This is a genomic window from Mesorhizobium sp. M0715 (assembly GCF_040320355.1).
In the GTDB taxonomy this organism is placed as follows: domain Bacteria; phylum Pseudomonadota; class Alphaproteobacteria; order Rhizobiales; family Rhizobiaceae; genus Mesorhizobium.
This window is the reverse complement of sequence record NZ_JAMYPL010000005.1, coordinates 109,797-223,635: the sequence shown is the minus strand read 5'-3', so window position 1 is coordinate 223,635 and position 113,839 is coordinate 109,797. Positions and strand designations below refer to the sequence as shown.

Sequence of the window (113,839 nt, the reverse complement as noted above, 5' to 3'; positions counted from 1 at the left end):
TTGGAGTAGGCGATGGTGGTGCCCGACGGATCGAGATGGCCTTCCACCGGATCCCACATGGCGCCGACGAAATTGGTCTCGTCCATCAGCGGAAACATCGCCTTGGCTTCGGACGGGGTGATCAGCTCTGTGTCCATGCCGAGATAGCGGCCCTTGGCGTGGGCCAGCCGCAGGAAATCCATGCGCTCTGGCGTATCAGCCATCATCACGCCGCCGGTCAGGTGCAGCGAGCAGGACTGGCCGGATATCTCCTCGATCTCCTTGTAGAGCTGCACCGTATAGGCCTGCAGCTTGGCGACGTTGGGGTCGCCGTTCAGCGTGTGGAAGCCTCCCGCCGCATGCCAGGACGAGCCGGAGGTGAGCTCCGAGCGCTCGATCAGCATGATGTCGGTCCAGCCGGCCTTGGCCAGATGGTAGAGAACCGAGCAGCCGACGACGCCGCCGCCGATGACAACCGCTTTTACGTGAGATTTCATCTAGATAAGTCCGTTTTTGAAGAGATTGAATCGGATGACCCCTCCGGGGGGAGAGGAAGGGCGCCAGCCGGCATAAGCTCGCGCCTTCCCTCTCCGCCGTCGATTGGAGGAGAGGTGTCGAGCGCAGCTCGACGGAGTGGGGGTCGACTGTTCATCAACAACACGGCCGATCAAAAATCGGTCGGCGCGCCGCCTTCGGACCGCCGCTTGGCGACGAAGGCGTTGAGTTCCTCGCGGATGGCCGGGTCCATGTAAGGCTCCTCATAGGACGCCAGCCGCTCCTTCCAGACCTTGTTGGCCTTTTCGAGCGCCGTCGGCGAGCCGGCTTCCGCCCAGGTCTCGTAATTGCGCCAGTCGGAGAGGATCGGCGAGTAGAAGGCGGTCTTGTAGCGGTCCTGCGTGTGCTGGGTGCCGAAGAAATGGCCGCCAGGACCGACCGACTGGATGGCGTCGAAGCCGAGTGCCTCTTCGGAAAGATCGAGAGGGGTCAGGAATTCGGCGACCATCTGCAGCAGGTCGATGTCCAGAATGGTCTTCTCGTAGGAGCAGCGCAGGCCGCCCTCGAGCCAGCCGGCGGCATGCATCATCAGATTGCCGCCGCCCTGGATGGCGCCCCACAGCGAGAACACGCTTTCATAAGCCGCCTGCGCGTCGACCGTGTTGGCGGCGCAAGTGTTGGAGGTGCGGTAGGGGATGTTGTAGCGGCGGGCAAGCTGGCCGCCGACAAGCTGCGCCTTCATGTATTCCGGCGTGCCGAACGCCGGCGAACCGGACTTCATGTCGACATTGGAGGTGAAGCCGCCATAGCCGACGGGCGCGCCCTTGCGCACCATCTGGGCGAAGGCGATGCCGGCAAGCGCCTCGGCGTTCTGCTGCACCAGTGCGCCGGCGATGGTGACAGGCGCCATGGCCCCCGACAGGGTGAACGGCGTGACGACGACGACCTGGCCCTTGCTCGACATCTGGATGATGCCTTCCATCATCGGCACATCGAGCTTGAGCGGCGAATTGGTGTTGATGATGGTGAAGACGGACGGCTCTTCCAGCATCTGCTCGTGGCTGATGCCGCGCGCGATCCTGGCGATCTCGATGCCGTCGACATTGCGCTCCTTGCCGAGCGAATAGATGTGGAACACCTTGTCGGTCAGCACGCTGAGATCGCGGATACATTCGAGGTGGCGGACGGACGGATGGATATCGGTCGGCTCGACCGGGTAGCCGCCCGTGCAGTTCAGGATGTTGTGCATCTGCGCAAGCTTGAGGAAGTTGCGGTAGTCCTGCTGGTTGCCGGGCCGGCGGCCGCGATCGATGTCGGAGCAATTGGGCGCCGACGCCATCATCGAGATGATCACATTGTTGCCGCCAAAGCGCACATTGTGAGCGGGATTGCGGGCATGGATGGTGAACTCCGACGGGCAGTGCGACACCAGTTCCAGGATCATGTCGCTGTCGAAGCGCACCCGTTCGCTGCCGTCGCGCACATCGGCGCCATGCGCCTTCATGATGCTGCGGGCCTCGTCGTGCAGCACGTCGACGCCGATTTCCCGCAGCACGCGCAGGGAAGCGAGGTGGATCGATTCCAGCTCGTCGTCGGAGACCAGCCTGGTTGGCGCCAGCGGGTTCTTCAGCTGGCGAAAAGCCGGCTGCTCGAACGCGGCCGAGCCGCCGGCGCGCTTTCCGGCGCGGCCGCCGCGACGGGCGCGGTCAGTGGCCAATGCCGGTTCCAAGGGTTGTAGGGCGGCGGTCATGATGGTCCTCGTAGGATGCGATAGCGGGCGGCATAATGGACCGGCGGCTGCCCAGCCATTGCGGAGGCGGCGACCACTAGGGCGAGGGAAGCGACATGCCGGAACGGCAGTTGCGCGGCCACGACATCGGCCTGATCCCGCCGCCTCGTTGGCTTAAGCGGATTTCGGCGGCCGGCCCTTCCTTTCCCGGGATCGAACCGATAGCTACTCGGCTTGCCGGCCGGATGGCCAGCAGTTCATTTGGATGGCAGCATGGTCGCGACCGGCTCGAGCGAAGGCGAAGCAGGAACGCAATGGGCAGCGCTTGCCGGCGTCACCGCGGCACTTGCCATGTTCGGCGCTGCGCAGGGGTTGAGCTCGCCGCTGTTCACGCTGCTGATGCAGAAACAGGGCATGTCGCCGGCGCTGATCGGCTTGTCGGCGGCGATGATGCCGCTCGGGCTGATCCTTTCGGCTTCCTTCGTGCCGGCCGCGGTGCGGCTGGTCGGTGGGCGCAACCTGGCGGTCGGCTGCTCGCTGATCGGCGCGCTCTGCTTCCTGGGCATCGGCTATCTGCAGGACTGGGTGGCTTGGTTCGTCATCCGCTTTATCATCGGCGTCGTCATCAACCCGCTCTACATTCTCGGCGAGGTGTGGGCACTGTCGCTGGCGCCGCCATCGCGGCGCGGCAGGGTGATGGGCGTGTTCAACACGCTGATGGGCGCCGGTTACGCCGCCGGACCATTCGCGCTGACCCTGCTCGGTACGTCGGGCTGGGCGCCCTTCATGGTCGGCGTCGCCGGTTTCGCGCTCTGCGCGGTGATCCTGCACGCGGTCTCGTCTAAGCTCACCGGTTTCGAGGATGACGGCCAGCCTGCCAGCGGCCTCGTCGGCTTTGCCAGGATGGCGCCGGCGCTGCTGCTTGCCGTGCTTGTCTCGGCGGCGGTCCAGCAGAGCACCTATGCGCTGGTCCCGGTCTTCGGCGCCAGCTACGGCCTGGCCGAAGCCGTTCTGGCCTCGCTGGTGATGGCGCTTTCCCTCGGAAACATCCTGCTGCAGATACCACTCGGTCTTCTGGCGGAGCGTTTTGGCGCACGCGCCATGATCATCGTCTGCGCGCTGGCAACAACCGTTTGCGCGCTTTTGCTGCCTCTGCTGATCGCAACGCCGTTGATCTGGGTCGTGCTGCTGGTGATGGGCGCGGTCGGTTACGGCGTCTACACCATGGCATTGGTCGAACTCGGCAGCCGGTTCAAGGGCTCTGTGCTGGTCGCCGGCAACGCTGCCTTTGCACTGATGTGGGGCGTCGGTGGCATCGTCGGCCCACCCGGTGCCGGCCTGCTCATGCAAGGCATCGGCCCGCTCGGGCTGCCGGTCGTGATCGCCGGCCTCGACGCGGTGCTGGTGATGTTCGCGCTGTATCGGTCGTCCGTGCGCCGAGCTTCCTGACAAGCCCAATCTCCTGACAGGCCCAGCCTCCTGACAGGCCCAGCCTCCTGACAGGCCCAGCCTCCTGACAGGCATTGTCTGGAGCAAACTGTTTTCGCCTGCCAGGGGCTTACCACCACGTTGCTCAATCGCTAATCCTGCAGCCTCGATAGCGGTGCGCACATGAATTTGGTTGAATCGAACAAGGACGAGACGATGCAATGGGCTGGCATCACCGGTGTGATCGCGACCGTCTCGGTGTTCGCCGTCGCGCAAGGGTTGTCCTATCCGCTGCTGAGTTTCATCCTGCAGCGCCAGGGCGTTTCGCCAGCGATGATCGGCTTGTCGGCGGCCATGACGCCGATCGGTTTCATCCTGTCGTCGCCATTGATCCCGGCGCTGGCGCGGCGGTTCGGGGCAGGGCGCACGGCGCTTACCTGTGCGGCCCTTTCGGCTGTCGTGCTGGCGCTGATCGGCTGGACGCAAAATGTCTATTTGTGGTTTCCCCTGCGCTTCCTGATCGGTGTGGTGAGCAACCCGCTCTATGTGCTGAGCGAGATCTGGGTCATCGCGCTGGCGCCGCCGGCCCGGCGAGGGCGCGTCATGGGTGTCTATTCGACGATCATCTCGGCCGGTTTCGCGGCCGGGCCACTGTGCCTGCTTGCAGTCGGCACCGAGGGCTGGCCGCCCTTCCTCGTCGGTATCTCCGCCTTCGTGCTGTGCGGCATCTGCCTGGGCTTGGTGCTGCCGCGTTTGCCCAAGGTCGACGAGGCCGGGCATCAGGTTTCCGTCCTGGGTTTCGTGCCGCTGGCGTGGCTGATTTTGTTTGCCGTCATAGTCGCCGCCGGCTTCGAACAGGGCGCGCTGGCGTTGCTGCCGGTCTATGGCACCCATCACGGCATCACCGAAACCCGCATGTCGGCGCTGCTGTCGGTGATGATTGCCGGCAACATCGCCATGCAGGTGCCGCTCGGCCTTTTGGCGGAAAGGCTTTCCGCGCTCCTGGTACGGCTCGCCTGCGTCGCGATCACGGTGCTCGGCTGCGTCCTGCTTCCGCTTCTCATCGAGTCGCCGCTCATCTGGCCAATGGTCTTTATCTGGGGCGCGGTTTCCTACGGCATCTACACGATGTCGATCATCGAGCTCGGCGAACGCTTCACCGGCTCCGCACTGGTTGCCGGTAACGCGGCCTTTTCCTTGATGTGGGGCGTCGGCGGTATCGCCGTGCCGCCGCTGGCGGGCGGCGCCATGGATATTCTGGGTGCCGGCGGGCTGCCGATCACGCTTGGGCTGCTGTGCCTGGCGCTGGCTATTGCTAGCCTCGCTGGTCGGCGGAAAGCCTCAATCGTGCGCTGAGAATATCGATACAGCCTGTCGGCGTTGGCCTTTTCAAAGCAACGCGTTTATCGGAGACCTCATGACCAAGCCTGCCACCCAGACGCCGAATTCCACCCCCTCGACCGACGATCCCTTCCTCTGGCTGGAGGACAGGACGGCCAAGCAGTCACTGGACTGGGTACATCGCCAGAACGAGGTCACGGTTGGCGAATTGCAGGGCGATCCGTCCTATCAGGCGTCGTTCCAGACCGCGCTCGACCTGATGACGGCCGAGGACAACATCGCGGTCGGCGCGGCAAAAGCCGGCCATGTCTACAATTTCTGGCAGGACAAGACCAATGTGCTCGGCCTCTGGCGCCGCACGACCGTCGCTTCCTACAAGACCGAGAAGCCCGACTGGGAAACGATCATCGACTTCGACCAGCTTGCGGCGAAGGAGGGGGTAAAATGGGTTTTTGGCGGCGCAAGCCGACTCTATCCGGACTTCAACCGTTGCCTGGTGAGTATGTCGCCGGATGGCGGCGACGCCAGCGAGATGCGCGAATTCGACATCGCGACCAAGTCGTTTGTCGAGGGTGGGTTTCGTGCACCCGCTTCCAAGTCGGGCTTCAGCTGGCTGGATAAGGACACCGTGATTGTTTCGGCCGCTTTCGACGAGGCCGACAAGACCGAGTCCGGCTATCCGCGAGTCATAAAGCTGTGGAAGCGCGGTACCAAGCTGGAAGACGCGACGCCGATCTTCGAGGCGCAGAAAGAGGATCTCGCCGTTGGTGCCGCTGTCGAGTACGACGGTGACAGACGTTATCTGGTCCTGGCTCGAACGCTGAATTTCTTCGCTTCGCACATCTTCCTTCGGCTGCCTTCCGGCGAAAACAAACAACTGCCGCTACCGGACGACATGACCGATACGGCAATATTCAGGGATCAGCTCGTGTTCGGCGTACGCAGTCCATGGACGGCGCCCGACGGCACGGTTTGCAAGCCCGACGGCCTCTATTCGCTGGATCTCGCGCACTGGGTCAAGATCGGCGCGCTCGGACCTGTCGAAACCTTGTTCGAGCCGGCATATCGCGTTTCCATAGCCGGCGTTGCCCGCACGCGGGACCGGCTGTTCATCAGCCTGATGGACAATGTGCGCGGCAAGGTCGTCGTCTGCGAGCGCAAGGATGGCAACTGGTCGCTGAAACCGGTGGCGCTGCCCGAAAATGGCAATGTCGGCATCAGCCATGCCGAGCAGTTCGGCTCGAGCGTGTCCTTCTCCTTCACCGATTTCCTGACGCCGAGTTCGATCATCTGGTCTGACGACAATGGCGAGACGCTAGAAACCGTGAAGTCGCAGCCGGCGCGTTTCGATGCCTCGCCGCTGATCTCGGAACAGTTCGAGGCGCGCTCCAAGGACGGCACGATGATCCCTTATTTCGTCGTCAGGCGGCGCGATCAGAAGGGGCCGGTGCCGACGCTGCTTTACGGCTATGGCGGTTTCGAAGTGCCGCTGCTGCCCGGCTATGCCGGCGTGCGCGGCAGGCTATGGCTGGAAAAGGGCAATGCCTATGTGCAGGCCTGCATCCGTGGCGGCGGCGAGTTCGGCCCGGCCTGGCATCAAGCGGCGCTCAAGGGCAATCGCCAAAACGGATTCGATGATTTCGCAGCGGTCGCGCAGGACGTCGTCAAGCGCGGCATCGCGACAGCAAGCTCACTCGGCATCCAGGGTGGTTCGAATGGCGGCTTGCTGACCGGCGTTTCCTTGACGCAGCATCCCGAGCTTTTCGGCGCCGTCATTATCGAGGTGCCGCTGCTCGACATGCTGCGTTACGCCGAATTGCCGCCCGGCGCCTCGTGGATGGCCGAATACGGCGATCCGTCGAAACCCGAAGACGCGAAGTGGCTTTCAGCCTACTCGCCCTACCAGCATGTCGACGCCGCTGCCGCCTATCCGCCGGTGCTGCTGACCACATCGACCGCTGACGATCGGGTCCATCCCGGCCATGCGCGCAAGATGGCCGCCCGCCTGCAGGAAGCCGGCCATGCCAGGACGCTGTTCTTCGAGGAGACCGAGGGCGGCCATGGCGGGCGTGGCGACCGCCGGCCGCAGGCGGCGCAGACGGCGATGAAATATGTCTTCCTGCAGAGGGCGCTGACAGCCAAGGCCTAGACTCATTCCGTTATGGGCCAAGCAAAGGGTGGTTCTCCTCGACCAGCCTTTGCTCTAAGATGGCTTCCATGGCTCTCGTCAGGATGTTGATTGACGCATTTGAGGCTCGCGCATTGCGGGTCGCGGTGACGCCGTCACCGCGTACGCTGCGCGCCGAGCTTTTGCGGCTGTGCGCCCGCATCGGCTATTCGCCACCTCTCTGCCTCTGAAGCATTCGCCCCGGCTTGCCGGATAGAATCCAGAGGAAAGATCAGACATGACCTATCAGAATTATTCGCTGAAGCAGCTTCAGCAGATCGACGCCGCGCATCATCTGCATCCGTTCACCGACCACAAGGAAATGCGCGGGGCCGGGTCGCGCATCATCACCCATGCCAACGGCCCTTTCATCTACGATTCCGAAGGGGCTGAAATCCTCGACGGCATGGCCGGGCTGTGGTGCGTCAACATCGGCTATGGCCGTGACGAGCTGGCCGACGCCGCCTATGCCCAGATGAAGGAACTGCCTTATTACAACTCCTTCTTCAAATGCTCGACGCCGACGCCAGTGCTGCTGTCCAAGAAGCTGGCGGAGATCGCGCCGAAGCACGTCAACCAGGTGTTCTATGGCTCGTCGGGCTCGGAGGCCAACGACACGGCCCTGCGCCTCGTGCGCCACTATTGGGTGCTGGAAGGCCAGCCGGAGAAGAACCGCATCATCTCGCGCAAGATGGCCTATCACGGCTCGACCGTTGCCGGCACCTCGCTCGGTGGCATGGATGGTATGCACAAGCAGCTCAACGGTGCGGTGCCCAACATCGTCCATGTGATGATGCCCTACGCCTATGAACTGGCGCTGCCTGGCGAGAGCGATCATGATTTCGGCCTGCGCGCGGCCGGGGCTGTCGAGGAGGCGATCCTCGAAGCCGGCGCCGACAAGGTTGCCGCGTTTATCGGCGAGCCGGTCATGGGGGCGGGCGGCGTGAAGATACCGCCGGCAAGCTACTGGCCGGAAGTGCAGCGCATCTGCCGCAAATACGATGTCCTGTTGATGCTGGACGAAGTCATCACCGGTTATGGCCGCACCGGCGAATGGTTCGCCGCCCAGACGCTCGGCATCGAGCCCGACACGATCACCACCGCCAAGGCTCTGACCTCGGGCTATCAACCGCTGTCGGCATTGCTGGTTGGCGACCGCATCGCCTCGACGCTGGTCGAGAAGGGCGGCGAGTTCAACCATGGCTACACCTATTCCGGCCACCCGGTGGCCTGCGCCGTGGCGCTGAAGAACCTCGAGATCATCGAGCGCGAAGGGCTGGTCGACCGCGTCAGGAACGACACCGGTCCTTATTTCGCCAAGGCGTTGCAGGAGCGCATTGCCGGACATGATCTGGTCGGCGAGGTGCGTTCGATCGGACTGATGGGCGCGATCGAGATCGTCAAGGACAAGGCGACCAAGGAGCGGTTCCTGCCGGCTGGAAGTGCGGCGGTGACCGTGCGCGATCATGCCATCGCGCACGGCATGATGCTGCGCGCTACCGGCGACACGATGATCCTGTCGCCGCCGCTGATCTGGACCCGCGATACGATCGATATGGCCTGCGATCGCATCTCGAAGGCGCTGGATCTGGCGCAAGCCGATCTGCGCAAGCGGTAGAACTCGACCCCTCGGCTGGGCGCTCCTCGGCGGGAGCGCCCAGCCTTGAGGCCATGCTGACGCGGGGAGCGAACGAATTCCACCACAAGCGCGTAGTGTGTGGGGCTGCGGCTGATTCGGCCGCGACAAGGGGTTTTGTTTCCATGAGAAAGACCGGCAAGAGCCGACGGACGCAAGAAGCGGCCAGCATCGGCGGCGACCTGATGCTGGCGCCGCTGGTGGCGATGATGCGGCTGCCGTTGATGACCATGGATGGCGGGAGCAGCCAGCCATGGAGCACGGAGACCGCGCGTGCGGTAAACGAGAAGACCGCCGCTATGGCCGAAGGCGTGTTTGCGGCGCAAATGTCCTTCCTGCAATCGGCATCGCGGTTCTGGCCGGAAATCTTTTCCGGCCGCACGCCGTCGCTGTTCAACGGGGTCGCGGCGGAGCGCTCGATCAGCGCCGCGCTGAAGCCGGCAAGCCGTGCCGTGAAAGCGAATTTTCGCCGGCTGTCCAACAAGACCTGACAGAAGTTGCAGAACTTTGATTTTGCGCATTGACGGGCGCATGCGCTAGAATCAGTCGGTACGTCACCGATGGGGGACACGATGGCCGGACAACCGCTCAACCAGCCGGCTGAAATTCCAGCCGAACTCGACCGCTGGAACTGGGGCGCCTTCTTCCTCAACTGGATCTGGGGCATCGGCAACAGCACTTTCATCGCGTTGCTGGCGCTGATCCCTGTCGTCAACATCATCATGATCATCGTCCTGGGCGCGCGCGGCAGCCGCTGGGCTTGGCAGAACCGCGCCTGGCGTGACGCGGAACAGTTTCGCAAGACGCAGCGCAACTGGGCAATCGCCGGCCTTGCCGTCTGGGTTGTCGGGATTGGCGGCTGCGCGACGATGGTGGGCAGCATTCCCTACGTCCTGAAAGGCAGCGATGCCTATCACATGACGATGGACAGGCTTCGCGCCGACGACCGCGTCAAGGCGGCGTTGGGTGATGATTTGACCGACAGTTTCTGGGTCGGCGGCCATCTCAACGTCAATGCAAATGGGGCCGGCGACGCCCAGTTCGGCATTCCGGTCCACGGCGCCAAGGGCAAGGGCACGGCCTATTCGACCGCTGTCCGGACAGCCGGCACATGGAGCTTGCGCCTGCTGGTCGTCAGGGTCGAGGGAACCAATGCGCCGATCGTGCTGATCAACGAAGATCATGTCCCGATCCCGAATGCTGCAATCGGAATATAGCTGGGCAAAACGCAAAAAAAGCAGCCTAAACACGGGCGCGAAGGCTGACAGTTCGGTCGGCTTTGTGGCCCAACAATCGGGTCACCACTGCTGCGTTCCAGACAAGGAAATATGCTGAAAAGCCGGATGCTGTCTGACAGTATGCGCATGCGTTCATGTGGGCCGGTGGCAATTTCATACAAGGGCACGCGCATATGGTGAGTTCCTTTCGTGCGGTCGTGGTCGGTGGCGGCTGTGTGGGTGCCGGCATTCTCTACGGCCTGGCAAAGCGCGGCTGGACCGATGTGGCATTGTTGGAGCGAACGCAGCTTACGGCCGGGTCGACATGGCATGCCGCGGGGCTCATCCCCTCTTACGCGCGCAGCCGCAATGTCGGCCGCATGATCGCCAGGTCGATCGAAATCTATGAGGGGCTGGAGGCGGAGACGGGCCAGAACGTCGGCTGGCACAAATGCGGCCAGCTGCGCATTGCCAACACGCGCGACAGGCTGGACGAGTACAGAAGCTACATGGACGTTGCCGAGGTCCAGGGTGTGCGGGCCCGGATCGTATCGCCCGCGGAGGCGCGAGAGATCTGGCCGCTGCTCGACAACAACAGCATGCTGGGCGCCCTCTACCATCCCGATGACGGCCACATTGCACCCGCCGATGTCACCCAGGCCATGGCCAAGGGTGCACGCGACCTCGGCGCGAAGATCCATCTTGATACCGAGGTCGTGGGTTTCGAGCGGATGCCGAGCGGCGAGTGGAGGGTCAAGACCTCGCGCGGTGACATCGTTTGCGAACATGTCATCCTTGCGACCGGCAATTACGCACGCCAGACAGGCGCCATGCTGGGCCTGGACATTCCCGCGATCCCGATCCTGCATCAGTACTGGATCACCGAGTCGGTTCCCGAGGTGGTGGAACGCAAACGGCTTGGTCTTCCGGAGATGCCGATCCTCAGGGACGAGGGTTACGAGGGCTATCTGCGCGAAGAGGGGGACGGGCTGATGTTCGGCCCCTATGAGCGTACCGAGCAGCTCAAGCTGTTCGCCGAAAACGGCGTCCCGGAATGGTTCGGCGCCGATCTGCTCGATGAAGATTTCGACGCCGTTTCCTGGAACTGGGAGCGCGCGACCGAACTGGTCCCCGCACTAGGCCGCGCCGGCATCAAGCGGAATGTGCGAGGGCCTTTCCAGATGACGGCCGATGAACTGCCGCTGATGGGGCAGGCGTGGGGCCTGGAGAATGTCTGGCTCGCCGAAGGGGTGCCGGGGGGCATCCTTTGGGGCGGTGCGATTGGCTACTACCTCTCCGAACGGATCGTGGAGGGTGGCAACAGCATCGACACGGCGGAGCTGGATCCCCGTCGGTTCGGCCAATATGCCAACAAGAACTGGACCCGGGCAAAGGTCCGGGAAGCCTGGGGCACCCACGCCGCACAGCACTATCCAGGCCAGGACATGCCGGCGGCACGACCGCAGAAAACGGCCCCTTCCTATGACCGTCTAAGCCAGCTCGGCGCGGTGTGGGATGTGTTGAACGGCTGGGAGATGCCGAGCTGGTTTGCGCCTGCCGGTGTCGAAGCGCGCAACGTCTACAGCTGGCGCTGGACCCCCAAAGGGAACCACGTCGCCGCGGAGGTCCAGGCTGTCCGCCAGACCGCTGGCCTGGTCGAGATGACACCAATGACCAAGTTCGAGGTCAGCGGACCGGGCGCAAGGGACTGGCTCGACGGAATCCTGGCCAACAGACTGCCGCGTCCCGGTCGCGTCGCTCTTGCCCATCACCTGACGCCGGCCGGCGGCGTGCAGGCCGAGTATGTGGTGGCGCGGCTGCAGAGCGACCTGTTCTATCTCATATCGACGCCGCGCGCAGAGCGCTGTAACCTTGACGATCTCCGCCGGCTGTTGCCGAAGGACGGCAGCGTGCATCTGCGCAACGTCACGGAGGATCGCGGCAGCTTCACGGTGGTTGGGCCGAAGGCGCGCGACATATTGCAGCCGCTGACGGAAATAGATCTCTCCAACGAGGCCTTCCCCTGGTTCAGCGTGCAGTCCGGCACTGTCGGCATGGCCAGCGACGTGCGACTGCTGCGCGTCAACTATTCGGGCGAATTGGGATGGGAGCTCTATCATCCGCTCTGCTATCAGCGGCATTTGCTGGATGCGCTCCTGGCCTCGGGGGAGGCGCACGGACTGAGGCTGGTCGGACTTCAAGCGCTGGAATCGCTTCGTCTCGATAAATCCTACCGCGCCATGTATCGCGACATGAATCTCGAACTGTCGGCCTGGGAGAGCGGCCTCGACCGATTCATGAGCCTCGACAAAGGGGACTTCATCGGCCGCGCGGCACTGGTCGCAAAACAGAAGCAGGGGGCGGCACGCCGGATCGCCACGCTGTCGATCGATACGGACGGTGCGAGCGCGTTCGCCTTCGAGGGCGTCTACCGCGAAGGCGAGCTCGTCGGCCACATCACCTCTGCGGGCTACTCCTACACTTTCGGTCACGACATCGCACTTGCGCTGTTGCCCCTGGAACTTGTGTCGCCCGGTATCGAGCTCGAGGTGTCCATCCTCGGCGAGCGCCGCGCGGCCAAGGTGATCGCGGACTCGCCCTATGATCCGGAAGGCGCCCGCGGGCGCATGTGAGGCATCCCGGAGTACAGTTTCCGGGTTATCGATGTCTCAAAACGTGCTGCAGGGCAAAACGCAAAAACCGCGCTCCATCAGGAACGCGGCTTTGCCAGATACGCATGGCGCTTCGCTACGCAAACACTTTGCGAAACTTATGGCACTTGTCGAAACTTACGGGCTCCGGTACGCGAGACCTGATCCGGAGCGCCGGGCGGATGAGATATGTCCGCCTCGCAGTCCGTTTTATAGGGACATCGTTACCGCGGAGTTATCGAGAGCTTAAGCAAATCTAAATTTGCATTTTTTCCACCGAAGGAAACCGGAAAAACCCGCCAAATCCAAGGGTTACGCTGGGTTACCCCTGAGAAAATTAATTATGCCGGAGAAATCGACGCCGCCATGTCCCTGGGCGTTGAACAAGGCATAGAGCTGGGCTGCTTCGGCACCAAGCGGCGTTACAGCACCCGCACTTTGCGCGGCTTCCTGGGACAATTTCAGGTCTTTCAGCATCAGTGCTGCTGCAAATCCTGGGTTGTAGTCCCTGTTTGCGGGCGAAGTCGGCACCGGGCCGGGCACCGGGCAATAGGTGGTCAAGGACCAGCATTGCCCCGACGAGGTTGAGGCGACGTCGAACAGCGCCTGGTGTGACAGGCCGAGCTTTTCCGCCAGCACGAAGGCTTCGGCGACACCGATCATCGAAATGCCGAGGATCATGTTGTTGCAGATCTTTGCCGCCTGGCCGGCGCCGTCGCCGCCGCAATGGACGATGCGGCCGGCCATCGGCTTCAGGATCGGCTCCGCGGTTGCAAAGGCGTCATCGGAGCCTCCGGCCATGAAGGTCAGCGTGCCGGCTGCGGCACCGCCGGTGCCGCCTGAGACGGGCGCATCGATGGATAGCAGGCCGTGTTTGGCGGCTATGGCGTGCACCTTGCGCGCCGACTCCACATCGATGGTGGAGGAATCGATGAACAGCGCCCCCTTTTTCGCCTTGGGCGCGATGTCTTCGTAGACGGAGAGCACATGCTTGCCAGCGGGAAGCATCGTAATCACCACATCGGCATCCTTCGCTGCGGCAACGGCATTGGCCATCACAGTCACGCCATGCTCTCGGGCGACGGTGAGGCTTTCCGGCACAAGGTCGAAACCATTCACCGCATGCCCCGCCTTGACCAGGTTAGCGGCCATCGGATTACCCATGTTCCCTAGGCCGATGAAGGCAATGGTGCTCATAATGGTGCTCCGTGATTTGGGCTAGGCAGTAGGCAGTAGGCAGTAGGCAGTAGGCAGTAGGCAGTAGGCATGTCTATTCCGGTGTAAGTCTGACAATGAGTTGGCGAAGCATTTTGCCGATGCCCTCGGTCGATATCAGCAAGTGATCAGCTTGATCATGCGTGGCAAGGCCAATGCGTTCGGCGATCTGGAGGTGTGTCTCGAACTCCTTCAGCGAGCCTTGGGCGATCCGGAGAAATTGCTGATAAGAGCCTCTGTTGTCTCGACCATAACCTTCGGCGATGTTTGAAGGGATAGAGGTCGCTGAACGGCGGATTTGGCTGGTCAACCCGTACAATTCTTTCTTGGGCCATGCCTTGGTCAAAGAATAGGTGGCGACAGCCAGATCCATCGCCTGCTGCCACACGATAAGATCCTTGTACGAACTGATCTTGCCGGTCATCTCACTGCCTACTGCCTACTGCCTACTGCCTACTGCCTACCAATCAGCGCCCGCGCGATGATGACGCGCATGATCTCGTTCGTGCCCTCCAGGATCTGGTGTACCCGCAGGTCCCGCACCAGCTTCTCGATGCCGTAGTCATGCAGGTAGCCATAGCCGCCGAGCAGCTGCAGTGCGTCGTTGGCGACGTTGAAGCCGGTATCGGTGACGAAGCGCTTGGCCATCGCCGACCATTTGCCGGCATCCGGCGCCTTGCTGTCGAGCTTCGAGGCGGCGGCATAAAGGAAAATACGCGCCGCCTGCAGCTCGGTCTCCATGTCGGCCAGTCTGAACTGCAGCGCCTGGAACTGGTTGATCTTCGAGCCGAAGGCCTTGCGCTCGGCGGTGTAGGAAAGCGCCTTGTCGAGCGCCGACTGCGCGCCGCCCAGCGAACAGGCTGATATGTTCAGCCGGCCGCCGTCGAGCCCGGCCATGGCGATGCCGAAGCCCGCGCCTTCGCCGGACAAAAGGTTTTCCGCCGGCACCTTGCAATCCTCGAAAATCACCTGGCGGGTCGACTGCATGTGCCAGCCCATCTTGTGCTCGTTGGCGCCGAAGGAGAGGCCTGGCGCGTCTTTCGGCACGATGATGGTGGAAATGCCTTTCGGCCCCTCGGCACCGGTGCGCACCATGACGGCGTAGACATCGCTGTCGCCAGCGCCGGAGATGAACTGCTTGGTGCCGTTGAGGACATAGTCGTCGCCGCTCCTGACCGCACGGGTCTTGAGCGCCGCGGCATCGGAGCCGGAGCCGGGCTCGGTCAGGCAGTAGCTCGCCAGCCATTCCATCGACGTGAGCTTGGGCAGGAAGCGCTGGCGCTGCTCGTCATTGCCGAAACGGTCGATCATCGAGGCCACCATGTTGTGGATCGAGATGAAGGACGAGAAGGCCGGATCGGCGTGCGCAAGCGCCTCGAAGATCAGTACGGCATCGAGCCGGCCGAGCGCGGAACCACCGACGTCATCGCTGATATAGATGCCGCCAAGGCCGAGCGGCCCGGTCTCGCGGATCACGTCGGCCGGGAAATGCTTGTTGCGGTCCCAGTCTAACGCATTCGGCGCGACACGGTCTGCGGCGAAGGCCTGCGCCATCTCCTGGATGGCGCGCTGCTCCTCGTTAAGTTCGAACTGGCTGGTGCTCGCATCGACCGCGGCGTCCATGGCGTGCTCCCTAATCTTCGACCTGTTGGCCTGTCGTTTTTGGCTTTGCGCGCGCACCAATCTAGACCAATGATGCCGCCGCGCAACCCGAGCCTATCAACCGGCCATTTGGGGAGCGGCTGTGCATCAATGCATGTCCGGAGCACAATGTGACGACAAAATTCGATGAACTGCTGGGCCGGTTCCACGCATACCTTGCGTCCGTGGATCACGCCTTGGTGCGCGAAGCCGTGGCGCGCATTGGCTGGGGCATGCCGGCCCGCACGCTGGAGCCACATCCGCTTGCCTGCCTGCGCCATCTTGATCGCGCCGCCGAACTGGCGCCGTCGGATGCCAAGCCGCTGGTGCAACTGCTTGCCGAACGTCGGAATGATTTCCGCTGGGGGCAGACCTACAGCGAGGCGGATTTCGGAAAAGAGTTCATCGACAATTACGGCTGGCTGGAAGTGTTCGGCACCCGAGGCCACTTCGTCAATGACGCGGTCGCCGCCGGCGTGCTGATCCTTGGGCCTGATATCGTCTATCCTGACCACCATCACATTGCCGAGGAAATCTACATTCCGCTGACCGGCGGTACCGAATGGCGCATGGGCGAGAGCGGCTTTTGCATGCGCACGGCCGGCGAGGTCGTCCACCACGCGTCCAACGTCAATCACGCCATGCGCACCGGCAAAGACCCATTGCTGGCGCTGTACATCTGGCGCGGCGGGCCGCTGGCGCAGAAATCCGATATCACCGGAACCCTGGCGCAGGGCAGGGACTGATGGCCAGAGCGATCATGCTGCAAGGCACGGGTTCGGATGTCGGCAAGACGGTGCTGGTCGCCGGCCTCTGCCGCGCGGCAAAGAACCGTGGTCTGAAGGTGCGGCCGTTCAAGCCGCAGAACATGTCGAACAACGCCGCCGTTGCCGATATTCCCGGCGACAAAGCTGGCGGCGGCGAGATCGGCCGCGCGCAATGGCTGCAGGCGATCGCTTGCGGCGTGGCACCCTCGGTCCACATGAACCCGGTGCTGCTGAAGCCGCAGACTGATGTCGGTGCGCAGGTCATCGTGCAGGGCAAAATGTTCGGAGAAGCGCGGGCGCGTGATTACCAGGCGATGAAGGGCCAGTTGATGGACGCCGTTCTGGACTCCTGGGGCAAGGTCGGCGAGGGCGCCGATCTCGTCATCGTCGAGGGCGCGGGTTCGCCGGCCGAGATCAACCTGCGCAGCCGCGACATCGCCAATATGGGCTTTGCCACGCGCGCCGATGTGCCCGTGGTGCTGGTCGGCGACATCGATCGTGGCGGCGTCATCGCTTCGGTGGCCGGCACGCATCTGATCCTGCCGGAGGAGGACCGGCGCATGATCGTCGGCTACCTCATCAACAAGTTTCGCGGCGACGTTTCGCTGTTCGACGACGGCATCAGGTCCATCGAGACATTCACGGGCTGGCGCTGTTTTGGCGTCGTGCCGTGGCTGAAGGCGGCGGCACGCCTGCCTTCGGAAGATTCGGTGGTGCTGGAACGGCTGGCATCCGGCGAAGCGCGCGCGCTGAAGGTGGCGGTGCCGATGCTTGGCCGCATCGCCAATTTCGACGATCTCGACCCGCTCAAGGCCGAACCGCAGGTCGAGGTGGTGTTCGTGCCGCCGGGAAAGCCGCTGCCCGCCGATGCCGGGCTGGTGGTCATTCCTGGCTCGAAGTCGACGATCGGCGATCTCCTGAAATTCCGCGAGAACGGTTGGGATCGCGACCTTCTCGCACACCGGAAGCGCGGCGGTCATGTCGTCGGTATCTGCGGCGGCTTCCAGATGCTCGGCCGCATGGTGCGCGATCCTGACGGCATCGAAGGCAGCGTCACCGAGGCCGAAGGGCTCGGCCTGCTCGACGTCGAAACGGTGATGGAACCGGAAAAGACGGTGCGCAACGTCAGCGCCCGCTCGGTGCCGTTCGACCTGCCGCTCGAGGGCTACGAAATCCATCTCGGCCGCACCACCGGACCGGATACGCTGCGGCCGTCGGCAGTCATCAATGGTGTCGATGACGGCGCAGTGTCTGCCGATGGCAAGGTGATCGGCACCTATATGCACGGTCTGTTTGGCGCCGATGGCTTTCGCGGGAAATTCCTCGAAAGCCTCGGCATCAAGGGCGGTGGCATCGACTATCGGGCCGAGGTCGAGCGGGCCTTGGACGAGGTCGCAGCCGAGCTGGAGACCCATCTCGACTGCGACGCGATCTTTGCGCTGGCTCGATAGAGCCCGTTTGGCGAACCACCTTGGCAACTAGCGATAAACGCCCATCACGTCGTCATCCACGGGCGGAGCAAGGAGCGTAGCGACGCGCCGCAGACCCGAGGATCCAATGCCGCGACTTCGAAGCGTTGCTTCGGTGCAGAATTCTGCTCCGTTGCACTCTTTGGTCGAGGTCACGGCATGGATACCAGGGTCTCCGCGACGGAGCTTCGCTCCTGCTTCGCCCTGGTATGACGAAGTTTGGACGCTTTCGCCAACTTCAAGCGCTGGCGATGGTCGTTCAGGCCCTTTCGCTTGCCTTCGGCCAGTAGGTGCCGAAGGACCAGACATTGCCTTCCGGGTCGCGGCAGATGAATTCGCGGCTGCCATAGTCGCGGTTGGTCAATTCCTGGATGATGGTGGCGCCGGCCTTCCTGGCCTTGGCATAGGCGGCATCGGCATCGTCGACGGCAATGTAGATCGACTTGCCGCCGCCTGAGCCGGGCTCGCCGACCATCTTGCCGTAGTCGTCGTCGCGCACCGTGCCCAGCATGATCATCGAGGAGCCGAAGACCAATTCGGCATGGTGTACGACATCGCCTTCGCCATAGCGGGCACGAACGCTGAAGCCGAAGGCTTCGCCCAGCCAGTCGATCATTTTTGCAGCGTTCTTGTAGCGCAAAGCGGGGTAAAGCCGCGGCGCTTCAGCGGTGGTGGGCATGGGAACTCCTTCAGTTGGGTTGGTCGATGCCCACTGTCGTCGAAGGCCGTCCCAAGGTCTTGAAGAAATGTTACCTGATTGAAAGCGCGGTTGGCGTCTCGCCGGCGAGGTCGCGAAACTCGCGCACCAGATGCGCCTGGTCGGCATAGCCGCAATCGGCGGCTATGCCAGCCCAGTCGGCTGCCGGCTGTCTCGACAGGCCGAGCGCCCGGTTGAAGCGGACGATGCGCGACAGCGTCTTGGGGCCGATGCCGATGGCGTTGGAAAAACTGCCGGCGAGATGTTTGCGGCTCCAGCCCAGCCTTTCGGCGATCGATCCAATGCGGGTCCGGCCGCCGGATGTGATGATGCGGTCATAGGCCCAGGCTATTTCGAGCGGCGTCTCTGCGGCATTCTCGAGACGGGCGGTGACGAAGGCTTCGGCCATATCGAAACGCGTCGTCCAGTCCGGCGTGTTGCCAAGCTTTTCACGCAGCGCCAAGCCTTGCGCGCCAAGCACGTCGTCGAGGACGACCATGCTGTCAGCCAGCTCGCTCATCGGCAGGCGGAAGAAACGGCGTGCGCCAAGCGGCGTGAAGTTGACCTGGACGCAGCAGGCGCCGCCGAAGGATTCGATCACCACCGGTCCGGCATAGAGACCGGCGGCGAAACTGGCGAAGCGGTCATTGTCGCCGGGCGCCTTGCCGAGGCCGATGGCGAAGGGTTCGGCGAAGCTGATGACCAGCGGTACGGTGAGCGACGCGTATTCGACGTTGCGCATATGGCCGGGCGCCATTTCGCGATAGCCGCAAATGTCTGACACAATGCCCTCAAGTCGAGGGTCGGGCAGGCGCCGGCGCATCTCGAACCGCCCGGCGACGGATCGGTCCTGCTCTTGCTGGGGTTGCATATCGACGGGCATTGGCCATCCTTGCGCCAAGTCAAATCTAGCAGACTCGAGGCCGGAATCAAAAGCGCCCGGCTTTTGGCCGGGCGCTCCTCGTCCCCACTTCAAGGGAAATGGTCAGGCGCCGCGCATCAAGCAGCCGCCGGCAAGCACGATGAAAGCAATAAGTACGATCCACACCGATGCGAGTGGAATGAATGCAAGAACGCCAAGCGCGGCGAGGACGCCGATGATGGCGATAACAACGGAGATGATAAAAACGATCTGGGTAGGTGCGCTAAGATTCATGTCTGCCTCTCCAACATGATTCGAACAGCGGCATTCTATCAGGGCGCGTGATCACACACCAATCAAGGCGCGCAGTGGGTTCGCCGGGTCGGCCAGCAGCTTCACAGCAAGCGCCAGGCACACGATTACCAGCAGCGGCTTGATCAGTTTCGCGCCGATGCGCATGGCCAGGCTGGCGCCGACGCGGGCGCCGAGGAACTGGGCAACGCCCATCATCAGGCCGATCTTCCAGTAGACGACGCCGAAGGCCGCGAAGACGATGAAGCCGCCGATGTTGGAGGCGAAGTTGAGCAGCTTGGTATGCGCCGTCGCCTTGAGCACGCCATAGCCGGCGAGCGCCACGAAGGCCAGCATGTAGAAGGAGCCTGCGCCCGGTCCAAACAGGCCATCGTAGAAGCCGATGGCGGGCACAAGGATCAGTCCGAACAGGAAGGGCGACAGCCGCTCGGCGCGGTCGATGTCGTTCATGTTGGGCTTAAACGCGAAGTAGAGCGCGATGGCGATCAGCACGATAGGCAGGGCAGCACGCAGAATGTCACCCGGCACGATCGTTGCCAGCAAGGCGCCGATGGCGCTTCCGACAAGGGCCAGAAGCGCCGACGGCAATTGCCGGCGCAGATCGACATGACCCTTCGATGCGTAGTGGATGGTCGCCGAGCCCGAGCCGAACATGCCTTGCAGTTTGTTGGTGGCGAGCGCCTGGACCGGTGTGAAGCCGGCAAGCAGCAGCGCCGGCACCGTGATCAGCCCGCCACCGCCGGCGATCGAATCGACAAAACCCGCGGCAAAGGCGGCGAAGGCGAGCATGGCGACGGTCTGGATGCTAAGGTCGATCATCTGATGTATGGGGGTATCCGGCCGGCTGAAATATCGGGCGTTCGACCACGGCCACCCTGTTTGCGCAAGGTCGATTCCGCGCTACCTCTATCCAAGCGCATCGCGCTTGGATTTGTATTTGTGTGGTTAACCCGGAAAGAGGCTCCTGATGGCATTCGCATTGCTGGACCAGATACGTCAAATATTCGACGGCGACCCGGGTGTGCGCAAGGTGGCGGACGATCCGGTCCTGTCGGCGGAACTGCTGATGTTGTTTCGCATGATCCTGGCCGACGGGTCTGTCAGCGAGAGCGAGATGGTTGCCTTCCGGCGCATCTGCAAGGACGCCTTCGGCATTGCGGAAAGCAGTATCGACAGCGTCATCGAATATCTCAACGAGTTCGGCTACGAGACCAATGGTTCGCAGGCGATCGCACTGTTCCGCGACCTCGATGTCGAGCGGCGCCGGCAATTGGCCAAACATATGGCGGAGATTGCCAAGGCGAATTCGCAACTGGCCGAGAGCGAGATACGCCTGCTGCGCCGCACGCTCGACCTGCTCGATATCAGCCCGGTCGATGTGGTGAAGCCGCAGGAGTGATTGGGCCGCCTTCTCTCCTGATCAGCCTTGCTCTCGCAGCCGCTTCGCGATTGCCCGGTGCAAGTCAGGGGCGGCGGTGACAAGCGCCTTGGCAGCCTCGGATTGCGGGTGGTCGAGCACCTCGCTCGTCTTGCCGCGCTCGACAACCTTGCCGTCATGCATGACCAGCACCTCGTCCGTGATGGCGCGCGCGACGGTCAGGTCGTGGGTGATGAAGAGGTAGGCGATGCCGAGCTTCTGGTTGAGTTCGGCGAACAGATCGAGGATCTGGGCGCGGATCGAGACATCGAGCGCCGAGACCGGCTCGTCGGCGACGACCAGCTTGGGGCGGGTGATGATGGCGCGGGCGATCGACAGGCGCTGGCGCTGGCCGCCGGAAAATTCGTGCGGGTATTTGTCCATGTCGCTGATGCCGAGACCGACTTCGTGCAGCGCATGCGCCACCATCTCGCGGCGTTCGGCGCGCGTCGGCTTTTTCTCCAGCACATGCAGGGGTTCGGCGATCAGTTTTTCGACTTTCTGGCGCGGGTCGAAGGAACCGTAGGGATCCTGGAAGACGACCTGCATGTTACGTCGCGCCGGCTTCAGCTCGGCTTCGCTCTTGCCGGTGACGGTCTCGCCTCGGAACCGGATCGTGCCCGAGCTTGGCTGGTCCAGCGCCAGGATCATGCGGGCGAGCGTTGACTTGCCGCAACCGGAGCGGCCGACCAGCGCCACTGACTGACCCGGCGCCATCGACAGGGAGACATCGTCGACGGCTCGGATACCAGGCGCGCGTTTGAACAATGAGGTGCGTCGGCCGGGATAGTCGCGGGTCACGCTTTCGACCTGAAGCAAAGGTTGGCCCGTCTCGATGTCATGCGGCCTGGCGCGCGCCGGCACATGCATCGAGGCCTGCGCCAGCTGGCGCGTGTAGGGGTGGGTCTGTTCGGACAGCGTGCGCGCCGTGTCGCCGGCCTCCATCACCTCGCCATGGCGCAGGATGGTGATGCGGTCGGCCATCTCGGTCACCACGGCGAGGTCATGCGAGATCAGGAGCAGGCCCATGCGGCTTTCGGCGACGAGGTCGCGCAACAGGTCGAGGATCTGTGCCTGCAGCACCACGTCGAGCGCCGTCGTCGGTTCGTCGGCGATCAGCAGCTTCGGCTTCAGCGCGCAGGCGATGGCGATGACGACGCGCTGGCGCTGGCCGCCGGACAGTTCGTGCGGAAAGCGCGCCATCGGGAATTTCGCCTCGGGCAAGCCGACGCGGTCGAGCATCTTTCGCGCCCGGTCTTCGGCTTCGGCGCGGTTGGCCTTGGTGTGCCAGCGGATGCCTTCGGCGACTTGTTCGCCGATGGTCTTGACCGGGTTAAGCGCGGTCATCGGCTCCTGAAACACCATGCCGATGTCGTCGCCGCGCAGCGCACACATCTGGTCCTCGGTTGCTGCCAGGATGTCGATACCGTCGAATGTGACGCGTCCGGTGGCGCGCGCGGCATGGGGCAGAAGCTGCATCACCGTCAGCGCGGTCATCGATTTGCCCGAACCGGATTCGCCGACCAGCCCCATTACCTCACCGGGCGCGACGGAAAGCTCCATACCCCTGAGGATCTGCGTGTCGCCGATAGTCAGCGACAGGTTCTCAATGTCGAGCAGGCTCATCGCTGCCGCCGCGATTTCGGATCGAGGATGTCGGCAATGCCGTCGCCCAGCAGGTTCAGTCCCAGCACGGCGACGACGATCGCCATGCCCGGAAAGATCGCCATCCATGGCGCCACCACCATGCGGGTCTGCGCGTCGAACAGCATGCGGCCCCAGCTCGGCATCGGCGGCTGGGCACCCAGGCCCAGATAGGAAAGCCCGGCCTCGGCCAGGATGCCCAGCGCGAACTGGATGGTGCCCTGCACCAGGAGCAGCGTGGCGATGTTGGGCAGCACATGTTCGATTGTGATCTGCGTGCTGCTCTTGCCGGCGGCGCGCGCGGCCAGAATGAACTCGCGCGGCCAGATCGCCAGCGCGCCGGCGCGGGCGACACGGGCAAAGACCGGAATGTTGAAGATGCCGATGGCGATGATGGCGTTGATCGCGCCCGGCCCGAAGATGGCGGTGATCATGATCGCCGACAGCAAAGCCGGGAAGGCGAAGACGAGATCGTTCAGCCGCATCAGTGCCTCGTCGACGAGGCCGCCGCGTGCCGCGGCAAAGGCGCCGAGCGGCACGCCGACCCCCATGCCGATGCCAACCGCGACCAGCGCCACGGCAATCGAATTGCGGGCGCCGACCATGACCATCGACAGGATGTCGCGGCCGAAATGATCGGTGCCGAACCAGTGCGTCAGAGAGGGGGCTTGCGTCTTGTCCGATATCACCAGTTTGGTGACGTCGTAGGGCGTCCACGCATAGGAGACGATTGCCATTGCCAGGATCAGCAGGGTGATGACGAAACCGGCCACGAAGGCGGTGTTCCTGAATGCCTTGGCCAGGATGCTGCCGAACGTCTCCTCTGGGATGTCGATGTGCAGTGTCATTGCCGGCTTCTCAGGCGCGGATCGACAACCGCATAGGAAAGATCGACGAGAAGGTTGACGGCGATGACGGCGGCGACCAGCAGCATGACGACGCTTTCGACGACGATCAGATCGCGCTGGGTGATCGCCTGGAATACCAGCCGGCCGAGGCCGGGCAGATAGAAAACATTCTCGATGATGATGGTGCCGGCAAGCAGGAAGGCGAATTGCAGGCCCAGAATGGTCAGGACCGGGATCATGGCGTTGCGCAGTGCATGCCGCCACAAGACTGCGCGATAGGGCAGGCCCTTGGCGCGGGCGGTGCGGATGTAGTCTTCGCTCAGCACCTCGATCAGCGCCGAGCGGGTGACGCGCGCCAGGATCGCGGCTTGCGGCAAGGCAAGTGCGACCGCCGGCAGCAGCAGCGATTTCAGGGCTGGCCAGACGCCGGCACTCCAGCCGGGAAACCCACCGGCCGGGACCAGCCGCAGCCAGACGGCGAACACATAGATCAGCATCAGCGCGAACCAGAAATTGGGCACGGCGACGCCAAGCTGTGCGGCACCCATCGAAATCGTATCACCGGCGCGTCCACGCCGGCTGGCGGAAAACAGGCCAACGGGAATCGCGATGATGGTGGAGAGCGCAAGTGCAATCAGCGCCAGCGGCAGCGAGACGGCAAGCCGCTCGCTCACCAGGTCGATGACCGGCACCGAATAGGTGTAGGAACGGCCGAAATCGAGGCTGAGCAGGCCGCCGGCCCAGTGCAGATAGCGCAAGGCCAGTGGCGCGTTGAGGCCCATCTGGTTGCGGAGAAGTTCGATCTGGTCGGCGCTTGCGTTCATGCCCAGCATCAGCCGTGCCGGATCGCCGGGCAGGATCTCCAGCACGGCGAACACCACCATGGAAGCCAGCAGCAGCGTGGCGATGGCGACGGCGATGCGTTTTAGGAGATAGGCGGTCATGGAAGCGGAGGCACTGTTATTTTGTCCACCGGGCAAAGGTTGCGTTCCCGCACACCCCCCTCTGTCCTGCCGGACATCTCCCCCGCAAGGGGGGAGATTGTGCTCTCATCGAGGCTTTCGCCAATCGTTGACGGTGCGCAGACCAAGAAGGTTGCAAAGGGTGCACCATCGGCCAAACTGCCGATCTCCCCCCTTGCGGGGGAGATGCCCGGCAGGGCAGAGGGGGGTGTGACGGAGCGCAAGTTCCGCCAGGCAGCCTGAGTCTTCAATCCGACCACTTCACCTTGGTCAAATCATTGGCCTGGATCGGCGCGTTTTCCCACAGCCCTTGCAGCTTGGCGTCCCAGACTCCGACCTTCGGCAATTCGTAGAGGAAGCCGACCACGGCGTCGTCGGCCAGGATCTTCTGCGCTTGCCCCAGCAATTCCTTGCGCTTGGCTTCGTCGGAGGTGACACCGAGGTCGGCAATCACCTTGTCGAAGGCCGGGTTGTCGTAGTTGAAATAATAGTCCTTGCGCGAATAGATATCGATGTCGTTGGGCTCGGTGTGGGAGACGATGGTCAGGTCGTAATCCTTCTTGGTAAACACCTGATCCAGCCACTGTGCCCATTCGACCGGGATGATTTCCAGATCGATGCCGACGTCGCGAAGTTGTGAGGCGATGATCTCGCCGCCGAGCCGCGCATAGGCGGGCGGCGGCAGTTTCAGCGTCGCCTTGAAGCCGTTCTCGAGGCCTGCCTCCTTCAGCAGTTCCTTGGCCTTGGCGACATCATGCGGGTAGCGGCCGGTGAGGTCGACATAGTCCTTGTTGGCCGGCGACATATGCGAGCCGATCGGCTGCCCGAGGCCGGCCGAGGCGCCGTCGATGATCGCCTTGCGGTCGAGCGCGTAGGAGATCGCCTGTCTTACCTGCAGCTTGTCGAAAGGCGGCTTCTTGTTGTTGATCGACAGGATGGTCTCACCCTCGGTCGCGCCGATCACAACCTTGAAGCGCGGGTCGTCCTTGACCTGGGCGACGCTGTCGGCATCGAAGAACGGGAAAGCCTGGATGTCGCCCGAGAGCAGCGCCGGCACATAGGCGGCTGCATCCGGCACGATGCGGAACTCGGCCTTGTCGAGGGACGCCGGCGTACCCCAGTAGTTATCCGATTTGACCAAGGTGATCGACGATCCCTTGGCCCAGCTCTGGAACTTGAACGGGCCGGTGCCGATCGGTTTCTCCTTGTTGGTATCGGCAGATTCCGGCGCCACGATTACCGCGTCGCCCCAGCCCATATTGTAGAGGAACGAGCCCTGCGGGTTTTTCAGCGTGACCTTGACGGTTGCCGGGTCGACCACGTCGACTTTGTCGATGGCGGCGAACAGGCCCTTTTGTGCGTTGACGGAATTTTCGGCGCGGGCTCGATCGAGCGAGAATTTCACGTCGCTGGCGTCGAAGTCGGTGCCGTCATGGAATTTCACGCCGGTGTGCAGCTTGAAGGTGTAGACCTTTCCATCATCGGAAATGGTCCAGCTTTCGGCCAGATCCGGCAGCACCTCGCCATTCGGCCCGATGCGCGTCAGGCCTTCGAACACATTGGCGTAGAGAACCTCGTCGATCGCCGCGGCCGCCCCGGCGGTCGGATCGAGATGCGGGGGTTCGAGCGCGATGCCGATGACCAGGTCGGTTCGCGCGGCAAACGCAGAGGTGCCGGCGGCCAGCGACAGCACCGCGGCCGCCAGAATGGTTTTCCACAGTTTCATCGTGCAACTCCCCATGCGTTCAGACACGTGCTCGAACCCGGGCGATAGAAGCGTGATTTCGCCACGGAGTAAATTGCGTTTCGTTCTGCCCATTGGCGTGGCCGGGAATCTTTTTGTCCTGGCGACCGCATCGGCAGGTCGAAGCTTGTCGCGGTGCGCACCTTATTCCGTGGCTGTGCCGCGCAGCAGCACGTTGAGCCCTATTGCCATCACCTTGGCCGATTCTACCATGTCCGATATGCCGACCCATTCGTCCGGCCGATGGGCGAGGTCGAGAATGCCCGGCCCATAGGCAATGCAATCATAGATATGGCCGATGCGGGCTATGTGCTTCTGGTCGTAGGTGCCGGGCGAAATGACGTAGTCGGGTTCGCGGTCGAAGATCGCCATTATGCCTTGCGCAACCGCCTTGACCACCGGGGCGTCGCGCTCGGTCATCAGCGGCAGCACTTCCATCAGGTCGCGGATTTCGTAGTCGAATTTTGTCCGCTCGCGCTTTAGCCGGTCGAGAATACCGGTCACTTCGCCTTTGACGGTGTCGAGATCTTCCTCCAGCAGGAAACGGCGGTCGATGGTCAGCCGGCAGGAGTCGGGCACGTTGGGCGACGGCAGGCCGGGCCGGAAGTCCTCGGTCTGGCCGCCATGGATCGAATTGATGTTCATGGTCGAGCGTTTTGCCCCTTCGGGCACGACCGGCATGCGCGTCATCTTGCGGTCGAGTGCGGGGAACAGCTCGTCCTCGAAAGCCCTCAGCACGGCGCCCATGTGACGTACGGCATTGTCGCCGAGAAACGGCATCGAGCCGTGCGCGATCTCGCCCTTGGTCTCGATCTCCGCCCACCAGACACCGCGATGACCGAGACAGATGCGGTCCTTGTTCAGCGGCTCGGGAATGATGACATGGTCGACCCTGGGCTTCGAGAAATAGCCGAGCCTGGCCAAATGGGCGACGCCGCCGAAACCACCGGACTCCTCGTCGACCGTGCCGGATATTTCGATGGCGCCGGGAAAATCGGGGAAGACTTCCAGGAAGGCTTCGGCTGCGACGATCGAGGCGGCAAGACCGCCCTTCATGTCGCAGGCGCCGCGGCCGTAGACCTTGCCGTCTTTGACGATGCCGGCAAAAGGATCGACGGTCCAGCCGTCGCCAGCTTCGACCACGTCGATGTGTGAGTTGAAGTGGACGCAGGCGCCTGACGATCTTCCGTCGAAACGGGCAACGACATTGACGCGCGGGTAGCGGTCGGTGTCGCCGGGCGTGCCTTCTGCGCGGATGAATTCGGTCTCGAAACCGCTCTTCTTCAGCCGCGCGCCGAGATATTCGGCGCATGGCCGATAGGCCTCGCCGGGTGGATTGATGGTCGGAAAACGGATCAGCTCAGTGGTCAGCGCGACGACATCGTCGCGCCTGTCATCGATTGCCCGGAGGAGTCGCTCGTTCATACCCAGAGTTGAGCAGCGATCTCAGCGGTTTTGCAAGCCCGTTGGTGATCGAGCCTGGGCGGCGTGTCGTTGCGGCAACTATTGCGGGAAATCGTTCAAATTCGCTGCTTTGGATTGGCGAATTGGTCAAGGTGTGTGTGTTAGCCCGTTCATCTGCCATTAAAAAGATGAAAGACAATTTGAGGGCAGACAGGTTAGGGGCAATCAAAGGGGTTTGATCGCATGAAAAAGACAGTTCTCATGGCAGCCGTGTTTGTTGCGATGCTGTTCGGTGCTTCGGGGCAGGGCTGGGCAGCCAGCCTCGTTGCAAATATTGACGTGTCGTCGCAGACGATGACCGTCAGATATGGTGCGTCGGTTTACCGGTGGAGCGTCTCCACCGCGCGCAAAGGCTACATTACCCCGCGCGGCAGCTATCGGCCGCAACGGACGGCGCGGATGTGGTATTCGCGCAAATACGACATGTCGCCGATGCCTCATTCCGTGTTCTTCCGCGGCGGCTATGCCATTCACGGCACCGGCGCGGTGAGGCAGCTCGGGCGCCCGGCATCGCATGGCTGTGTGCGCTTGCACCCGACCAACGCCGCCGCCTTCTATGCGATGGTTCGGCAAGCCGGCTTCGGCAATACGCGGATTGTCGTGACGAACTGAAGAGATTCAGGTTCGCTGTTGTCGGCTGGCGCAGGGCTAACACCCTCGCCAGCAGTTCTGTTTAAGCGTTTGGGACCGCTTTTGCCTGCGAGGGCCGCTTTCGACGCCCGCCGCTGATCTCCCACCTTTTGTGGAACCACATCCACTGGCCGGGATCTTCTCGCACCCAGCGTTCGACGACATCGTTGAGACGCTGGGTGGTGGCGTGGACATCGACGCTGCCGTCAGCGGTGCGCGGCAATGTCAGCTTGTCCTCGATTTCGAGCCGGAAGCGGTTGCCTGGCAGCCTGATGCAGCGCGCCGGATAGACGTCGCAGTCATAGTGACGGGCAAGGGTGGCCAGCACCCGATTGCTCTGGCACGGACGGCCGAAGAACGTCGTATCCAGTCCATTGGAGAATTTCTGGTCGACAAGGATGCCGATGTTGCCGCCGTTCTCCAGGACCCCGGCCAAGGCGAATGAAGCACCGGCCATCGATGGCAGCAACGAGCCCATGGTCGAGCGGCGCGTCGAGAGGATGTAGTCGGCAAGATAAGGATTGTTGGGCGGCCGAAACAGCGCCGTGATGTTCATGCCGAAGGTCGCCGCCGCCACCGGCAGCAATTCGAAATTGCCGAGATGACCGGTAAAGACGATATGCGGCTTCTGTTCGCCAGCGATTTCGACGAAGTGGTCCGCTCCTTTGACCTCGATGCGGCCGGGCTTGATGGCTGTAGGGTCATAGTCGAAGAGGGCGTCGAGAAAGATGTATTCCGCGGCAAGACGGGCCATGTTGCCCCACATGTCGGAGGCGATCGCCTGGATCTCGGCTTCGCTCTTTTCCGGATAGGCCTTGCGCAGATTGTCGACGGCAACCTGATGGCGTCCCACCCGGGGGCCGACCATGCGTGCGACGCGGTCGGCGAAATTCAGCGCACTGTCGGCCGGCAGCAGGCGCAGGACCGAGATGATCATCATCGCCGCCCGCGCCACCAGCCAGTAATTGAGCTGGCGCAGTTGCCTGCCGTAACGAAATTTTAGATCCCGGCGGAACTTCTTGAACACAGAGGTCAAGGCTCTAGCCGACGCGCAGGATGATCTTGCCGAACACGTCGCGGCCTTCCATGCGCTTCAGCGCGGCATCTATACCGTCGAAGTCGACTTCGGTATCGATGACAGGTGCGACCTGTCCCGCCGCCATTTTCTGCATGGCGTTTGCCATGTTCTCCATGCGGCAGCCAAAGGAGCCAAGCAGTTTCAATTGCTGCTGGAACAGCTGCATGAGGTTGATCTGCGTCGACACGCCGGAAGTCGAACCGCAGGTCACCAGGCGGCCGCCACGCTTCAGGCACAACATCGAGGCGGCAAAAGTGTCGGCGCCGACATGTTCGAAGACGACATCGACGCCCTTCTTCTTGGTCAGCTTGCGCACGACGCCCTCGAAACGGTCGTCGCGGTAGTTGATGACATGGTCGGCGCCGAGCGCCTTGGCCTTGTCGATCTTGTCGTTGGAGCCGACCGTGGTGATGATGGTGCAGCCCATCCGCTTGGCCAGCTGGATGGCCGCCGAGCCGATGCCGGATCCGCCGGCATGGATAAGGATCGTCTCGCCGGGCTGTAGCCTGGCGTTGTCGAACAGCATGTGCTCGACCGTGCCGAAGGTGACGGGCGCGACCGCCGCGCCGATGTCGGTCACGCCGGGCGGGGCAGGGACCAGCAGGCGAGCCGGCAGGTTGATCTTCTCTTGCGCGAAACCGTCGAGATGGAAACCGTGCACACCCGAAACATGTTCACAGAGGTTGTCGCGGCCTTCGCGGCAGGCTCGGCAGAGGCCGCAGGTGCGCGCGCCGTAGATCGATACCAATTGTCCGGGCAGCAGGCTGGAAACGCCGGGGCCTACCGCCTCGACCTCGCCGGAGGCTTCGGCGCCGACGACCAGCGGCAGCTTGCGCTTGGCGAAGGCCATGCCGCGCCAGCCCCAGACGTCGATATGGTTCAGCGCCACCGCCTTGATGCGCAGCGTGACTTCGCCAAGTGCCGGCGGTGAGGGTGGCGGCAGGTCCACCGTTTCAAGACGGCGGTCCTCGATAAGTTGCAATGCGCGCATTGGGCCTGTCGGTTTCGGTCTGGCTGAAAAAGGTCGCTTAGACCGGTTCCCGCGCCATGACAAGGCAAGTGTTCTGGCCGCCGAAGCCGAAGGAGTTCGACAGAACGGTGCGAACCTCGGCATTGCGCTTCTTGTTCGGCACCACGTCCAGCACGATCGCGGGGTCGGGATTGTCATAGTTGATGGTCGGCGGAATGACGCTTTCGCGCATCGTCATCAGCGAAAAAGCTGCCTCGACCGCGCCGGCGGCCGACAGCGTGTGGCCAATCATCGACTTGTTCGACGAAACCGGCATCGAGCCGATCCGCTCGCCGAACACCGTCGACAGCGACAGATGCTCCATCTTGTCGTTTTCGGGCGTCGAAGTGCCGTGAGCGTTCACGTAGTCGATCTCGTCTTCGCTCAAGCCGGCATCGGCAAGCACAGCACGGACCGCCGCGATCGCCGGCGAAGCGTCCGGCTTCGAGCGGGTGCGGTGGAAATCGTCCGCCTTTTCGCCGCAGCCGCGCAGGATGCCAAGAATCGTGGCGCCGCGCGCCATCGCGGCTTCCAGCGATTCCAGCACGAGAGCGCCGGAGCCCTCGGCCAGCACAAAGCCGTCGCGCTCCTTGGAGAAGGGTTTTGACGCCTTTTCGGGAATGTCGTTGTGGGTCGACAGCGCCGACAGCAGCGAGAAGCGGATCAGCGCCTCGGCGGTTGCCGAACCGTCGGCGCCGATCGACAGCGCCCGGTCGCATTCGCCGCGGCGGATCGCCTCGACACCGAGCTGGATGGCGGTGGCGCCGGAAGCGCAAGCGGTCGACAGCGTGATCGGCAGCCCGCGTGTGCCGAAACGGTCGGCAAGCCGGTCGGCGATCGAGCCGAACTGCGTGGTCTCGAAAATGTCTAGTTCCTTCAATCCGCGCGCCACCCGCAGCAGCCGTTCGCCGCCGGAGTCCAGTTTGTCGGAATTGTAGAGCGCGAAGCGGTCGTGCCAGTCGAGTTCGACCGGCGGTGAAGCGAGGAAGAGAGGACCACCGAAATCACCGGAATCGAGGCCGGATTCGGCCACGGCCTCACGCGCGGCGGTTTCCGCCAGTTCATAGGTGAGGTGGCTGGAGCCCTTCGAGCTCGATGGCAGGAAGTCGACCATGCCGGAGATGCGGGTGTTGAGATGATCGACCGGAAAACGGGTGATCGGGTGGATGCCCGACTTGCCCGAGGTCAGCGCCGCCCAATTGTCGGCCTTGCCGACGCCAAGCGAGGTCACCACGCCGATGCCGGTGACGGCGACGATCGGCCTGCCCATATGATCGTTCAGATTGGCCATGCGGGAGCCCTCGAGCGTTTATCGTTGCAGCATGGATCGTGGAACACCGCCTCAGGCGGCGTTGATCAGCGCCATGCCCTCGAATTGGTGATAGCCGATCGCCGTTGCAAGGACGGTTGCGGGAACCCCTTCGAACGGCTTCTCGGCTGCGGCATCAAAAACGGGGTAGGCGGCCTTGCGATCGACGGCCAGCGCCGCCAGTGCCACGGCGAAGGGAAACTGTGCTTCCTTCATGTGCCCGGTCAGCGTCGAGAAGCCGCGCGCGGCAATCGCCGGATTGGCGTCGAGCGCTGCTTTCTCGGCGATGGTTGCCATATGGGCGCCTGACGCGCCCGACAGGGCCAGTAATTTGCCGTTCGGCATTGCAGCCTGCTTGAGCAGTGCGGCGATCTCGGTGTCGAGTTCTCCCCGTGGGCGCCTGGCGCGGCCGGAGACGACCGGCCCAAGCTCGGCATAAATCTTTCGTCCGCGGCTTGTCGCGTGTTCGCGCTGCTCCAGCACCAGGAAGGCACCGCCGGATCCAGTCACGACGCCGCCGCCCTCAGCCCCCTGTCTTTGCCAGACCGGCTTCCACGGGCCGCGATGCAAATAGCCGGCGAGTTCATAGCCGAGCAGCATGTCGGAATGTTCGGTCTGGAAGGCACCGCCGACCAGGATGTGCGTCGACTGGCCGGAGCGGATGCGCGCGGCTGCCGTCTCGACGGCGGCGACACCGGCACCTTCCTCACCCATGAAGGTTCTGGATGAGCCCGTCACCTTGTGGACGATGGAGATGTTGCCGGCGAGCAGATTGGAAAGCTGGGCCAGGAACAGTGTCGGCCGCAATTCGGTGGTCAATTTCTCGTTGAGCAGCACATCGCGGTCGTTGCGGCTTTCCGAAGCGGCGAGAATGGCGGCATCGACCGCCTCGTCGCGTTCGCCGCCGCCTGCGGCCACAACCATGTCCATGGTCGTGCAGAGTTCGTCATTGCCCTTGATGCCGGCGTCGTCCAGCGCCAGGCCTGCGGCATAGGTGCCGAGCCTCTGCCAGGTTTCCATCTGGCGCTGATCGCCGCGTTTGGCGATCTGCAGGTTCCAGTCGATCTCCGGCAATGGATGGACGGTATAGGGTGCAAAGCGCGCCGCTTCGAGCACCGGTTCCAGGCCCGGCTGCGCGAGCTTCTGCCAATGGGCGTCCGGACCTTCCCCCAGCGAGGAGACAAGGCCGATACCAGTGATGACGACGTCGCGGGGGCTGCTCATGAGCGGCTTTGTGGGTCAGGCGGCAGGGCGCGTCAAGATCACGCGCTCAACCGAAGTCAGGCGGTCTTGGCGGCAACCAGTGCGTCGATCTTGGCGCACAGGTTCTTCATGACGAAGTAATCGTCGGTCGAAGCCTTGCCGTCATTGACCTCCTGGGTCCACTTTTCCAGCGGCACCTTGATGCCGAATTCCTTGTCGATGGCAAAGACGATGTCGAGGAAATCGAGGCTGTCGATGCCGAGATCGTCGATCGTGTGGCTCTCGGGCGTAATGGTGTCGATATCGATCTCGCTGGTGTCGGCAATGATCTTGGCGACTTTGTCGAACGTGGTGGACAAGGGCTTTTCCTTCGGTTGCGGGCGGAATCTGTCCGCATCTTGTTTGGGCGCTGTCTAATCGGTTTTTCCCGGCAGGAAAAGGCCTGATACGCCGGGCGCAGATGGGAAGCCTGCTCTGTAAAGGCAAGAAGGGACGCCGGCTGACCGGCGGCCCTTCCCTTTGACGTTACGTCAGCCTTTGTCTCGATGCATGTCGTTCCCCAAAACCGGAACCACTTTGGGCGACATGCATTAGCTGTCGCGGAGCTTGACCAGGTCGTTCAGCAGCCCGCCCGTTCCGTTGTGGACGGTCAGCCGCTCGACCTTGCCGGCGATGGTTTCCAGAGCCTCAAGCTCCTTCAACCGCAGCATCACCGGGTTTTCCGCCATCACCCTGGCCGTGTTGAGGAGGGAACGCGTCGCGTTCGTCTCCTCGCGGCGACGGATGATGTTGGCCTCGGCCTGCTTTTCGGCCGACACCACCTGGTTGAGGATCTCGCGCATCTCGCCCGGCAGGATGACATCCTTGAGCGCGATATCACTGACCTCCACCCCGATCTCGGCCATGTCGGCGCGAACCTTGCCGGCGGCCTCCTCGTCGATCGTCACCTTCTTTTCAAGGATCTGATCGAGTGTCAGCGCGCCAAGGGTCTTGCGGAAGGCGTACTGCAGGGCGCGGTAAAGGGCTTCGGAGAAGTCCTTCACCATGCTCACCGCCTTGACAGGATCGACGACCCGGTATTCGGCTGCGATGTTGACGCGGATCGTCACGCGATCCTTGGTCAGCACTTCCTGCCCAGCAACGTCGAGCGACTGGCGCTTGAGGTCGACGACCTTGATCTGCACCATGCGTCCGACGTTCCAGAAGCCATGCACGCCCGCCGTCAGCGTCCTGACCAGGACACCGTCGATGAACAGCAGTCCGGCCTGACCGTCGACGACCGGGTGGACGGACATCAATTCCGCCTTCCGGGCCTGGCCGAGCCGGCGCATGACCGCCGCATCGATGGCGAGATCGACCGATGTGTCGATCAGCGTCACCTTCCACGGACCGGCATCCGTCCACAGCACGAGCTTGCGGTCCGGCGCCAGAACGGCGTGCAGATTGCCGTCACGCTCGATGATGGCGACATCCGTGCGCCCGGTGCGAACGACGGTGAAATGACGCGCGGCCACATCCGGGAGCTTGTCGAACAACGCCTTCTCGTATGCCGAAACGAATTCCGGGTTCTTCAGATCGTGCCGGGACACTTCAAGGCTGCCGCGCCGGTTGGCGAGCCAATGTTCGCCCGGCAGCAGGACAGTCTTGATCTCACCCTTGTGGAGGGTGAGGGCACGTTCGTTTTCCTTTACGAGGACGCGCTCGCGTCCAAGAACCTTGTCGAGAATTGTCATTGTTTCACTCCTGTCGGGCATGGCCACATGCGAGGCGTCAAGTCATGCGTCGATCGTTCCTTTCGTTTCTCGTTTCACATCGTCGTCTTGCGTCATCGTCCGGGCACGAATGATCCGGGGACTGGTGGCATCAATCCGTGGCGGGCCTTCGGGAGCGGATCGCGGGGCAGCGAAGCGGGCGCCGGAGGCCGAGCTTCCTTTGCCGGCGACACTGCGCCTTGATCGTCACCGCGGGCCTGGCCGCGAGCCGATGGCGAAAGACGCTTGGGATGATCCGCGCCCGAGGGCTTGGGCCATCCGTTCAGTCTTTCGCATTCCAGTCCCCTGACCGTTTTTCGGATGGCTTTTCAGGCCAATGGAGAAGGAATCGAACCTTCGACAGTCAGATTAACAATCTGATGCTCTAACCAAACTGAGCTATCCGTGGTGCAGATGAAGGGAATTGAACCCCCGACCTCCGGACCCAAATCCGGCGCTCTCCCGCTGAGCTACATCCGCGATCCCAGTCCCCAAAGCGGCGCCGTATACAGGGCGGCAAAGCCGCCTGCACGGGCGGAGGCGAAAGCTCCAACCGTTGTGCTCGCTTCGGTTCTCGTGACCGGGAGCGCGCCTATAGCCCCTGCGACGGGTTGTCGCAAGCGGCATTGTCGTGGCGGATTTGCGGCTTCTTGCGGCGGTGGCATTTCGGCAACACCGCTTTCGACGTCAGCGATCGCGCGCAGGGAGCTCAGAAGGTGACGCGGCCGAGCACGCGCAGGCTATCGCCCTGCGGCTCCACGACCACGGCCTCGCCTTCGCGCGGCGAGATGCCGGTCAGCGCCACGATGTCTTCCAGATGGGTGACCATGACCAGATTGTCGGAGCCGGAATAGGCGCGGATTTCTTTCAGGATCGCCGCGATCTGCGCGGCTTTCTGCGCCTCGTCGCCCTTCAGGAGATCGAGCGGAGCAAACAGCTCCGGCTCGGCCTCGAAGGCGATGCGGGCAGTATCGAGGCAGCGGCAATAGCGGCTGGACAACACGCGCTCGATCGGTGCCGCACGGGCGGCAAACAGAGCGCCGATCTTGCTCGCCTGTTGCTTGCCACGGGCCGACAGGTTCATCTGGGTGGCGCAACTGTCGATGTCGAAATTGGCCGGGTCGGTGGTGCCGGTGACCATGGCATGGCGCAGCAGCACGACATGTCCGCCATCGCGCAGCAGCGCCCAGCCTGCATCCGTGGCGTGGGCCACGCCGGGAATAAGAAACAGGAACAACGCGAAGGCAAATCGAATCATCCGCTATCCTTCTCCGGTTCCCGGCAATGGGTTCCGGTGACGGGACATATAGGGACGGTAAAGCCAGCCGAAAGACAAGGCGCGGTCGGCGGGATGCGTAGACCTACTTCTTCGCCATCTGCTTCTTCACCAGATCGATCTTCTGGTCGGTGAGCGGGATGGGGATTGTGTAGCCGGCTTCGGTAAAGCCCTGCTTGGCGTTCTCGAAGAATTCGATCGCCTTTTGATATTCGGCCTTGCCCCCGCCATAGCTGGCTCGGTTCCAGCTGACGTCACCGAGATTGTTCTGCGCGAAGGCCCATTGCATGGGCAGGCTTTCCCTGGTGAATACCTTCAGCGTGGCCGCGAAGGCGGCCTCGGCATCACCGAGGTATTTGCCGGTGCGTTCGAGATTGCCGAGGTTGAGCAGGCTCATGCCGATGCCGTTCTGGGCGTTGGCCCAGTCGACTGGTGCCGCGTCGACGGTGAGTACTTCGAGGGCTGCTCGGCGGGCCGCTATGGACTCAAGCAGCGTCCTGGAGTCGGCATTGCTCATGCTCAGCCAGTGCAGCGTCGAGCCGAGGCCGGCCTGGGCCAGCGCCCATTGGCGGGGGTTCGTCTCGCGCTTGTACTCGCGCAACGCATCGCGGTAGGCGGCAATGGCTTCACCATAATGTTCCGGCTTGTCGGTGACGCCGCCGAGGAGCTGCAGCGTGTTGCCGAGATTGTAGTGGCTCATTGCCCAGTCGAGAGGGAATTTCCGTCTGACATAGACCTGCCGGGCCGCCCGGAAGGCCGCGGCCGACTGCTCCAGCTTGGCCGCGTCGCGGGTGCGCTGGCCAAGCGTCTGGTAGATCGAACCGAGATTGTTCTGCGCCGACGCCCAGTCCATCGGGAAACGCTGCCGGGTAAAGACCGTCAGTGCATCGTCATAGGCGGCCGCGGCCTCTTCGAGCGCGCCGGTGCCCATATCGAAACGGGCGACACCGCTCAGCGCGTTGCCGAGGTTGAGCCTGCTGGTCGCCCATGAGACGGGGAAGGTTTCACGGGTTCGCACTTCAAGCGCGGCACGGAACGCGTTGGCCGCCTCGTTTATCTTCGCCTTGTCGTTGAGCTGAATGCCGAGCGACACCAGCGTGTTGCCGAGATTGTTCTCGACCATCGCCCATTCAACCGGCGCCTTTTCGCGTGTGTATTCCTCAAGTGCCAGCCGGTAGGCCGCCTCGGCTTGCGTCAGATGTTCGCCGGCGGCCTCGCGCTCGGAAAGCGCATAGAGCGCCAGGCCGAGATTGTTCTGCGAAGCGGCCCAGTCGAGCGGGACCTTGTCGCGCGGGCGTTTTTCGAGTGTGGCGCGCATCGCCACCACCGCCTCGTTCAGGCGTTTCGGGTCGCTCTCACGTTCGCCGATCTTCAACAGCACGTTGGCCAGATTGTTCTGCGCGGCGGCCCAGTTAAGATCGTCCTTCTCGCGCTCGAACACGACAAGGGAATCGCGAAAGATCCGCGCTGCCTCTTCAAGGCGCGCGGTCTCCGTCTCTCGCTCGCCGATGGTCTGCAGCACCACCGCCATGTTGTTGCGGGTGATCGCCCAGTCGCGATTCTGTTCGTCATTGGGGATGAAGTTCAGAATGGTGCGATAGGCCTCGATGGAGTGCTGCAGCGCATCGAGATCGCCGGTGGCGTAGCCGTAGGCGTTCAACGCCTCGGCTTGCTGGTTCTTGTAGTTCCAGCGCAGCTTGTCGTCCCATTTCTCGGCCAGCGAGAAGGCCTTGGCGTAATCGCCTGCGGCGGATTTGTAGTCGAAGACCAGGCCAGAGGCATCGGCGCGCCTGGCATAGATCGCGGCATCGGCAAGACGCTTCTGCTTGACGAGATCCTCGGCTTGATCGACCGCGTCGTTGGTCTCTTCGATCCGGCCGACGGCATCGTCGAGGAATTTACGCGCCGTCACGATGGCGCCCTGGCTGATGGCCTTGTCGGCGGAGGCGACAAGCCGTTTGATCTCCGGATCGTCGGTGCGAAGCGCTGCACGCTCGGACATCATCTTCTTCAGGCGCTCGGCCTGGGCGTCGAGCACCTTTTGCAGGTCAGTCGGATCTTCCGGGATCTTTTCCGTGCCGAGCGCTTTCAGCACGCCATAAAGCGCATCAAGCGGCACGCCTTCCTGCAGCGAGGCCAGTTCCACCTGCGCCCGTTTGGGGTCGGGCAGGTCGGAAATCGTCAGCAGCAGCTGGCGCCGCTCGCCGGTGATCAGCCCGTCGTCGCCGGTCGGCTCCGCCGGCGCGACGCCGAAATAGAGCAGCCGGCGCAAGCTTTCATTGACCCAGGGGCGCTGCTTTGCCTTTGTGTCGAGATAGACCTCCTCGGTCACCATGCGCATGACCGAGCCGAACTCGGTACCCTTCATCGCCGCGAGGTGGCGCAGCAAAGCGGACGCATAAGGGCTGTTTTCGCCGGCGGCGCCATCGAGCGCTGGACGACCCGGTTCTGCGGCAAAGCCGACCACCGTACCCAGGCTCGCGTCGGCCGCCGGCGCATTGCCGAGCGCCTTCGCGCCGCGCACCGGCTCCAACCCGCCGGCGCCTATGGGCGAGGCGGAAGCGGTCGGTGAGCGCCGGACCATGGCATCCGCGGGGAATGGATTGGTGCGGCAGGCGTCGAGCAGCATGATCGTCACCGGCACTGTCTTTTTCAATGCCTCCATGACGGCCGATATCGGCACAAGGCTGGTGCCGGCATCCTTCAGCGACGGGACGTCGGCATCGACCGGAACCAGATAGTTTTCGCCGCCGGCCTCGATGCCATGACCGGAGTAGTAGATGAAGGCGACATCGGCGCCGTCGGCATCTTCGGTGAACCGCTCCAGGTCGCGCTTCAGCTTGGTGGCGTCGCGGTCGGTGACGCTGCGGGCGTCGAAGCCAAGGTCGGTCAGCATCTTGGCCATGTCGCGGGCGTCGTTGGCGGGGTTGGGCAGGGCGGCGATGTGCAGGTAATTCGACTGGCCGATGATCAGCGCCACGCCCTTAAGGCTTATTGTCTCGGCAACTGCAAGCGCGGTCGCGGCAAGGCAAAGCAGTGCGGCGATGAAAGCCGTCAGCCATGCCCGCCGCAAAAGATTAAGCTTCGAGGTTTCGACAAAGGTCATTTGTCGTTCGCATCCGCCCTGATGATCCAAGCCCTCTATAACGCTGCCAATGGACCATGATCAAATTTGGCCATGATCAAATTAGGGCATGATCAAATTCGGGCGCGATTGCGCCGCGGCCGTGGCTCGCCTATCCCTGAAAAATGTCGCCGCTCACCGAAACCGTTCTTTTCGTCTTCAGCCTCGTCGCGCTCGGCTATCTCACCGGGCTCACCGGCTATCTAAAGCCGGCCAGCGGGGACGGCATCTCCGAATTCGCCATCAACGTGGCGATGCCGCTGCTGCTGTTTCGGACGATGGTGAATTCCGATTTCCATGGCGTGGCGCCATGGTCGCTGTGGGGCGCTTACTTCACCGCGGTTGCAATGACATGGGCTGCCGGCCATCTGGTGACGACGCGAATCTTCGGGCGGGACGCACGCACAGGTATCGTCGGTGGAGTGTCGTCGTCCTTCTCGAATGTGGTGTTGCTGGGCATTCCCTTCGTTCTCGGCGTATTCGGGTCCAGCGGATTCGAAGTGCTGTCGCTGCTCGTTTCCGTGCATCTGCCGACCATGATGATGGCGTCGATCATCATGTTCGAGATATTTGGCCGCGGTGGCAGCGAGCCCGTACACCCGCTGCGCATCATCCAGAGCTTTCTGAGAAGACTGTTCACCAATCCCCTGATCATCGGCATCCTGGCCGGGCTGGCATGGCGCCTAACCGGCGCGCCGCTGCCGAACCTTGCCACACGGCTGGTCGATGCGCTGGCTGACACTGCCGGGCCAGTGGCGCTGTTCGCCATGGGCCTCAGCCTGCGCCGCTTCGGTATCTCCGGCAATGTCCGGCCGGCTCTGGCGCTTTCGGTGCTGAAATTGTTCCTGATGCCGGCTCTGGTTCTCGGTCTGGTCTGGCTGCTTGGCCTGCCGCCATTGACGGCCAAAGTGGCGGTGGTGGTGGCGGCGCTACCATCCGGCATCAATTCCTATCTCATCGCCGTGCAGTTCAACACCGGCCAGGCGCTGGCGTCGAACCAGATGACAATCGCCACGGCGAGCGCGGTTGTTACAACCGCCTTCTGGCTGACGGTGGTGCTCCACGTTTTCGGATAGATAGCCAGATGGTGCGGCCAGCGATCGGCACGGCATATGTCCGGCCTGCTCTCGCCTCGGGCTGGTCCAACCCCTATATGCCATCTTGCGATTGCTTGCGGGCCTTGCCCTCGGTAAAGAGCAGTGGCTCCGGCGTGCCGGCTTCAGTCCATGGCGCACGCTCACCGAAGATTTCACAGACCGGCCGTCAGCGCGCCGAACGGAGGATAGACCATGCTTCAGAAAACCAGCCATTTCATGCGGCAGGCCAATCTCATCAATGGCGAATGGGTGCAGGCCGACAGCGGCCAGACGGTTGACGTCAACAACCCGGCCACCGGCCTCAAGATCGGCACCGTGCCGAAGTCGGGCAAAGCCGAAACCCGCCGCGCCATCGAAGCCGCCGCGGAAGCTTTCAAGACCTGGCGCAAGACGACCGCGCTCGAGCGCTCGAAGCTGCTGCGCAAGCTGCATGACGCAATGATGGACAATCAGGACGTGCTGGCCGAACTGCTGACCATCGAACAGGGCAAGTCGCTGTTCGAATCGAAGGGCGAGATCGGCTCTGCCGCGGCCTACATATTGTGGTTCGCCGAGGAAGGCCGCCGCACCTATGGCGACGTCGTGCCGTCGCCATGGGCGGACCGCCGCATCCTGGTGACCAAGGAACCGGTCGGGGTCATCGCCGCCATCACGCCGTGGAATTTCCCGTCCTCGATGCTGGCCCGCAAGCTCGGCCCGGCGCTCGCCGCCGGCTGCACCGCAGTGGTCAAGCCGGCCTCGCAGACACCATATTCAGGCCTCGCCTGGGGTGCGCTCGCAGAGGAGGTCGGCTTCCCCAAGGGCGTCGTCAACATCCTGACCGGTTCGGCAAGCGAGATCGGCGACGAGATCTGCGCCAATCCGCTGGTGTCGAAGATCACCTTCACCGGATCGACCGAAGTCGGCAAGCTTCTCATCCAGAAGTCGTCGGTCACCGTCAAGAAAGTGTCGATGGAGCTCGGTGGCAACGCGCCGTTCATTGTCTTCGATGACGCCGACCTCGAGCGTGCGGTCGCTGGTGCGATCACCGCCAAGTATCGCAATTCCGGCCAGACCTGCGTCTGCACCAACCGCTTCCTTGTCCAGGCTGGTGTCTATGACAAGTTCGTCGAGAAGCTCGCTGCCGCCAGCAACGGGCTGAAGGTCGGCTCCGGCCTCGAGGACGGCGTGCAGCAGGGGCCGCTGATCGACGAGAAGGCGGTCGAGAAGGTCGAAGAACTGATCGCCGACGCCACATCCAAGGGCGGCAAGATCGTTGCCGGCGGCAAGCGCCATGCGCTCGGCGGTTCGTTCTTCCAGCCGACGGTCATTGCCAATGCGACGCCCAAGATGCGCTTCATGAAGGAAGAGATCTTTGGCCCGGTCGCACCGGTGTTCAAGTTCGAGACCGAAGAGGAGGCGATAGCACTCGCCAACGACACCGAATTCGGCCTCGCCTGCTATTTCTACACCGGCGATCTCGGCCGCGCCTTCCGCGTCATGGAAGGGCTGAAATACGGCATGGTCGGCGTCAATGAAGGCCTCATCACCACGCCGGAGGCGCCGTTCGGCGGCGTCAAGGAATCGGGTCTCGGCAAAGAAGGCGGACATCAGGGCATCGAGGATTATCTCGACACCAAATATGTCTGCATCGGCGGCCTCGGCCTCTGATAGGATATTCCCTGAGATGGGGAGGCCGATGGCCTGCCTGTCTCTCATGGGAAAACCAGCCGAAGTCTTCTGGATCAACTGGCATTTACGGGCATGGCGATGAAGGACGGCGAGGTTTTCGGCACGACGCAGGCAGGCGAGCCGGTGCGTCGCTTCACGATCAGGGGCGGCGGTATCACCGCCAACATCATCGGTCTGGGCGCGATCATCCAGGATCTGCGCCTGACCGGGCACGATGCGCCGCTGGTGCTTGGCTACGACAATCTGGCGGCCTACGAGACGGATACGGGCTTCTTTGGAGCGGTTGTCGGCCGCTATGCCAACCGCATCCGCGACGGCCGCTTTACCATCGCCGGCAGCCGCTACCAGACCGAGCAAAACTTCCTCGACAAGCATACGCTGCATGGCGGCTCGCAAGGCTATTCCCACAGGCCGTGGACGGTTTCGTTGCATGGCAGGGATTTCGTCACGCTGACGTTGCACGATCCCGACGGCGCGATGGGCTTTCCCGGCGCGCTCGATGTCACTTGCACCTACCGGTTGAAGATCCCCGGCACGCTCAGCGTCGAGCTGACCGCCACCTGCGAGGAGCCGACGCTGTGCAATCTGACCCAGCATTCCTATTTCAACCTGGATGATGGCGGCGCCGGCGACATTCTCGACCACAGGATGATGCTGAATGCCGGCGCCTACCTGCCGGTCGATGGCGACATGATCCCGACCGGCGTGGTCAAGCCGGTTGACGGTACGCCGTTCGATTTCCGCCAGGCGCGGCCGCTGCGCATGGAGACCGAGGGCGAACAGCTGCCCTACGACCAGAATTTCTGCCTCGCTTCGGCACGCGGGCCGCTCAAGCAGGCGGCATGGGCGCAAGGCGCCAGTTCCGGTGTCGAGATGGAGGTCTGGACCACTGAGCCGGGCGTCCAGCTCTATACCGGCCAGTACGTGACGCCGCGCACCGGGTTGGAAGGCCGCGACTACAAGGCTTTTTGCGGCTTCTGCCTGGAGCCGCAGATTTGGCCGGACGCGCCGAACCGGCCTTATTTCCCGCAGGCGACGCTGTGGCCGGGCGCGATCTACCACCACGTGACGGAATACAGATTCCGTCTGCCCTGAGGCCTGCCAATGTTCAGGTGAAGCCCGCCTGACCTGAATCGCAACAGACTTTAGCCGGCGAAGGCCGCGCGCAGCGTCTCGAACGGCGCCAGCGCGCCGCGCACCTGCACCACGGCGGCGGCGACGCGATGCGCACGGCGTGCTGCTTCAAGCGGGTCGTGGCCGGCAAGTCGAGCCGCAAGATAGCCGCCGTTGAAGGAATCGCCGGCGCCCGTCGTATCGGCGGGAGCGGCGACATGGATTGCCGGGACTTCGCGCAGCGTTCCTGCTTGGGCAATCAGTGCCGGTGCTTCGCCGTTCTTGACGACGACCTCGCCGACGAGTTGCCCGAGCCGCTTCGCTGTGGCTTGCGGTGTTGGATCGCCGAACAGCATCTGCTCGTCGGGGAAGGTCGGCAATGCGATGTCGGTGACGGCAAGGGCTTCGACGATCGCTGCCTGCGCATCCTCGCGCTCACGCCAGAGCCGCGGCCGATAGTTGGGGTCGAAGGCGATAAGTGAACCAGCCGAACGCGCCTTGGCGACGGCGGCCAGCAACTCAGCGCGCGCGGCTTCGTCCAGAATTGCCAAAGTGATTCCGGAAAAATAGACAAGTGCCTGATTTTCCAGGTTTTTCGATAATGCGGCCGGGTCCGAGACAAGCTGCCGCGCGGCGGCGTCGCCACGCCAATAGGTGAAGGAACGTTCGGCTCCCGTCAGCGTGATGGCATAGAGGCCGGGCCGCGCGCCCGCTATGAGCGGGCTGGAGCCGATGCCGATGCCGTTTTCAGCGAAGAAATCGATCTGGCCTTGCGAGAATGGATCGTCGCCGAAGGCCGAGACATAGGTTGCCGGCCGCTCAGCGCTCAGTGCATGCAGCGCCCACAGCGTGTTGAACGTGTCGCCGGCAAAGCCTATGCGCCAGTTCGGTCCCGTCTGGCCCGACAGTTCGAGCATGCATTCGCCGATCGAGGCGACGCCGTTTCCCGCCATCTGCAATCCTCCAGTGATCTCGGTGCTGTAGCTTTTTGCCACCGGCAGCGCCATGCTTGGCAAGCAGGGTTTTTTCCGCCACAGCGTTTTCCCACAGGCTGGCGGGATGCGATCCGTTCGGCAGAGCGTTGTCTGCAGAAGAGGAACCGGTTTGGCATCGATATGGCGTTATCTTCTGGCAGGTCTTGGTCTGGCTGCCTTGCTGGTCGGCATTCTCGCGGTCGTTTACCTGACGGCGCCGCGGTCGGCGCGGCCCGCCGGCCCGGATGTCTCTCGGACGAAGAACACCGCCAACGGGCTGTTCGTGGCAAGCTTCGCGCCGGAGCGAGGCGTTGTGCGGCTAGGCCAACTGCAATCCTGGCTGCTGACGCTGAAGACAAAGGCTGGAGCTCCGGTGGAAGGGGCGGCGATCGCGATCTCCGGCGGCATGCCGCTGCACAGTCACGGCCTGCCGACCAGCCCGCAAGCGACCGACTATCTCGGCGACGGGCGTTACCGGATCGAAGGGGTGAAATTCACCATGAGCGGCTGGTGGCAGCTGCATTTCGCCATCTCGGCCACCGCAGGCTCCGATACGGTGCTCTTCAACGTGGTGCTGTGAGCAGGACATGAGGCGGCGTTCGCGTTTTCTGGCGCTAATGGTGGCCGTTGTCCTTACCGGCTGCACGAAGCCGGATTTTTCCGACGCCGAGAAGACGACCATCGCCTCGCTGGCGCTGTCGTCGCTGCCGGCGCTCAAGCCCGACACCACCGATCGTTTTGCCGACGTGCCGGCGGCTGCCGCACTCGGCTCGACGCTGTTCTTCGACCAGGGCATGAGCGGTGACGGGTCGATATCCTGTTCGACATGCCACAAGATCGACCGCCAGTTCCAGGACGACCTGCCGCAAGCCGTCGGCGTCGGCCGTACCAGCCGGCGGACCATGCCGCTGGCCGGCGTCGCGCGCGATCCCTGGTTCTTCTGGGACGGCCGCCGCGACAGCCTGTGGGCGCAAGCGCTGACGCCGCTCGAAAACCCGCTGGAGCAGGCGGGAAACCGCACCGCCTACGCGCATTACATCAAGGCGCGCTTCGGCGAGCGCTATGAGCGCATCTTCGGGCCGCTGCCCGATCTTTCGGGCATGCCGTCGAATGCCAGCCCGCTTGGAAACGATGCCGAGAAGGCGGCCTGGAATGCGATGAGCGGCGCGCAGCGCAGCGCAATCGACGGCGTCTTTGCCAATATCGGCAAGGCGATCGCCGCCTTCGAACGCTCGATCGAGCCGGCGCCGACGCGTTTCGACCGCTTTGCGCTGGACCTCGCCACCGGTGCCGAGCCGAAGGGCGATGCTGTCTTTTCCAAACAAGAAATCCTTGGACTTAAACTGTTCATCGGCAAGGCCAATTGCGTGACCTGTCATAACGGCCCGCGCTTCACCGACAACAGCTTCCACAACACCGGCGTGCCATCCGTTGCGGGCCTGCCGCCGGATCGCGGCCGTATCGATGCCGTGCGCCAAGTCGAGGCGGACCCGTTCAACTGCTTCGGCGCCTATCGCGATGGCGACGCCAGCGCCTGCGGCGAGTTGCGCTTCATGGTCAAGGATGCGCCCGAACTCGTTCGCGCCTACAAGACGCCATCGCTGCGCGGTGCGGCAACGCGGTCGCCCTACATGCATGCCGGGCAGTTTTCGTCGCTCGACGAGGTCGTGGCGCACTACGCCAAGGCTGCACCCAGCGTGGAGGGTACGTCCGAAGTTCATCCGCTGGGGCTGTCGGATCGTGAACGTGCGGCGCTGGTGGCTTTCCTGAAGACGCTTTCGGAGTGAGTTAGAGCCCGATCCATCCCGATGTATCGGGATGGGGCTCTACGTTTGACCATGATCTTGTCCGAAAACCGGCTTCCACTTTTCGGGATCATGGTCATCGATCCTTGACTGTCTCCATCGCCACGAAGGTCGAGGTCTGGGCGACGTGGGGCAGGGCCGAGATGCGTTCGCCGAGGACGCGGCGGTAGGCGGCGATGTCCCTGGTGCGGACTTTCAGCAGATAGTCGAAGCTCGACGCCATCATGTGGCACTGCTCGATTTCCGGCACGGCCTGCACGGATCGGTTGAAGGCATCGAGCGCGGCGGACCTGGTGTCGGACAATTTCACCTGGACGAATGCAACATGGCCTTCGCCCATGCGCTCGCGGTCGATGATCGCCTGGTAGCCCCTGATGTAGCCGTCCTTCTCCAGCCGCTTCACCCGCGCCTGCACCGGCGTTTTCGACAGGCCGACGTTTGCCGCCAGTTCTGACATCGAAAGCCGGCCATCGCTTGCCAGCGCCGCCAGGATATTCCTGTCGATGCGGTCCAATTGGTCTTCTGTCATCGAAAATGCAGTCCATATGTCGGTTTTGAGCTGCTACGATAGATCGAATGACCTGCAATGTCGATTTCTTCGGACCGATTGAAAATTCGCATCTGTGCTAGCTTCCACCATTCGGTCCGGTGACCGCCGGCCCGATCCCTTTGCTCGATCCATGGGACCGCCATGCCAGCGCTCGATGCCATCCGCCAGCAGATCCGCGCCAACTACCTGCCCGATGAAGACGAGGCCGTGAAGCGGCTTGCCGACGCGACGGCGCTCTCCGGGAAAGACCGCAAGGCGATCTCGGCCCGCGCCGCCGATCTGGTGCGGGCGGTGCGCGGTTCGTCCGATCCCCGGCTGATGGAAGTCTTCCTCTCGGCCTATGGTCTCTCCACCAAGGAAGGCGTCGCGCTGATGTGCCTGGCCGAGGCACTGTTGCGCGTGCCCGATACCGAAACGATGGACGACCTCATCGCCGACAAGATCGCGCCGCACGACTGGTCGGCGCATTCGGGCGGTTCGAGCTCCATCTTCGTCAACGCCTCGACTTGGGCGCTGATGCTGACCGGCCGCGTCCTCGATGAGGGCGAGGGCGGCATCGAAGGCACGCTGCGCTCGATGGTGCGGCGGTTGGGCGAGCCGGTCATCCGCAAGGCGGTGGCCGCCGCCATGCGCGAGATGGGCGAGCAGTTCGTGCTCGGCCGCACCATCACGGAAGCCGTCAAGCGCGGCCGGCCGATGACGCAGAAGGGCTACCTCTATTCCTTCGACATGCTGGGCGAGGCGGCCCGCACCGAGGCCGACGCCTTGCGCTATCACAAGGCCTATGCCGACGCGATTTCGTCGCTCGATTCCGGCTCCAACGGTCCTGACATCAGGCAGAACCACGGCATTTCGGTCAAGCTTTCGGCGCTGCATCCTCGCTACGAGGTGGCGCAGAAGGAAGAGATGCTGCCTGTGATGGCCGAGCGGCTCTTGTCGCTGGCGCTTGCCGCGCGCCATTCGCGTATGGGCCTCAACATCGATGCCGAGGAGGCCGATCGCCTCGATCTGTCGCTCGACGTCATCGAGCGGGTGCTGGCCGAGCCGGAGCTCGCCGGCTGGAACGGCTTCGGCGTGGTGGTGCAAGCGTATGGGCCACGCGCGGCCTTCGCCATCGATTGGCTCTATGCGCTGGCCAGGAAATACGACCGCAACATCATGGTGCGGCTGGTCAAGGGTGCCTATTGGGACACCGAGATCAAGCGGGCGCAGACGCTCGGACTGTCAGGCTATCCCGTCTTCACCCGCAAGACCAACACCGACGTTTCCTACATGGCTTGCGCGAAAAAGCTGCTATCGATGACCGACCGCATCTATCCGCAATTCGCCACCCACAATGCCCACACCGTCGCCGCCATCTTGGCGATGGCGGATAATCGCGATTCCTTCGAGTTCCAGCGCCTGCACGGCATGGGCGAGGCGCTGCACGAGACGGTGCGACGGTCCGAAGGCACACGCTGCCGCATCTACGCGCCGGTCGGTGCGCATTCCGATCTGCTGGCCTATCTGGTCCGCCGGTTGCTGGAGAACGGCGCCAATTCCTCCTTCGTGCACCAACTGACCGACGAGGACGTCGAGCCGGAGGACATTGCGCGCGATCCGCTCGAAACGGTCGAGAGCCAGGGTCCGGCCACCAATCCGGCGATTGCCCGGCCTTCCGAGATTTTTGGGGCCGGGCGTCGCAATTCGAAAGGATTCGACATCACCGACACGGTGACGCTGGCGGCGATCGACAAGGCCAGGGTGGCCTTCGCTGGGCCGGATCGTTGGCATGCCAAGCCGATCACCCGTGCCGCCGGCTACGGCAAGCAGCGTCCCATAGTCAACCCAGCAAAGCCTTCCGAAGTGGTCGGTACGGTCAGCGAAGCCGCCGCCAAGCAAGTCGCGACCGCCGTGCGCTTTGCGGTGGAAGCGCAGCCGGCATGGGCAAAACGTTCCGTCGCCGAGCGCGCTGCCATCCTCAACCGTGCCGCCGTTCTCTATGAATCCAAAGCCGTCGAGTTCTTTGCACTCGCCACCCGCGAGGCCGGCAAATCGCTGGCCGACGGCGTCGCCGAAGTGCGCGAGGCGGTCGACTTCCTGCGCTACTACGCCACCGAGGCGGCCAATGCGGAGGCGGGCACGCAAGCGCGCGGCGCCATCGTGTGCATTTCGCCGTGGAATTTCCCGCTCGCCATCTTCACCGGCCAGATCGCGGCCGCACTTGTCACCGGCAATTCGGTCATCGCCAAGCCGGCCGAGCAGACGCCGCTGATCGCCTTCCGGGCTGTCGAGCTGCTGCGCGAGGCCGGTGTGCCGGAAGACGTCATCCAGTTGCTCCCTGGCGACGGCCCGTCGGTCGGCGGGCCGCTTACATCAGATCCGCGCATCGCCGGCGTCTGCTTTACCGGCTCGACCGAGGTCGCCAAGCTGATCGAGAAGCAACTGGCCAAGACGGCCGCGCCCAACGCCATGCTGATCGCCGAGACGGGCGGCCTCAACGCCATGATCGTTGATTCCACCGCGCTGCCCGAACAGGCGGTGCGCGACATCCTCGCCTCGGCATTCCAGAGTGCCGGCCAGCGTTGCTCGGCACTGCGCGTGCTCTATGTGCAGAAGGACGTGGAGAAGAAAATGCTGGAGATGCTGAAGGGCGCCATGGAGGCGCTCAGCATCGGCGATCCCTGGCGGATTTCGACCGATGTCGGCCCTGTCATCGACGACGAGGCGCAAAGCTCTATCCGCGAGTACTGCACGAAAATGGGCTTGCAGGGCCGGCTGATTGCCAAGCTCGAAGCGCCGAAGGAAGGTCGCTTCGTTGCGCCGCATGTTTTCCGCGTCAAGGGCATCGAGGACATGGAGCGCGAGGTGTTCGGGCCGGTGCTGCATGTCGCTACGTTCGACGCCGACGAAATCGACGCGGTCATCGCCGCCATCAACCGCAAGGGCTATGGCCTGACCTTCGGCCTGCACACCCGTATCGAGGGCCGCGTGCAGCATTTCGTCGACGGCATCCATGCCGGCAACATCTACGTCAACCGCAACCAGATCGGCGCCGTGGTCGGCTCGCAGCCGTTTGGTGGCGAGGGGCTTTCAGGCACCGGGCCGAAGGCCGGCGGCCCGCACTACCTCCGCCGGTTCCGCAAAGGGCCGGAGGCTGGCACCCATTTGCAGGATGGCCATAAGGTCACGGCGACCGAGCTTGCCGACAATCTGCCTGATCCCACACTTGGCGGCTGGTCGACGCGTCCGGACCGGATCGCCATTCTGAGGAAGCATCTGCGCGGCAAGGGTGCTGCGGCCATAGGTGCGGCCGCCGGCATCGATTTCGGCCAGATCGACCTGCCCGGGCCGACCGGCGAGGCCAACACGCTCTCGCTCTCGCCACGCGGACGGGTGCTGTGCCTCGGTCCCGATGGCGATACGCTGCTGGCGCAGACGATCCAGGCGCTCGCCGCCGGCAATGCGGTGCTGGCCGTGGCGCCCGGCGCACCGGCTGCCCTTTCCCCATTGACCGGCAAGGGCTTGCCGCTGGCCGCCATCGATGGTCGGCCGGATCCGGTCGAAGCACGCTCACTGCGCGTCGATGTCGTCGCCTTTTCGGGCACGCCGGAGGCTGCACGCATCGTGCGCAAGGTCATCGCCGACCGCTCCGGCCCGATCGTGCCGCTGGTCAGCGAGGTACTGAACCCGGCGGCCTATGCACATGAACGGGCTGTCTGCGTCGACACCACCGCCGCCGGCGGCAATGCGAGCCTGCTGGCCGGAGCTTGAGCCCGGCCAGTATTTAAGCGCCTTCGACGACCGAAAAACCTTCGAACTGGGGGTGACCGAGATAGTGGACCTTCGTCGTGCCGACATTTCGATGGGCGGCGCGGAAATTCTCCGACTTGGTCCAGGCGATGAAATCCTCGTGGCTCGCCCACACCGTGTGCGACGCAAACAGCGTGTAGCCTTCGGTCTCGTTGACCGGGCCACGCAGCAGGTGGAATTCCCGAAAACCCTTCATCTCAGCGAGGCTGGAATCGCGGTTCTTCCACACGGCTTCGAAATCGTTCTCCGAGCCGGTCTGCACCTTGAAGCGGTTCATGGCGATGTACATGGCGGTTCCTTTCGTGCGGATGTTGATGATTGGCGGCTGCAGCGTTTGTTCTGCGCACATTCAAAATGGGCCGATTTCGGTCTCGAACTCCAAATTTGCGCTTGCTGCCTGTGGTGGAATTGGAGGGAAGGGGGCTGCCTTGCGGACAATGCCAAGCGCCGCCTGATCGAAAGCCGCCGACCCTGAGGTCTCCAGGATGCGCAACTCGTTTATGTTGCCCTTCCTGCCTATGACGAATGTGACAACCGCATTGTTGCGTGCCGCCAGCTGTAGGGAAGGCGGGAGGGTGCGATTGACGCTGCCGAGTTTTCTAAAAACATCGCCGCGGTAATTGTCTTCCGCGGCCGTGCCTGCCTCTTTTTGCCTTTTGCCCTTGCTGGCTGCTTGCGCCGACCGGTCCTCGCCATTCGCCGTGCCGCGCTTCTCATCCGCCGTCTTTGAAGGGGCAGCTGCCGACGTTGGCCTGGCGCTGGGGATCGGTGGCTGCTCTGGAACGGCGACAGGCACTTCGGCGCTCTCGGCCTGCACGATCGGCTGCGCCGGCGTTTCGGCCTTGGGAGCCACGCTCTGGTCATCGGGGCGAGGGGCGCCGGCCACCAATATGTCGGGCGTCACCGTCTGCTGTTTGGCAGGTTCCGGCAAAGGCTTGAGCGGCTTTGCTGCGTCCTTCGCGGGTTGCGAAGGCTCTGTTGGCGGCGTTGGCTTGGGCGGCGTTGCCGGCTGTGGTTTGGCGGGTTGCGGGTTCGGCACCAGTGCAACGTTTATTGCCGTCGGGTCCTTGTCCAGCGCGCTGCCGACCACGTTGGTGCCCGACTGTTCACTGCCTTCCGGCTGCTCGGCATCTTGGAAACTGGAAGTCCCCGTAGGGGAGATCAGAAAGGCCGCTGCCACCGCGGCATGGAGCAGGCAGGAGACGACGATCGCCGCCGTCCACTTGCGGTTCCAGGCCGATGGCCGCGGTAGCGCGAGCGGCTCGGTTGGCTCTATCGCCAGCTCGGCGCTGGCTTCGGGGAGGGGACTGATATCCTGCATGTCTCGCCGCGAGACCTGCAGCGACAAGAGCAGAATTGTCAAATCAAGATCGTTCGCTCGCAGCGGCAGTCGGCAGTGGCCGGCAACTGGCCACGCCGCATTGTTTTGCAGGAATGCGGGATGCAGTCCCACCTTAGACTCCGAAAGCGATCCCGGTCTTGGTGTCCGTCTTCAGCTTGCGCATGCAGGCGTTCGGTTCGACGCCGGTACCGGTGCATTCGGTCGCGCTGTTGATCAGCACGCGGCTGACTTTCGAGCACTCGGTGCCGGCCAGATCGAAACGCGTCACCTTGGTCTTGCCCGCCGGCAATTCCTTGAAATCGAGCACGGTCAGCCGGTCGACGACGCCTGCCTCGTTGAACAAGGCGATCTCGAACGCAGCCTTGGACAGGTCGGCGCCGAGATTGTTGTTGACCACGAACGTCAGGCGGCAACCCTTGTCGGAAGGTTGCGCACCATTGAGTTCTAGGGTGAGTGCGGGGACCGGCGCGGACTCTTGTGCCCACGCCGGAACCATCGCAAGCGACATCGCCAGCATCGAGGTCAGCAGACGAAGGGATGTCATCAAGCTCGTCATGGTCATCAGCCTCCAAATCGCATCGTCGCCGCCAGCTTCAGGGTGACGCCGGGCTCGTAGGCCGCGAAGACCGGCTGCGGCGGCTGGCCGGCCGTGGTCAGGTTGAGCGGGTTGGCGTATTTGACATCGAACAGATTGTCGGCGCGGAAATCAATCTTCAAATTGTCCGTCGCCTGGTAGCTGGCAAAAGCATTGACCAGCGTGTAGTCCTCGGCGATCGGGTTGCCCTTGGGCTTGCCATTGTATTGCACTTCGCCGCCCACGGTTAGCTTGTCCTCGAGGAAGCGCAAGCCGAGCTGCGCGGTGACCTGGGATGAGGGGATGGTCAGCAGATCGGCCCGAACGTCCCTGTAGGAAATGGTATGACCATTGGTGATTGAGGCCGAAAGCCCGGCATAGCCCCATCCGGCATCATAGACGCCCTCAAGTTCGAAGCCGTCGATCTTGGCCTTGGCAAAATTCTGGTACTGGAAGCATATCGGGATACCGGGTCCGCTCGGGCAGCCGGCTGTCGGGTCAAACCGCGACAGGGTAACGCCATCGATGTAGTCTTCGACATCGTTGTTGAAATAGGCTGCCTTGATGCGCAGCGCATCGTCGGCTTCGAGGATATCATTCTGCTTGTAGTTGACGCCGAATTCGACGGTCTTTCCGGTTTCCGGCCGCAGATTGGGATTGGGCAGGAACGGGAAGGTGACACCCGCCGGATGGCGACCGCTGATCAGTGTTTCCGACAGGGAGGGTGACCGGTATCCTTCCGCATAGGTGCCGTAGAATTGCAGGCCGGCAAGGCTGGCGCTGTCGAAAGGCGAGACGCCGACGGTGATGCGCGGCGACAACCGGTCCCCCGACGTTTCGTGTGTGTCATCCTTGAGGCTGTAATTGTCGTAACGCAGCCCGGCGATGACTTCGAGCCACTCCCAGGTGAGCTTGTCCTGGACATAGGCGCCGGAGACGTTCCGCTTACCGGAAGGCGTATAGAAGCTGTCGCCACCGGCCGTGCCGCCGGTCTCGACGTTATCGCCGGCCCAGTCGCCGCCATAGGTCAGTTCGTGCGCGATTCCCGCGGTCTCGAATCTGGACGTGTTCCAAATGTCGATGCTGGTCGTGCCGATGTCGAATGTCGATGTCGAGCCAGCCGGCAAAACAACTGGAAGGCCGGTGCTCGGATCAAACCGGTTGAGAGGCACGAGGCTGGTCAGATCGAGATTGGTCTTGTTGTAGGAGGTGTTGATATGGAGATCGAGCCAGCTCTTGTCCTCATCCGTAATGTTGTAGCGGGCGGTGAAGGTGTTCGACTTCAGGTCGACGTCATTGACCGGCACGCCGCCGCTGATCTCGTTCCAGCCGTCGCTCGAGCCGACCCAACCGAGCTTCAGTTCGCTGTTGTCGGTCGGGCGGATGGTGGTCTTGAGCAGACCGCTCAGCACATCGAAGCCGGTGCCCTTGACCGTGTCGCCACCGCCATCCTTGTAGTCGTCATAGTTGCGGTAGACGATGTTGCCGAGCACATCCCAGTTCTCGTTGAGGCGGTAGGCACCGGATGCGCTTGTTGTCCAGCCCTTGCCGTTGCTCTCATAGCGTCCCGTGACGGAGCCGGCCCATGTTTCTTCCGGCTTGAGGAAATCCCCGGCGTCCTTGGTATCGAAGAAGACAACGCCGCCGATGGCGCCCGAGCCGTAGGTGTTGGCGACAGGACCGCGGATCACGTCGACGGATTTGACGAGTTCGGGGTCGATGTAGAAGGTCGACTGCGTGCCGTGGTCTGAGCGCTGGAAATTCTGGCGCGCGCCGTCGACAATGACCGCGACGCGGCCGAAATCCTGCAAGCCGCGGATGTTGATGCTGGTGCTGACACGCCTGGCGTCGGCCTGCGCGGCGACACCGGGCACGCCGAGCAGCATCTCGTTCGGCGTCGTCGCCATGCGGCGGTCGAGCTGTTCCTGGCCGACATGGCTGGTCGATGCCAGCGATTCGATCGCCGTTTCGCCGGTGCGGCTGATGACGAGGATCTTGTCGAGCAGCGTTGCGCCCGCTTGTGCCGCCTTTTCTTCGTCGGCCTTCTTCGTTTGATCTGTCTGCTGGTCCGCCGGCTGCGCCGCCTGCTGAGCGTTGGCCAGCTGCGCCGACAAGGCGATCGCCGCCACGCTTGCCAGCAAAGCCGCTGCGCCGTTCGCCGCCGACCGGCCGCGCCATTCCCAAGTCACAAACCCCATGCCCCAACTCCAAAGTCCAGGTTTCATGCTGGCTGGCCCGGGGCTGGCTGGCATTTTTGATCATGTCCGGGGTCTTAAATGTTGACTCATTTAATCCGGTATTGCACTGACTAGTAAACATGATTATTCAAGTCAAGAAATGAATCGGATTACGCAACGCCTAGCCAGACGCCCGGCACAGGAAAGGGATCCATCCAGATGAACACCCACAATCCCAACGATTTTCGCTATCGCGTCCGCCGTTCCGACGATGCCTCCGCCCGTTTCGACCGGGTTCCGCTGGCGGTGCGAACCCTGTCCAGCAACACCCTGTTCCAGGGCGAGCACGAGATCGGCATCGAGCATCATGGCGCGCTCTATCGGCTGAAGATCACCCGCCAGGGCAAGCTCATTCTCAACAAGTAAGGCAAGGCCACAGGGACCAAGACATGGACCAGCGCGTAAAACCCGCCCCGCATGAAATCCGGCGGGCACGGACAGACAATCCGAAGACGCGCGAGCGTGATCTCGCCGCCCAGCTCGGCATTTCGGAGGCCGAGCTGGTCGCAGCCCACTGCGGCGACGGCGTCGTCCGTGTCGAGCCACGCGTCAACGATCTTTTGACCGGTCTCGAAGCCGTCGGCGAGGTCATGGCGCTGACCCGCAATGAAAGCGCGGTGCACGAGAAGATCGGCGTCTATGACAAAGTCGTCACCGGCAACCACAATGCCATGGTGCTTGGCGAAAACATCGACCTGCGCATCTTCCCGAAGGTCTGGGCACACGGCTTTGCCGTCGAGAAGCGAGACGGCGACGAAATCCGCCGCAGCCTGCAGTTTTTCGATGCGGCGGGCGAGGCCGTGCACAAGGTGCATTTGCGTCCGGCCTCCAGCCTCTATGCCTATCAGAAACTGGTTGCCGCGCTCGAATCGTCCAATCAGGAGCCGACGGTCGACATTTCAGGACCACTCCCCGATGACGAGATCCATGGCGACGAAGCGAGCGCCAATCTCGACGATCTGCGCGACCGCTGGAGCCGGCTGACCGACGTGCACCAGTTCTTCGGCATGCTGAAGACGCTGAAGCTGAGCCGCCGGCAGGCGGTCCGCCTGGTCGGGCAAGACTATGCCTGGCAACTCGACAATGATGGCGTCCGTGCCATGTTCCATCACGCCGCGGAGGGCGAGATGCCGATCATGTGCTTTGTGGGAAACCGCGGATGCATCCAGATCCATTCCGGTCCGATCAAGTCGATCAAGCCGATGGGGCCATGGATCAACGTGCTGGACGAAACCTTCCACCTGCATTTGCGGACCGACCACATCCAGGAGGTCTGGGCGGTGCGCAAGCCGACCAAGGACGGTCATGTCACCTCGCTTGAGGTCTATGACGCCGACGGCAAGATGTTCATCCAGTTCTTCGGCAAGCGTCATGAAGGCGAAAGCGAGCGGGACGACTGGCGCTTCCTGGCGGAAAACCTGCCGCGCATCCCAAGCCCGACCGCAGCCTGAGGAAAATGCGATGCGTTTTTTCCCAAGATTGTCGACCGTGCGCGGATCTATTTTCGGGCCGGTGATCGGTCTCTCCATGGCTGTTATCGCACTGCAATCCGCCAGCGCCATGGAAGGCACGGCCGTGTTTGCCGATCCTTCGAAAATCGTGGCCGTTGGCGGCTCGATCACCGAGATCGTCTATGCGCTCGGCGAGGAAAAGCATCTGGTGGCTCGCGATTCCACCAGCCGGTACCCAAAGGCGGCGCTTGAGCTGCCCGATGTCGGCTACATGCGCGGGCTGTCGCCGGAGGGGGTGCTGTCGGTTAACCCGACCGGCATCCTGGCGCTGCATGGCAGCGGTCCCAAGCAAGCCGTCGATGTCTTGAAGAAGACGAGCGTCCCGTTCATCGAAGTGCCCGAGCACTATAGCCACGAAGGCATCCTCGAAAAGGTCCGTATCGTCGGCAAGGCGCTCGGCGTCGATGCCAAGGCCGAGGTGCTCGCCGGGGAGCTCGATGCCAAGCTCACGGCAGCTGAGAAGCAGACGGCGTCGATCAAGGAGCGCAAGCGCATCCTGTTCGTGCTGTCGATACAGGGCGGCAAGATCCTGGCGGCCGGCAGCGAGACCGCGGCCGACGGTATGGTCAAGCTGGCTGGCGGCGTCAACGCGGTCGAGGGCTTTTCCGGCTACAAGCAAATGTCCGACGAGGCGATCATAACCGCCAGACCGGACGTGATCCTGATGATGAGCAATGCCGGGCCTCCGGTGTCGGACGACGAACTGTTCGGCAATCCGTCGATCGCCTCGACGCCGGCCGGAACGGCGCGCAAGCTGATCCGCATCGACGGTGCCTATCTGCTCGGCTTCGGGCCACGCACGGCCGATGCCATCCACGACCTCGCTGTCTCGCTTTATGGCGGGCAGGTCACGGACTGAACGGGCGGATCATGGTCGATCAATCGATCGCCGGCCCGGTGATGGCAAGCGTATCCGAAGGCGACCGGTCGGGCCGCGCCCGCATCGTCATCCTTCTGCTGTGCCTGGGGCTCGCGGCTGCCATTTTTCTGTCGCTGACATCGGGGGCTTCGGACGCTTCGGCCGTCAACGTCATTGGCGACTGGCTGTTCGGCACAGTGCCTGATGACGCCGCGGTGAGCGCCCGCGACAGCCTGATTGTCTACGACATCCGCCTGCCGCGCATCATTCTCGGCATGCTGGTCGGCGCGGCGCTCGCGGTCTCCGGCGCGGTCATGCAGGGACTGTTCCGCAATCCGCTGGCCGACCCCGGCCTGATCGGCGTCTCGGCCGGCTCCAGCCTCGGCGCGGTTGCCGTCATCGTGCTCGGCGCCACGATATTGGCTCCGGTGACCGTCTTGCTCGGCACGCTCGCATTGCCGCTGGCGGCCTTCTGTGGCGGGCTCGCCACCACGCTGGTGCTTTATCAGGTCGCGACGCGGCGGGGGCAAACCTCGGTTGCCACAATGCTGCTTGCCGGCATCGCGCTGGCGGCGCTCGCCATGGCGCTGACCGGCATCCTCATCTTCATGGCCGACGATCGCCAGTTGCGCGACCTGACCTTCTGGCAACTCGGATCGCTCGGTGGCGCGACCTGGGCGAAGATCGCGTCGGTAGGGCCGATCATCGTGCTGGCGCTGGCGGCGATGCCGTTCCTGGCACGCGGCCTCAACGCGCTGGCGCTTGGCGAGGCGACCGCCGGTCATCTCGGCATTCCGGTGCAGCGGTTGAAATACACGGCTATCGTCGGCGTCTCTGCCGCGGTCGGCGCATCCGTCGCCGTCAGCGGCGGCATCGGCTTCGTCGGCATCGTGGTGCCGCATCTGCTGCGCCTGCTGATTGGTCCGGACAATCGCTATCTGCTGCCGGCGTCGGCGCTGCTCGGCGCCTCGCTGCTGCTTCTGGCCGATGCGGTCGCACGCACCATCGTTGCGCCGGCCGAACTGCCGATAGGCATCGTCACCGCGATAGCGGGCGCGCCGTTTTTCCTTTGGATCCTGCTGCGCAAGCGCGGCGTGGTTGATTTGTGAGGCTTGATGATCGAGGCCAAGGATGTTTCGGTTGATATCGCCGGCAAGCCTATCGTCAGTGGTGTCGATTTCCACGCGCGGCCCGGCGAGATCGCCGCCATCGTCGGCCCCAATGGTTCGGGCAAGACGACCTTCCTCAAAGCACTCTCCGGCGAACTCGCCTATACCGGGCGCGTTGCCCTCAACGGCCGAGATCTCTCGACGATGAAGCCGGTCGAGGTGGCCGTCCATCGCGCTGTGCTGCCGCAGGCGACGACGCTGTCGTTCCCGTTCACCGTGCGGGAAGTGGTCAAGCTTGGCCTTGTCGGCGGCCGCTCAGGCGTCCTGCCGGGCGAGGATGCGCGGCTGCCGGAACGGGCGCTGGCGCGTGTCGATCTCGACGGCTTTGCCGGCCGTTTCTACCAGGAGCTTTCGGGCGGCGAGCAACAGCGCGTTCAGCTCGCACGCGTGCTGTGCCAGGTCTGGGCGCCGGTGCTCGACGGCAAGCCGCGCTTTCTGTTCCTCGACGAGCCGGTTTCCAGTCTCGACATCAAGCACCAGCTGATCATCATGAACATTGCCCGCGACTTCGCCAGAAGGGGCGGCGGCGTGGTCGCCATCCTGCACGACCTCAATCTGACGGCCATGTATGCCGACCGGATCTTCGTCATGCATCGCGGCCGGCTCGCCGCCACCGGGTCGCCGCGGGATGTGCTGAGCGATGACCTGATCGAAAAAGTGTTCGACTGCCGGCTCAGGGTCGGCGTGCTGCCGGCCGGCAATATGCCGTTCGTGCTGCCTCAGTCAGCAGCTTAATTTATTGCAAACCTAGCCCGCGCCCCTGGCTGGGCTAGGCAGCCGGGGCGCGGCGCTCCAACATGTCGATGCCGAGCAGGTTGCGCACATTCGGCCGCGCCGCTACCAGATCGGCGATCGTGTAGCGGGCGAGCACGGCGAAGAACGCGTTCAGCGCCTCGCGCAGCGCCGAGTTCAGCGCGCAGCTGTCGACCAGCGGGCATTCGGCGGCATCGTTCTCGAAGCATTCGGCCATGGCGAAGCTCTCTTCTGTCACGCGCACGACATCGAACAGGCTGATGGCTTCGGCGGCACGGCCAAGCTTGACGCCGCCATTCCTGCCCCGCACGGTCTGGACAAGGCCGTGCTCGACCAGGGGCTGCAGGATCTTGAACAGGAAAAGCTCCGACACCGAATACGCGGCCGCGATCTCCGGGATGCGGCTCAATCGGTCATCATTGGCCGCGCAATACATCAAGATGCGCATGGCATAATTGGTCTGGCGCGTAAGCCGCATTTTGTCCTCACAAGGCACTGGTGCGGTGCAACCACGCCAGATCTGGAAATTCTTGCTGATGCGGCTTTGACCCGAATTTCCGGATTCGCCACATTGGCTCGGGCGGAATATGGCCTATACCTTGGAATAATTCCAGACTAGCTTCGTGCGATAGATGAATTTTCTCCTCAACTTTGTGTGCGCAGCCGGAGAAGATGCCGGACGAAACCCGCTGTCGCGGGTATTTCGGCGCTCGGAACACTAAATAGGCTGAGATCGACGAGGAGCGGCTCACCCATGTCACAATCGGCTTCGCCCCTGGCGCCGGTCCGTTTCGATGCCGAAGCGGATGCCAAGCTTTCCGCGTTGCGGCGGACGAAATTCCTCGCGGCCGCCGCGCTGGCGCTTTGCGTGGCGGTGTTTGCGCTCGCCAAATCGTTCGAGCACATCCACCCGTGGCTCGGCTTCGTCGCTGCCTTTGCCGAGGCGGCGACCATCGGCGGGCTGGCCGACTGGTACGCGGTGGTGGCGCTGTTCAGGCGACCTCTGGGGCTGCCGATCCCGCACACCGCCATCATACCCGAGAACCAGAACCGCATCGCCGACAATCTCGGCCGCTTCATCGAGGTCAACTTCCTGGCGCCTGAACCGGTGCGTGAAAAGCTCGCCGAGGTCGATTTCTCGGCACTCGTCGCCGACTGGCTGGCCGATGCGGAGCGCGCCGCCGGCCTGTCGCGCTTCGTCGTGCGGCTGGTGCCGCAGACGCTGGCGGCGATAGAGCAATCCGGCCTGCGCGGCTTCGTCACCAGCCGCATGCTCGAACAGATTGAAAAGGTGCCGCTGGCGCCGCTGGCCGCCGAGCTGTTGTCAGCGCTTACCGACGACCGCCGCCACCAGAAACTGTTCGACGAGTTCACCAAGGTGATCGGCAGGTTCCTCAATGACGAACAGGCGCTGGCGACGATGCGCGAGAAGATCCGCGAGGAACTGCCGTCGCTGTTCAACCTGTTCCGCGCCGACGCCTATCTCCTGAAGAAGATCGTCGCCTCGGCCGGTTCGCTGCTCGACGAGGTGAGGGCCGATCCCGATCACCCGATGCGCGCCGAATTCGACCATTTCGCTCAAGGCTTCATCGAAAAGCTGAGGACATCGAAGCAATACGCCAAACGTGCCGAGAAGCTGAAGCGCGATTTCCTGGCCCGGCCGGAAGTCAGGGGATTGGCCGGCGACATGTGGGCAAGCCTCAGCCAGTTCATCGAGCAGGACGCCAAGGCGCCGAATTCGGTTGTCCGCGCGCATCTTGCCAACATGTTCGTCGAGGTCGGCCGCCATCTTGCCGGCGATGCGCAGATCCGGGCCGACATGAACCAGGGGTTCGTGGTGGCGCTGGCGTCGTTCGTGGAGAGCCAGAAGGCCGGCGTGTCGACATTCATCGCCGACCAGGTCAAGCGCTGGGACCTTGCCCAGCTGACGCGGCTGATCGAGATGAACATCGGCAAGGACCTGCAATACATCCGCTTCAACGGCATGATCATCGGCGGCCTCGCCGGTGTCGTGCTCTATGTGGCCGAGCGGCTGTTCCTCGTGAATTGATGCGCGGCCCGATTGGCGCTCATTCCTCCGCGTTCATGGACTCGCGGCATGCGAGTGCTATTCTCCCGCCGAGGGTGCCCGCATCATGCGGCAAAGGGGAGCAAACGAGCATGGCAAAACAACCGGAATCCGATTCTTTCATGGACATGTTCGGCAGGTTCGGCCGCGACCTGAAGGTGCCCAATGTCGATGTCGAGGCGATCCTCGCCCATCATCGCAAGAACATCGAAGCGCTGGAGAAATCGGCACGAGCCGGTGCCGCCGGCGCCACCTCGCTGTTGTCCCGGCAGCGCGAGATGCTGCAGGATACGCTGCGCGAGGTCACCGATATCGCGCAAAGCTACAGGGCGCCGGGCAATCCGCAGGAACTGATGGCCAAACGGAGGGAGTTTGCCAGGAAGTCCTTCGAGGCCGCGTTGAAGAATGCGGGCGAAGTGGCTGAACTGGTCAAGAAATCCGGTGCCGAATCGGTCGACATCCTGCGCACCCGCATCAAGGAGGCGATGGAGGAAATCCGCGCCGGCTACGAGAAGAAGTAGCGGATGTGGCCGGGGCCGGCTCATTGCTGCCGACAGCGCCCTGAAGCCCGGAAAGCCCGATTTGACCTGCGACTGCGCCGGCGGCGTGGCACGATTGCGGCCGAAATCGACGGAACGGATTCGCGCAGAGCGAATTGACAGAGGCCGTCAGTTCGTGGTCCGGAGGCTCTGGAAGCGATCGGGAAACCAGGAATGAACGAAATACGGCCTAAAACGCCGCCTACCTACGAGCAGTTGAGGACGATGGCCGGGCTGGAACTCGGCGTGTCGGAGTGGACGACGGTCGACCAGAACCGCATCGACCAGTTCGCTGAATGCACCGGCGACCATCAATGGATTCATGTCGACCCTGAAAGGGCGCGGCGGCAAAGCCCGTTCCGCACGACGATCGCGCATGGCTATCTGACGCTGTCGATCATCGGCGCACTGGCGCTCGGCATGGGCATCGTGCCCGAGAATACGCAGGCCGCCTTCAATTATGGCTTCGACAAGGTACGCTTCCTGGCACCGGTCAAGGTCGGTGCCCGCATCAGACTGCGCATCACGCTGCTGTCCATGGAGGACAGGGGCCCCGGCCAGTATCTGATGAAGGCCGCCAACACGGTCGAGATCGAAGGCGAGGAAAAGCCTGCTTTGATGGCCGAAACGCTGGTCATGCTTTATGAACGCCGCAAGCGGGCAGGGGCGTGAGAGGCTGTTCACCTGGAGCGCAAAATCAGAGGTCTTGTGATACTTCCACCAGCCTCTGCCGCTTGAACTCGGCGCGGGCCGAGAGCAGTGCGAGGAACAGTGCAGCCAGCGCCAGCACCGTGGCCGTCTGAAATGTGACCTGCATTCCCCGTGCTGCGGCCTCGGAACTCAGAAGTCCAATGCCTTCCTGCCCTTTGGCCGATGCGACGGCGAATATGGCGCCCATCAACGAGGCGCCGGTGATCAGCCCGAGGTTGCGCGAAAGGTTGAGCAGGCCGGAAACGACGCCGCGCTGGCCGGCGCCGACACCGGTCATGACGGCTGCATTGTTGGATGTCTGGAACAGGGCATAGCCGATGCAGGTGACGGTGATCGCAACGACATAGCCGGCAATGCCGAATCTGATCACGGCGAGCGACAGCAGGAACGTGCCTGTCGCGAGGCTGAGCAGGCCTGCGACCATCATCCGGTGGGCGCCGAAGCGGTCGGCCAGGCGTCCGGCCACCAGCGCCGACAAGGTCGAGACGAGCGGCCCGGTCGACAGCGCGAGGCCGACCATTGCGGCATCGAGCCCAAGTCCTCGCGACAGGTAGAACGGGGCCACCACCAGGGTCGCCATCATCACCGTGGCGACAACGAGGCTCATGGCGAGACTGGCGCTCAGTTGGAGGTCGCGGAAGCTGGCAAGCTGGATCAAGGGGTTTTTCACTCTCGCCTGCGCGACGGCGAAGAGAAACACGCCGATGCCGGCAGCGATCAGCAGGCCGATGTTGAGTGCGCCGAAATTGCCTCTGCCCAGCGTCATGGCCAGTGCATAGGCGGCCAGCGTCAAGGCCAGCAAGGCGGTGCCCACGACATCGAACGTGCCTCGGTCGACCTGCTGCGCTGTCTTGCTGTGTGCCGGCAGGGCACGCCAGGCGAGAGCGAAGGTGAGCACACCCAGCGGGACATTGACGAGGAAGATCGCTCGCCAGCCGAAGCCGGCGATCAAAAGGCCGCCGAGCGAAGGGCCAAGTGTCGTGCCGATCGCGGACATGGCGCCGAGCAGGCCCATGGCGCTGCCAATTCTGTCTTTGGTCACGGTTTCGGCGACAAAGGCCAGCGTCAGCGCCATCATCAGCGCCGCGCCAAGTCCCTGCACGGCGCGTGCGGCAATCAGCAGCCAGAGTGTCGGCGCCAGGCCGCAGAGCACCGATGCCGATGTGACCAGCGCGATACCGCCAAGCAGCAACGGCCTGCGCCCGAACATGTCGGCCAGCCGTCCGGCGCTGACGATCAGTGTGGTGATGGCGAGCAGATAGGCCAGAACCACCCATTGCACGGACTGGAACGTCGCGTCGAAATCCCGCATCAGCGACGGTAGCCCGACGCTGGCAATGCTGGTTCCCAACGACGACAGCAGCGTGGCGAGCGACAGGCTTGCCAGCGCCCAGCGGGCGGATTGCATCCGTGGCGGCGCCGATGCGCGCCCGTCCAGATTTTGCTCGGCAATTGCCACGGCGATCCCCTTCCATCAGTCCATAACCGGAACTGCTGGAGATCTAGTCCCTTGGCAGATGTGGCGGAAGGCGCAGCGTTTGCATCTTACTCGTGCGTTTGGCGCCATATCATGCCATGATCCGCCGATGACATCGCCCGATCTCAATCTGCTGTTCGCTCTCGACGTCCTGCTGACCGAAGGCAGCGTGGCGCGCGCCGCCAACCGCCTGCGCCTCAGCCCCTCGGCGATGAGTCGGACGCTGGCGCGGCTGCGCCAGGCGACGGGCGATCCGCTGCTGGTTCGCTCCGGTCGCGGCTTGGTGGCGACGCCGCGTGCGGAAGAACTGCGACAACAGGCTGGTCGTGTCGTCCAGGATGCGGAGGCGCTGCTGCGTCCTGCCACCTTGCTCGATCTCCCGAGCCTGGACAGGGTCTTCACGCTGCGCACCAATGAGAGCTTCGTCGAAGAGTTCGCCCCTCGTCTCGTTGCCCGTATCCAGGCCGATGCGCCCGGCGTGCGGCTGCGCTTTGCACCGAAGTCCGGCAAGGACGTCACGTCGTTGCGCGACGCGGCGATCGACTTGGACATAGGCGTCGCTGGCGAGACCGGACCGGAGGTGCGCATCCAGGCATTGCTTCGCGACCGTTTCATCGGCGCCGTGCGAACGGGCCATCCCTTGACCGAGGGCACGGTGACGCCAGAGCGCTATGCGGCAGGCCGGCACATCAGCGTTTCACGGCGTGGCCGCGAGAAAGGGCCGATCGACGAGGCTTTGAACCTGCTCGGGCTGCAGCGGACAGTCGTGTGCATGGTTTCCGGTTTCTCGGCAGCCCTTGCCATGGCGCGCACGTCCGACCTGATCGCCAGCGTTCCGGAGCGGCATACCGAGGGCGCACGCGCCGGCATGCACAGTTTTCCCCTGCCGGTTGCCACCGCGGGGGTCACCATCTCCATGCTGTGGCATCCGCGCCTCGATGCCGATCCGGCGCAACGCTGGCTGCGCGACTGCGTGCGGGAGATTTGCGCGGCGTCTCGCTGACAGCGATGAGAAGCCTGCGCCAACGGCCCAGGCTTCTCATCTGTCCCGTTTATTCGGTTTGGCGTTTCCGCAAATATCTCAGCGCGCTTAGTGTGAGCGTCGCCATGACCGAACAGTAGCCCACCAGCGGCCACGCCGTGTCTCCATCAAGCAGGATGATGAACAGCGTGCCGAGTGTGCCGACGACAAGGCTCTGGATGCAGAAGTAGAGCGCGACGGCGGTTCCCGCGACATCGCCGAAGGCCTCGAGTGCGCCGTTCGCGGTGACCGAAACAGTGAAGACGATGCCCACGGCGATGACCCACATCGGGCCGACGAATGTCTCGAAGGACGGCGCCGCGAACAGTTGCCCGGCCGCCAGCAGAGCCGCGCCGAGCAGCAACATCGCCATGCCTCTGATAGCACTGCCCGCGATGCCCCAACGTGCAATGAACTTTTTGGCGAAGCGGGTGGTCGCGATCATCACCAGCGCCGCGGTGGCGAAGGCCAGGCTGAAGCCGAACTGCGAAAAGCCAGCACGATCCATGAGCACCCGCGGCGCCGTCGAAAAGAACACGAAGAAGGCGCCCATGGCGGCGCTGAAGCCGAGCGTATAGGTCCAGAAGGCTAAGCTGGAGAGAATGGGACGAAACGCCATTCGCCTGTCGTTGCCATTGGTGGGCCGTGTTTCATGCCATCTCGGCCATGCGTTGAGGGTGGCGGCTACCGCCAGACCGCCGAGCGTCAGGAAGATCGCGCGCCAGCCGAGATTGTCGGCGATCAATGCACCGGCAACCGGCCCCAACGCCGGCACGAAGGCCAGCATCGAACTGAACAGGCCGTAGATGACGGCACTTTCAGGCCTCTGCGCATAAACGTCGCGAACCGTTGCAAAGGTCGCAACGAGAATGGCGGATGCACCGATGGCCTGCACGACCCGCAAGGCGACGAACACCATGGCCAGCGAGGTGCAGGCGAGCAGGCCGGAAGCGCCTGCAAATAAAAGCGCGCCGCCGATCAGCACCGGACGCCTGCCGATCCTGTCGGAAATCGGGCCGAAGACGATTTGGCCGAGCCCAAGACAGATCATGTAGAGGCTCAGCGTCAGCTGGATGACATCAGGCGATGTCTTGAGGATTCCCGGTATCGCCGGGACGATCGGGAGGTAGATATCCATGGCCAGCGAGGCCAGGATGTCGAAGGGCGCCATCAGCACCATGGCTGCTGGCAGGGAAGTGGTCCATGTCGGGTTTTTTGGACAAGGCATGATTGAACATCCGCTCAAATGGCTACATTTGGCGGCGATCTGCCGTTCTCACTGAAAATGGGAAATGACGGGCCGCCGCAACAACGAACTGCTGTTGCGGCCTACTTGTCTGCTGACTTGCTGGTTCCCATAACCACTATCCCGGAATGATTGCGCGGACATTCTCTCGAGTGCGCTCGCGGTTCCCTAGCAGCCGAAGGTTGCCCAGGCAACAGGATCAGCTTGATGGGCATCAACGCGCCATCGCAGCTTCGATCACCGTGAAAATCCGCTCGTCCGTGCATTGGGCGACGTTGAAGCGCAGGAAGCGGCTGGCCGTTCCAGACAGGCTGAACGCGTTGCCGGGCGCCAGCACGATGTTGTCGGCCAAAGCGCGGCGGGCCACTTCAGCCGCATCGACGCCATCCGGCAGGCTGCACCACAGGAACAGGCCGGCCGGCTGGTCGATCCAGGGTGAGATACCGATCGCCTTCAGACGAACGCTGGTCTCGCCCATGGCGCGGGCAAGCTTCGCGCGCAGCAAATCCATATGCTTGCGGTAGCTGCCGTCCTTGAGCAGCGTCAGCACCAGTTCGGCCGCGAGCCGGCCGCCGCCGAAGGTAGTGGCGATCTTGAGGTCGGTCAGGGGCTCGATCCAGTCGCGCGGTGCAGCGATGAAGCCGCAGCGAACCGACGCCGAAAGCGTTTTGGAGAAGCTGCCGATGTGGACAACGCGGTTGAGACCATCGAACGCCGCCAGCCTCGGGGCGGGCGCATGTTCGAAATCGGCGAAGATGTCGTCTTCGACGATGGTCAGATCCGATTGGTCGGCGAGCTTGAGCAGCCGATGGGCGGTGACTGGCGACAGCACCGCGCCGGTCGGGTTGTGGATGGCGGAATTGGTGATGTAGAGGCGCGGCCGGTGCTCGGCCAACGCTTGCGCGAATAGATCGATATCCGGCCCCGACGGCGTGTAGGGGACACTGACGACCTTGGCCCGGTGGGCGCGCAACAGAGCGTGGAAGTTGAAGTAGCAGGGGTCGTCGACCAGCACGGTGTCGCCCGGCTCGATCAGGAACCGGCACAACAGGTCGATGGCCTGCGTGCCTGATTCCGTCAGCATGATCTGCCCGGGAGAGGCCTCGATGCCGTGCCCGGCCATACGCCGCGCCAGCAATTGCCGCAGCGGTGGCAGGCCGAGCGGCGTGCCGTAATCGACCAGTGCGATATCGTCGGCACGCGCTACCGTGCGCAGTGCCCGGCGCAGACCTGCCTGCGGCATCCACGAGGCCGGCAGCCAGCCGCAGCCGGGTTTCAGCATGTCGTCGCCGGCCTCCAGGGACTGGCGTGAGATCCAGAGGGGGTCGACCGCGCGGTCGAGGCGAGGACCAATCTCGGCCAGCGACAGCGGCGCCAGCGATCCGGCGGCATAGAATCCGGAGCCCGGCCGCGAGCGGATCGCACCTTCGGCGGCGAGCCGCTCATAGGCTTCGACCACGGTGGATTTGGACACTCGCATGGATTTGGCAAAGGTGCGGATCGACGGCAATTGCGCTCCCGGCGTCAGGCTGCGCGCCGCGATCCGCTGGCGGATCGTCGCCATGACGCCTTCGACCAGCGTTCCGCTGCTCTCGCTTCCTGTTGTCTGTTTGTCCATCCGTACTGCTCTTCTAAGCATGACAGTTGTGTGTAATTGTACCGCATTGTCTCTGGCGATACTACCGGCTCCGCGCGATACGGAGCCGACAAACGGAGCATACGATGGACAAGACCGCGAGCGGCTGGATGAATGGATTCATCGGCGTGTTGATCTTCAGCGGCTCGCTGCCGGCAACGCGCGTGGCGGTCAGGGATTTCGATCCGACATTCCTGACTTCGGCCCGAGCGGCGATTGCCGGACTGCTTGGCCTGGCACTGCTGCTCCTGTTTCGGCAAAAGCGTCCGGAGCGCGGCGACCTGCTGTCGCTGGTGATCGTCGCGCTTGGCGTGGTGGTCGGCTTTCCCTTGCTGACCGCACTGGCGCTCAAGCACGTCACCACGGCCCATTCCATCATCTTCGTCGGCCTGCTGCCGCTGGCCACTGCGATTTTCGGCGTGCTGCGCGGCGGCGATCGGCCGCGCCCGGCGTTCTGGCTGTTTTCATGCATCGGCAGCGCGCTGGTCGCGGGTTTTGCCCTGACGCAGGGCGTGACGGCCTCGCCGGTGGGTGATGGTTTGATGCTGGCCGCCATCATCGCCTGCGGTCTGGGCTATGCCGAGGGTGCCGCGCTGTCACGCAAGCTTGGCGGCTGGCAAGTGATCTGCTGGGCGCTGGTGCTGTCGCTGCCGATCATGCTGGTGCTGACGCTGATGACCATGCCGCCGTCGTTCGACGGCGTCGGCGTCAGTGCGTGGATAGGGCTTGCCTATGTCTCGCTGTTCAGCATGCTGATCGGCTTCGTGTTCTGGTATCGCGGGCTGGCGCAAGGCGGCATCGCCGCGGTCGGGCAGTTGCAGCTGCTGCAGCCATTTTTCGGACTGGCACTGGCAGCGACGCTGCTGCACGAGCAGGTCAGCCCGCTGATGGTGGTCGTCACGCTTGGCGTCGTGCTTTGCGTCGTCGGCGCCAAGCGATTCGCGAAGCAGGAATTGCCACGACGCGCGATCGCCTGACGACGGTACCGTCCTCGCCTAAAACTTCGTGACCACCCCAATACCAATGCCCTCGAAGCCGCCCATCGCCATCAGGGCCGCGGGCGCCTCGTCGAGGCTGATCCTCTTGCCGACCAGCAGTTCGGGCTTCAGCTTGCCGTTGCGGATCATGTCCATCATCGCCTGGTAGCGGTAGGCCTGCATGCCGTGGCTGCCGAGGATTTCGAGTTCAAAGGCGATCACCTTGTCCATCGGCACCTGCGGCCGGGCATGCTCGCCCAGCATCAGGCCGACCTGCACATGGCGGCCGCGCCGGCGCAGATTGGATATCGAATTGAACGAGGTGGTGGGGTGGCCGAGCGCGTCCATCGACATGTGCGCGCCGCCATTGGTGATCTGCTTGACCGCCTTGACCACGTTCGGTGTCGTGGATGCATTGATGGTGGCGACGGCGCCGATCTTTTTGGCGAAATCCAGTTTCTCGTCGGTGAGATCGATGGCGATGACATTGGCGCCCATTGAACTGGCGATCATGATCGCCGACAGGCCGACGCCGCCGCAGCCATGCACCGCGACCCATTCGCCCGGCTTCACCCGGCCCTGGTCGACGATGGCTCGAAACGAGGTGACGAAGCGGCAGCCGAGGCTGGCGGCGGTGGCGAATTCCATCTCGTCGGGCAAGCGCACGAGATTGGTATCGGCGTGTTCGATGGCGACATATTCGGCGAACGAGCCCCAGCCGGTGAAGCCAGGCTGTGTCTGGTGTTCGCAGACCTGGTGATTGCCCGAATTGCACTCGAAGCAGCGGCCGCAGCCGACGGCGAACGGCACGGTGACGCGCTCGCCGGCTTTCCAGCGGGTGACCTGCTTGCCGGCGGCAACAACGACGCCGGCCAGCTCGTGGCCCGGCACATGCGGCAGCGTGATGCCGTCGTCATGACCCATCCAGCCATGCCAGTCGCTGCGGCACAGACCGGTCGCCTCGACCTTGATGACGACGCCATCAGCGGCCGGCTTCGGATCAGGAACGGTCTGGATCCTCGGCGCTTCGCCGAATTTCTCGAAGACGACGGCTTTCATCGGTCACTCCACCCTCTGTGCTGCAGGAAACGATAGCCGATTCCCTGTCTGGTCGAGCAGAAATCGATTCCGCCAGGCCTGTTGGCAGGCAGCAGCTCTTAACCGGTTCCGCGGTTGCGAAAGTCGGCAAGCCGGGTTTCGCCGGGGGCAAGCTGCCGCCCGTCCTCGGCATGTACTTCCAGTCGCTTGATCGGCCGGCTGGTGAGATTGTCGACCATGAAGGTATAGGGTTCGCCCGGTCCGGCGAAGTAGGTTTCGCCCCATTGCCGCAGGGCAACCAGGACATAGAACAGGCCGCGTCCCTTTTGCGTCAGCACATATTCATGATGCGCGCTGCCGTCGGGCGCCGGGACCGTTTCGAGGATGCCATGCGCGACAAGATTGCGCAGCCGCGACGACAGGATGTTCTTGGCGACGCCGAGGCTCTTCTGGAATTCGCCGAAGCGCCGCAAGCCGTCGAAGGCGTCACGCACGATGAGCAGCGACCACCAGTCGCCAATCGCGTCCAGTGGTCGCGCTATGAAGCAATCCGCTTCGTGGTGGCTCGTTCGTTTCACCATGGCAGTCGTCGGTCCAATGCTCTAATTTCGGTTGCAACATAAAACTGTTCCGCCTATCCAGCAAGAGGTTTCAAGTTGAAACCTTTTGTGGAGAGAGACATGAACATGCAGGTGGCGAACAGCGGTGCAACAAGCCTCGAGCAATCCGATGGGCCGCATCGGGTGGCGCCGCCGCCTACGGGATTGTCACGATTGACCGCGCTGATCTTCGCCATCGCCTGCGGCCTGAGCGTCGCCAATATCTATTTCGCTCATCCGCTGCTCGACGCCATAGCGCATGATTTTGCTATCGCGCCGGCCTCGGTCGGCATCGTGGTGACGGTCACGCAGATCGGCTATGGGCTCGGCCTGTTCTTCATCGTGCCGCTGGGCGACCTGTTCGATCGCCGCAAGCTGATTGCCGGGCAGGCGATTCTGTCTGCCGTGGCGCTGGTGGCGGTCGGGATCGCGCCCAACGCGGCGATGCTGCTGGCGAGCCTCGCGGTCGTCGGGCTGCTGGCGGTGGTGGTGCAGGTGCTGGTCGCCTTCGCTGCCGACCTCGCTGTAGCATCGGAGCGGGGGCGGGCGGTCGGCACCGTCACCAGCGGCGTCATCCTGGGCATCCTGCTTGCCCGCTTCGCTTCGGGGGTCGTCGCCGATTTCGCCGGCTGGCGCTGGGTTTATCTTGTCTCGGCCATGTTGACGCTCGTCATGGCGATGGTTCTCTACCTGATCCTGCCGCGCCACGAGGCGGAGCGGCCACGCACATCCTATCCACGCCTGCTCGCTTCGGTGCTGCTGCTGTTCGCGCAGGAGCCGCTGCTGCGCGTGCGGGCGGTGCTGGCCATGCTGATCTTCGCCAGCTTCAACGTGCTGTGGGCGCCGCTGGTGCTGCCGTTCAGCGTCGCGCCATTTTCACTTTCGCATACCGAGATCGGGCTTTTCGGCCTTGCGGGCGTCGCCGGCGCGCTCGGTGCGCGCTGGACCGGCGGCCTCGTCGATCGTGGATGCGGCCAGTTGGTCACCGGCCTCAGCCTGCTGCTGATGATGGCGGCTTGGCTGCCGATCGCCTTCATGGGCATGTCTCTGTGGTTGCTCGTCGCCGGCATAGTCATGCTGGATCTGGCGATCCAGGCCGTCCACGTCACCAACCAGAGCCTGATCTTCGCCCGGCGGCCGGATGCGCGCAGCCGACTGGTTGGCGGCTACATGATCTTCTACTCGGTCGGCAGCGCCCTGGGCTCCATCGCCTCGACCATGGCTTATGGTGCAATGGGCTGGAATGGCGTCTGTGTGCTTGGCGCCGGCATCGGCCTGTTGGCGCTGCTGTTCTGGGCGTTGACGCTGCGCGTCGGCAGATAAGCCTATGGCCACGGCGCGGTGTCGAGAAGCGGCTGCCAGGCTCGGAACCAGTCGCTCGCCTCGGCCTGCCACGGCCAGATGCCGTCCACAGTGGGATAGATCAGCTGGAGAACACCGAAATCCAGGCCGTCGTAGAACCAGAGGTCCCAGCCGAAATGCTCGCGATAGTGTTCGATATGAACGGCGCCGAATTGACAGTCGAAACCTTCGATAAAACCGGACGATCGCTGCCCTGGTTGGAAAACCTCGCCGGAGCGGACGCGGCTGCAATACTCGTTGATGATGAACTGGGAGATTTCCGGCTTCAGGCCGATGACGATGAGTTCCGGCGCCTTGAAGTTGTGCTCTATTCCAACCGAATAGGTGAAAGGCGGATCGTCGCCTTCCTCCAGCACATGCAAGATGTGGCAGCCATAAGCCTCTATATCGGCCAGCGCCTTGGCTTCACCTGGGTCGGTGGCTTTTCTACTCGGCATCGATCTGGTTCCGGGGCGCGGCTTTCTGGAAGGCCGGCAGCGCCATGCAGGCGGCATTGATGCGCGCGATCGTCGGGTAGGGGGTCAAGTCGACGCCGAAGCGGGCGTTGCTGGCAATCTGCGCGGCGAGGCAGATGTCGGCCAGGCCCGGCGCGTCGCCATGGCAGAATGTACCCCTCTCCGCCGCCGACGCCATGATCTTTTCAAGCGGCTGAAAGCCCTCGTTCACCCAATGGCGGAACCAGTTGGCGATGTCTTCGTCGCCGGCGCCGAACAGCGTGCGCAGCGAGGTCAGCACGCGCAGATTGTTCACCGGGTGGATGTCGCAGGCGATCATCTGCGCCAGCATTCTCACGCGTGCCCGGCCGGCCGGGTCCTTCGGCAGCAGCGGTGGTTCCGGTTTGGTCTCGTCGAGGAACTCGATGATCGCCAGCGATTGCGTCAGCAGCGTGCCGTCGCCGAGCACCAGCGCCGGCACCAGGCCTTGCGGATTGACCGCGAGATAGGCTGGTTCCAGATGTTCGCCATGGCGCAGATGATGCGGGACATAGTCGTAGCTCAGCCCCTTCATCTCCAGCGCGATCCGCACCCGGTAGGAGGTGGAGGAACGGTAGTAATTATGCAGGACGAGGCCGCTCATGCGCTCACTTCGGCTGGCCGATGGTCACTTCGATGGTGCCGATGCCGTCGACGCCGCCGGTCATCGTGTCGCCGGGGCCAACCGCGCCGACGCCTGCCGGCGTACCGGTGAAGATCAGGTCGCCGGGCTCGAGCTCCATCGCCTCGCTGCAGATCGACACGATATCCGATATTGGCCAGATCAGTTCAGCGAGGTCGGCATCCTGCCTGACCTTGCCGTTGACGGCGAGCCAGATGCGGCCCTTCTGTGGGTGGCCGGATTTCGCCGCGGGGATCAGCGGGCCGCAAGGCGCGGAGCGGTCGAAGGCCTTCGACCAGTCCCACGGACGGGCGGCCTTCTTGGCCTCGTCCTGCAGATCGCGGCGAGTGAGGTCGATGCCGACGCCGTAGCCCCAGACGTGGTCCAGCGCCTTGTCGCGGGCAATGCGGAAGCCGGCTTTGCCGATCGCAGCCACCAATTCGATCTCGTGGTGTAGATCGGCCGTCAGCGGCGGGTAGGGGATAGCGGTGCCGGAATCGACCACCGCGTCGGCCGGCTTGGTAAAGAAGAAGGGCGGATCACGCTCGTCATTGCCGAATTCGCGGGCATGCGCCGCGTAGTTGCGGCCGACGCAGTAGATACGGCGCACCGCGAAACGATCGGACGAGCCCGCAATGGCCACCGATGCGGTTGCGGGCAAGGGAAGGACGAATTCTGTCATGTGGGTCTCTGCTTGGTTGCCGGAACATTCGACCGATTTGGGGGCCTGGACAAGGCGATTGGTCGAGAAAGTGCCGGCGGCACTTTCCGCCGGAGATGGCGATATACTATTTGGCAATAATCTGGCCATGCTGACGAGGCTATTCTAATCGCCCACGAACTGAAATGAACCCCTATGACCGCAACCCACGATCGCGCCCGGTTCCTGATCATCGACGATCACCCGCTGTTTCGCGAGGCGCTGCACAGCGCCGTGCAGATGGCCTACCCGGAAGTCGACACCGTGGAGGCGCGCTCGATCACCGAGGCGCTGGACCTTCTGGCCGGCGCCAAGCCGTTCGATCTCGCGCTGCTCGACCTCAACATGCCCGACGTGCATGGCTTTGAAGGCCTGCTGCAGCTCCGGACCCGCTATCCGCGCCTGCCGGTGGTCATCGTCTCGGGCTATGAGGAGCCGAAGATCATTTCCGAGGCGCTGTCCTATGGTGTCGCCGGCTTTATCCCGAAATCGGCGCGCAAGAGCGACCTCGCCGCCGCCATACGCTCGGTGATGGAAGGCGCGATCTATGTGCCGGAAACTTATGAAGGCCGCACACCCGACGCTGAAAGCGTCGACCGCGCCGACATGGTGCAGCGCCTGTCGACGCTGACGCCCCAGCAACTGCGCGTGCTGCAGATGCTGCGCCAGGGCCTGCTCAACAAGCAGATCGCCTACGAGCTGCAGGTGGGAGAGACCACCGTGAAAGCGCATGTCTCGGAGATATTGCGCAAGCTCAATGTCTACAGCCGCACGCAGGCGGTGATCGAGGTTTCGAAGCTGGACAATGCGGAGCTGTTTCGGGATCAGGCTGGGTTTTGAGGCTCGCCGTCCCTCATCCAAGTAGGGTTGTCACCACCACGCTCAACACTGGCTGGGCGAACGTGGTAAAAGTGCACTGTCACCGTAATTCGAAAATCGCAACAATTTCGGCCTCTACATCTATTGGTACAGTAGCTCATCCCTCGCCGCATATGCAGCCATCGTTTCTCTAAATAGTCTTATCATACCAAACGCGCCGATAACCATTTGAGCAGCGCCTCGCCTTCCTTTCAGTTTCTCCATTAATATATCCCTCTTCGCAAGAATGTGGCCTTGAGATGCAGCGCTTTTTAGAAATATTTCAGCATCCGGATCAGTCGGTTCATTTTTCTGTATCAAGCGATAGCACCAGTAGGCGGCGGACGGGTTCCGGGTGGAGATTTTTTTAAACAGCTCTAAAGATTCAATATTGTCGCCAATTCTTTGTTTCAACCCAGCAATTCTATAAGTTGCCATTTCGATTCCGCCACTTTCTGCAATCGAATAGTAACTTACCGCCAGATCATCATCGTGACAATCGGTATTACTGTCATAAACTATCCCCAGAGAATACGCCGCCGCCGCTTTCTTGCTCTCATAGTTCATTGCGTCTAAGAGAATTGATATTGCTTTCTCCACTTCACCCTTGTGGAGGGCTTCCTTGGCTTGAACTAAATGCGTGTCGTCATCGGACATAGGTAGCTCCTCTTTCAATCATCACCTTTGCGCTATCAAATGCGTTGACAGTATGCACTATGGGCCGGGAGGACATATTAAGAGTGCACTGTCACCGTAATTGCCGGATCTCACAGTCGCGCCTGGACGATGCCCCTCATAATCACGGCACCGCGTCAGCGCGCATGAGCGTTACCTTCCTTATCCCATCTGCCGTGCCGCTTTTTATGGGGACGCCAAAATTATCAAGCACGTCCTTGCGACTGGATGAAAAGGAATGTCCAAGAGGTCTCGATCCAAATTGTCAAACTACTGCGTGCGGATACGTAATGTATGCGGACTTCCGGAAGATCATCGTCAACTTTTTTTCGGAATTTCCAATATTTAAACGGTGGCGATCTCAAAAGTGACGCCTCCGTCTTTCCAAGTAGTTAAGCATCGAATTGGTTATTGTCTAAGCCAGCAAATGTGCCAGCAGCGCCCTTAGCTGTGCCGGCTTCAGCGGCTTGCGCATCAGTTCGATGCCGCCGGAGCGGGCGGCTTTGGCGACCGCTTCCGAACTGTCGGCGGTGACGATCAGCGCCGGCACGGCGCGGCCGAGATAATCGCGGACTTCGGCGATGGTCGTGGTGCCGAGATCGCCGCCGTCGAGATGCTGGTCGGCAATGACGATGTCGGGCACCCAGTCGGTGTCGCCAAGCATGTCGAGCGCATCGTCGGTCGAGGTCGCGGCCCGCACCAGGCATTGCCAGCGTTCGAGCAGGAAGGTCATGGCCTGCAGCACTTCGATATCGTTCTCGACCAGCAGCACCTTGGTGCCGAACAGGCCATAGCCGCGCGGCCGTTCCATATCGGCAACGCTAGCGATGGCATCGGCTGGCGCACCGATGCCGACGGGAACATCGATGTGGAAGATCGTGCCGCGTCCGACCTTCGACGAGAATGTCACGGGATGGCCGAGCGCGCTGGCCATGCGGCGCACGATGGCAAGCCCGAGCCCGAGACCGCCACCGTCCAGTTCGGCATTGGCCGGCGAGGTGCCGCGATGGAACTCCTCGAATACCGCCTCGCGCTGGTCGTCGGGAATGCCGCAGCCCGTATCGGCGACGTCGATGCGGATGGTGTCGCCGCGATGTCTGGTGCCGACAAGCACGCCGCCCGAGCGTGTATAGCCCAGCGCGTTGGAAAGAATGTTCTGCAGGATGCGGCGCAGCAGCGTGCGGTCGGAGCGGACCACCGCATGGACCGGCCGGAATTTCAGCGACAGGCCTTTCATCTCCGCCACCGGCAGGAAATCCGAGCGAAGCGACGAGAACAGCGCCTCCAGGCTGACATCGCTTATGTCGGGCTGCACCACGCCGGCATCGAGCTTTGAGATGTCGAGCAGCGTTCTAAGCAGATCCTCCATCGTCTCCAGCGAGCGCTCGACCTGCCGCACCAGTTTCTTGCCCTCGTCGCTGGTCTGAACTTCGGCGAGGGCCGAAACCGAGAGATGGGCCGCGTTCAGCGGCTGCAGCACGTCGTGGCTGGCAGCGGCGAGGAAACGGGTTTTCGACAGGTTCGCCAGTTCGGCGTTTTCCTTGGCGGCGCTGAGGTCGATGTTCGACTGCTCCAGCCGGCGCAAGGTCGAGTGCAGTTCCTCGGTGCGGGTGCGCACCCGGTTTTCCAGCGAAATCGCGGTCTGGAACAGCGAAAAGGCGTTGCCTTGCTGGTCCATAGAGCGCTCGACGCGGCTGACCAGTGCCGCGTTGATCTTCTTCAGCTTTTCAAGATCGTTTATGTCCCTCAGCGGCATCTTGTTGCGCCGTCCTATTCCGCCGCCTGGCGCTCGCCGAAGGCGATGCCGGTAAAAGTCTGATTCAGATGCATCGACCGGTACTGTTCGCCATAGGTGCCGAAGCCGATGACATTGTTGACCCGGTAGAGTTCCGAAATCTCGCGAAACACCTGCCGATTGCGCGCGTCGAGCCGGCGCAGCACGCAGTCGAAGCCGAGGATCATGTCGATGCCGCCAAGCCTCTCCTCGACATCGCGCAGGGCGGCGCGCGTCGATTCGACCATGTCCTTTGGTTGGGCGATCGACAGCACGACGCCATCGTCTATGGCGCAGAAGAACGACAGCGAGCCGTCGGCATGCATCTTCTGGATCGATCGGCAATAATATTGGCCGCCCACCTTCACCACCACGGGATGCGAGGCGAAGCTCAGTGGCGTCAGCATCTGCGCGACGATGCCGACGGACGCGGCATATTCCTGCGCTGCATTGGTGGCGTTGAATTCGCGCACGATGCGGTGATCGGGATCGGAAGCCGTCACCACCAGTTTTTCATCGGTGGGAACGAAGTTGTCGGTCTTGAAGACATGGAAGGGAATTTCGGTCGATATCAGCACGATGATAGCGCTGTCGGAGGTGACCTTGCCGTTCGAGATCAGGCGCGTCGTCTCGAATTTCAGATCGTCGCCGGCGGAGCCGCCAAGCAGCGGTATGTCATCGAGGCCCCAGTGGATGGCTGAACTCACCGCTTCTTCGGCATAAGAGAGCCCGTCGATGAAGCAGAGCGCGAAAGTGCCTTTGGTCCGATCGCAACCGAGGCGCGCGCGCAGCGATCGCCGCAGGGTCTCCACCTCGCCGGTGATCCTGTCCATACCCGACGAGGACAGATTTTCGACCATCACGCTAACGGCGGTGAACGCGGTGGACGGAAGCAGCATGGCCAGCACATGACCATCCTCGAGACCTTGCGGCGTGATCTCGCCGGCAGTCGAACAGCCGGCGTGGTGGAGCGCCGGTGCGTGGGTCATGAGCGCCTGGGAAAGGGCGCTGGCTTCGACCAGGCTCTGGGAAAAGAACAGCAGGGCAAAGCCTGCGTCGATGGCGGCTGCTTCCAGTGCGATCGCCTTGGCGAACGCCTCCATGTCGGGCTCGTCCGTGGTGAGCGCCGACAGGCCGCATGCATAGCGCGTCTGTGAATTGGCCAGCGATGTTCTCCGCATTTCCTCCGACGCTTTTTTGTGCGCGGCTGTTTTTAAATGCTTCTGGCGCGCGGGCGTCGACCGACATTGTTGCCTTCAATCGGCGGTTTGGCAATGGGGCCACCGGCACCGCATGTTTGGGCGCGGCCATGACCGAAAGTACAATGTTCCGCGTTTGCGACGTGCTGTTTTTTGTCCGATGTGCGGTGTACGAATAATGCACCACCGAAGCGCGAATACCGCGTCGGCAGCGTGGATACCAAGGTTGATACCCAGGGAGGGACCATGTCGGACGTTTCGTTGATGGTGAACGGAAAGCGGGTCAGCGGTGCTGCCGAGGACCGAACACTTCTGGTTCACTTCCTACGGGAAAATCTCGGTCTTACCGGCACGCATGTCGGTTGCGACACCTCGCAATGCGGTGCCTGCGTCGTCCACGTTGATGGCAAGGCGGTCAAATCCTGTACGATGCTTGCGGTGCAGGCCTCCGGCTCCACCGTGTTGACGATCGAGGGCCTGGCCAATGGCACCGACCTGCATCCGGTGCAGGCCGCCTTCAAGGAACATCACGGGCTGCAGTGCGGCTTCTGCACGCCGGGCATGATCATGACGGCGACCGACATGATCAGCCGCCACCCCGAAGGGCTCGACGAGGCGACGGTGCGCGCCGAGCTCGACGGCAACATCTGCCGCTGTACCGGCTACCACAACATCGTCAAGGCGATCCTCGCCGCATCGACGACGATGAAGGGGTCGAAGGGTAAGGCGAAACAAGCTGCTTAGGCAAGGGAATAAGGGAGTAGGGCAGTAGGGGAGTAGGGCAAAAAGGCCAACGCAACGAGGCCTCTTTTTCCCTACTCCCTTACTCCCCTACTGCCCTACTCCCATAAATTCCGGAGGAATTTCTGATGGGCATTGAAGGTGTTGGCGCTCGGGTCGCGCGCAAGGAAGACAAACGGTTCATCACGGGCGCCGGCCGCTATGTCGACGACATGGTGGTTCCCGGCATGAAGCACGCCGCGTTCGTGCGCAGTCCGCACGCGCATGCGCAGATCAAGAAGATCGATGTGAAGAAGGCCCAGGGCATGCCCGGGGTCATCGGCGTGCTGACCGGCAAGGAACTCAAGGCCGACGGCATCGGCAATCTCATCTGTGGCTGGATGATCCACTCCAAGGACGGCTCGCCGATGAAGATGGGGGCATGGTCGCCACTGGCGTTCGACCGGGTCCGTTATGTCGGCGACGCCGTCGTCATCGTCGTCGCCGAGACCAAGGGGCAGGCGCGTGATGCCGCCGAGGCGGTCGAGATCACCTACAAGGAGTTGAAGGCCGTCGTCGATGCCTCCAAGGCGATGGACAAGGGTGCGCCGCAGATCCACCCCGAAGCCGACAACAATCTGATCTTCGACTGGGACATCGGCAATGCCGACGACACCGCGGCGGCCTTCGGGAAGGCGGCCCATGTCGTCAAGATGGACATCATCAACAACCGGCTGGTGCCCAACGCCATGGAGCCGCGCGCCGCACTTGGCCATTACGACAAGGCCGAGGATCACTATACCTGCTGGACGACCTCGCAGAATCCGCATGTGGCGCGGCTGGTGATGAGCGCCTTCTACAATGTCGCGCCGGAAAACAAGCTGCGCGTGATCGCGCCCGATGTCGGCGGCGGCTTCGGCTCGAAGATCTACATCTATCCCGAAGAGATCGTCTGCCTGTGGGCGTCGAAGAAGACCGGCGTGCCGGTCAAATGGGTGGCCGACCGGACCGAGAGCTTTCTGACCGACGCGCATGGCCGCGACCATCACACCCATGCTGAAATGGCCTTCGACAAGGACCACAGGATCCTCGGCCTGAAGGTGGAAACCCAAGCCAATCTTGGCGCCTATATGTCGCTGTTTTCATCGGCGACGCCGACCTATCTCTATGCGACGCTGCTGTCGGGCCAGTACAACATCCCGGCCATCCACGCCAATGTGAAGGCGATATACACCAACACCGCGCCCGTCGATGCCTATCGCGGGGCGGGGCGGCCGGAAGCGACCTTCGTCATGGAGCGCATGATGGAGACGGCGGCCCGCCAGTTCGGCGTTTCGCCGGCTGAGCTGCGGCGCAAGAACTTCGTCACAGCGTTTCCGCATCAGACGCCGGTCATCATGTGCTACGACGCCGGCGACTATGCCGCTTCGCTCGATGCGGCAATGCAGGCGTCGGATTATGCCGGCTTCGCCAAGCGCAAGGCCGCCGCCGCCAACAAGGGGTTGCTGCGCGGCATCGGCATGAGCTGCTACATTGAGGCCTGCGGCATCGCGCCGTCAGCGGCCGTCGGCTCGCTCGGCGCCGGTGTCGGCCTTTGGGAATCGGCGGAAGTGCGCGTCAACGCGGTCGGCACGATCGAGGTGCTGACCGGCTCTCACAGCCACGGCCAGGGCCATGAGACGACCTTCGCGCAACTGGTCAATGAGCGCTTCGGCGTGCCGCTCGATTCGGTCTCGATCGTCCATGGCGACACCGACAAGGTGCAGATGGGCATGGGCACCTATGGCTCGCGCTCGGGTGCGGTCGGCATGTCAGCCATCGTCAAGGCGCTCGACAAGGTCGAGGCCAAGGCCAAGAAGATCGCGGCGCACCTGCTCGAGGCCGACGAAGGCGACATCATCATCGAGAACGGCGCGCTGAAGGTGGCCGGCACCGACAAGAACGTGCCGTGGTTCCAGATGGCGCTGGCCGCCTACACTGCCCACAACCTGCCGGGCGGCATGGAGCCCGGGCTCAAGGAGACGGCGTTCTACGATCCGTCGAATTTCACCTTCCCGGCGGGCTGCTATATTTGCGAGGTCGAGGTCGACCCGGAAACCGGCGTCACCGAGATCGTCCAGTTCGTCGCCGCTGACGATTTCGGCAACATCATCAACCCGATGATCGTCGAGGGCCAGGTGCATGGCGGGCTGGCGCAAGGCATTGGCCAGGCACTGCTCGAAGGCGCCTATTACGACAACAGCGGACAATTGCTGACCGCGAGCTACATGGATTACACCATGCCGCGCGCCGGCGATCTGCCGTCGTTCAAGGTCTCGACCTCGAACACGCCTTGCCCGGGCAATCCGTTGGGGATCAAGGGCTGCGGCGAGGCCGGCGCCATCGGCTCACCGCCGGCGGTGATCAACGCCATCACCGATGCCATCGGCAGCAACGATCTTGCCATGCCGGCTTCGCCGTCCACCGTGTGGGCCGCGATCCGCGCGACGAAACATTGAACGCGAATGGCGAATAGGGAGTAGCGAATAGGGGGAGAACGCGATGTTCGCTACTTCCTGTTCGCTCTTTCACCCAGGGGAGAAGACAAATGTACGCAGTCAACTATCACCGCGCCGCCTCGGTCGCCGATGCCGCCAAGCTGATCAAGACCGGCGACGCCAAGCTGCTTTCGGGCGGCATGACGCTGATCCCGGCGATGAAGACGCGGCTTGCCGCGCCGTCCGACCTTGTCGACCTGTCGCGGATCACGGAGCTGCAGGGCGTCACGGTGTCGGGCAAGACCGTCGCCATCGGCGCCGCCACCACGCATCACGCTGTTGCCAATGACGAGAAGCTGAAGAAGGTCTGTCCGGCGCTTTCTCATCTGGCATCGCTGATCGGTGATCCGGCGGTGCGCCACAAGGGGACGATCGGCGGCTCGATCGCCAACAACGATCCGGCGGCCGATTATCCGGCGGCGCTGCTGGCGCTGGGCGCCACCATCATCACCAACAAGCGCCAGATATCAGCCGACAAATTCTTCAAAGGCCTGTTCGAAACGTCGTTGAAGGATGGCGAAATCGTCACCGCCGTCACCTTCACCGCGCCGGCCAAGGCGGCCTATGAAAAATTCCGCAATCCGGCATCGCGCTACGCCATCGTCGGCGTGTTCGTGGCCAAGGGCAAGGATGGCGTCAGCGTCGCCGTCACCGGTGCCGGCGACGACGGCGTTTTTCGTTCGAAGGAGATCGAGGCAGCATTAGCCGGGAACTTCGCGGCCTCGGCACTCGAAGGGGTAAAAGTGCCGGCGAAGAATTTGATGACCGACATCCATGCCTCGGCCGACTATCGCGCCAATCTGATCGCGGTGATGGCCAAGCGCGCGGTGGCTGCCGCCAACGCCTGATACGGTCAGTTGTGAACACGGGAGAAGGGGTCATGCGACCCCTTTTCCTTTTTGGGACGACCTGTAGTTGTCCAATTTTGATGGAATCGCCCCCCGCACCAATCGTTTGCCTGAGCAATTTCTTCCGCCGACACTTCACCTGGAACTGCACCGGCGGCAATCTCGCACTTGCACAAATCCATATTGCACTGCAATATGGATTTGGGCGGGAATGCGAGCTGGGTTCGAAATGTACCGTCGTACCCTTCGCATACCTATTGCGAGAGGATCGGCATGACCGACATTTCCGCGACGCATGTCGTTCCGTCCCGATCCGCCGCCGACAGATCAACCAGAACAAGACTGGCCTATCTCGACGGCTGGCGCGGGCTTTCGATCGCGCTGGTGCTGATCGGCCATTTCTTTCCGGTTCCGGGAATCAATCTTGGCGTGCTGGGCGTCGAATTCTTCTTCGTGCTCAGCGGCCGGCTGATGGGCGAGATCCTGTTCATCGAACGCTACCCGCTGAAAAAATTCTTCAAACGCCGCTTCTCCCGCATCTATCCAGCTCTTCTGGTCTTCGTAGTCGTCGCGATGATCGCGCTGGCCGGCACGTTCATCGCCTTCAAATGGAAGGCGGCGCTGACGGCGCTGACATTCACCTACAACTATGCCGGCATTCTCGTGACGCGGGCAGGGGCGCTCGACCATATCTGGTCGCTCTGCATCGAGGAGCACGCCTACATGATCCTGGCGCTGATCAGCGTCATCGTCTCAAGTCGCTCTCGCGTGGTCGTGCTGCTCCTGGCGCTGGCCTTGCTGGCCATGGCCAATGGCGCGGTTTCGTACTGGGTCTTCGGGATGGACTACGAAACCACGTATTGGCGCACCGACGTGCACATCGCGTCGATCCTGCTGTCGGCTTCGATCTGCCTGCTCAAGGCCGATGGCAGGCTGCCTGCGTTTTTGAGAGGCAAGCATGTGGCCCTGGTGGCAACGTTCTGTGCCGTTGTCCTGTTCCTGGATCAGGTGCCGACGCCGATCCACTATCTCTTCGCGGTGCCGCTGCTGGCGCTGGCCGTCAACGCACTCGATTTCAGCCCACGGTATTTTTCCGGATTGCTGTCCTCCTGGCCGATGGCGACGCTGGGCCTGTGGTCGTACTCGCTCTATCTGTGGCAGCAGCCGTTCTACAAATTCGTCTATGAACAAGGCAGCGCGCCGATCCCGATGCTGGCCGGCGTTTTTGCCTGCGCGCTCTGCAGCTACTACCTCATCGAGCGCCCGGCGCGCGAATGGCTCAACCGCAACTGGTGAATGCCGTCGTGCCCGGCCAGATGATCGCGAGTGCAGGTGGAGTGGATCGCGCTTCATAAGCAGACAATCAATTAATTATCTCTAATATAATTTTTTTGGAAAGTAATGACCTGCTTTCGATATAGGCCAGTCTCATTAGACATTGGTCTTATGACAGGCATTCCTTATTGCCTCACCGGCTCACCCGCCTAGTTTGTTCGCAGGACACATCTGAGAAGATGGTTCGAAGACGCATCTGGGAGGATGGAATGGACACGACCGGGGAGAGGGCGGGCGGCTGGCTCGACCGCTCACGCACCGTCGCCGAGCCTGGCTTCAGCAGGTGGATGGTGCCGCCAGCGGCGCTCTGCATACACCTTTGCATCGGCCAGGCCTATGCGTTCAGCGTTTTCAACCTGCCGATGTCGAAGCTGATCGGCATCACCGACTCGGCGCCCGACGACTGGAAGCTGACCGGCCTTGGCTGGATTTTCTCGATCGCGATCCTGTTCCTGGGCATTGCGGCGGCGTTCGGCGGCGGCTGGCTGGATCGTGTCGGGCCGCGCAAAGCCATGGTCGCTTCTGCCTGCTGTTTCGGTGGCGGCTTCATTGTCTCGGCGCTCGGCGTCTATCTGCACCAGTTGTGGATCATCTATCTCGGCTACGGCGTGCTGGGCGGCATCGGTCTCGGCCTCGGCTACATCTCGCCGGTCAAGACGCTGATCACCTGGTTTCCGGACCGGCCGGGCATGGCAACCGGCATGGCGATCATGGGCTTCGGCGGCGGCGCCTTCATCGCCTCGCCGCTGTCGGTTTATCTGATGAAGCTGTTTTCGACGCCTGAGCATATCGGCGTCGCTGAAACCTTCCTCGTGCTGGGCATCGTCTATTTCGTCTTCATGCTGATTGGGGCTGTTATCGTCAGGGTGCCGCCGGAGGGCTGGCGGCCCGCCGGATGGACGCCGCCGGCGGCACAGGATGCGATGGTGACGACGTCCAATGTCCATCTCGATGATGCGTTGAAGACGCCGCAGTTCTGGCTGCTTTGGGGTGTGCTGTGCCTTAACGTCACGGCAGGCATTGGCGTGCTCGGGCAAGCCTCGGCCATGAGCCAGGAGATGTTCCCGGGACGCATCTCGCCGGCCGCTGCTGCCGGTTTCGTCGGCCTGTTGTCGATCTTCAACATGCTCGGCCGCTTCTTCTGGGCCTCGACCAGCGATTATATCGGCCGCAAGACAACCTATGCCATCTTCTTCGCGCTGGGCGTCGTCCTCTATGCGGCGGTGCCTTGGACCGGCCAGACCGGCAGCGTCTTCCTGTTCGTGCTGTTCTACGGGATCATCCTCAGCATGTATGGCGGCGGCTTCGCCACCATTCCCGCCTACCTGCGCGACGTCTTCGGCGTGCGTTACGTCGGCGCCATCCACGGCCGATTGCTGACCGCGTGGTCGGTGGCGGGCGTGCTTGGCCCGGTGCTGGTGAATTATATCAGGCAGTCCCAGATCGACAGCGGCGTGGCGAAGGCCGACGCCTACACGGTCACCATGTACATCATGGCCGGCCTGCTGGTCATCGGCCTCCTGCTCAACCTGATGATGCGGCCGGTCAATGCGCGCTTCCACATGAAGACCGAACCAGCGGTGGCTTAGAGCCAGTTCCATCCCGATAGAATCGGGATGGGCTCTATCGTATTGTTTGAGCATGATCTTTTCCGAAACCGGAGCCCAATTTCGGGATCATGCTCTGAGGAGACCGACCATGGCGCAAGACAACGGCAATTCGATCAAACTGACGCTGGCCTGGCTGCTGGTCGGCATCCCGTTGGTCTGGGGGTTCTGGATGACGCTGGTGAGTGCGACAGCCTTGTTCCAGTAGCCCTGTCTTCAGTTCGATCCGCCTGGCCTCAGACGGAGGTTCGTCTGATGTAATAGCGGACCGCTTTCTTGCCGCCATGGATGACGGCGTCGCCGGCCTCAGTGAAGCCAAGGGCGGCGTGAAAGGCATCCGAGGCAGGGTTCGGCGGGGCGGTGTTGACTTCGCAGGTGACCAGATTGTAGCCGGCGCGCTCAACATGGCCGAACAGATCCTGATAGAGCCGGCGGGCATGGCCGCGGCCGCGCGCATGCGCCGCCACGACGACGCGGTCGACATAGACGAAGCGCTTATAGCGCTCGCGGAACCACAGGAAATTCGGGCTGTCGTAGCGGGCGTCCTGGTCGAAGGTCATGATGAAGGCTTCGAGATCGCCGATGCGCCTGGTGTAAAACGCTTCGCCAAGCAGGAAAGACAGCCGCTCAGCCTCCAGCCACGACAGTTCGGCGGCATGCTCGTTGTTGAGCGCCAGGATCGCCGCTTCGTCTGCGGCCGATACACGGGCTATCGGGGCAGGGGTAGAGGTCATGCCTTGGCTGCCGCAATCGTTGCCGCCACCAGCGGTGTGTCGGTCAGCGTGTTGCGATACTCGCGATCGAGATCGGAACCACCCATGCCGACATGGGGATTGCGGTAGTCCATGGCACTCGGCACATCCTTGAGGGCGGCAAAATGCATTTCGGACAGGCCGGTTTTGCTGCGCACTTCGGCAATGTTGTGCAAATCCAGGCCGCCGCAGCCGAGGATGACGATGCGGTCGCCGGCCTGCCGCACCAGATCCGCCAACAGCGGCAAGCCTTCGACGGCAGTGTCACGCTGGCCGCTGGTCAGCACGCGGCCGACCTTGCTGCGGATCAGCGATTCGAGCGCCTCGGCCGGATCGCGCGTCATGTCGAAGGCGCGATGGCAGGTGACGTTCAAGGGGCCAGCGGCTTGTGTCAGTTCGCTCATGCGCGCCTCATCCATGGTGCCATCGGCGTTCAGGCAGCCAAACACCACGCCGGGCACGCCGAGTTCGCGCAGTGCCGAGACATCGGCCAGCATCGAGGCGTATTCGGTCTCACTGTAGAGAAAATCGCCGCCGCGCGGCCGCACCATGACGTGAAACGGCACGCTTGCCTGCTCGATGGCGGCGCGGACCGTGCCGAGGCTCGGCGTGATGCCGCCTTCGATGAGGCTGGCGCATAATTCGACCCGGTCGGCGCCAGCGGCTTGCGCCGCGAGCAGGCCGTCAATGCCTTCGACACAGATTTCGATCAGCGGCAGGCGGAGAGCTTTGGTCAAGGGGCGATCCAGTCCATGATTTCCCGGCCAGCCCTAGCACCGGGCCGGCTGCTGCGAAAGCGCGAACAGCCTTCCGCCTTCGGGCACAGACTTCGCGGTTATTGGCGCAATTCCGTATTCTTGGCGCCTTGCTCGACCTGATCGATCACCAGAAGCTTCACCTCGACATCACCGATATTGGTGGCCTGATGCCACTGGCCGATCATTTCGATGATGAAATCGCCAGCCTTGTAGGTGTTGCTGATGCCGGTCTCGACATTGGTGACCTTCAGCGTGCCGGCCTGGACATAGGCGTAGCGCGGAAAGGGGTGCCTGTGGACCGGCAAGGTCGCGCCCGACGCGATGTCGTAGCTCGAGACCAGCACCTGCACGTTCTTCTGCGGCAGCGTGATCGGCTGGCCGGACGCGGTCGTCGTGCGCGACGCAAGAGGGGTCACGACGACAGGCGTGCCGCTGCTGTCCAGCGCGTGGGCCGGGTTCGCGGAAAAGGCCACCGCGAGCAGCAGTCCGGACATCAAAATTTTTCGCATGATTCGCTCCACCCCGCCGCCAACATCGCGCAGTGACCGCCAGCACGCAAGGCAGCGCCTTGGGCACCCGCTTCAGCGGACCTCGTACGGTGTGGCGGAATTCCCCGCCGAAGAGCATGGCTCGCTGGATCTGCCTGCCGGCCAGAAAATTTTTTACGCCCCTCTTGACGGAAAAAAACACGATTACCAGATCGTTTTCCGTCGAGGCTTCGGCTCGACATATTGGCGTCGCAGCGGCGCTGCGACAGCCTCGTAACCCATGTTGCTTCACGGAGGATATGGCTATGAGAAGCTTTGATTATACCCCTCTTTACCGCACAACGGTCGGCTTCGACCGTCTCTTCGATATGCTCGAGAAAAGCGGGCGCTCCGACTGGCCTCCCTACAATATCGAGAAGATTGGCGAGAACGACTATCGCATTACGATGGCTATCGCCGGCTTCGCTCTCGATGAAGTCGAACTCATACAGAACGGCCCCGAATTGTCTGTCATCGGCCAAAGGAAACCCGACCAGGAAAATCGGGAGGTCCTTCATCGCGGCTTGGCGACGAGCAACTTCAAGCAGGTGTTCAAACTTGCCGATCACGTAAAGGTCAAGGCGGCCAACCTCGAGAATGGCTTGCTGTCGGTGGACCTGATCCGCGAAGTGCCCAAGGAACTCAAGCCTCGGCGCATTGAGATAGGGTCCGAAGCCAAGGCGGTTTCGCTCGAGCAACCCGGCAAGAAGCAGTTGATCGATTCCGATGCGGAGCCTCAGCGCGAGGTCGCCTGATTCCCTGGAACCTAGATCTACGGTCCGCCTCCCGGTTCGGCCGGGAGGCACAGCTCGCGGAGAATGGAGATGAGAACCGAAGCTTACAGTTTTTACCAACCCGAACCGAAAAATCTTGCCGCGGAATCCGCTGAGTTGCGGACGCCAGATGACGTCCTGAACGAGGAGACGATGACAATCGGCGCAAAGCGGGCTTTGCTCGCTTTCTGGGCTTCCGACGTTCATGCGGTTCCTGACAATCCCGCGTTGCGGCAATTGGACAACGGCGCCATCGTGGAAGTCAGCGACATACTTCGCGCCCTCCACCTCCTGGACGAATCCGGGCGGGAACCGCGTATTTCAAAGATGCCGGGCACCGTCAGCCCGTCTTTCGACCGGCGCCGCAGGAAGAGCCGCCTCGGTTGGATGCGGCACCCCTGGCGAGATGACGACGATGATCCGCCGCCAATCCCGGCCATTGCAACGGTACCGCCTGGGCGTGGAGGTGGCGGCATGTTGGCCGAGCCGGAGCATGCAATCGCATGATGACCCGAACCAGCAACAACCCACCGTGCCGAATGGAGGATTACATGAGTGACAGGACGTTCGACCAACCGGTCCTGGTCAAGAATGGCGAGTTCATTCAAGAAATAGGGTGCCTCGACGACGCCTTTGACTTCTTTGACGAGTGGCCAAGGGAAAGGCGGGGTCCGATTTTCGAAACGGCCTTTCGAGCCTGCCAGCGTGCTTACGACGGCCAGGTTCCGCTGACGGTGGCGCGCGATGCCGTCGCCGGCTTCGCAAGATCCGTCAAGATCCTGCAGGACCCGCTTGCTCAGTTCCCTTGGATGGACACAAGGTCAGGTCGCGGTGGGATTACCGCTTAGCCTTGATAAAAGGGGCGGCGCTACCAGGACGGCTGGGCCTGCATCGTCGTTTTCACATCGCTGCAAGGTGAGCTGCCCTACCAGTTCACCTTGTAGCGGGGCGGCTCGATCTTTTGTTCGAACTCCCTGGTGCGGTTTTTGGCGACTGGCTAGGTCAGCCTCGCAACAGTCAACGCTAATATAATGTTCGAAGCGTCGCCACAGGAGGTTCAATGGTTTCCGCTATCGTAAGTCAACATCCGCATGTCCCGGAAAAACAAACGGCAGTGGGGAAGCCGCAAACCGGGGAAGGATTTTCGCCGGGCCGCAGCGCGGACGCCGTGGGACATCTGGCCAAAATCATGGTTGCCGCAGGCGGCGATATGGATGCTGGCGCGCAAGGCCGCGCGGCATCCAAGATCGCCAGGATGGACATCACGGTTCTGGCCGCACCACCCGTAGAAACACCAACAGAGTAAAATATGCTCGTTCGGGCGCCTCCGCGCCGTCATCAGCGGCATGCGCGGCTCTCGCAGATTACGCCACGGCTCTCAGCGGAGGCTCCGCCATCGTCCCCAGGCCGTCGCATTCCGCGCAGGCGCCCGTCTTTCCAGGGCAGCCACCCCGATGGGTTCCCTGCGGGCAGCAGTGCCCGTTTGACGCATACCACTTGGAGCAGTCGAAAACCCTGCCGCTGCCATGACAGCGCGGGCATTCCATATTCGATGAAATCATACTAATTCTTGCCCAACCCAAACGCACTCGCCCTACGTCGCAAGTAACAGGAATCATTGTGCTTTCAAGCACATTGCCCTGACTTAAATTGGGGGGATCGACGGATGGCCGGCATCGATGGCGAGCTATTGTTGCGCCGTAATTACGTTCCTCGTGAAGACCTTGCTCGCCACAAGCCGCGTTGGACATTGGCCGGCAACAATAGGTTGCGCCGCCTTGTCCCGTTCGTTCTCAATGGTGACGGCGACTGCGTCGCCGGGCTTCGCGTCGGCGGCCTGTGTGGCCGTGGACGCGAAGAGGACCGTCTGGGTGATGAGAGCCGAAAACGCGGCAACCTGGACCAGCACGGCGGCGAGGGCGATCTTCTTCAGCATGCGAGAAAACGCTCTTCGATGTTCCCGGTTCCCCACGCATTCAGGTTTTCTGCTCGCTACGGAACAAGAGACCGGCAGGGCGGTTAACTCGATTATGCCGAGCAAGATCAAAGAGCCACCATCGAAGCCCGCACCGGAGAAGATACCTGTGCAACGCCGGGACAAAGAAGTCCCGCCAGAGCTTAAGCATGTCGACCCGCCACCGCGAGATGTGCGAGAGGCACCGGCACCCAACCCGAACGGCGACAAGAGATGAGATCGCCGAGATCGAAGCAAGGCCTTATGCCTGCTCCCGCGAACCGTCCCGATGCCGCGGCGTCATCGACGGCGCTGGACAGCGGGGCCAGGTCAAGTTGAGAATCAACCTGCTGACCGCGATTTTGCAGACATGCCATAGATCAGCCCCTATGGGCGACCTGACCGTCTCAAGGCTTTGAAAAGATTGGCTCCCCGGGCCGGATTCGAACCAGCGACCAACCGGTTAACAGCCGGTTGCTCTACCACTGAGCTACCGGGGAACGGATGCTCTTATGTGAGTGGCGCAGCCTATAGCTGCCCTTTTCGGCTTTGCAAAGAAGCTTTTCACATTTTTCCGAGGCTTTTTCGCGCAGGCGTTTCTCGCAATCGTCGAAGGAAGCCCTCATATTAGCCGTCTTGGCGGGGATATGGAACCGAAAGCGCGGCGGCTGCTTTGGTTCAAGCATGCTTGCGAACAATCAAACGGGTCAATCTTTCGAGACGATGACAGCACAAGACAACCAGATGCCGGCGCGGAAAATCTCCGTTTTCGGGCGCGAGTTCAAAATGCCGCGCTCGCGCGGGCTCAGAATCACGATCGGCATCCTGCTGACCGTTGGCGGCGTCCTCGGTTTCCTGCCGATCCTCGGCTTCTGGATGGTTCCGCTCGGATTGCTGGTGCTGTCCTATGAATTCGCCATGGTTCGCCGTCACCGGCGTCGCTTTGTCGTCTGGTGGGAACGGCGTCGCCGGCCCGATTGACCGCCGATAGCGCAAGGCGGGTGTTCAGCGGGCGGCGTGCTCTTCCAGCGCCTCACGGATCTGCTTGAGAATCGCCGCGGCCGAGGCAAGCCTTGCCCTGTCATGCGGCGACAGGCTGTCCGCACCTTCGATGGACAGACGGTCGATTGCGTAATGCAGAGGCTCTCCGCATTGTGGCAGGGACAGGCCGGACGAGGCACTTGTATTTGCTGCCACTGTCCGGTGCATGGCTCTTCCTCCTGCCATGTCCAACGCACGGCCGCCGATGAGTTTCTTCTCCGGGCAGGCTATGCTTAATTGTCCGCTAATGGAGCGGTCAGGCCCGATCCGACGATTTGCCGGGTGCCGTCCGGACTGACGCGAGGAAACCGTTCGGAATGCACGGTGGCCGCTTGACGTCATTTTCGCCGCAACCTATTGGAACCGGGTGGAACGCCGGGAGCAATGAGGCCTCGTGGCGGAGTGGTTACGCAGAGGACTGCAAATCCTTGCACCCCGGTTCGATTCCGGGCGAGGCCTCCAATGCCCGGGCCCCCGCGCGGCAGCGCAGGGGCCTGAAGTTCCTGACACAATGGACCGCGGTTCTGGCGCGGCAAGCGGATTGGTTGGGACATGAGCGCTGATTTCTCCGAACTACGCGTCAAGATGGTCGACGGCCAGGTCCGCACCACCGATGTGACCAGCGCGCCGCTGCTCGATGCAATGCTTGTCGTCCCAAGAGAGATGTTTGTCGGCGCCGCCCAGCGCGATCTGGCCTATATCGACGAGGACATCCGCATTGCCGCCGGCGCGGACGGCGCGCGCTACCTGATGGAAGCATCGCCGTTGGCCAAGCTTATCCAGCTGGCGGAGATCAACCCGACCGATTCGGCGCTCGATGTCGGTTGCGGAACCGGCTACGCCTCGGCCATCCTGTCGCGACTGGCCAGGTCCGTGGTGGCGCTCGAAAGTGATTCGGCGCTGGCGGAAACCGCCAGATCGACGCTTTCGTCGCTGGGCTGCGGCAATGTGACCGTCGTCCAGGGCGCGTTGCCGCAGGGGCATGCCGCTAAGGCGCCTTATAACGTCATCTTCGTCGGTGGCAGCGTCGCGGAAGTGCCGGTGGCGCTGCTGGACCAACTCGCCGAAGGCGGCCGCCTTGTCGCCGTCGAAGGGCAGGGCAATTCCGGCGTGGCCCGTCTCTTTTTCAAGGCCGGGGGGGTTGTAACCGGAAGACGTGCATTTAATGCGGCAATTAAGCCACTACCGGGGTTTGAACGCATTCGTGCTTTCGAATTCTGAATGATTTGGCCTTGCAGGAGAGGCTGTGTCATGGTCGCTTGCATTTGAACGATCGCTGCGGATCCCAGACTGGGGGCACTTTGGGGTGAGCAGCAGGGAACATCGAACACGCGGCGCCGGCTGATCTATGAGAGAAGCAGGCGCGGCGCGGTTCCCATGGAAAACGAATGAGGGTTTAACCGTGCCGTCTTTACGCAAGTCACTTTTCACCGCCGTCCTCGTTTCGGCGACCATGCTGTCCCCACTGGCGGCTTCAGCCGAAAGCATCTCCGGCGCGCTTGCAAAGGCCTATCAGTACAATTCTTCGCTGAATGCATCCCGCGCCGGCGTTCGTGTCACCGACGAGGGTGTCGCCATCGCCAAGTCGGGCTACCGCCCGATTGTCACCGGCTCGGCGGATATTGATTATTCGAGCAGCCATCTCAATGGCACCAATTCAAGCGTGAGGCTGACCACCGGAAATTTTGGCGTCCAGATAAACCAGATGCTGTTCGATGGCTTTCAGACCAGGAACAATGTCGCTGCCGCCGAAGCGCAGGTCCGCGCTTCCGTCGAAAGCCTGCGCAACACCGAAGAGGGTATCCTGTTCAGCGCGGCCCAAGCCTATATGAACGTGATTCGCGACCGGCAGGTCGCCGTGCTGACTGAGCAGAACCTTCAGTTCCTGACCGAAACGGCGCGCGCGGCGCGTTCGCGTTTCGAAGTTGGCGAAGGCACGCGCACCGATGTCGCCCAGGCCGATGCTTCGCGGGCCGCCGCCGTGGCATCGCTGAGTGCCGCCCGGGCGCAGGCGCTGGCAAGTGCGGCGATCTACCGCCAGATCGTCGGCGACGAGCCGGGCAAGCTCAAGGGCGCTTCGCCGGTGGCAAAGCTGTTGCCGTCGAGCCTCGCCGCCGCCGTCGGGGTGGCCTCGAACGAGCATCCGGCCATCCTTGCCACGCAGCATCTGGTCGACGCGGCCGCGTTTTCGGTGAAGTCGGCCGAAGGCGCGCTGTTGCCGCAGCTGTCGGCTTCCGCCGGCGTTTCGAGCGCCTATCGCAATACCTCGCCTTTGCCGGGCGTCGGTTCGCAGGATGGCACGACCAATTCGGCCAGTGTCGGGGCAACGCTGACCATCCCGATCTATTCGGGTGGCCGCACCTCGGCGATCGTGCGCCAGGACAAGGAATCGCTCAGCCAGGCCCGCATCCAGGTCGACGTCAGCCGCGACCAGGTGCGCCAGGCCGTCACCGCCGCCTGGACCGAGTACACCGCCGCGCAGCAGCAGCTGACGGCCAACAGGCAGGTGATCGAGGCCGCGAAGCTGGCACTGAACGGTGTCATCGAAGAGCGCAATGTCGGCCAGCGCACCACGCTCGACGTCCTCAACGCGCAGGCGACGGTCATCACCGCCCAGATCAACCAGGCCGGTTACGAACATGATGTGGTGGTGGCGAGCTACGCCATCCTGCAGGCGACCGGCCGTCTGTCCGTCGACCGCCTTGGCTTGCAGGTAGCGAAATACAAGCCTGAAGAGCATTACAACGCGGTCAAGGACAAGTGGTACGGCCTGCGAACGCCGGACGGCCGCTGAAGCGTTCGGCCAGGACTGGCCGTGCTCCTCGTTTGAGCAGGATCTTTCGTACTGCGCTCTCGGGTTCAGATCGCGCTAATCTGTTGAAATCCCACAAGTCCCCAGATTGGGGATTCTCGTGCGGCGATCCGTCGGTTACGCTGTCGCCATGATTCGATCCGGCTCTGCCGGATCGGAAAACCCAACAGGGGTCACAAGGGCGGCGGATGTGACGATGGCAACGGCAAGCAGCGCACAGCGCGAACCTTCCATGGAAGAGATACTGGCTTCCATCAGGCGGATCATCGAGGACAGCGACGGCGGCCGCAAGCAGCCGGGCGACGCCGATGAGTTGAGCCAGGATCTGGAGCGCGCGTCGAGCGCCTATGCAGCCCCCGACGTGGAAGCATTCCGTGCCGACCTGCATGCCGCCCCCGAGGGCAGGAAGCCGGTCACGCTGGCGGAAGTCCAGGCACAGTTGCCGGCGGCCGAGCCGGTGGTCGCACGCATGGAAACGCCGGTGCGCCCCGATCCCAGCCCGGCAAAGCCATCGATGACACTTGCCGAGGTCAGCGCCCGCGTCGCCGCCGAGCCAATCACGGTTGAAGCGCCGGGATCGCGTCCTGTCGCCGACGCTTCCATCGCCGATTGGCGTCGCGAGATCGCCGCGGTCGGTGAGCAGGCGAGGGCGGTGTCGGACCGGAGCGAAGCCCCCAAGACCGCTGCCCAGCCGTCCGTGGAGACTCCAAGTGACGAACCGACCGCGAAAGCAGCCGTCGAGCCGTCTCGTCCGGATGCAAGCGTGGTGCGACCGGTGGCGGCCAGCGACGCGCCGCGTCCGGCGATCGTTTCCGAGCACACCGGCCGGCAGGTCGCGGCTGCCTTTGGCGAGCTTTCCGACGCGTTTGCCAGCCGCAGCAAGAAGACATTCGACGAAATGGCCGAAGAGATGCTGCGGCCGATGCTGCAGGATTGGCTCGACAACAATCTGCCGACACTGGTCGAAAGGCTGGTGCGCGAGGAGATCGAGCGCGTGGCGCGCGGGGCGCAGTAGTTCCCCATGCCGATCACCAAAGGAAACGGCGCCCTCGTGGCGCCGTTTCCTTTGGTGAGGTCAGCTTGTTGGCAGGACGACGGATCGCTTTCCGTTGAAATGACCAAGGCCGCGCCTATCTGGTTGTGAGGGTCCGAGACAGCCCTTGCGGTTGACTTGGTCAAAGCCTTCCGATTTACAGCGGACCAGCAAAACTCCCGACAGCGCGGACCATTTTCCCATGCTTGAAAAGACCTACGACGCCAAAACCGTCGAGCCGAAGATCGCCAAAGTCTGGGAAGAGGCCGACGCGTTTCGCGCCGGTGCCGGGGCCGAGGAGGGGGCGGAAGCCTTCACCATCGTCATCCCGCCGCCGAACGTCACCGGCTCGCTGCATATGGGACACGCGCTCAACAACACGCTGCAGGATATACTGGTGCGCTTCGAGCGCATGCGCGGCAAGAATGTCCTGTGGCAGCCGGGCATGGACCATGCCGGTATCGCCACGCAGATGGTGGTCGAGCGGCAGCTGATGGAAAAGCAGATCCATCGCCGCGACCTGACCCGCGAGCAGTTCATCGAGAAAGTGTGGGAGTGGAAGGCCGAATCCGGCGGCGCGATCTTCAACCAGTTAAAGCGGCTCGGCGCCTCGGCCGATTGGTCACGCGAACGCTTCACCATGGACGAAGGCCTGTCCAAGGCCGTGCTCGAAGTGTTCGTCACGCTCTACAAGGAAGGGCTGATCTACAAGGATAAGCGCCTTGTGAACTGGGATCCCAAGCTGCTCACCGCGATCTCCGATCTCGAGGTCGAGCAGCAGGAGGTCAACGGCAATCTCTGGCACTTCCGCTACCCCGTAGAGGGCCAGGTCTTCGACCCGGAAAACCCAACAACCTTCATCACCGTGGCGACGACGCGCCCGGAGACGATGCTGGGCGATACGGCCGTCGCCGTGCACCCTGACGACGAGCGCTTCCGGCATCTGGTCGGCAAGAACATCGTCCTGCCGATCGTCGGTCGCAGGATTCCTGTGGTGGCGGACGAGTACTCCGATCCGGAAAAGGGTTCGGGCGCGGTCAAGATCACGCCCGCGCACGATTTCAACGACTTCGAGGTCGGCAAGCGCCACAAGCTGCCGGCGATCAGCATCCTGACCACGGAGGCGGCGGTAAGTCTCAGGGATAATGAGGATTTCCTTGCCGGCCTCGAGGTGACGCCGGAGCGCCAAATTGTCTGGGACGAACTCGACGGCCTCGACCGCTTCGTCGCGCGCAAGAAGATCGTCGAGCTGATGGAAGAGGGCGGCTTCCTCGAAAAGGTCGAGCCGCATCGCCACGCCGTCCCGCATGGCGATCGCGGGGGCGTGCCGATCGAGCCGTTCCTGACCGAGCAATGGTATGCCAATGCGGCGGAACTGGCCAAGCCAGCGATCGCTTCGGTGCGCGAGGGGCGCACCAAGATCATACCCGGGAATTGGGAAAAGACTTATTTCCAGTGGATGGAAAATATCGAACCCTGGTGCATCTCACGCCAACTGTGGTGGGGTCATCAGATCCCGGCATGGTACGGGCCGGATGGGCGCGTCTTCGTCGAGAAGACCGAGGAAGAGGCGCTCGGCGCCGCGATCGAATACTACCTGGCTCTGGAAGGACCCTGGAAGGGCTGGGTCGAGGACAAGTTGGAGAATTTCCAGCCGGGCGAGATCCTGACCCGCGACGAGGATGTACTCGACACCTGGTTTTCGTCGGCGCTGTGGCCGTTCTCGACATTGGGATGGCCTGATGAGACGCCGGAGCTGAAGACCTACTACCAAACCGACGTGCTGGTGACCGGCTTCGACCTCATCTTCTTCTGGGTTGCCCGTATGATGATGATGGGCCTGCACTTCATGGACGAGGAGCCGTTCCACACCGTCTACATGCACGCGTTGGTGCGCGACAAGAACGGGCAGAAGATGTCGAAGTCGAAAGGCAACGTCGTCGACCCCCTCGACCTGATCGACGAATACGGGGCCGATGCGCTGCGCTTCACCCTGACGGTGATGGCGGCGCAAGGCCGCGACGTGAAGCTCGACCCGGCGCGCATCGCCGGCTATCGCAATTTCGGCACCAAGCTGTGGAACGCCACGCGCTTCGCCGAAATGAACGAGGTCGCGCGCAATGACGAGTTCTGGCTGAATGACGCGAAGCTGGCGGTCAACCGCTGGATCCTGACCGAACTGACGCGCGCGGCGCGCGAAATCACGGACGGCATCACCTCATACCGCTTCAACGAGGCGGCGGGTGCCGCCTACCGCTTCGTCTGGAACCTGTTCTGCGACTGGTATCTGGAATTGCTGAAGCCGGTGTTCATGGGCGCCGACGAGGCGGCCAAGGCCGAAAGCCGCGCCTGCGTCGCCTTCGTACTCGACGAGATCTACAAGCTGCTGCACCCGATGATGCCGTTCATGACCGAGGAACTGTGGGCGCAGACCGCTGGCGAAGGCAAGCAACGCCTCTCGCTGCTGTGTCATGCGGCATGGCCGTCACCGGATTTCGAAGACGCCGAGGCCGCAGCGGACATCAATTGGCTGGTCGAACTCGTCTCCGGCATTCGCTCCGTGCGTTCGGAGATGAACGTGCCGCCGGCAGCCATTGCACCGCTCGTCGTGGTCGGCGCCAATAATGTGACACGCGAGCGCCTCGTTCGCGAGGATTCGGCGATCAAGCGGCTGGCGCGGGTCGGCGACATCTCGCTTGCCGATGTCGCGCCCAAGGGCTCGGCGCAGATCGTGCTCAATGAGGCGACGGTCTGCCTGCCGCTTGGCAGCCTGATCGACCTCGCCGCCGAGGCGGCACGGCTGCAGAAGGAACTGGCCAAGGTGACCGAGGAGATCGCGCGCCTGCACAAGAAACTGTCGAACGAAAGGTTCGTCGCCAGCGCGCCGGCCGAGATCGTCGATGCCGAGCGTGAAAAGCTCGCCGAATACCGCGATGCGCAGGGCAAGCTGTCGGTCGCGTTGGCCAGGGTTCGCGACGCCGGCTAAGGATAGATTCGCGAGACTTTAGCCCTCTCTAAACTGCTGGTTTTCCGCCTCGAAAATCAGCATGCCGTTGCGTTAATTTTGACGTAAACGGAAGTTTTAGCCCCATTGTTGCCATAATGTAACAATGGGGCTCCCGGACCGCAAAAAATGCTGTTTTCGAACCTTTTTGGATGGGTTTCCTCTGTTTTTTGGAAGCAGATCCGCCATCACGGACCGTTTTCGGCCTTGCCGCATCCGGTTGCATTTCCTCGAAAATGCGCCTGGCGAATGTGTACATGTACGCTCTTGAATTCGTTGTTGCACCGTTAACCCGAATTGGTTCTAGCTTGATGCACTCGAATTCGGGGAGGACATTTCATGACTATTCTGCGACTGAAAGCGCTGCTTGGGGCGGGCTGCTTTTCGCTGGCTTTGATCGGGACGGCGATGAACCCGGCACATGCCGGCGGCCTGGAGCGTGCTGGCTACGATATCGACCTGTTGTTTGATCCGGCTCCGTTCGCGACCGAAGCGGAAGCGACCTATGTGATGCCGGACCGCAAGTACAAGAATGCGCGCGGCCCGGGCGGAGCCGATCTCGGTTTGGGCACCTCGGCCGACGGAGCCGAGGGCTATTGGGTTCCACGCATTGGAGCCAAGGTCCAGGTCGTGCAAGGCGTGGATTGCATGGTCGATTATTCGCAGCCCTGGGGTGCACATACCGCGCCGGGAAATGCGTGGAACGGCGCGTTTTCGAATATCGAAACCGACATCAAGAGCGACAACTACGCGGCTACCTGCTCCTACAAGATGGACGCCGGCAAAGGCCAGCTTCGGTTCATAGGCGGTGTTTTCTACCAGAAGATCTATGGCTTCAAGGAGAACTACACAGATATTGGCTTCGGCACGATGGTCGGTCGTGTCGATCTGGAGGCCGATGGCTGGGGCTGGCGTGCGGGCGTCGCTTATGAAATTCCAGATATCGCGCTGCGCGCCAGCCTTGTCTACAATTCGCAAGTGAAGCTCGACAATATCTCTGGTACTCTGAACATCGGCGGCGTCGTCTCTGTACCGATTTATGGTGCGACGGAGTCAATGCCGGATTCGCTCGAATTGAAACTGCAGTCGGGCATCGCACCTGGCTGGCTCGCTTTCGGTTCGATCAAGTGGGTCAATTGGAGCGTCCTGCAAAGCGTTCCGATCTGTGCCCAGGGTACACCCTCCTCATTCTGCGTCACGAATGGTCTGGGCCAACTAACTTCACTCGACCTGATGTATCGTGATGGCTGGACTGTCACGGGCGGTATCGGTCACAAGTTCAATGATCAGTGGAGTGCCGCTGGGCAGCTTTCCTGGGATCGTGGCACGTCGCATGGCTATGGTGCACAGACCGATACCTGGACGCTGGGTGGTGGCGTTGCCTATACGCCCAGGCCGAATATCGAGGTTCGTCTGGCAGGTGCGGTCGGTGTGCTGACCAGCGGCCATTCAGGGGAGTTGGCTGGCGAGAACGGCTATATCGCGGGCACCGATGACAGCTATGACTTCGGCAACGATCTGGTCACGGCAATTTCCGGCGGTATCAAGATCAAGTTCTAAGCAACTGAAAATTCTAAGCAAAAGGCCGGGCGTTGCTCGGCCTTTTTCGTTTGAGCCGGCATCGCCCGTGCGCCCCGTATCCAAGCTGCGTTGCATATTAGCCGCACCTCTTTCGCCCCGTGCGATTGTGACGTTTTGGCAACACTTTCTGAACAACCCCTGCGCTGGAAGCCGGGCTGAGGAAATTGCCCATTTCCCGCCATAAACCCGGCGCACCTCGATCTTGTCTCGGGACACGCGCCAAAAGGCTCGGCGAGGGGGCAGGCCGCTCCGCCCCATTTGCAGGGAAGATGGGGCAAGGAAGAGTATGGACGCCAAAGTCATCTCCAAGGCTAAGCTCCCCAGCCGCCATGTGACCGTCGGTCCGGCGCGTGCGCCGCATCGTTCCTATCTCTATGCGATGGGTTTGTCGGCGGCCGAGATTGCGCAGCCGCTGGTCGGGGTCGCCTCCTGCTGGAACGAGGCGGCGCCCTGCAACATCTCGCTGATGCGCCAGGCGCAGGTGGTCAAGAAGGGCGTCGCTGCGGCCAGCGGCACGCCGCGCGAATTCTGCACCATCACCGTCACCGACGGCATCGCCATGGGTCACCAGGGCATGAAGTCATCGCTGGTGTCGCGCGAGGTCATCGCCGATTCGGTCGAACTCACCATGCGCGGCCATTGCTACGACGCGCTGGTCGGGCTGGCCGGCTGCGACAAGTCGCTGCCCGGCATGATGATGGCCATGGTGCGGCTCAACGTGCCGTCGATCTTCATCTATGGCGGTTCGATCCTGCCCGGCAGCTATCGCGGCCGCCAGATCACCGTGCAGGATGTTTTCGAGGCGGTCGGCCAGCACTCGGTCGGCACGATCAGCGACGACGAACTGCTTGAGATCGAGCAGGTCGCGTGTCCCTCGGCCGGTTCCTGCGGCGCCCAGTTCACCGCCAACACCATGGCCACCGTCGCCGAGGCGATCGGCCTGGCGCTGCCCTATTCCTGCGGCGCGCCGGCTCCCTATGAAATGCGCGACCGGTTCAATTTCGCCTCCGGCGAAAAGATCATGGAACTGATCGCGAAAAACATCCGGCCGCGCGACATCGTCACGCTGAAGGCGCTGGAGAATGCGGCGACCGTGGTCTCGGCCACCGGCGGTTCGACCAACGCGGCACTGCATCTGCCGGCGATCGCCCACGAGGCCGGCATCAAGTTCGACCTGTTCGACGTGGCCAAGATCTTCGAGAAGACGCCTTACATCGCCGACCTCAAGCCGGGCGGCAAATATGTCGCCAAGGACATGTTCGAGGCCGGCGGCATTCCGCTGCTGATGAAGACGCTGCTCGACCACGGCTATCTGCATGGCGACTGCATGACCGTGACTGGCCGCACTTTGGCCGAAAACATGCAGCACGTTGTCTGGAATGAGCATCAGGACGTGGTCCGCCCGGCCAACACACCCATTACCCAAACCGGCGGTGTCGTGGGCTTGAAGGGAAACCTTGCCCCCGAAGGCGCGATCGTGAAGGTCGCGGGCATGGCGGAGTTGAAGTTCTCCGGCCCGGCACGCTGCTTCGATTCGGAAGAGGAATGTTTCGAGGCGGTGACGCAGCGCAACTACAGGGAAGGCGAAGTTCTCGTCATCCGCTACGAGGGGCCGCGCGGCGGCCCCGGCATGCGCGAGATGCTGTCGACGACGGCAGCACTTTACGGCCAGGGCATGGGCGGCAAGGTGGCGCTGATCACCGACGGGCGCTTCTCGGGCGCGACGCGCGGTTTCTGCATCGGCCATGTCGGCCCCGAAGCAGCCGTAGGCGGCCCGATCGGACTGCTCAGGGATGGTGACGTGATCTCGATCGACGCTGTGAACGGCACGATCGACGTGGCGTTGTCCGATAGCGAACTGGCGGCGAGGGCAAAGAATTGGAAGGCGCGCGCGACCGATTATCAGTCGGGCGCGATATGGAAATATGCACAGACGGTAGGGCCGGCGCGCGATGGCGCGGTGACCCATCCAGGCGGTGCGAAAGAAACACACTGTTATGCGGACATCTGAGTTGTTGAAGTCAACACCAGAGTTGTTGAGGTCGTCTGTCTTTTCGGCACTGGTCGTGATCGCCACTTTTGGCGCGACCTTTGGCGCCGTGGGCCAGGCCATGGCCTTCGACGACAAGGTGTTCGACGACAAGACCGGGGTGAAGCCGCAATCCAGCCCATGGGCGGTCTTCCAGTTCGGCTTCTCCGCCTACAAGAACGGCCACAAGGAACAGGCTGCCGAGGCCTACAAATACGCTGCCGAAAACGGCCAGATCGGTGCCACCTGGAAGCTTGCCCGCATGTATGCCGAGGGCGACGGCGTGGCGCGTGACGACTACGAGGCGTTCAAGTTCTTCTCCGAGATCGTCGATCAGGACGTCGAGCCCGGCTCGCCTGAGGAAAGCTATGTCTCCGACGCGCTGGTGGCGCTTGGCGACTATTTGCGCACGGGCATTCCCGGCAGCCCGGTCGCCGAGAACGAGGTGGCGGCCCAGGAATATTACATGCGCGCCGCCGCCAACTACCGCAATCCGAACGCGCAGTTCGAAATGGGGCAGATGTTCCTGAAGGGCGAGGGCGGCGTGAAGGCCAGCGTCAAGCAGGCCGGGCGCTGGTTCCAACTCGCCGCCGAGAAAGGCCATGCCGGCGCCCAAGCGACACTGGGCCATTTGTTGTTCCAGAGCGGCAAGATCGTTCGCGGCCTGGCGATGATGACGGCAGCGCTCGAACGCGCTTCACCGGCTGACCAGCCCTGGATCCGCGGCATGCAGGAAGAGGCATTTGCCACCGCCGGCGAGGCCGACCGCCGTACCGCCATCTCGCTGGCCGATGATATCCTCACCAAGGGCAACAACGCGGACCAGTAGTCTCGCGGCCGCGTCAGCTTCACCAGCAGCACTCGATTTTCGGCCGTGATCAGTTCACGATCGGCTCCGTCGGCACCATGCTGGGCGCCGGCGTCGAGATCGGCGTGACATGGGGTTGTGGCGCCAGCGTGTTTTCCGGGCAGCTATCCCCGATCTTCGTCCACGATGTGTTGTTGAGCACCATGTCGCAGCGAGCCAGATGGCTCCGGTCGGCAAGCGTCAGGCAGGCGACCTGGCCAAGCTGGTAGGATTTTCCATTGGCCAGGCATTCCTGGTCGGCAAATGCCGCACCGGGAGCGGCCATGGCAAATGCCAGGCCGATCGGACAAAGATGAAATCGTGTGCTCATGGAACCCCAGCCGCCATGCTGGCCCGCAATGAGCGGCGCGAAATGTGGCGATATGAGGTCCAGCGCAGACGTGCCCGGCGAGGGTTCTCTCAGGCCGGCTGAAGTGCGAGATCGATCGCCACCGGCACGTGATCGGACGGTTTTTCCCAGGCGCGCACGTGCTTTTCGATCGACGCGGAAGAAAACCGGTTGGCGGCTTCCGGCGACAAAAGCAGGTGGTCGATGCGGATGCCGTTGTTCTTCTGCCACGCGCCGGCTTGATAGTCCCAGAATGTGTAGGTGTCGGGTGCGTCGGTGACCGCGCGCACCGCCTCGGTGAAACCAAGGTTGAGCAGCCGCCGGAAGGATTGTCGCGTCTGCGGCTGGAACAGCGCGTCGCCCAGCCAGTTCTCCGGAAACCGCGCGTCGATCCGCTCGGGAATCACGTTGTAGTCGCCGGCGAGCACCAGAGCCTCCTCCAGTCTCAGCCGTTCTTCGGCCCAGCGCTCCAGCCGCGCCATCCAGGACAGCTTGTAAGGAAACTTCTTCTCGTCATCGATCGGATTGCCGTTCGGCAGATAGAGCGAGGCGACGCGCAACGCGCCCTTGTCAGTCGAGAAAACCCCTTCGATGAAACGCGCCTGTTCATCGGCATCGTCGCCGGGCAGGCCTCGGATCACCTCGTCGAAGCGCAGCTTCGACAACAGGGCGACGCCGTTGAAACCCTTTTGGCCGTGGGTTTCGACATTGTAGCCAAGCGCCTCGATCTCGGCGCGCGGGAATTGCTCGTCGACCGACTTGATCTCCTGCAGGCAGACGATGTCGGGTGCGCTCTCGGTCAGCCAATGGGTGAGGTTGCCAATGCGGGCGCGGACACCGTTGATGTTCCAGGTGACGATTTTCATGGCGGTCTCGATGCTGTTCAGTTGGATTCTTGCGGCGGATGGCGTTCGACGAGGCCAATCGTATTGCCAGCCGGGTCCTTTAGGAAGGCCATCCATTCGCTTTCCCCCGCTGGACCGAACTGGCCCTCTGTGTCGCGATGGACAAGTGTTGGCGGCGCGGTGAAGGGTACGCCTGCCGCGACCGCAGAGGCATGGAAGTCATCGAGGCCCGATATGTCGAGATAGACGGTTCCGGCCGGTATGCCGTCGGTGAACAGCAGCCTGATATCGCCGGCCATGATGAAGGCGATGCCCGGCGGGTCGAAGCGCGCATGAACCGCCATGCCGAGCACGTCGCGCCAGAAAGCCAGCGTGGCGTCGAGATCACGGCCAGCCGACAGCGCGATCTGACGGACCGCACCGATAGCAGGCATTCTATATGGAGAAACTCGTGCCGCAGCCGCAGGAGGCGACGGCGTTCGGATTGCGGATCTGGAACGACTGGCCCATCAGATCGTCGACGAAATCGATCACAGAGCCGCCCATATAGACCAGCGACAGATCGTCGATCAGCACGGTGGCACCGTCCTTCTCGATGGCGACGTCGTCGTCATTGCGCGTATCGACCAGATCGAACTTGTAGGAGAAGCCCGAGCAGCCGCCGCCTTCGACCGACACGCGCAGCGCCGTCTTGCCGGCCTCGTTCGAGACAATCCTGGCGATCCGCTTGGCGGCGGCCTCGGTCATATCGACTTTCATGGCAGTCTTGGCATCAGCGCCCATGGGCGTCACCTTGCTTTCGGTTTCACATGATAGGTATGAAGCGCGAGGGGCCAAGTCAACCTGGCTAAGTCAAACGCGGCAGCATCAGCCATGACCAATGAGTTGGGCGACATCGGATTCGGCTATCGGCCGCGCGCCGCCTATGCCTGCGACCCGGCAAAGTCGCGCGGACGGCTGTTCGACGAGGTGGAAAGCCCGACCCGCACGCCATTCCAGCGTGACCGTGACCGCATCATCCATTCGACGGCCTTCCGGCGCCTGAAGCACAAGACGCAGGTCTTCATCGCGCATGAAGGCGACCACTATCGCACCCGGCTGACCCATTCGATCGAAGTGGCGCAGATCGCGCGCGCCCTGGCACGGGCGCTGCGCGGCGACGAGGATCTCGCTGAGGCGGTGGCGCTGGTGCATGATTTCGGCCACACGCCCTTCGGCCACACCGGCGAGGACGCGCTGAACGAAAAGATGGCCACCTGGGGCGGCTTTGACCACAACGCGCAATCGCTGCGCATCGTGACGAGGCTGGAGGCGCGCTACGCCGAGTTCGATGGGCTCAACCTGACCTGGGAAACGCTGGAAGGCCTGGTCAAGCACAATGGACCGCTGACGGACGCCAACGGCAAGGGTCTGAAAGGGCCGGTGCCGCAGGCGATCCGTGATTACTCCGAGCTGCACGATCTCGAACTCGACCGGTTCGCCGGCATCGAGGCGCAATGCGCGGCGATCGCCGACGATATAGCCTACAACACGCATGACATCGATGACGGGTTGAGGGCAGGGCTACTGACGCTGGACATGCTGGAGACGGTTTCGCTGCCGGGAACGATCCTGAAAGGCGTTCGCTCACGCTATCCCTCCCTCGATGATGTGCGCACCGGCCACGAGCTGATGCGGCGGCAGATAACCGCCATGGTCGAGGACGTGATCAAGTCGACGACCGCCGATCTCGATCGCATCAAGCCGCGGAGCGCCGATGCAGTGAGGGCAGCTGGCGAGACGATGGTGGTTTTCTCGGCCGAAATGGCTGCCTTGGAGAAAGAACTGAAGGCCTTCCTGTACAAGCACCTCTACCGGCACGCGGAGGTTATGCGGGTGCGCGCGGACGCCGAGCAGATCGTCAAAAATCTGTTCGACGCCTATTTCGCCGATCCGCGCGCCATGCCGGACGGCTGGCGCGAGGGGCTGGATCGGGCCGACGACCGCATCAAGGCGCGCAGCGTCGCCGACTTCCTGGCGGGTATGACCGACACCTACGCGCTCAAGGAACACCGGCGTTTGTTTGACCATACGCCTGAATTGGGCTAGGGCGGGCTCGATTTTGCCGGCCAACGAGCCGGATTCGCTGCAAAGCCGCCAGAGCCAGACCCCAGAGTCACACAAATGAACATCTTCGCCGATTTCACCGCGCGAATCATAAAAGCCGTCGAAGCGCTTGATCTGAAAGACAAAGACGGCGTTTCGCCTGACCTGTCGCGCATTGCCGTCGAGCCGCCGCGCGACGCCAGCCACGGCGACCTGGCGACCAATGCGGCGATGGTGCTGGCCAAGCCGACCGGCCAGAACCCGCGCGCGCTGGCCGAAAGACTGGCGCAGGCGCTGCGTGACGACAAGGATGTCGCGGCGACGGAAGTGGCAGGGCCCGGTTTCGTCAATCTCAGGCTCAAGGACGGCTTCTGGCAGACACATCTGACCGCACTGCTCGGCGAGGGCCGCAACTATGGCCGCTCGACGGTTGGCGGCGGCAGGAAGACCAATGTCGAATATGTCTCGGCCAATCCGACCGGGCCGATGCATGTCGGCCATTGCCGGGGTGCTGTCGTCGGCGACGCGCTTGCCAATCTGATGGCCTTCGCCGGCTACGATGTGACCAAGGAATATGTCATCAACGATGCCGGCTCGCAGATCGACGTGCTCGGCCGTTCCGCATTCCTGCGCTACCGCGAAGCGCTGGGCGACGATATCGGCGAAATACCCGCCGGTCTCTATCCCGGCGATTACCTGGTGCCTGTCGGCCAGGCGCTGGTCGCGGAATTCGGCCGCTCGCTTCTGCAGATGCCGGATGACGAGGCGCTCGCCATCGTCAAGGATCGCACCATCGATGCGATGATGGCGATGATCCGCGAGGACCTGGCGATGCTCAACGTGCATCACGACGTGTTCTTCTCCGAGCGCACGCTGCATGCCGACAATGCCAGGAAGATCCGCTCGGCGATCAACGATTTGACGCTGAAGGGCCATATCTACAAGGGCAAGCTGCCGCCGCCCAAGGGCGAGAAACCCGACGATTGGGAGGACCGCGAGCAGACGCTGTTCCGCTCGACCGCGGTCGGCGACGACATGGACCGGGCGCTGGTCAAGTCCGATGGCTCGTTCACCTATTTCGCCGCCGACGTCGCCTATCTCAAGGACAAGGTCGATCGCGGCTTCGTCGACCTGATCTATGTGCTCGGCGCCGACCATGGCGGCTACGTAAAGCGGCTGGAGGCCTTGGCGCGGGCGATTGCCGGCGACGAGGTGAAGCTCACTGTCCTGCTGTGCAATCTGGTCAAGCTGTTTCGCGAGGGCGAACCGGTGCGCATGTCGAAGCGGTCGGGCGATTTCGTGACGCTGCGCGAAGTGGTGGAGGAGGTCGGCCGCGACGCGATCCGCTTCATGATGCTCTACCGCAAGAACGATGCGCCGCTGGACTTCGATTTCGTCAAGGTGACCGAGCAGTCCAAGGACAATCCGGTGTTCTATGTCCAGTACGCCTCGGCGCGCTGTCATTCGGTGTTCCGGCAGGCGAGCGAGCAACTGGGCGAAGCCAATTTCGACCGCAACAGCCTGGCGTCGGCCGCGGCATTGCTGACCGATGAGGGCGAGATCGGCCTGATCCGCAAGCTCGCCGAATATCCGCGCCTGATCGAGTCCGCCGCCCTTGCGCTCGAGCCGCATCGGCTGGCATTTTACCTCTATGATCTGGCTTCCAGCTTCCACGGACACTGGAACCGTGGCACGGATAATCCGGACTTACGTTTTGTTAAGGTTAACGACCGACAATTGACGCATGCCAGACTAGGGCTGGTGCAGGCTGTTTCGGACGTTTTGACGTCCGGCCTGACGTTGATCGGGGCCGCCGCGCCCACCGAAATGCGTTAGGTTTGACTAAATAACCTGTCACCTTTTGCCCACATTGCGCTGGTAAGGGCCAACCCTACGCGACGTCCATGGCGTCCGAATGAGTGCGAGTTCGGGAACAATAATGGCAGACAGAACCCAGCTGAGAGTAGCCGACAACAAGGACATCGCTGACGATGATCCGTTCGCGGAACTGACCAGGATCATGGGATTCGACCCGCGCCAGCCGGTCAGGCCGCAATCGCCCGCCCAGCCGCAGGCCCCAGCCGCCGATCGCGGGCTCGAAGAGGGCGATTTCGATATCGATCTCGAGAAAGAAATGATGGGCGAGTTCGGCGCTGACGACAGCGACGCCGCTCCGGTTGTCCAGGCTCATGAGCCGACCTTCGAGCATGAGCCGGCATTCCAAGCGGCTGACGCCAGCGCGATGGACGACGAGCTTTCGGTGTCGCTCGACGACGATTTCCAACTGGACATGGCTGAGATCGACGGCCACGTCGCCGGCACCAGCCATGCGGTCGCAGCTGAAGCCGCGCCGTCCGTCGAGCCGGCTTTCGCGTCTGATTTTGACGATGCCGTCGCCGGTTCGCTTGAGGACGTCTCCCCCTTCGAGGACGATCAGTCGATGGCGGACGAGCTTGCCACTTCGCTCGACCAGGACCTCCGGATCGATGAGGAAGCCGAAGAGGCCCAATACGCCGTTGCCGACACGCACGCTTCTGTCGAGCCAGTTGCCTCAGATGACGGATTCGACGATGCGGTGGCAGTCTCGCTTGAAGACGAGCTGGTGCTCGACGACCATTCGGCGGCCGAACAGTCATTCGTGGTCGCCGAGCCCGTCGAGTATCCCATGCCGGAGCAAGCGGCGGCGCGTGACGGCCATGCAATCTCCGATGAAAGCTTTGCCGGCCATTTCGACGACGCCATGGCTGATGTCGACATGGATTTCGACGTTCGCGCGGATGAGCCGAATGCCTTCGACGAGCCGCCAACGCATGATGCGTTTGCCGATGTCGCTGACGCGAAGGGCGAGCTTCCCAGCCCTGAGGGCGTGCCGGACGATGCTTTTGACCTGAATTTGGACGACGCGTTTGCCGAAACGGTCGAAGAGCCGGTCACAGAGGTTGCCGCCGTTGCCGCCCAGCCGGCGGCGCCGGAAGCCTACATCGCAGCCGCGGCGCATGCCCCGACCGCGGACGAGCGGAGCCTGGAAGACGAGTTAAATGCGCTGCTGGGTGCCATGACGGCGCGCACAGTGCCGGTGGCCAGTGAGCCCGTCACGGCTCAGCCGGCTGTCGCCGCCCTGCCGCCTGTTGCCGAGACCACCGAGGAGCCGGCCGACCTTGTCGGCGACCTCGACTGGGATCTTGACGGACCCGCGCCTGAGCAGGACCGGCATGTTGGCACGGCCCAAGCGGCCGATGCGGATATTGACGACCTTATGCTTGATGAACTCCAGGATACGACCTGGAACACGGTTGGCGATGTCGATTTCGACGATGATGCGTTCGACACGGCTTTGCCCAAGGATCTTGATCCGCGTGACGAAGCCGCTGACCGGGACAATTCGGCGGATTCTCTCGATTGGCTTGCGGAGCGTTCCCAACCGGCAAAGCCGCCGCGTTCGTGGAGCCGCGTGACGCCGGTTCCGCAGCAGCCGTCATTCAGCGCTCAGCCTGCGTTTGGTGCTCAGCCGGCCGCTTCGGTGGCATCCGTGGCCGCCGCGCCGGCAGTCGCCGCCATGACATCCTACCGTTCGTCCGAGCCGGTCGAGGCCGTGGCTCCCGCTGCCCCGGTATCGGCGCCGCAATCGCGCCAGCCGGCGCATTACGAAGACATGCCCGACGTCGAAACGGTCGATGTACCCGAGCGTGTCGTCGCGCTGGCGGACGATCTCGATATTCCCGAACTGCACTTCGAGGAAGACCAGCCAGCGTCGCCTGGCTACGACGATCTCGATGCGGAGTTCTCCAGCCTTCTCTCCGAGATGAACGCGGTGGAGGTCGCTGCCGCTCCCACAGGCAATTTGGCCGGCGCGTCTTACGATGATGACTCCTATGCCGCGGGCTTCAAGCCGGGCTATGACAGCTTCAAGCCGGCATATGACGGGGTCAAGCCGGGCTATGATGGGATCAAGCAGGGCTATGAGCCGGAAGCGCGGACCTATGCCGCGCGGCCGATGGACATGTCCGCCCGCGCGGCGGCGCCCACGGGTTATGCCGACGCCTCCGGCTTCGACCTCGACAGTCTGCCAGGGAGCCAGCCGGTTTCGCAAGCCGATGATTTCACCGTCGATGAACTCGACTACGATCCCGAACTCGACGAGGCTATGGCTGTTCCGGGGCTCGGCGAGCGTGAGGCCGCGAGGCCGTCGCGCGGACGCGGCCTGTTCATCGCCGCGATTGTCGGCGCGGTCGCCGTCGCGGGCGGTCTCGGTGCCTTTGCGCTGTCCTTTGGCGGCAAGGGCGGCAGCGAAGCGCCTGTCATCGTCAAGGCCGACAACGCGCCGATCAAGGTCAAGCCGGAGAATCCGGGCGGCGCCGTGGTGCCCAACCAAGACAACAAGGTCTATGACGCGGTCAGGGGCGCCAAGCCAGCCGAGCCGGTCCAGGAAAAGCTGGTCACCAACGTCGAAGAGCCGGTGGACGTGCAGGCGAAGGACCCGGCCCGCGCCATCGATCTTTCGCCGGACCAGAATGCAGCTGCCGCTGGAACCGATGTCGGCAATGCCGCGCCGATGTCCGGCGCCGCTTCGGCCGACAACGCTTCTGCCGATAGCACTGCGCCGGCGCCCAAGTCCGAGGATCGCATCGCGCAGGTGCTGCAGGATGCCGACAAGAGCACCAATGCCGATGTCGTCGCCGTTGCGCCGCGCAAGGTGAGGACCATGGTGGTCAAGTCGGACGGTTCGCTGGTGCCGCGTGAAGATCCGGCAGCGCCCGCCGCGCCGCTAGTGGCCGCTACCGAGCCGGTCGATCCGGCGCCGCAGCATGTTGCTCCGGCGGCGCAAGCCGACGCGGACCAGACCGGCACCGTGGCGCCTGCCGCCGCCCTGGCGGGCGACGAGCCGGCCCTCAAGCCGGTCGCCAAGCCGAAAGCCGAGGCCCAATCGGCGAACACGCCGGCAAAGGTTCCGCTCGCGCCGCAGCGTCCGTCCGACCAGCCGGTCGATGTTGTCGGCGAGGTCAAGCCCGATCAGGTTGCGTCCATAGATCCGGCATCGACCGCGGCCGGCGGTGGCTCGTGGTCGATGCAGATCGCCTCGCAGCCGACCGTCGAAAGCGCCCAGTCCAGCTATCAGGATCTGCAGCGCCGCTATGGCAGCGTGCTTGCCGGGCGTACCGCCAACATCGTCAAGGCCGAGATCGCCGGCAAAGGCACGTTCTACCGCGTGCGCGTTCCGGCCCAGTCACGCAATGACGCGATCAGTTTGTGCACCAGTTACAAGGCCGCCGGCGGCAACTGCTTCGTCTCGCGCTAAAGCCGGAGCCAACCATCAAAAGCCGGCGCGGTCCACCGCGCCGGCTTTTTCATGGGGAAAGCAGATCCGGCATTGTCCCGGATGAATCCCTGGCGATTCCCTTTGATCGCACAAAGCCCTAAACTGCCGACATGACCGAATCAAAATCCATGATCCTCGGCTGTGCCGGGAAATCGCTTACCCGCGAAGAAATCAATTTCTATCGCAATGAATGCCCGTGGGCCTTCATCCTGTTTGCGCGCAACATTGGCGAGACCGAACAGATCCGCGATCTGGTCGCCGAGATGCGGGACTGCCTAGGGCGTCCGGACGCGCTGGTGTTCATCGATCAGGAAGGCGGCCGTGTGCAGCGCTTGCGACCGCCGCTGGCACCGAACTATCCCGCCGGCGGCGCGCTCGGCGCGCTGTGGCGCGACGATCATGATGCCGGCGCCCGAGCGGCCTGGCTGATGGCGCGGCTGCATGCCTTCGACCTGCTGCGCTACGGCATCACAGCCGATTGCCTGCCGGTGCTCGATGTGCCGATCGAAGGCGCCAGCGATGTCATCGGCGCGCGGGCCTATGGCAAGGATCCGCGACCGGTGATCGAGCTCGGCCGCGCAGCCGCGGAAGGGCTGATGTCGGGCGGCGTGCTGCCGGTCATGAAGCATATTCCGGGTCATGGACGTGCCTTTGCCGACACGCATTTCGAACTGCCGGTGGTCAATGCCTCGCTCAGCGATCTGCAGCGGCATGATTTCGCCCCGTTCAAGGAGCTTAGCCATCTGCCGATGGCGATGACAGCCCATGTCGTCTACAGCGCGATCGACCCCAACAATCCGGCGACCACCTCCGGCAAGGTCATCGACGAGATCATCCGGCACGAAATCGGCTTCGACGGACTGCTGATGAGCGACGACACCTCGATGAAGGCACTTTCTGGGGATTTCCCGACAAAGGCGGCCTCGATCCTTGCGGCGGGCTGCGATCTGGTCCTTCACTGCAACGGCGTTTTTGAGGAGATGGCCGGCATCGCATCGCGCACCACAGGGCTTGAGGGCACGTCGCTGGAGCGCGCCAAGCGGGCGCTGACCTATATAAAGAACCGTGACACGGTTGAAGAAACCGAAATACGTGCCGAATTCGCCACCTACTTCGATGCGGTGGCATAGCAAAGGGAAAGCGACAGGCAGTGGCGGAAACATTGGAAAACAAGGCCGCGAAGGCCGCACCGATGGACCGTCTGTGGGCCGAGAATGACGATTCACGCGTCACCGGCGACCCGTCGCTGGTCGTCGACGTGGCCGGCTTCGAAGGTCCGCTCGATCTTCTGCTGCATCTTGCCCGCACCCAGAAGGTCGATCTGGCGCGCATTTCGATCCTGGCGCTGGTCGAGCAATATCTGACCTTTGTCGAGACGGCGAGGGCGCTCAGGCTGGAGCTTGCCGCCGACTATCTGGTGATGGCGGCGTGGCTAGCCTTCCTCAAGTCCAAGCTCCTGATCCCCAAGCAGCCCGGCGACGAGGGCGAAAGCGGCGAGGAACTGGCGGCGGTGCTGCAGTTCCGTCTGAAGCGGCTGGAAGCCATGCGCGACGCCTCGGCGCGCCTGGTCAACCGCAACCGGCTCGGCCGCGATGTGTTCGCGCGCGGCATGCCGGAAATGGTTATCGTCGAAAAGCGTAACGCATATTCGGCCTCGCTCTACGATCTCTTGACCGCCTATGCCCAGCAGCGCCAGAAGCAGGCGATCAACAATGTGACGATCGCCAGGCGCGGTGTCTGGTCGCTCAAGGACGCGCGCGACATCCTGACCCGCCTGGTCGGGGCCGTGAGCGACTGGACGACGATGGAAAGTTTTCTCATCGCGTACATGACCAGCCCCGAGGAGCGGCGCACGGCGATCGCCAGTTCCTTCGCGGCAACACTGGAACTGGTGCGCGACGGCACGATGGAGGTGCGGCAGGACGAAGCGTTCGCGCCGATCTACCTGCGCGGCCGCACGCAGGCAATCAAGGCAGTCGAGGTGGCATCATGAGCGAACGCTTCAACGCTTCGGTTGTCCCGTTCAAGGTCGGCGATGAACCCGAAGAGGAGTTGCTTTCCCAGGATCCGGCCGAGCAGCAGCTACAGAACCCGGCCGAACGGCTGCATCTGGCCGAGGCCGTGCGCATGGCCGAGGCGATCGTGTTCGCCAGCGCTGAACCCGTCAGCGAAAAGCAGCTTGCGGCCCGCCTCCCTGACGGCATCAACATTGCCCTGGCCATGGCCGAGCTGCAGCAGATCTATGCGCGGCGCGGCGTCAATCTGGTGCGTGTGGGCGACGCCTGGGCGTTCCGCACCGCCGGCGACCTGGCTTTCCTGATGAGCCGCGATACCGTCCAGCAAAGGAAGCTCTCCCGCGCGGCTCTCGAAGTGCTGGCGATCATTGCCTATCACCAGCCGGTGACGCGTGCCGAGATCGAGGACATCAGGGGCGTGGAGACCTCAAAAGGTACGCTCGACACGCTGCTGGAAACGGAATGGGTGCGCATGCGCGGCCGGCGAAAGACGCCCGGACGCCCTGTGACCTACGGCACGACGGAGACCTTCCTCGACCATTTCGCGCTGGAAGAGATTCGCGATCTTCCTGGCATGGAGGAACTGAAGGGGGCCGGACTGCTTTCGGGCCGCATGCCGTCGAATTTCTCCATTCCGCAGCCGCCGGCCGATCCCGACGCATTGACCGACGACGAGGATGCGCTGACCGATATCGATCTCGAGGAACTCGGCCTGCTGACGCCGCGCGTCACGGAAGATTGACTGGCATTGGCGGCGAACTTGATGAGGATGCGCGGATTCGTAGCGGGCGTTCCCGTCGAAAATGCGTGACATCCGTCACCCTTTCATAAACTCTGTCGCAGTTGTGTTTGAATCCCAACGCGAAAACGCATAGATCATCGCCAGGGAAAACATTCGAGAGAGATTTGCTATGGGTTCATTTTCGATTTGGCATTGGCTGATCGTGCTGGTGATCGTGCTTTTGGTGTTTGGCCGCGGCAAGATTCCCGAGCTGATGGGCGATATGGCCAAGGGCATCAAGAGCTTCAAGAAGGGCATGGCCGACGACGAGGTTGCCGAAGACAAGCGCACCGTCGAACACCGTGCCGACGAGACCGTTGCGGCCGCGAAGGAAAAAGCCAGCAAGAGCTGAGCCAAAGGTTCTAGTCGGAACAGAGTGCCATGTTTGAAGTCGGCTGGACCGAAATGCTGGTCATCGCGATCGTCATGATCGTGGTCGTCGGACCCAAGGATTTGCCCAATATGCTGCGCACCTTCGGCCGCACGACGGCGAAGCTGCGCGCCATGGCGTCCGATTTCCAGAAACAGTTCAACGAGGCGCTGAAGGAAGCCGAGCTCGACGACGTCAAGAAGTCAGTCGACGAGCTCAGGGGTCTCAGCCCGATGGCCGAGATCAGGAAGCAGCTCAATCCGTTCGAACAGGCCGCGGCCGATGTTCGCTCCGGCGTCGATGCGGCGATGAAGCCGAAGCCGGCCGATCCGGCAAGCTCTGTCGCTTCGACCCCGCAGGCGGCCGAGCCGTTGAAGAACGGTGCAACGACCATGCCTGGCGTCAACGGACCGGAAGCAGCGCCAGCAGCGC

At 62.9% G+C, this 113,839-nt stretch carries 104 protein-coding genes and 4 tRNA genes (2 of these 108 only partly in view); 56 read left to right on the top strand and 52 right to left on the bottom strand.

Translation table 11 applies throughout. The annotated features are described in order from the left end of the window. Window positions 1-476 carry the beginning of a GcvT family protein gene (locus NKI21_RS08790; RefSeq protein ID WP_128303962.1) on the bottom strand. Its footprint begins 2,095 nt before the window's first position, so 476 of the gene's 2,571 nt are visible here — the first part of the coding sequence; it begins with the start codon at window positions 474-476; its stop codon lies off the left edge, out of view. Window positions 477-646: 170 nt separating this feature from the next. Continuing rightward, a complete protein-coding gene (locus tag NKI21_RS08785) occupies window positions 647-2,224 on the bottom strand; it encodes a trimethylamine methyltransferase family protein (protein WP_023812287.1) in 1,578 nt (525 codons plus the stop codon). A 252-nt stretch (window positions 2,225-2,476) separates the two neighbouring features. On the opposite strand from NKI21_RS08785, the gene NKI21_RS08780 reads away from it, so the two are divergent. From NKI21_RS08780 to NKI21_RS08750, 7 genes are all read left to right on the top strand, one after another. Next, window positions 2,477-3,652: an MFS transporter gene (locus tag NKI21_RS08780; RefSeq protein ID WP_128303964.1), complete on the top strand. Its 1,176-nt coding sequence runs from the start codon at window positions 2,477-2,479 to the stop codon at window positions 3,650-3,652. 162 nt (window positions 3,653-3,814) lie between these two features. Further along, window positions 3,815-4,987, top strand: coding sequence for an MFS transporter (locus tag NKI21_RS08775; protein WP_128303965.1), 1,173 nt, complete (start codon window positions 3,815-3,817; stop codon window positions 4,985-4,987). A 61-nt stretch (window positions 4,988-5,048) separates the two neighbouring features. Next, a complete protein-coding gene (locus tag NKI21_RS08770) occupies window positions 5,049-7,121 on the top strand; it encodes a prolyl oligopeptidase family serine peptidase (protein WP_128303966.1) in 2,073 nt (690 codons plus the stop codon). A gap of 256 nt (window positions 7,122-7,377) precedes the next feature. Beyond that, a complete protein-coding gene (locus tag NKI21_RS08765; protein ID WP_128303967.1) occupies window positions 7,378-8,757 on the top strand; it encodes an aspartate aminotransferase family protein in 1,380 nt (459 codons plus the stop codon). 143 nt (window positions 8,758-8,900) lie between these two features. After that, complete coding sequence (locus NKI21_RS08760) at window positions 8,901-9,266, top strand: hypothetical protein (RefSeq protein WP_023812284.1); 366 nt, start codon at window positions 8,901-8,903, stop codon at window positions 9,264-9,266. Window positions 9,267-9,347: 81 nt separating this feature from the next. Next, complete coding sequence (locus tag NKI21_RS08755; protein ID WP_023812283.1) at window positions 9,348-9,992, top strand: cytochrome c oxidase assembly factor Coa1 family protein; 645 nt, start codon at window positions 9,348-9,350, stop codon at window positions 9,990-9,992. A gap of 194 nt (window positions 9,993-10,186) precedes the next feature. Next, window positions 10,187-12,625 (top strand): GcvT family protein, encoded by a 2,439-nt coding sequence (locus tag NKI21_RS08750; protein WP_352439873.1) that lies wholly within the window; start codon window positions 10,187-10,189, stop codon window positions 12,623-12,625. Between the two features lie 330 nt (window positions 12,626-12,955). On the opposite strand, the gene mmsB is transcribed toward NKI21_RS08750, so the two are convergent. From mmsB to NKI21_RS08735, 3 genes are all read right to left on the bottom strand, one after another. After that, window positions 12,956-13,840, bottom strand: a complete 885-nt coding sequence (mmsB, locus tag NKI21_RS08745; RefSeq protein WP_128303970.1) for a 3-hydroxyisobutyrate dehydrogenase — start codon at window positions 13,838-13,840, stop codon at window positions 12,956-12,958. A 73-nt stretch (window positions 13,841-13,913) separates the two neighbouring features. Continuing rightward, entirely contained in the window at window positions 13,914-14,282 is a 369-nt protein-coding gene (locus NKI21_RS08740; RefSeq protein ID WP_352439874.1) for a four helix bundle protein, read from the bottom strand. Between the two features lie 29 nt (window positions 14,283-14,311). Beyond that, window positions 14,312-15,481, bottom strand: a complete 1,170-nt coding sequence (locus tag NKI21_RS08735; RefSeq protein ID WP_352439876.1) for an isobutyryl-CoA dehydrogenase — start codon at window positions 15,479-15,481, stop codon at window positions 14,312-14,314. Between the two features lie 149 nt (window positions 15,482-15,630). Between NKI21_RS08735 and NKI21_RS08730 the strand changes: the two genes are divergently transcribed. Continuing rightward, a complete protein-coding gene (locus tag NKI21_RS08730; protein ID WP_352439878.1) occupies window positions 15,631-16,245 on the top strand; it encodes a dimethylsulfonioproprionate lyase family protein in 615 nt (204 codons plus the stop codon). Beyond that, entirely contained in the window at window positions 16,245-17,717 is a 1,473-nt protein-coding gene (locus NKI21_RS08725) for a cobyric acid synthase (protein ID WP_352865278.1), read from the top strand. Before NKI21_RS08730 ends, NKI21_RS08725 begins: the two co-directional genes overlap by 1 nt. 277 nt (window positions 17,718-17,994) lie before the next feature. On the opposite strand, the gene NKI21_RS08720 is transcribed toward NKI21_RS08725, so the two are convergent. The 4 genes from NKI21_RS08720 to NKI21_RS08705 all read right to left on the bottom strand — a co-directional run bounded on the left by NKI21_RS08720 (window position 17,995) and on the right by NKI21_RS08705 (window position 20,425). Then, window positions 17,995-18,414, bottom strand: coding sequence for a VOC family protein (locus NKI21_RS08720; protein WP_128303974.1), 420 nt, complete (start codon window positions 18,412-18,414; stop codon window positions 17,995-17,997). A gap of 70 nt (window positions 18,415-18,484) precedes the next feature. Further along, window positions 18,485-19,315, bottom strand: a complete 831-nt coding sequence (locus NKI21_RS08715) for a helix-turn-helix domain-containing protein (RefSeq protein WP_352439881.1) — start codon at window positions 19,313-19,315, stop codon at window positions 18,485-18,487. A 102-nt stretch (window positions 19,316-19,417) separates the two neighbouring features. Beyond that, window positions 19,418-19,588: a hypothetical protein gene (locus NKI21_RS08710; protein WP_023812274.1), complete on the bottom strand. Its 171-nt coding sequence runs from the start codon at window positions 19,586-19,588 to the stop codon at window positions 19,418-19,420. A 51-nt stretch (window positions 19,589-19,639) separates the two neighbouring features. Further along, window positions 19,640-20,425, bottom strand: a complete 786-nt coding sequence (locus tag NKI21_RS08705; RefSeq protein ID WP_023812273.1) for a TSUP family transporter — start codon at window positions 20,423-20,425, stop codon at window positions 19,640-19,642. Between the two features lie 148 nt (window positions 20,426-20,573). Between NKI21_RS08705 and NKI21_RS08700 the strand changes: the two genes are divergently transcribed. Next, window positions 20,574-21,005, top strand: a complete 432-nt coding sequence (locus NKI21_RS08700; RefSeq protein WP_023812272.1) for a TerB family tellurite resistance protein — start codon at window positions 20,574-20,576, stop codon at window positions 21,003-21,005. A 21-nt stretch (window positions 21,006-21,026) separates the two neighbouring features. Here the strand turns inward: NKI21_RS08700 and NKI21_RS08695 are convergent, their stop codons facing one another. The 5 genes from NKI21_RS08695 to NKI21_RS08675 form a co-directional block, all read right to left on the bottom strand. Next, window positions 21,027-22,649 (bottom strand): ABC transporter ATP-binding protein, encoded by a 1,623-nt coding sequence (locus NKI21_RS08695; protein ID WP_023812271.1) that lies wholly within the window; start codon window positions 22,647-22,649, stop codon window positions 21,027-21,029. After that, window positions 22,646-23,515, bottom strand: coding sequence for an ABC transporter permease (locus NKI21_RS08690; protein ID WP_023812270.1), 870 nt, complete (start codon window positions 23,513-23,515; stop codon window positions 22,646-22,648). Before NKI21_RS08690 ends, NKI21_RS08695 begins: the two co-directional genes overlap by 4 nt. Further along, a complete protein-coding gene (locus tag NKI21_RS08685; RefSeq protein ID WP_023812269.1) occupies window positions 23,512-24,459 on the bottom strand; it encodes an ABC transporter permease in 948 nt (315 codons plus the stop codon). Before NKI21_RS08685 ends, NKI21_RS08690 begins: the two co-directional genes overlap by 4 nt. 265 nt (window positions 24,460-24,724) lie before the next feature. Then, window positions 24,725-26,203: an ABC transporter substrate-binding protein gene (locus NKI21_RS08680; RefSeq protein WP_023812268.1), complete on the bottom strand. Its 1,479-nt coding sequence runs from the start codon at window positions 26,201-26,203 to the stop codon at window positions 24,725-24,727. 162 nt (window positions 26,204-26,365) lie between these two features. After that, a complete protein-coding gene (locus tag NKI21_RS08675) occupies window positions 26,366-27,646 on the bottom strand; it encodes an acetylornithine deacetylase/succinyl-diaminopimelate desuccinylase family protein (protein ID WP_023812267.1) in 1,281 nt (426 codons plus the stop codon). A 222-nt stretch (window positions 27,647-27,868) separates the two neighbouring features. On the opposite strand from NKI21_RS08675, the gene NKI21_RS08670 reads away from it, so the two are divergent. Beyond that, window positions 27,869-28,297, top strand: coding sequence for a L,D-transpeptidase (locus NKI21_RS08670; protein ID WP_023812266.1), 429 nt, complete (start codon window positions 27,869-27,871; stop codon window positions 28,295-28,297). Between the two features lie 61 nt (window positions 28,298-28,358). On the opposite strand, the gene NKI21_RS08665 is transcribed toward NKI21_RS08670, so the two are convergent. The 10 genes from NKI21_RS08665 to NKI21_RS08620 all read right to left on the bottom strand — a co-directional run bounded on the left by NKI21_RS08665 (window position 28,359) and on the right by NKI21_RS08620 (window position 39,047). Then, window positions 28,359-29,342 (bottom strand): lipid A biosynthesis lauroyl acyltransferase, encoded by a 984-nt coding sequence (locus NKI21_RS08665; protein ID WP_164892933.1) that lies wholly within the window; start codon window positions 29,340-29,342, stop codon window positions 28,359-28,361. Window positions 29,343-29,355: 13 nt separating this feature from the next. Then, entirely contained in the window at window positions 29,356-30,384 is a 1,029-nt protein-coding gene (locus tag NKI21_RS08660; RefSeq protein WP_127291678.1) for a zinc-binding dehydrogenase, read from the bottom strand. A gap of 37 nt (window positions 30,385-30,421) precedes the next feature. Further along, window positions 30,422-31,693 carry a beta-ketoacyl-ACP synthase gene (locus NKI21_RS08655; RefSeq protein ID WP_127291675.1) on the bottom strand — a complete coding sequence of 424 codons (1,272 nt, stop codon included), beginning with the start codon at window positions 31,691-31,693 and terminating at the stop codon, window positions 30,422-30,424. A 51-nt stretch (window positions 31,694-31,744) separates the two neighbouring features. Further along, window positions 31,745-32,935: a beta-ketoacyl-ACP synthase gene (locus NKI21_RS08650; RefSeq protein WP_128303982.1), complete on the bottom strand. Its 1,191-nt coding sequence runs from the start codon at window positions 32,933-32,935 to the stop codon at window positions 31,745-31,747. Window positions 32,936-32,991: 56 nt separating this feature from the next. Further along, entirely contained in the window at window positions 32,992-33,273 is a 282-nt protein-coding gene (locus NKI21_RS08645) for an acyl carrier protein (protein WP_010909964.1), read from the bottom strand. Between the two features lie 231 nt (window positions 33,274-33,504). Beyond that, complete coding sequence (locus tag NKI21_RS08640) at window positions 33,505-34,647, bottom strand: slipin family protein (protein ID WP_023812260.1); 1,143 nt, start codon at window positions 34,645-34,647, stop codon at window positions 33,505-33,507. 352 nt (window positions 34,648-34,999) lie between these two features. After that, window positions 35,000-35,069: transfer RNA gene (locus NKI21_RS08635), tRNA-Asn, on the bottom strand. Window positions 35,070-35,071: 2 nt separating this feature from the next. Next, a tRNA-OTHER gene (locus NKI21_RS08630) sits at window positions 35,072-35,145 on the bottom strand. 229 nt (window positions 35,146-35,374) lie between these two features. Beyond that, a complete protein-coding gene (locus NKI21_RS08625; protein WP_352439882.1) occupies window positions 35,375-35,923 on the bottom strand; it encodes a histidine phosphatase family protein in 549 nt (182 codons plus the stop codon). Window positions 35,924-36,026: 103 nt separating this feature from the next. Beyond that, window positions 36,027-39,047 (bottom strand): caspase family protein, encoded by a 3,021-nt coding sequence (locus NKI21_RS08620; RefSeq protein ID WP_352439883.1) that lies wholly within the window; start codon window positions 39,045-39,047, stop codon window positions 36,027-36,029. 143 nt (window positions 39,048-39,190) lie between these two features. On the opposite strand from NKI21_RS08620, the gene NKI21_RS08615 reads away from it, so the two are divergent. The 3 genes from NKI21_RS08615 to NKI21_RS08605 all read left to right on the top strand — a co-directional run bounded on the left by NKI21_RS08615 (window position 39,191) and on the right by NKI21_RS08605 (window position 42,928). Continuing rightward, a complete protein-coding gene (locus NKI21_RS08615) occupies window positions 39,191-40,141 on the top strand; it encodes an AEC family transporter (RefSeq protein WP_128303984.1) in 951 nt (316 codons plus the stop codon). Between the two features lie 213 nt (window positions 40,142-40,354). Beyond that, complete coding sequence (locus tag NKI21_RS08610; RefSeq protein WP_127291661.1) at window positions 40,355-41,812, top strand: NAD-dependent succinate-semialdehyde dehydrogenase; 1,458 nt, start codon at window positions 40,355-40,357, stop codon at window positions 41,810-41,812. 93 nt (window positions 41,813-41,905) lie between these two features. After that, the gene (locus tag NKI21_RS08605; RefSeq protein WP_023812255.1) at window positions 41,906-42,928 is read left to right on the top strand and encodes an aldose epimerase family protein; all 1,023 of its coding nucleotides are present in this window, start codon (window positions 41,906-41,908) and stop codon (window positions 42,926-42,928) included. Between the two features lie 50 nt (window positions 42,929-42,978). Here NKI21_RS08605 and NKI21_RS08600 read toward each other — a convergent pair whose 3' ends face one another. Beyond that, window positions 42,979-43,899, bottom strand: a complete 921-nt coding sequence (locus tag NKI21_RS08600) for a sugar kinase (RefSeq protein WP_128304045.1) — start codon at window positions 43,897-43,899, stop codon at window positions 42,979-42,981. Window positions 43,900-44,050: 151 nt separating this feature from the next. On the opposite strand from NKI21_RS08600, the gene NKI21_RS08595 reads away from it, so the two are divergent. Together NKI21_RS08595 and NKI21_RS08590 are read left to right on the top strand one after the other, a co-directional pair. After that, window positions 44,051-44,500, top strand: coding sequence for a FixH family protein (locus tag NKI21_RS08595; protein WP_023812254.1), 450 nt, complete (start codon window positions 44,051-44,053; stop codon window positions 44,498-44,500). Between the two features lie 7 nt (window positions 44,501-44,507). Further along, window positions 44,508-45,707: a cytochrome-c peroxidase gene (locus NKI21_RS08590; RefSeq protein WP_352439884.1), complete on the top strand. Its 1,200-nt coding sequence runs from the start codon at window positions 44,508-44,510 to the stop codon at window positions 45,705-45,707. A gap of 94 nt (window positions 45,708-45,801) precedes the next feature. Here NKI21_RS08590 and NKI21_RS08585 read toward each other — a convergent pair whose 3' ends face one another. Beyond that, window positions 45,802-46,254: an Lrp/AsnC family transcriptional regulator gene (locus tag NKI21_RS08585; RefSeq protein ID WP_023812252.1), complete on the bottom strand. Its 453-nt coding sequence runs from the start codon at window positions 46,252-46,254 to the stop codon at window positions 45,802-45,804. Between the two features lie 162 nt (window positions 46,255-46,416). On the opposite strand from NKI21_RS08585, the gene putA reads away from it, so the two are divergent. Beyond that, window positions 46,417-50,028 carry a bifunctional proline dehydrogenase/L-glutamate gamma-semialdehyde dehydrogenase PutA gene (putA, locus tag NKI21_RS08580; protein WP_023812251.1) on the top strand — a complete coding sequence of 1,204 codons (3,612 nt, stop codon included), beginning with the start codon at window positions 46,417-46,419 and terminating at the stop codon, window positions 50,026-50,028. A gap of 13 nt (window positions 50,029-50,041) precedes the next feature. Here the strand turns inward: putA and hmuQ are convergent, their stop codons facing one another. The 4 genes from hmuQ to NKI21_RS08560 form a co-directional block, all read right to left on the bottom strand. Then, on the bottom strand, window positions 50,042-50,356 hold the full coding sequence (hmuQ, locus tag NKI21_RS08575) for a heme-degrading protein HmuQ (protein WP_023812250.1): 315 nt from the start codon (window positions 50,354-50,356) through the stop codon (window positions 50,042-50,044). Between the two features lie 60 nt (window positions 50,357-50,416). Beyond that, entirely contained in the window at window positions 50,417-51,430 is a 1,014-nt protein-coding gene (locus NKI21_RS08570; protein WP_348625595.1) for a TonB family protein, read from the bottom strand. 91 nt (window positions 51,431-51,521) lie between these two features. After that, on the bottom strand, window positions 51,522-51,965 hold the full coding sequence (locus NKI21_RS08565; RefSeq protein WP_023812248.1) for a hypothetical protein: 444 nt from the start codon (window positions 51,963-51,965) through the stop codon (window positions 51,522-51,524). A 5-nt stretch (window positions 51,966-51,970) separates the two neighbouring features. Further along, window positions 51,971-54,181, bottom strand: coding sequence for a TonB-dependent hemoglobin/transferrin/lactoferrin family receptor (locus NKI21_RS08560; RefSeq protein WP_352609578.1), 2,211 nt, complete (start codon window positions 54,179-54,181; stop codon window positions 51,971-51,973). A 198-nt stretch (window positions 54,182-54,379) separates the two neighbouring features. Here NKI21_RS08560 and hemP point away from each other — a divergent pair, with 198 nt between their 5' ends. The 5 genes from hemP to NKI21_RS08535 are packed head-to-tail and all read left to right on the top strand — an operon-like array spanning window position 54,380 to window position 58,494. Then, the gene (gene hemP / locus NKI21_RS08555) at window positions 54,380-54,586 is read left to right on the top strand and encodes a hemin uptake protein HemP (RefSeq protein ID WP_023757683.1); all 207 of its coding nucleotides are present in this window, start codon (window positions 54,380-54,382) and stop codon (window positions 54,584-54,586) included. A gap of 23 nt (window positions 54,587-54,609) precedes the next feature. Beyond that, window positions 54,610-55,671, top strand: a complete 1,062-nt coding sequence (locus tag NKI21_RS08550) for a hemin-degrading factor (RefSeq protein WP_023812246.1) — start codon at window positions 54,610-54,612, stop codon at window positions 55,669-55,671. A 10-nt stretch (window positions 55,672-55,681) separates the two neighbouring features. Beyond that, window positions 55,682-56,590, top strand: a complete 909-nt coding sequence (locus NKI21_RS08545) for a heme/hemin ABC transporter substrate-binding protein (protein ID WP_023812245.1) — start codon at window positions 55,682-55,684, stop codon at window positions 56,588-56,590. Window positions 56,591-56,601: 11 nt separating this feature from the next. Beyond that, on the top strand, window positions 56,602-57,699 hold the full coding sequence (locus NKI21_RS08540; RefSeq protein ID WP_128303990.1) for a FecCD family ABC transporter permease: 1,098 nt from the start codon (window positions 56,602-56,604) through the stop codon (window positions 57,697-57,699). Window positions 57,700-57,705: 6 nt separating this feature from the next. Beyond that, window positions 57,706-58,494: a heme ABC transporter ATP-binding protein gene (locus tag NKI21_RS08535; protein WP_023812243.1), complete on the top strand. Its 789-nt coding sequence runs from the start codon at window positions 57,706-57,708 to the stop codon at window positions 58,492-58,494. A gap of 34 nt (window positions 58,495-58,528) precedes the next feature. On the opposite strand, the gene rirA is transcribed toward NKI21_RS08535, so the two are convergent. Further along, window positions 58,529-58,990 carry an iron-responsive transcriptional regulator RirA gene (gene rirA / locus NKI21_RS08530; RefSeq protein WP_023812242.1) on the bottom strand — a complete coding sequence of 154 codons (462 nt, stop codon included), beginning with the start codon at window positions 58,988-58,990 and terminating at the stop codon, window positions 58,529-58,531. Between the two features lie 276 nt (window positions 58,991-59,266). Here rirA and NKI21_RS08525 point away from each other — a divergent pair, with 276 nt between their 5' ends. From NKI21_RS08525 to NKI21_RS08515, 3 genes are all read left to right on the top strand, one after another. Then, complete coding sequence (locus tag NKI21_RS08525; RefSeq protein ID WP_128303991.1) at window positions 59,267-60,562, top strand: DUF445 domain-containing protein; 1,296 nt, start codon at window positions 59,267-59,269, stop codon at window positions 60,560-60,562. A 110-nt stretch (window positions 60,563-60,672) separates the two neighbouring features. Continuing rightward, on the top strand, window positions 60,673-61,101 hold the full coding sequence (locus tag NKI21_RS08520; RefSeq protein ID WP_128303992.1) for a phasin family protein: 429 nt from the start codon (window positions 60,673-60,675) through the stop codon (window positions 61,099-61,101). A gap of 192 nt (window positions 61,102-61,293) precedes the next feature. Further along, window positions 61,294-61,791 (top strand): MaoC family dehydratase, encoded by a 498-nt coding sequence (locus NKI21_RS08515; protein ID WP_023812239.1) that lies wholly within the window; start codon window positions 61,294-61,296, stop codon window positions 61,789-61,791. A gap of 25 nt (window positions 61,792-61,816) precedes the next feature. On the opposite strand, the gene NKI21_RS08510 is transcribed toward NKI21_RS08515, so the two are convergent. Further along, window positions 61,817-63,289, bottom strand: coding sequence for an MFS transporter (locus tag NKI21_RS08510; protein WP_352439887.1), 1,473 nt, complete (start codon window positions 63,287-63,289; stop codon window positions 61,817-61,819). Between the two features lie 127 nt (window positions 63,290-63,416). Here NKI21_RS08510 and NKI21_RS08505 point away from each other — a divergent pair, with 127 nt between their 5' ends. After that, entirely contained in the window at window positions 63,417-64,310 is an 894-nt protein-coding gene (locus tag NKI21_RS08505) for a LysR family transcriptional regulator (protein ID WP_352439888.1), read from the top strand. Window positions 64,311-64,359: 49 nt separating this feature from the next. Here NKI21_RS08505 and cml read toward each other — a convergent pair whose 3' ends face one another. Continuing rightward, window positions 64,360-65,556, bottom strand: a complete 1,197-nt coding sequence (gene cml / locus NKI21_RS08500; RefSeq protein ID WP_352439889.1) for a CmlA/FloR family chloramphenicol efflux MFS transporter — start codon at window positions 65,554-65,556, stop codon at window positions 64,360-64,362. A gap of 232 nt (window positions 65,557-65,788) precedes the next feature. Next, window positions 65,789-67,192 carry an aminotransferase-like domain-containing protein gene (locus NKI21_RS08495; protein WP_023812235.1) on the bottom strand — a complete coding sequence of 468 codons (1,404 nt, stop codon included), beginning with the start codon at window positions 67,190-67,192 and terminating at the stop codon, window positions 65,789-65,791. A gap of 104 nt (window positions 67,193-67,296) precedes the next feature. Between NKI21_RS08495 and NKI21_RS08490 the strand changes: the two genes are divergently transcribed. Next, window positions 67,297-68,187 carry a DMT family transporter gene (locus NKI21_RS08490; protein WP_023812234.1) on the top strand — a complete coding sequence of 297 codons (891 nt, stop codon included), beginning with the start codon at window positions 67,297-67,299 and terminating at the stop codon, window positions 68,185-68,187. An 18-nt stretch (window positions 68,188-68,205) separates the two neighbouring features. Here NKI21_RS08490 and NKI21_RS08485 read toward each other — a convergent pair whose 3' ends face one another. Together NKI21_RS08485 and NKI21_RS08480 are read right to left on the bottom strand one after the other, a co-directional pair. Beyond that, complete coding sequence (locus NKI21_RS08485; protein ID WP_023812233.1) at window positions 68,206-69,246, bottom strand: zinc-dependent alcohol dehydrogenase family protein; 1,041 nt, start codon at window positions 69,244-69,246, stop codon at window positions 68,206-68,208. Between the two features lie 98 nt (window positions 69,247-69,344). Beyond that, window positions 69,345-69,806: a winged helix-turn-helix transcriptional regulator gene (locus NKI21_RS08480; protein ID WP_023812232.1), complete on the bottom strand. Its 462-nt coding sequence runs from the start codon at window positions 69,804-69,806 to the stop codon at window positions 69,345-69,347. Window positions 69,807-69,905: 99 nt separating this feature from the next. Between NKI21_RS08480 and NKI21_RS08475 the strand changes: the two genes are divergently transcribed. Continuing rightward, a complete protein-coding gene (locus NKI21_RS08475; protein ID WP_023812231.1) occupies window positions 69,906-71,147 on the top strand; it encodes an MFS transporter in 1,242 nt (413 codons plus the stop codon). Between the two features lie 2 nt (window positions 71,148-71,149). Here NKI21_RS08475 and NKI21_RS08470 read toward each other — a convergent pair whose 3' ends face one another. Genes NKI21_RS08470 through NKI21_RS08460 form a run of 3 tightly spaced genes read right to left on the bottom strand, consistent with a single transcriptional unit; the run spans window position 71,150 to window position 72,963 of the window. Next, window positions 71,150-71,623 (bottom strand): DUF4262 domain-containing protein, encoded by a 474-nt coding sequence (locus NKI21_RS08470; protein ID WP_023812230.1) that lies wholly within the window; start codon window positions 71,621-71,623, stop codon window positions 71,150-71,152. Beyond that, window positions 71,613-72,263, bottom strand: coding sequence for a maleylacetoacetate isomerase (gene maiA, locus NKI21_RS08465; RefSeq protein WP_023812229.1), 651 nt, complete (start codon window positions 72,261-72,263; stop codon window positions 71,613-71,615). Before maiA ends, NKI21_RS08470 begins: the two co-directional genes overlap by 11 nt. Before the next feature lie 4 nt (window positions 72,264-72,267). Continuing rightward, window positions 72,268-72,963, bottom strand: a complete 696-nt coding sequence (locus NKI21_RS08460) for a fumarylacetoacetate hydrolase family protein (protein WP_023812228.1) — start codon at window positions 72,961-72,963, stop codon at window positions 72,268-72,270. Window positions 72,964-73,137: 174 nt separating this feature from the next. Here NKI21_RS08460 and NKI21_RS08455 point away from each other — a divergent pair, with 174 nt between their 5' ends. Further along, complete coding sequence (locus tag NKI21_RS08455; protein ID WP_023812226.1) at window positions 73,138-73,821, top strand: response regulator; 684 nt, start codon at window positions 73,138-73,140, stop codon at window positions 73,819-73,821. Window positions 73,822-73,941: 120 nt separating this feature from the next. Here the strand turns inward: NKI21_RS08455 and NKI21_RS08450 are convergent, their stop codons facing one another. The 3 genes from NKI21_RS08450 to NKI21_RS08440 form a co-directional block, all read right to left on the bottom strand. Then, a complete protein-coding gene (locus NKI21_RS08450) occupies window positions 73,942-74,496 on the bottom strand; it encodes a tetratricopeptide repeat protein (RefSeq protein WP_031213515.1) in 555 nt (184 codons plus the stop codon). Window positions 74,497-74,929: 433 nt separating this feature from the next. Further along, on the bottom strand, window positions 74,930-76,270 hold the full coding sequence (locus NKI21_RS08445) for a hybrid sensor histidine kinase/response regulator (protein WP_023812224.1): 1,341 nt from the start codon (window positions 76,268-76,270) through the stop codon (window positions 74,930-74,932). A gap of 14 nt (window positions 76,271-76,284) precedes the next feature. Continuing rightward, a complete protein-coding gene (locus NKI21_RS08440) occupies window positions 76,285-77,469 on the bottom strand; it encodes an FIST signal transduction protein (RefSeq protein ID WP_050592709.1) in 1,185 nt (394 codons plus the stop codon). Window positions 77,470-77,733: 264 nt separating this feature from the next. Between NKI21_RS08440 and NKI21_RS08435 the strand changes: the two genes are divergently transcribed. From NKI21_RS08435 to NKI21_RS32375, 6 genes are all read left to right on the top strand, one after another. After that, window positions 77,734-78,231 carry a (2Fe-2S)-binding protein gene (locus NKI21_RS08435; RefSeq protein ID WP_128303998.1) on the top strand — a complete coding sequence of 166 codons (498 nt, stop codon included), beginning with the start codon at window positions 77,734-77,736 and terminating at the stop codon, window positions 78,229-78,231. 125 nt (window positions 78,232-78,356) lie between these two features. After that, a complete protein-coding gene (locus NKI21_RS08430; RefSeq protein WP_023812221.1) occupies window positions 78,357-80,705 on the top strand; it encodes a xanthine dehydrogenase family protein molybdopterin-binding subunit in 2,349 nt (782 codons plus the stop codon). Window positions 80,706-80,794: 89 nt separating this feature from the next. After that, a complete protein-coding gene (locus NKI21_RS08425; protein ID WP_023812220.1) occupies window positions 80,795-81,592 on the top strand; it encodes an FAD binding domain-containing protein in 798 nt (265 codons plus the stop codon). 273 nt (window positions 81,593-81,865) lie between these two features. Continuing rightward, window positions 81,866-82,888 (top strand): acyltransferase family protein, encoded by a 1,023-nt coding sequence (locus NKI21_RS08420; RefSeq protein WP_352552390.1) that lies wholly within the window; start codon window positions 81,866-81,868, stop codon window positions 82,886-82,888. Window positions 82,889-83,136: 248 nt separating this feature from the next. Further along, on the top strand, window positions 83,137-84,516 hold the full coding sequence (locus tag NKI21_RS08415) for an L-lactate MFS transporter (RefSeq protein WP_352865259.1): 1,380 nt from the start codon (window positions 83,137-83,139) through the stop codon (window positions 84,514-84,516). A gap of 109 nt (window positions 84,517-84,625) precedes the next feature. After that, window positions 84,626-84,742: an MFS transporter small subunit gene (locus NKI21_RS32375; RefSeq protein ID WP_128304000.1), complete on the top strand. Its 117-nt coding sequence runs from the start codon at window positions 84,626-84,628 to the stop codon at window positions 84,740-84,742. A gap of 28 nt (window positions 84,743-84,770) precedes the next feature. Here NKI21_RS32375 and NKI21_RS08410 read toward each other — a convergent pair whose 3' ends face one another. From NKI21_RS08410 to NKI21_RS08400, 3 genes are all read right to left on the bottom strand, one after another. Beyond that, a complete protein-coding gene (locus NKI21_RS08410) occupies window positions 84,771-85,268 on the bottom strand; it encodes a GNAT family N-acetyltransferase (RefSeq protein ID WP_023812216.1) in 498 nt (165 codons plus the stop codon). Then, window positions 85,265-86,023, bottom strand: coding sequence for a copper homeostasis protein CutC (locus NKI21_RS08405; RefSeq protein WP_023812215.1), 759 nt, complete (start codon window positions 86,021-86,023; stop codon window positions 85,265-85,267). Before NKI21_RS08405 ends, NKI21_RS08410 begins: the two co-directional genes overlap by 4 nt. 98 nt (window positions 86,024-86,121) lie before the next feature. Further along, window positions 86,122-86,553 carry a cupin domain-containing protein gene (locus NKI21_RS08400; RefSeq protein ID WP_023812214.1) on the bottom strand — a complete coding sequence of 144 codons (432 nt, stop codon included), beginning with the start codon at window positions 86,551-86,553 and terminating at the stop codon, window positions 86,122-86,124. 284 nt (window positions 86,554-86,837) lie between these two features. On the opposite strand from NKI21_RS08400, the gene NKI21_RS08395 reads away from it, so the two are divergent. From NKI21_RS08395 to NKI21_RS08380, 4 genes are all read left to right on the top strand, one after another. Beyond that, window positions 86,838-87,326: an Hsp20 family protein gene (locus tag NKI21_RS08395; RefSeq protein ID WP_023812212.1), complete on the top strand. Its 489-nt coding sequence runs from the start codon at window positions 86,838-86,840 to the stop codon at window positions 87,324-87,326. A 69-nt stretch (window positions 87,327-87,395) separates the two neighbouring features. Continuing rightward, a complete protein-coding gene (locus tag NKI21_RS08390; protein ID WP_023812211.1) occupies window positions 87,396-87,851 on the top strand; it encodes a hypothetical protein in 456 nt (151 codons plus the stop codon). Between the two features lie 44 nt (window positions 87,852-87,895). After that, window positions 87,896-88,192 carry a DUF982 domain-containing protein gene (locus NKI21_RS08385; RefSeq protein ID WP_023812210.1) on the top strand — a complete coding sequence of 99 codons (297 nt, stop codon included), beginning with the start codon at window positions 87,896-87,898 and terminating at the stop codon, window positions 88,190-88,192. Between the two features lie 212 nt (window positions 88,193-88,404). Continuing rightward, the gene (locus NKI21_RS08380) at window positions 88,405-88,650 is read left to right on the top strand and encodes a hypothetical protein (RefSeq protein WP_023812209.1); all 246 of its coding nucleotides are present in this window, start codon (window positions 88,405-88,407) and stop codon (window positions 88,648-88,650) included. Between the two features lie 381 nt (window positions 88,651-89,031). Here the strand turns inward: NKI21_RS08380 and NKI21_RS08375 are convergent, their stop codons facing one another. Both NKI21_RS08375 and NKI21_RS08370 read right to left on the bottom strand, forming a co-directional pair. Then, a complete protein-coding gene (locus tag NKI21_RS08375; RefSeq protein ID WP_023812208.1) occupies window positions 89,032-89,280 on the bottom strand; it encodes a hypothetical protein in 249 nt (82 codons plus the stop codon). 443 nt (window positions 89,281-89,723) lie between these two features. Then, window positions 89,724-89,798: transfer RNA gene (locus NKI21_RS08370), tRNA-Asn, on the bottom strand. Between the two features lie 223 nt (window positions 89,799-90,021). Between NKI21_RS08370 and NKI21_RS08365 the strand changes: the two genes are divergently transcribed. Continuing rightward, window positions 90,022-90,279: a hypothetical protein gene (locus tag NKI21_RS08365; protein WP_023812207.1), complete on the top strand. Its 258-nt coding sequence runs from the start codon at window positions 90,022-90,024 to the stop codon at window positions 90,277-90,279. 24 nt (window positions 90,280-90,303) lie between these two features. Here NKI21_RS08365 and NKI21_RS08360 read toward each other — a convergent pair whose 3' ends face one another. Beyond that, the gene (locus NKI21_RS08360) at window positions 90,304-90,507 is read right to left on the bottom strand and encodes a hypothetical protein (protein WP_128304002.1); all 204 of its coding nucleotides are present in this window, start codon (window positions 90,505-90,507) and stop codon (window positions 90,304-90,306) included. Window positions 90,508-90,727: 220 nt separating this feature from the next. Here NKI21_RS08360 and NKI21_RS08355 point away from each other — a divergent pair. The 8 genes from NKI21_RS08355 to NKI21_RS08320 all read left to right on the top strand — a co-directional run bounded on the left by NKI21_RS08355 (window position 90,728) and on the right by NKI21_RS08320 (window position 101,627). Beyond that, window positions 90,728-90,801: transfer RNA gene (locus NKI21_RS08355), tRNA-Cys, on the top strand. A gap of 90 nt (window positions 90,802-90,891) precedes the next feature. Then, window positions 90,892-91,560, top strand: coding sequence for a protein-L-isoaspartate O-methyltransferase family protein (locus NKI21_RS08350; RefSeq protein ID WP_023812205.1), 669 nt, complete (start codon window positions 90,892-90,894; stop codon window positions 91,558-91,560). Window positions 91,561-91,741: 181 nt separating this feature from the next. After that, window positions 91,742-93,133 (top strand): TolC family outer membrane protein, encoded by a 1,392-nt coding sequence (locus NKI21_RS08345; protein WP_023812204.1) that lies wholly within the window; start codon window positions 91,742-91,744, stop codon window positions 93,131-93,133. A 214-nt stretch (window positions 93,134-93,347) separates the two neighbouring features. Beyond that, window positions 93,348-94,166 carry a PopZ family protein gene (locus NKI21_RS08340; RefSeq protein WP_352865256.1) on the top strand — a complete coding sequence of 273 codons (819 nt, stop codon included), beginning with the start codon at window positions 93,348-93,350 and terminating at the stop codon, window positions 94,164-94,166. Window positions 94,167-94,386: 220 nt separating this feature from the next. After that, a complete protein-coding gene (locus tag NKI21_RS08335; protein ID WP_128304004.1) occupies window positions 94,387-97,170 on the top strand; it encodes a valine--tRNA ligase in 2,784 nt (927 codons plus the stop codon). 357 nt (window positions 97,171-97,527) lie between these two features. Next, complete coding sequence (locus tag NKI21_RS08330) at window positions 97,528-98,748, top strand: OmpP1/FadL family transporter (protein ID WP_128304005.1); 1,221 nt, start codon at window positions 97,528-97,530, stop codon at window positions 98,746-98,748. A gap of 307 nt (window positions 98,749-99,055) precedes the next feature. After that, window positions 99,056-100,780 (top strand): dihydroxy-acid dehydratase, encoded by a 1,725-nt coding sequence (gene ilvD, locus NKI21_RS08325; RefSeq protein WP_352865253.1) that lies wholly within the window; start codon window positions 99,056-99,058, stop codon window positions 100,778-100,780. Beyond that, window positions 100,767-101,627: a tetratricopeptide repeat protein gene (locus tag NKI21_RS08320; RefSeq protein ID WP_031213511.1), complete on the top strand. Its 861-nt coding sequence runs from the start codon at window positions 100,767-100,769 to the stop codon at window positions 101,625-101,627. The genes ilvD and NKI21_RS08320 overlap by 14 nt, the downstream gene beginning before the upstream one ends. 49 nt (window positions 101,628-101,676) lie before the next feature. Here the strand turns inward: NKI21_RS08320 and NKI21_RS08315 are convergent, their stop codons facing one another. From NKI21_RS08315 to erpA, 4 genes are all read right to left on the bottom strand, one after another. Continuing rightward, the gene (locus NKI21_RS08315) at window positions 101,677-101,976 is read right to left on the bottom strand and encodes a hypothetical protein (protein ID WP_352865250.1); all 300 of its coding nucleotides are present in this window, start codon (window positions 101,974-101,976) and stop codon (window positions 101,677-101,679) included. An 89-nt stretch (window positions 101,977-102,065) separates the two neighbouring features. Beyond that, entirely contained in the window at window positions 102,066-102,860 is a 795-nt protein-coding gene (gene xth / locus NKI21_RS08310) for an exodeoxyribonuclease III (protein WP_023812197.1), read from the bottom strand. Between the two features lie 17 nt (window positions 102,861-102,877). Further along, window positions 102,878-103,273 (bottom strand): VOC family protein, encoded by a 396-nt coding sequence (locus tag NKI21_RS08305; protein ID WP_128304007.1) that lies wholly within the window; start codon window positions 103,271-103,273, stop codon window positions 102,878-102,880. A 1-nt stretch (window position 103,274) separates the two neighbouring features. Further along, window positions 103,275-103,622, bottom strand: a complete 348-nt coding sequence (erpA, locus tag NKI21_RS08300; protein ID WP_013531288.1) for an iron-sulfur cluster insertion protein ErpA — start codon at window positions 103,620-103,622, stop codon at window positions 103,275-103,277. A gap of 90 nt (window positions 103,623-103,712) precedes the next feature. Between erpA and NKI21_RS08295 the strand changes: the two genes are divergently transcribed. The 8 genes from NKI21_RS08295 to tatB form a co-directional block, all read left to right on the top strand. Further along, the gene (locus tag NKI21_RS08295) at window positions 103,713-104,927 is read left to right on the top strand and encodes a deoxyguanosinetriphosphate triphosphohydrolase (protein WP_352865247.1); all 1,215 of its coding nucleotides are present in this window, start codon (window positions 103,713-103,715) and stop codon (window positions 104,925-104,927) included. A 75-nt stretch (window positions 104,928-105,002) separates the two neighbouring features. Then, the gene (argS, locus tag NKI21_RS08290; protein WP_352439903.1) at window positions 105,003-106,760 is read left to right on the top strand and encodes an arginine--tRNA ligase; all 1,758 of its coding nucleotides are present in this window, start codon (window positions 105,003-105,005) and stop codon (window positions 106,758-106,760) included. Window positions 106,761-106,863: 103 nt separating this feature from the next. Further along, entirely contained in the window at window positions 106,864-110,220 is a 3,357-nt protein-coding gene (locus NKI21_RS08285) for an SPOR domain-containing protein (RefSeq protein WP_352439904.1), read from the top strand. A gap of 131 nt (window positions 110,221-110,351) precedes the next feature. Next, a complete protein-coding gene (gene nagZ, locus NKI21_RS08280) occupies window positions 110,352-111,371 on the top strand; it encodes a beta-N-acetylhexosaminidase (protein ID WP_352439905.1) in 1,020 nt (339 codons plus the stop codon). Window positions 111,372-111,433: 62 nt separating this feature from the next. Next, window positions 111,434-112,234, top strand: coding sequence for a segregation and condensation protein A (locus NKI21_RS08275; RefSeq protein ID WP_352439976.1), 801 nt, complete (start codon window positions 111,434-111,436; stop codon window positions 112,232-112,234). Continuing rightward, the gene (gene scpB / locus NKI21_RS08270; RefSeq protein WP_128304011.1) at window positions 112,231-112,998 is read left to right on the top strand and encodes an SMC-Scp complex subunit ScpB; all 768 of its coding nucleotides are present in this window, start codon (window positions 112,231-112,233) and stop codon (window positions 112,996-112,998) included. The genes NKI21_RS08275 and scpB overlap by 4 nt, the downstream gene beginning before the upstream one ends. Before the next feature lie 169 nt (window positions 112,999-113,167). Beyond that, entirely contained in the window at window positions 113,168-113,389 is a 222-nt protein-coding gene (locus NKI21_RS08265) for a twin-arginine translocase TatA/TatE family subunit (RefSeq protein WP_023812188.1), read from the top strand. Window positions 113,390-113,418: 29 nt separating this feature from the next. Beyond that, window positions 113,419-113,839 carry the 5' portion of a Sec-independent protein translocase protein TatB gene (gene tatB / locus NKI21_RS08260; protein WP_128304012.1) on the top strand. It continues 362 nt past the right edge of the window, so only the first 421 of its 783 coding nucleotides appear in the window; the start codon lies at window positions 113,419-113,421; its stop codon lies beyond the right edge, outside the window.

Coding starts and splice junctions, on each gene's coding strand:
- NKI21_RS08785 (WP_023812287.1), bottom strand. CDS start 2,224: ATGACCGCCGCCCTACAACCCTTGGAACCGGCATTGGCCACTGACCGC.
- NKI21_RS08780 (WP_128303964.1), top strand. CDS start 2,477: ATGGTCGCGACCGGCTCGAGCGAAGGCGAAGCAGGAACGCAATGGGCA.
- NKI21_RS08775 (WP_128303965.1), top strand. CDS start 3,815: ATGAATTTGGTTGAATCGAACAAGGACGAGACGATGCAATGGGCTGGC.
- NKI21_RS08770 (WP_128303966.1), top strand. CDS start 5,049: ATGACCAAGCCTGCCACCCAGACGCCGAATTCCACCCCCTCGACCGAC.
- NKI21_RS08765 (WP_128303967.1), top strand. CDS start 7,378: ATGACCTATCAGAATTATTCGCTGAAGCAGCTTCAGCAGATCGACGCC.
- NKI21_RS08760 (WP_023812284.1), top strand. CDS start 8,901: ATGAGAAAGACCGGCAAGAGCCGACGGACGCAAGAAGCGGCCAGCATC.
- NKI21_RS08755 (WP_023812283.1), top strand. CDS start 9,348: ATGGCCGGACAACCGCTCAACCAGCCGGCTGAAATTCCAGCCGAACTC.
- NKI21_RS08750 (WP_352439873.1), top strand. CDS start 10,187: ATGGTGAGTTCCTTTCGTGCGGTCGTGGTCGGTGGCGGCTGTGTGGGT.
- mmsB (WP_128303970.1), bottom strand. CDS start 13,840: ATGAGCACCATTGCCTTCATCGGCCTAGGGAACATGGGTAATCCGATG.
- NKI21_RS08740 (WP_352439874.1), bottom strand. CDS start 14,282: ATGACCGGCAAGATCAGTTCGTACAAGGATCTTATCGTGTGGCAGCAG.
- NKI21_RS08735 (WP_352439876.1), bottom strand. CDS start 15,481: ATGGACGCCGCGGTCGATGCGAGCACCAGCCAGTTCGAACTTAACGAG.
- NKI21_RS08725 (WP_352865278.1), top strand. CDS start 16,245: ATGGCCAGAGCGATCATGCTGCAAGGCACGGGTTCGGATGTCGGCAAG.
- NKI21_RS08720 (WP_128303974.1), bottom strand. CDS start 18,414: ATGCCCACCACCGCTGAAGCGCCGCGGCTTTACCCCGCTTTGCGCTAC.
- NKI21_RS08715 (WP_352439881.1), bottom strand. CDS start 19,315: ATGCCCGTCGATATGCAACCCCAGCAAGAGCAGGACCGATCCGTCGCC.
- NKI21_RS08710 (WP_023812274.1), bottom strand. CDS start 19,588: ATGAATCTTAGCGCACCTACCCAGATCGTTTTTATCATCTCCGTTGTT.
- NKI21_RS08705 (WP_023812273.1), bottom strand. CDS start 20,425: ATGATCGACCTTAGCATCCAGACCGTCGCCATGCTCGCCTTCGCCGCC.
- NKI21_RS08700 (WP_023812272.1), top strand. CDS start 20,574: ATGGCATTCGCATTGCTGGACCAGATACGTCAAATATTCGACGGCGAC.
- NKI21_RS08695 (WP_023812271.1), bottom strand. CDS start 22,649: ATGAGCCTGCTCGACATTGAGAACCTGTCGCTGACTATCGGCGACACG.
- NKI21_RS08690 (WP_023812270.1), bottom strand. CDS start 23,515: ATGACACTGCACATCGACATCCCAGAGGAGACGTTCGGCAGCATCCTG.
- NKI21_RS08685 (WP_023812269.1), bottom strand. CDS start 24,459: ATGACCGCCTATCTCCTAAAACGCATCGCCGTCGCCATCGCCACGCTG.
- NKI21_RS08680 (WP_023812268.1), bottom strand. CDS start 26,203: ATGAAACTGTGGAAAACCATTCTGGCGGCCGCGGTGCTGTCGCTGGCC.
- NKI21_RS08675 (WP_023812267.1), bottom strand. CDS start 27,646: ATGAACGAGCGACTCCTCCGGGCAATCGATGACAGGCGCGACGATGTC.
- NKI21_RS08670 (WP_023812266.1), top strand. CDS start 27,869: ATGAAAAAGACAGTTCTCATGGCAGCCGTGTTTGTTGCGATGCTGTTC.
- NKI21_RS08660 (WP_127291678.1), bottom strand. CDS start 30,384: ATGCGCGCATTGCAACTTATCGAGGACCGCCGTCTTGAAACGGTGGAC.
- NKI21_RS08655 (WP_127291675.1), bottom strand. CDS start 31,693: ATGGCCAATCTGAACGATCATATGGGCAGGCCGATCGTCGCCGTCACC.
- NKI21_RS08650 (WP_128303982.1), bottom strand. CDS start 32,935: ATGAGCAGCCCCCGCGACGTCGTCATCACTGGTATCGGCCTTGTCTCC.
- NKI21_RS08640 (WP_023812260.1), bottom strand. CDS start 34,647: ATGACAATTCTCGACAAGGTTCTTGGACGCGAGCGCGTCCTCGTAAAG.
- NKI21_RS08625 (WP_352439882.1), bottom strand. CDS start 35,923: ATGATTCGATTTGCCTTCGCGTTGTTCCTGTTTCTTATTCCCGGCGTG.
- NKI21_RS08620 (WP_352439883.1), bottom strand. CDS start 39,047: ATGACCTTTGTCGAAACCTCGAAGCTTAATCTTTTGCGGCGGGCATGG.
- NKI21_RS08615 (WP_128303984.1), top strand. CDS start 39,191: ATGTCGCCGCTCACCGAAACCGTTCTTTTCGTCTTCAGCCTCGTCGCG.
- NKI21_RS08610 (WP_127291661.1), top strand. CDS start 40,355: ATGCTTCAGAAAACCAGCCATTTCATGCGGCAGGCCAATCTCATCAAT.
- NKI21_RS08605 (WP_023812255.1), top strand. CDS start 41,906: ATGGCGATGAAGGACGGCGAGGTTTTCGGCACGACGCAGGCAGGCGAG.
- NKI21_RS08600 (WP_128304045.1), bottom strand. CDS start 43,899: ATGGCGGGAAACGGCGTCGCCTCGATCGGCGAATGCATGCTCGAACTG.
- NKI21_RS08590 (WP_352439884.1), top strand. CDS start 44,508: ATGAGGCGGCGTTCGCGTTTTCTGGCGCTAATGGTGGCCGTTGTCCTT.
- NKI21_RS08585 (WP_023812252.1), bottom strand. CDS start 46,254: ATGACAGAAGACCAATTGGACCGCATCGACAGGAATATCCTGGCGGCG.
- putA (WP_023812251.1), top strand. CDS start 46,417: ATGCCAGCGCTCGATGCCATCCGCCAGCAGATCCGCGCCAACTACCTG.
- hmuQ (WP_023812250.1), bottom strand. CDS start 50,356: ATGTACATCGCCATGAACCGCTTCAAGGTGCAGACCGGCTCGGAGAAC.
- NKI21_RS08565 (WP_023812248.1), bottom strand. CDS start 51,965: ATGACGAGCTTGATGACATCCCTTCGTCTGCTGACCTCGATGCTGGCG.
- NKI21_RS08560 (WP_352609578.1), bottom strand. CDS start 54,181: ATGGGGTTTGTGACTTGGGAATGGCGCGGCCGGTCGGCGGCGAACGGC.
- hemP (WP_023757683.1), top strand. CDS start 54,380: ATGAACACCCACAATCCCAACGATTTTCGCTATCGCGTCCGCCGTTCC.
- NKI21_RS08550 (WP_023812246.1), top strand. CDS start 54,610: ATGGACCAGCGCGTAAAACCCGCCCCGCATGAAATCCGGCGGGCACGG.
- NKI21_RS08545 (WP_023812245.1), top strand. CDS start 55,682: ATGCGTTTTTTCCCAAGATTGTCGACCGTGCGCGGATCTATTTTCGGG.
- NKI21_RS08540 (WP_128303990.1), top strand. CDS start 56,602: ATGGTCGATCAATCGATCGCCGGCCCGGTGATGGCAAGCGTATCCGAA.
- NKI21_RS08535 (WP_023812243.1), top strand. CDS start 57,706: ATGATCGAGGCCAAGGATGTTTCGGTTGATATCGCCGGCAAGCCTATC.
- rirA (WP_023812242.1), bottom strand. CDS start 58,990: ATGCGGCTTACGCGCCAGACCAATTATGCCATGCGCATCTTGATGTAT.
- NKI21_RS08525 (WP_128303991.1), top strand. CDS start 59,267: ATGTCACAATCGGCTTCGCCCCTGGCGCCGGTCCGTTTCGATGCCGAA.
- NKI21_RS08520 (WP_128303992.1), top strand. CDS start 60,673: ATGGCAAAACAACCGGAATCCGATTCTTTCATGGACATGTTCGGCAGG.
- NKI21_RS08515 (WP_023812239.1), top strand. CDS start 61,294: ATGAACGAAATACGGCCTAAAACGCCGCCTACCTACGAGCAGTTGAGG.
- NKI21_RS08505 (WP_352439888.1), top strand. CDS start 63,417: ATGACATCGCCCGATCTCAATCTGCTGTTCGCTCTCGACGTCCTGCTG.
- cml (WP_352439889.1), bottom strand. CDS start 65,556: ATGCCTTGTCCAAAAAACCCGACATGGACCACTTCCCTGCCAGCAGCC.
- NKI21_RS08495 (WP_023812235.1), bottom strand. CDS start 67,192: ATGGACAAACAGACAACAGGAAGCGAGAGCAGCGGAACGCTGGTCGAA.
- NKI21_RS08490 (WP_023812234.1), top strand. CDS start 67,297: ATGGACAAGACCGCGAGCGGCTGGATGAATGGATTCATCGGCGTGTTG.
- NKI21_RS08485 (WP_023812233.1), bottom strand. CDS start 69,246: ATGAAAGCCGTCGTCTTCGAGAAATTCGGCGAAGCGCCGAGGATCCAG.
- NKI21_RS08480 (WP_023812232.1), bottom strand. CDS start 69,806: ATGGTGAAACGAACGAGCCACCACGAAGCGGATTGCTTCATAGCGCGA.
- NKI21_RS08475 (WP_023812231.1), top strand. CDS start 69,906: ATGAACATGCAGGTGGCGAACAGCGGTGCAACAAGCCTCGAGCAATCC.
- NKI21_RS08470 (WP_023812230.1), bottom strand. CDS start 71,623: ATGCCGAGTAGAAAAGCCACCGACCCAGGTGAAGCCAAGGCGCTGGCC.
- maiA (WP_023812229.1), bottom strand. CDS start 72,263: ATGAGCGGCCTCGTCCTGCATAATTACTACCGTTCCTCCACCTCCTAC.
- NKI21_RS08460 (WP_023812228.1), bottom strand. CDS start 72,963: ATGACAGAATTCGTCCTTCCCTTGCCCGCAACCGCATCGGTGGCCATT.
- NKI21_RS08455 (WP_023812226.1), top strand. CDS start 73,138: ATGACCGCAACCCACGATCGCGCCCGGTTCCTGATCATCGACGATCAC.
- NKI21_RS08450 (WP_031213515.1), bottom strand. CDS start 74,496: ATGTCCGATGACGACACGCATTTAGTTCAAGCCAAGGAAGCCCTCCAC.
- NKI21_RS08445 (WP_023812224.1), bottom strand. CDS start 76,270: ATGCCGCTGAGGGACATAAACGATCTTGAAAAGCTGAAGAAGATCAAC.
- NKI21_RS08440 (WP_050592709.1), bottom strand. CDS start 77,469: ATGCGGAGAACATCGCTGGCCAATTCACAGACGCGCTATGCATGCGGC.
- NKI21_RS08435 (WP_128303998.1), top strand. CDS start 77,734: ATGTCGGACGTTTCGTTGATGGTGAACGGAAAGCGGGTCAGCGGTGCT.
- NKI21_RS08430 (WP_023812221.1), top strand. CDS start 78,357: ATGGGCATTGAAGGTGTTGGCGCTCGGGTCGCGCGCAAGGAAGACAAA.
- NKI21_RS08425 (WP_023812220.1), top strand. CDS start 80,795: ATGTACGCAGTCAACTATCACCGCGCCGCCTCGGTCGCCGATGCCGCC.
- NKI21_RS08420 (WP_352552390.1), top strand. CDS start 81,866: ATGACCGACATTTCCGCGACGCATGTCGTTCCGTCCCGATCCGCCGCC.
- NKI21_RS08415 (WP_352865259.1), top strand. CDS start 83,137: ATGGACACGACCGGGGAGAGGGCGGGCGGCTGGCTCGACCGCTCACGC.
- NKI21_RS32375 (WP_128304000.1), top strand. CDS start 84,626: ATGGCGCAAGACAACGGCAATTCGATCAAACTGACGCTGGCCTGGCTG.
- NKI21_RS08410 (WP_023812216.1), bottom strand. CDS start 85,268: ATGACCTCTACCCCTGCCCCGATAGCCCGTGTATCGGCCGCAGACGAA.
- NKI21_RS08400 (WP_023812214.1), bottom strand. CDS start 86,553: ATGCGAAAAATTTTGATGTCCGGACTGCTGCTCGCGGTGGCCTTTTCC.
- NKI21_RS08395 (WP_023812212.1), top strand. CDS start 86,838: ATGAGAAGCTTTGATTATACCCCTCTTTACCGCACAACGGTCGGCTTC.
- NKI21_RS08390 (WP_023812211.1), top strand. CDS start 87,396: ATGAGAACCGAAGCTTACAGTTTTTACCAACCCGAACCGAAAAATCTT.
- NKI21_RS08385 (WP_023812210.1), top strand. CDS start 87,896: ATGAGTGACAGGACGTTCGACCAACCGGTCCTGGTCAAGAATGGCGAG.
- NKI21_RS08380 (WP_023812209.1), top strand. CDS start 88,405: ATGGTTTCCGCTATCGTAAGTCAACATCCGCATGTCCCGGAAAAACAA.
- NKI21_RS08375 (WP_023812208.1), bottom strand. CDS start 89,280: ATGCTGAAGAAGATCGCCCTCGCCGCCGTGCTGGTCCAGGTTGCCGCG.
- NKI21_RS08365 (WP_023812207.1), top strand. CDS start 90,022: ATGACAGCACAAGACAACCAGATGCCGGCGCGGAAAATCTCCGTTTTC.
- NKI21_RS08360 (WP_128304002.1), bottom strand. CDS start 90,507: ATGCACCGGACAGTGGCAGCAAATACAAGTGCCTCGTCCGGCCTGTCC.
- NKI21_RS08350 (WP_023812205.1), top strand. CDS start 90,892: ATGAGCGCTGATTTCTCCGAACTACGCGTCAAGATGGTCGACGGCCAG.
- NKI21_RS08340 (WP_352865256.1), top strand. CDS start 93,348: ATGGCAACGGCAAGCAGCGCACAGCGCGAACCTTCCATGGAAGAGATA.
- NKI21_RS08335 (WP_128304004.1), top strand. CDS start 94,387: ATGCTTGAAAAGACCTACGACGCCAAAACCGTCGAGCCGAAGATCGCC.
- NKI21_RS08330 (WP_128304005.1), top strand. CDS start 97,528: ATGACTATTCTGCGACTGAAAGCGCTGCTTGGGGCGGGCTGCTTTTCG.
- ilvD (WP_352865253.1), top strand. CDS start 99,056: ATGGACGCCAAAGTCATCTCCAAGGCTAAGCTCCCCAGCCGCCATGTG.
- NKI21_RS08320 (WP_031213511.1), top strand. CDS start 100,767: ATGCGGACATCTGAGTTGTTGAAGTCAACACCAGAGTTGTTGAGGTCG.
- NKI21_RS08315 (WP_352865250.1), bottom strand. CDS start 101,976: ATGAGCACACGATTTCATCTTTGTCCGATCGGCCTGGCATTTGCCATG.
- xth (WP_023812197.1), bottom strand. CDS start 102,860: ATGAAAATCGTCACCTGGAACATCAACGGTGTCCGCGCCCGCATTGGC.
- NKI21_RS08305 (WP_128304007.1), bottom strand. CDS start 103,273: ATGCCTGCTATCGGTGCGGTCCGTCAGATCGCGCTGTCGGCTGGCCGT.
- erpA (WP_013531288.1), bottom strand. CDS start 103,622: ATGGGCGCTGATGCCAAGACTGCCATGAAAGTCGATATGACCGAGGCC.
- NKI21_RS08295 (WP_352865247.1), top strand. CDS start 103,713: ATGACCAATGAGTTGGGCGACATCGGATTCGGCTATCGGCCGCGCGCC.
- argS (WP_352439903.1), top strand. CDS start 105,003: ATGAACATCTTCGCCGATTTCACCGCGCGAATCATAAAAGCCGTCGAA.
- NKI21_RS08285 (WP_352439904.1), top strand. CDS start 106,864: ATGGCAGACAGAACCCAGCTGAGAGTAGCCGACAACAAGGACATCGCT.
- nagZ (WP_352439905.1), top strand. CDS start 110,352: ATGACCGAATCAAAATCCATGATCCTCGGCTGTGCCGGGAAATCGCTT.
- NKI21_RS08275 (WP_352439976.1), top strand. CDS start 111,434: ATGGACCGTCTGTGGGCCGAGAATGACGATTCACGCGTCACCGGCGAC.
- scpB (WP_128304011.1), top strand. CDS start 112,231: ATGAGCGAACGCTTCAACGCTTCGGTTGTCCCGTTCAAGGTCGGCGAT.
- NKI21_RS08265 (WP_023812188.1), top strand. CDS start 113,168: ATGGGTTCATTTTCGATTTGGCATTGGCTGATCGTGCTGGTGATCGTG.